Origin of the sequence: Halomarina litorea (assembly GCF_024227715.1) — an archaeon.
Taxonomy (GTDB): Archaea; Halobacteriota; Halobacteria; order Halobacteriales; family Haloarculaceae; genus Halomarina; species Halomarina litorea.
In genome coordinates this window covers 763,570-872,364 of the sequence record NZ_CP100448.1, presented here as the reverse complement: position 1 = coordinate 872,364, position 108,795 = coordinate 763,570, and the positions used below count along the sequence as shown (strand labels likewise).

The 108,795-nt window shown below is 70.0% G+C and carries 119 protein-coding genes and 1 pseudogene (2 of these 120 cut by a window edge); 48 read left to right on the top strand and 72 right to left on the bottom strand.

The window, feature by feature from the left end:
• A protein-coding gene (locus NKG96_RS04795) for a flippase-like domain-containing protein (protein WP_254537332.1) crosses the window boundary here: on the bottom strand, positions 1-1,692 show its 5' portion. 111 nt of this gene lie to the left of the window's left edge; only the first 1,692 of its 1,803 coding nucleotides appear in the window; the start codon lies at positions 1,690-1,692; its stop codon lies beyond the left edge, outside the window.
• 57 nt (positions 1,693-1,749) lie between these two features.
• Positions 1,750-3,474, bottom strand: a complete 1,725-nt coding sequence (locus NKG96_RS04790; protein WP_254537331.1) for a radical SAM protein — start codon at positions 3,472-3,474, stop codon at positions 1,750-1,752.
• 122 nt (positions 3,475-3,596) lie between these two features.
• On the opposite strand from NKG96_RS04790, the gene NKG96_RS04785 reads away from it, so the two are divergent.
• The gene (locus NKG96_RS04785) at positions 3,597-4,028 is read left to right on the top strand and encodes an Ig-like domain-containing protein (protein ID WP_254537330.1); all 432 of its coding nucleotides are present in this window, start codon (positions 3,597-3,599) and stop codon (positions 4,026-4,028) included.
• A gap of 51 nt (positions 4,029-4,079) precedes the next feature.
• Here the strand turns inward: NKG96_RS04785 and NKG96_RS04780 are convergent, their stop codons facing one another.
• Together NKG96_RS04780 and NKG96_RS20865 are read right to left on the bottom strand one after the other, a co-directional pair.
• On the bottom strand, positions 4,080-5,189 hold the full coding sequence (locus tag NKG96_RS04780; protein ID WP_254537329.1) for an NAD(P)/FAD-dependent oxidoreductase: 1,110 nt from the start codon (positions 5,187-5,189) through the stop codon (positions 4,080-4,082).
• 113 nt (positions 5,190-5,302) lie between these two features.
• Positions 5,303-5,425 (bottom strand): hypothetical protein, encoded by a 123-nt coding sequence (locus NKG96_RS20865; RefSeq protein WP_256558109.1) that lies wholly within the window; start codon positions 5,423-5,425, stop codon positions 5,303-5,305.
• Positions 5,426-5,627: 202 nt separating this feature from the next.
• On the opposite strand from NKG96_RS20865, the gene NKG96_RS04775 reads away from it, so the two are divergent.
• On the top strand, positions 5,628-5,786 hold the full coding sequence (locus NKG96_RS04775) for a DUF7559 family protein (RefSeq protein ID WP_254537328.1): 159 nt from the start codon (positions 5,628-5,630) through the stop codon (positions 5,784-5,786).
• A 58-nt stretch (positions 5,787-5,844) separates the two neighbouring features.
• Complete coding sequence (locus NKG96_RS04770; protein ID WP_254537327.1) at positions 5,845-6,411, top strand: Hsp20/alpha crystallin family protein; 567 nt, start codon at positions 5,845-5,847, stop codon at positions 6,409-6,411.
• Positions 6,412-6,450: 39 nt separating this feature from the next.
• On the opposite strand, the gene NKG96_RS04765 is transcribed toward NKG96_RS04770, so the two are convergent.
• The 6 genes from NKG96_RS04765 to NKG96_RS04740 form a co-directional block, all read right to left on the bottom strand.
• The gene (locus NKG96_RS04765; protein ID WP_254537326.1) at positions 6,451-7,251 is read right to left on the bottom strand and encodes a DUF7388 family protein; all 801 of its coding nucleotides are present in this window, start codon (positions 7,249-7,251) and stop codon (positions 6,451-6,453) included.
• 139 nt (positions 7,252-7,390) lie between these two features.
• A complete protein-coding gene (locus NKG96_RS04760; protein WP_254537325.1) occupies positions 7,391-7,645 on the bottom strand; it encodes a hypothetical protein in 255 nt (84 codons plus the stop codon).
• Between the two features lie 40 nt (positions 7,646-7,685).
• Positions 7,686-8,291 (bottom strand): NUDIX hydrolase, encoded by a 606-nt coding sequence (locus NKG96_RS04755; RefSeq protein ID WP_438267388.1) that lies wholly within the window; start codon positions 8,289-8,291, stop codon positions 7,686-7,688.
• Positions 8,292-8,377: 86 nt separating this feature from the next.
• On the bottom strand, positions 8,378-8,857 hold the full coding sequence (locus NKG96_RS04750; RefSeq protein ID WP_254537324.1) for a DUF7109 family protein: 480 nt from the start codon (positions 8,855-8,857) through the stop codon (positions 8,378-8,380).
• On the bottom strand, positions 8,854-10,011 hold the full coding sequence (locus NKG96_RS04745; protein ID WP_254537323.1) for a glycosyltransferase family protein: 1,158 nt from the start codon (positions 10,009-10,011) through the stop codon (positions 8,854-8,856). Before NKG96_RS04745 ends, NKG96_RS04750 begins: the two co-directional genes overlap by 4 nt.
• 76 nt (positions 10,012-10,087) lie before the next feature.
• Complete coding sequence (locus NKG96_RS04740) at positions 10,088-11,275, bottom strand: MFS transporter (RefSeq protein ID WP_368409278.1); 1,188 nt, start codon at positions 11,273-11,275, stop codon at positions 10,088-10,090.
• 127 nt (positions 11,276-11,402) lie between these two features.
• Here NKG96_RS04740 and NKG96_RS04735 point away from each other — a divergent pair, with 127 nt between their 5' ends.
• Positions 11,403-11,573, top strand: a complete 171-nt coding sequence (locus NKG96_RS04735) for an HVO_0758 family zinc finger protein (protein ID WP_254537322.1) — start codon at positions 11,403-11,405, stop codon at positions 11,571-11,573.
• A gap of 6 nt (positions 11,574-11,579) precedes the next feature.
• Here the strand turns inward: NKG96_RS04735 and NKG96_RS04730 are convergent, their stop codons facing one another.
• Entirely contained in the window at positions 11,580-12,719 is a 1,140-nt protein-coding gene (locus tag NKG96_RS04730; protein WP_254537321.1) for an RNA ligase, read from the bottom strand.
• 91 nt (positions 12,720-12,810) lie between these two features.
• On the opposite strand from NKG96_RS04730, the gene NKG96_RS04725 reads away from it, so the two are divergent.
• Positions 12,811-13,467, top strand: a complete 657-nt coding sequence (locus NKG96_RS04725; RefSeq protein WP_254537320.1) for an RNA ligase partner protein — start codon at positions 12,811-12,813, stop codon at positions 13,465-13,467.
• Positions 13,468-13,473: 6 nt separating this feature from the next.
• Here the strand turns inward: NKG96_RS04725 and NKG96_RS04720 are convergent, their stop codons facing one another.
• From NKG96_RS04720 to NKG96_RS04655, 14 genes are all read right to left on the bottom strand, one after another.
• The gene (locus NKG96_RS04720) at positions 13,474-14,583 is read right to left on the bottom strand and encodes an aldo/keto reductase (protein ID WP_254537319.1); all 1,110 of its coding nucleotides are present in this window, start codon (positions 14,581-14,583) and stop codon (positions 13,474-13,476) included.
• Positions 14,584-14,652: 69 nt separating this feature from the next.
• The gene (locus tag NKG96_RS04715; RefSeq protein ID WP_254537318.1) at positions 14,653-15,573 is read right to left on the bottom strand and encodes an NAD(P)H-binding protein; all 921 of its coding nucleotides are present in this window, start codon (positions 15,571-15,573) and stop codon (positions 14,653-14,655) included.
• Positions 15,570-15,998, bottom strand: a complete 429-nt coding sequence (locus tag NKG96_RS04710; protein ID WP_254537317.1) for a DUF5791 family protein — start codon at positions 15,996-15,998, stop codon at positions 15,570-15,572. Before NKG96_RS04710 ends, NKG96_RS04715 begins: the two co-directional genes overlap by 4 nt.
• A 64-nt stretch (positions 15,999-16,062) precedes the next feature.
• Entirely contained in the window at positions 16,063-19,068 is a 3,006-nt protein-coding gene (locus NKG96_RS04705) for a DUF7286 family protein (RefSeq protein WP_254537316.1), read from the bottom strand.
• The gene (locus NKG96_RS04700; RefSeq protein ID WP_254537315.1) at positions 19,065-19,898 is read right to left on the bottom strand and encodes a DUF7284 family protein; all 834 of its coding nucleotides are present in this window, start codon (positions 19,896-19,898) and stop codon (positions 19,065-19,067) included. Before NKG96_RS04700 ends, NKG96_RS04705 begins: the two co-directional genes overlap by 4 nt.
• Positions 19,895-20,305, bottom strand: coding sequence for a DUF7285 family protein (locus tag NKG96_RS04695; RefSeq protein WP_254537314.1), 411 nt, complete (start codon positions 20,303-20,305; stop codon positions 19,895-19,897). The genes NKG96_RS04700 and NKG96_RS04695 overlap by 4 nt, the downstream gene beginning before the upstream one ends.
• Complete coding sequence (locus tag NKG96_RS04690) at positions 20,283-20,753, bottom strand: DUF7283 family protein (protein ID WP_254537313.1); 471 nt, start codon at positions 20,751-20,753, stop codon at positions 20,283-20,285. Before NKG96_RS04690 ends, NKG96_RS04695 begins: the two co-directional genes overlap by 23 nt.
• A 39-nt stretch (positions 20,754-20,792) precedes the next feature.
• A complete protein-coding gene (locus NKG96_RS04685; RefSeq protein ID WP_254537312.1) occupies positions 20,793-22,502 on the bottom strand; it encodes a type II secretion system protein in 1,710 nt (569 codons plus the stop codon).
• Positions 22,499-24,400 carry an ATPase, T2SS/T4P/T4SS family gene (locus NKG96_RS04680; RefSeq protein ID WP_254537311.1) on the bottom strand — a complete coding sequence of 634 codons (1,902 nt, stop codon included), beginning with the start codon at positions 24,398-24,400 and terminating at the stop codon, positions 22,499-22,501. Before NKG96_RS04680 ends, NKG96_RS04685 begins: the two co-directional genes overlap by 4 nt.
• 22 nt (positions 24,401-24,422) lie before the next feature.
• Positions 24,423-24,839, bottom strand: coding sequence for a DUF7311 family protein (locus tag NKG96_RS04675; protein ID WP_254537310.1), 417 nt, complete (start codon positions 24,837-24,839; stop codon positions 24,423-24,425).
• Position 24,840: 1 nt separating this feature from the next.
• Positions 24,841-25,341, bottom strand: coding sequence for a DUF7310 family coiled-coil domain-containing protein (locus NKG96_RS04670; protein WP_254537309.1), 501 nt, complete (start codon positions 25,339-25,341; stop codon positions 24,841-24,843).
• Positions 25,342-25,385: 44 nt separating this feature from the next.
• Entirely contained in the window at positions 25,386-26,735 is a 1,350-nt protein-coding gene (locus tag NKG96_RS04665) for an alkaline phosphatase family protein (protein ID WP_254537308.1), read from the bottom strand.
• 93 nt (positions 26,736-26,828) lie between these two features.
• A complete protein-coding gene (locus NKG96_RS04660; protein ID WP_254537307.1) occupies positions 26,829-26,966 on the bottom strand; it encodes a hypothetical protein in 138 nt (45 codons plus the stop codon).
• A gap of 135 nt (positions 26,967-27,101) precedes the next feature.
• Positions 27,102-27,635 carry an inorganic diphosphatase gene (locus tag NKG96_RS04655; protein WP_254537306.1) on the bottom strand — a complete coding sequence of 178 codons (534 nt, stop codon included), beginning with the start codon at positions 27,633-27,635 and terminating at the stop codon, positions 27,102-27,104.
• 202 nt (positions 27,636-27,837) lie between these two features.
• Between NKG96_RS04655 and NKG96_RS04650 the strand changes: the two genes are divergently transcribed.
• Positions 27,838-28,200 carry a PadR family transcriptional regulator gene (locus NKG96_RS04650; RefSeq protein WP_254537305.1) on the top strand — a complete coding sequence of 121 codons (363 nt, stop codon included), beginning with the start codon at positions 27,838-27,840 and terminating at the stop codon, positions 28,198-28,200.
• A 1-nt stretch (position 28,201) separates the two neighbouring features.
• Here the strand turns inward: NKG96_RS04650 and NKG96_RS04645 are convergent, their stop codons facing one another.
• Together NKG96_RS04645 and rnhA are read right to left on the bottom strand one after the other, a co-directional pair.
• The gene (locus NKG96_RS04645; RefSeq protein ID WP_254537304.1) at positions 28,202-28,876 is read right to left on the bottom strand and encodes a DUF7108 family protein; all 675 of its coding nucleotides are present in this window, start codon (positions 28,874-28,876) and stop codon (positions 28,202-28,204) included.
• Complete coding sequence (rnhA, locus tag NKG96_RS04640) at positions 28,869-29,459, bottom strand: ribonuclease HI (protein ID WP_254537303.1); 591 nt, start codon at positions 29,457-29,459, stop codon at positions 28,869-28,871. Before rnhA ends, NKG96_RS04645 begins: the two co-directional genes overlap by 8 nt.
• Before the next feature lie 161 nt (positions 29,460-29,620).
• On the opposite strand from rnhA, the gene NKG96_RS04635 reads away from it, so the two are divergent.
• The 4 genes from NKG96_RS04635 to NKG96_RS04625 all read left to right on the top strand — a co-directional run bounded on the left by NKG96_RS04635 (position 29,621) and on the right by NKG96_RS04625 (position 32,365).
• A complete protein-coding gene (locus tag NKG96_RS04635; protein WP_254537302.1) occupies positions 29,621-30,583 on the top strand; it encodes a transcription initiation factor IIB in 963 nt (320 codons plus the stop codon).
• Between the two features lie 158 nt (positions 30,584-30,741).
• Positions 30,742-32,004, top strand: coding sequence for a DNA repair protein NreA (nreA, locus tag NKG96_RS04630; protein ID WP_254537301.1), 1,263 nt, complete (start codon positions 30,742-30,744; stop codon positions 32,002-32,004).
• Positions 32,001-32,126 carry a hypothetical protein gene (locus NKG96_RS20860; RefSeq protein WP_256558108.1) on the top strand — a complete coding sequence of 42 codons (126 nt, stop codon included), beginning with the start codon at positions 32,001-32,003 and terminating at the stop codon, positions 32,124-32,126. Before nreA ends, NKG96_RS20860 begins: the two co-directional genes overlap by 4 nt.
• Before the next feature lie 26 nt (positions 32,127-32,152).
• Entirely contained in the window at positions 32,153-32,365 is a 213-nt protein-coding gene (locus tag NKG96_RS04625) for a hypothetical protein (RefSeq protein WP_254538177.1), read from the top strand.
• Here NKG96_RS04625 and NKG96_RS04620 read toward each other — a convergent pair whose 3' ends face one another.
• Together NKG96_RS04620 and NKG96_RS04615 are read right to left on the bottom strand one after the other, a co-directional pair.
• Positions 32,366-32,854 (bottom strand): DUF302 domain-containing protein, encoded by a 489-nt coding sequence (locus tag NKG96_RS04620; protein WP_254537300.1) that lies wholly within the window; start codon positions 32,852-32,854, stop codon positions 32,366-32,368.
• 85 nt (positions 32,855-32,939) lie between these two features.
• The gene (locus NKG96_RS04615; protein WP_254537299.1) at positions 32,940-33,242 is read right to left on the bottom strand and encodes a DUF5789 family protein; all 303 of its coding nucleotides are present in this window, start codon (positions 33,240-33,242) and stop codon (positions 32,940-32,942) included.
• Positions 33,243-33,314: 72 nt separating this feature from the next.
• On the opposite strand from NKG96_RS04615, the gene NKG96_RS04610 reads away from it, so the two are divergent.
• Genes NKG96_RS04610 through NKG96_RS04600 form a run of 3 tightly spaced genes read left to right on the top strand, consistent with a single transcriptional unit; the run spans position 33,315 to position 35,961 of the window.
• A complete protein-coding gene (locus NKG96_RS04610) occupies positions 33,315-33,749 on the top strand; it encodes a DUF5788 family protein (RefSeq protein ID WP_254537298.1) in 435 nt (144 codons plus the stop codon).
• Positions 33,750-35,498: a DNA polymerase/3'-5' exonuclease PolX gene (polX, locus tag NKG96_RS04605; RefSeq protein WP_254537297.1), complete on the top strand. Its 1,749-nt coding sequence runs from the start codon at positions 33,750-33,752 to the stop codon at positions 35,496-35,498.
• Between the two features lie 4 nt (positions 35,499-35,502).
• On the top strand, positions 35,503-35,961 hold the full coding sequence (locus NKG96_RS04600; protein WP_256558107.1) for a Mut7-C RNAse domain-containing protein: 459 nt from the start codon (positions 35,503-35,505) through the stop codon (positions 35,959-35,961).
• Positions 35,962-35,970: 9 nt separating this feature from the next.
• Here the strand turns inward: NKG96_RS04600 and NKG96_RS04595 are convergent, their stop codons facing one another.
• Entirely contained in the window at positions 35,971-36,804 is an 834-nt protein-coding gene (locus NKG96_RS04595; RefSeq protein ID WP_254537296.1) for a phage holin family protein, read from the bottom strand.
• A 180-nt stretch (positions 36,805-36,984) separates the two neighbouring features.
• Between NKG96_RS04595 and NKG96_RS04590 the strand changes: the two genes are divergently transcribed.
• Positions 36,985-37,512, top strand: coding sequence for an SCP2 sterol-binding domain-containing protein (locus NKG96_RS04590; protein WP_254537295.1), 528 nt, complete (start codon positions 36,985-36,987; stop codon positions 37,510-37,512).
• A 3-nt stretch (positions 37,513-37,515) separates the two neighbouring features.
• Here NKG96_RS04590 and NKG96_RS04585 read toward each other — a convergent pair whose 3' ends face one another.
• Positions 37,516-38,322, bottom strand: a complete 807-nt coding sequence (locus NKG96_RS04585; protein ID WP_254537294.1) for a CPBP family intramembrane glutamic endopeptidase — start codon at positions 38,320-38,322, stop codon at positions 37,516-37,518.
• Positions 38,323-40,341 carry an ATP-dependent protease LonB gene (gene lonB / locus NKG96_RS04580; protein WP_254537293.1) on the bottom strand — a complete coding sequence of 673 codons (2,019 nt, stop codon included), beginning with the start codon at positions 40,339-40,341 and terminating at the stop codon, positions 38,323-38,325. It lies immediately after the preceding gene.
• 169 nt (positions 40,342-40,510) lie between these two features.
• Between lonB and NKG96_RS04575 the strand changes: the two genes are divergently transcribed.
• Genes NKG96_RS04575 through NKG96_RS04565 form a run of 3 tightly spaced genes read left to right on the top strand, consistent with a single transcriptional unit; the run spans position 40,511 to position 42,417 of the window.
• Positions 40,511-41,050 carry a nicotinamide-nucleotide adenylyltransferase gene (locus NKG96_RS04575; RefSeq protein WP_254537292.1) on the top strand — a complete coding sequence of 180 codons (540 nt, stop codon included), beginning with the start codon at positions 40,511-40,513 and terminating at the stop codon, positions 41,048-41,050.
• Positions 41,047-41,796 carry an SAM hydrolase/SAM-dependent halogenase family protein gene (locus NKG96_RS04570; protein WP_254537291.1) on the top strand — a complete coding sequence of 250 codons (750 nt, stop codon included), beginning with the start codon at positions 41,047-41,049 and terminating at the stop codon, positions 41,794-41,796. Before NKG96_RS04575 ends, NKG96_RS04570 begins: the two co-directional genes overlap by 4 nt.
• Positions 41,797-41,802: 6 nt before the next feature.
• Positions 41,803-42,417, top strand: a complete 615-nt coding sequence (locus NKG96_RS04565) for a trimeric intracellular cation channel family protein (RefSeq protein WP_254537290.1) — start codon at positions 41,803-41,805, stop codon at positions 42,415-42,417.
• Positions 42,418-42,473: 56 nt separating this feature from the next.
• Here the strand turns inward: NKG96_RS04565 and NKG96_RS04560 are convergent.
• Positions 42,474-43,310: pseudogene (locus NKG96_RS04560) on the bottom strand (alpha/beta hydrolase); the annotation flags it as partial.
• Here NKG96_RS04560 and NKG96_RS04555 point away from each other — a divergent pair.
• Positions 43,309-44,625, top strand: a complete 1,317-nt coding sequence (locus NKG96_RS04555; RefSeq protein WP_254537289.1) for an APC family permease — start codon at positions 43,309-43,311, stop codon at positions 44,623-44,625. The pseudogene NKG96_RS04560 and the gene NKG96_RS04555 overlap by 2 nt on opposite strands.
• A gap of 127 nt (positions 44,626-44,752) precedes the next feature.
• Here the strand turns inward: NKG96_RS04555 and thsA are convergent, their stop codons facing one another.
• The 4 genes from thsA to NKG96_RS04535 form a co-directional block, all read right to left on the bottom strand.
• Positions 44,753-46,312, bottom strand: a complete 1,560-nt coding sequence (thsA, locus tag NKG96_RS04550; RefSeq protein ID WP_438267416.1) for a thermosome subunit alpha — start codon at positions 46,310-46,312, stop codon at positions 44,753-44,755.
• A gap of 132 nt (positions 46,313-46,444) precedes the next feature.
• Complete coding sequence (locus NKG96_RS04545) at positions 46,445-47,425, bottom strand: glycosyltransferase family 2 protein (protein ID WP_254537287.1); 981 nt, start codon at positions 47,423-47,425, stop codon at positions 46,445-46,447.
• Positions 47,426-47,509: 84 nt separating this feature from the next.
• Positions 47,510-48,217, bottom strand: a complete 708-nt coding sequence (locus NKG96_RS04540) for a class I SAM-dependent methyltransferase (protein ID WP_254537286.1) — start codon at positions 48,215-48,217, stop codon at positions 47,510-47,512.
• 69 nt (positions 48,218-48,286) lie between these two features.
• A complete protein-coding gene (locus tag NKG96_RS04535; RefSeq protein ID WP_254537285.1) occupies positions 48,287-48,685 on the bottom strand; it encodes a PPOX class F420-dependent oxidoreductase in 399 nt (132 codons plus the stop codon).
• Positions 48,686-48,901: 216 nt separating this feature from the next.
• Between NKG96_RS04535 and NKG96_RS04530 the strand changes: the two genes are divergently transcribed.
• From NKG96_RS04530 to NKG96_RS04510, 5 genes are all read left to right on the top strand, one after another.
• Positions 48,902-49,177: a MarR family transcriptional regulator gene (locus tag NKG96_RS04530; RefSeq protein ID WP_254537284.1), complete on the top strand. Its 276-nt coding sequence runs from the start codon at positions 48,902-48,904 to the stop codon at positions 49,175-49,177.
• A 39-nt stretch (positions 49,178-49,216) separates the two neighbouring features.
• Entirely contained in the window at positions 49,217-50,041 is an 825-nt protein-coding gene (locus NKG96_RS04525; protein ID WP_254537283.1) for an MBL fold metallo-hydrolase, read from the top strand.
• A gap of 44 nt (positions 50,042-50,085) precedes the next feature.
• Positions 50,086-50,799, top strand: a complete 714-nt coding sequence (locus NKG96_RS04520; RefSeq protein ID WP_254537282.1) for a YkgJ family cysteine cluster protein — start codon at positions 50,086-50,088, stop codon at positions 50,797-50,799.
• Between the two features lie 54 nt (positions 50,800-50,853).
• On the top strand, positions 50,854-51,246 hold the full coding sequence (locus NKG96_RS04515; protein ID WP_254537281.1) for a TRAM domain-containing protein: 393 nt from the start codon (positions 50,854-50,856) through the stop codon (positions 51,244-51,246).
• Positions 51,247-51,433: 187 nt separating this feature from the next.
• Positions 51,434-51,673: a DUF7123 family protein gene (locus NKG96_RS04510; protein ID WP_254537280.1), complete on the top strand. Its 240-nt coding sequence runs from the start codon at positions 51,434-51,436 to the stop codon at positions 51,671-51,673.
• Positions 51,674-51,682: 9 nt separating this feature from the next.
• Here NKG96_RS04510 and NKG96_RS04505 read toward each other — a convergent pair whose 3' ends face one another.
• Both NKG96_RS04505 and NKG96_RS04500 read right to left on the bottom strand, forming a co-directional pair.
• Positions 51,683-52,297, bottom strand: coding sequence for a winged helix-turn-helix transcriptional regulator (locus tag NKG96_RS04505; RefSeq protein ID WP_254537279.1), 615 nt, complete (start codon positions 52,295-52,297; stop codon positions 51,683-51,685).
• 64 nt (positions 52,298-52,361) lie between these two features.
• Positions 52,362-53,627 (bottom strand): SPFH domain-containing protein, encoded by a 1,266-nt coding sequence (locus NKG96_RS04500; protein WP_254537278.1) that lies wholly within the window; start codon positions 53,625-53,627, stop codon positions 52,362-52,364.
• Between the two features lie 251 nt (positions 53,628-53,878).
• Here NKG96_RS04500 and NKG96_RS04495 point away from each other — a divergent pair, with 251 nt between their 5' ends.
• A complete protein-coding gene (locus NKG96_RS04495) occupies positions 53,879-54,517 on the top strand; it encodes a helix-turn-helix domain-containing protein (protein ID WP_254537277.1) in 639 nt (212 codons plus the stop codon).
• Positions 54,518-54,816: 299 nt separating this feature from the next.
• On the opposite strand, the gene NKG96_RS04490 is transcribed toward NKG96_RS04495, so the two are convergent.
• The 9 genes from NKG96_RS04490 to NKG96_RS04450 form a co-directional block, all read right to left on the bottom strand.
• The gene (locus NKG96_RS04490) at positions 54,817-55,401 is read right to left on the bottom strand and encodes an NfeD family protein (protein ID WP_254537276.1); all 585 of its coding nucleotides are present in this window, start codon (positions 55,399-55,401) and stop codon (positions 54,817-54,819) included.
• Between the two features lie 46 nt (positions 55,402-55,447).
• The gene (locus NKG96_RS04485) at positions 55,448-56,710 is read right to left on the bottom strand and encodes an AI-2E family transporter (protein ID WP_254537275.1); all 1,263 of its coding nucleotides are present in this window, start codon (positions 56,708-56,710) and stop codon (positions 55,448-55,450) included.
• Positions 56,711-56,759: 49 nt separating this feature from the next.
• On the bottom strand, positions 56,760-56,978 hold the full coding sequence (locus NKG96_RS04480; RefSeq protein WP_254537274.1) for a DUF7312 domain-containing protein: 219 nt from the start codon (positions 56,976-56,978) through the stop codon (positions 56,760-56,762).
• A gap of 56 nt (positions 56,979-57,034) precedes the next feature.
• Positions 57,035-59,128, bottom strand: a complete 2,094-nt coding sequence (gene metG / locus NKG96_RS04475; RefSeq protein WP_254537273.1) for a methionine--tRNA ligase — start codon at positions 59,126-59,128, stop codon at positions 57,035-57,037.
• Between the two features lie 280 nt (positions 59,129-59,408).
• On the bottom strand, positions 59,409-59,981 hold the full coding sequence (locus NKG96_RS04470) for a YqaA family protein (protein ID WP_368409277.1): 573 nt from the start codon (positions 59,979-59,981) through the stop codon (positions 59,409-59,411).
• 95 nt (positions 59,982-60,076) lie between these two features.
• Positions 60,077-61,135 (bottom strand): tyrosine decarboxylase MfnA, encoded by a 1,059-nt coding sequence (gene mfnA, locus NKG96_RS04465; protein ID WP_254537272.1) that lies wholly within the window; start codon positions 61,133-61,135, stop codon positions 60,077-60,079.
• 42 nt (positions 61,136-61,177) lie between these two features.
• A complete protein-coding gene (locus NKG96_RS04460) occupies positions 61,178-62,029 on the bottom strand; it encodes a DUF7537 family lipoprotein (protein WP_254537271.1) in 852 nt (283 codons plus the stop codon).
• 54 nt (positions 62,030-62,083) lie between these two features.
• Positions 62,084-64,366 carry a phosphoenolpyruvate synthase gene (ppsA, locus tag NKG96_RS04455; protein WP_254537270.1) on the bottom strand — a complete coding sequence of 761 codons (2,283 nt, stop codon included), beginning with the start codon at positions 64,364-64,366 and terminating at the stop codon, positions 62,084-62,086.
• Positions 64,367-64,507: 141 nt separating this feature from the next.
• Positions 64,508-65,422, bottom strand: a complete 915-nt coding sequence (locus tag NKG96_RS04450; RefSeq protein ID WP_254537269.1) for a PhzF family phenazine biosynthesis protein — start codon at positions 65,420-65,422, stop codon at positions 64,508-64,510.
• A 205-nt stretch (positions 65,423-65,627) separates the two neighbouring features.
• Between NKG96_RS04450 and NKG96_RS04445 the strand changes: the two genes are divergently transcribed.
• Entirely contained in the window at positions 65,628-66,749 is a 1,122-nt protein-coding gene (locus tag NKG96_RS04445) for a glutamate-cysteine ligase family protein (protein ID WP_254537268.1), read from the top strand.
• A 3-nt stretch (positions 66,750-66,752) separates the two neighbouring features.
• On the opposite strand, the gene NKG96_RS04440 is transcribed toward NKG96_RS04445, so the two are convergent.
• Positions 66,753-66,986, bottom strand: a complete 234-nt coding sequence (locus NKG96_RS04440) for a hypothetical protein (protein ID WP_254537267.1) — start codon at positions 66,984-66,986, stop codon at positions 66,753-66,755.
• Positions 66,987-67,139: 153 nt separating this feature from the next.
• On the opposite strand from NKG96_RS04440, the gene NKG96_RS04435 reads away from it, so the two are divergent.
• The gene (locus NKG96_RS04435) at positions 67,140-67,844 is read left to right on the top strand and encodes a hypothetical protein (protein ID WP_254537266.1); all 705 of its coding nucleotides are present in this window, start codon (positions 67,140-67,142) and stop codon (positions 67,842-67,844) included.
• Between the two features lie 9 nt (positions 67,845-67,853).
• On the opposite strand, the gene NKG96_RS04430 is transcribed toward NKG96_RS04435, so the two are convergent.
• Together NKG96_RS04430 and NKG96_RS04425 are read right to left on the bottom strand one after the other, a co-directional pair.
• On the bottom strand, positions 67,854-68,624 hold the full coding sequence (locus NKG96_RS04430; RefSeq protein WP_254537265.1) for a PHP domain-containing protein: 771 nt from the start codon (positions 68,622-68,624) through the stop codon (positions 67,854-67,856).
• Between the two features lie 57 nt (positions 68,625-68,681).
• The gene (locus tag NKG96_RS04425) at positions 68,682-69,443 is read right to left on the bottom strand and encodes a 2-phosphosulfolactate phosphatase (RefSeq protein ID WP_254537264.1); all 762 of its coding nucleotides are present in this window, start codon (positions 69,441-69,443) and stop codon (positions 68,682-68,684) included.
• A gap of 287 nt (positions 69,444-69,730) precedes the next feature.
• Between NKG96_RS04425 and NKG96_RS04420 the strand changes: the two genes are divergently transcribed.
• Entirely contained in the window at positions 69,731-70,591 is an 861-nt protein-coding gene (locus NKG96_RS04420; protein ID WP_254537263.1) for an ATP-grasp domain-containing protein, read from the top strand.
• Here NKG96_RS04420 and NKG96_RS04415 read toward each other — a convergent pair.
• Complete coding sequence (locus NKG96_RS04415) at positions 70,525-71,907, bottom strand: alpha/beta hydrolase (RefSeq protein WP_254537262.1); 1,383 nt, start codon at positions 71,905-71,907, stop codon at positions 70,525-70,527. The two genes, NKG96_RS04420 and NKG96_RS04415, sit on opposite strands and share 67 nt — an antisense overlap.
• A 108-nt stretch (positions 71,908-72,015) precedes the next feature.
• Between NKG96_RS04415 and NKG96_RS04410 the strand changes: the two genes are divergently transcribed.
• From NKG96_RS04410 to mtnP, 3 genes are all read left to right on the top strand, one after another.
• Positions 72,016-72,405 (top strand): pyridoxamine 5'-phosphate oxidase family protein, encoded by a 390-nt coding sequence (locus NKG96_RS04410; RefSeq protein ID WP_254537261.1) that lies wholly within the window; start codon positions 72,016-72,018, stop codon positions 72,403-72,405.
• A gap of 84 nt (positions 72,406-72,489) precedes the next feature.
• The gene (locus NKG96_RS04405; RefSeq protein WP_254537260.1) at positions 72,490-73,197 is read left to right on the top strand and encodes a phosphoribosyltransferase; all 708 of its coding nucleotides are present in this window, start codon (positions 72,490-72,492) and stop codon (positions 73,195-73,197) included.
• Positions 73,198-73,262: 65 nt separating this feature from the next.
• Entirely contained in the window at positions 73,263-74,111 is an 849-nt protein-coding gene (mtnP, locus tag NKG96_RS04400; protein ID WP_254537259.1) for an S-methyl-5'-thioadenosine phosphorylase, read from the top strand.
• A gap of 105 nt (positions 74,112-74,216) precedes the next feature.
• Here the strand turns inward: mtnP and NKG96_RS04395 are convergent, their stop codons facing one another.
• The 4 genes from NKG96_RS04395 to NKG96_RS04380 all read right to left on the bottom strand — a co-directional run bounded on the left by NKG96_RS04395 (position 74,217) and on the right by NKG96_RS04380 (position 79,980).
• Positions 74,217-74,705 carry a DoxX family protein gene (locus NKG96_RS04395; protein WP_254537258.1) on the bottom strand — a complete coding sequence of 163 codons (489 nt, stop codon included), beginning with the start codon at positions 74,703-74,705 and terminating at the stop codon, positions 74,217-74,219.
• 177 nt (positions 74,706-74,882) lie between these two features.
• Positions 74,883-76,127, bottom strand: a complete 1,245-nt coding sequence (locus NKG96_RS04390; protein ID WP_368409276.1) for a segregation/condensation protein A — start codon at positions 76,125-76,127, stop codon at positions 74,883-74,885.
• Positions 76,120-79,686, bottom strand: coding sequence for a chromosome segregation protein SMC (gene smc, locus NKG96_RS04385; RefSeq protein WP_254537257.1), 3,567 nt, complete (start codon positions 79,684-79,686; stop codon positions 76,120-76,122). Before smc ends, NKG96_RS04390 begins: the two co-directional genes overlap by 8 nt.
• Before the next feature lie 24 nt (positions 79,687-79,710).
• The gene (locus tag NKG96_RS04380) at positions 79,711-79,980 is read right to left on the bottom strand and encodes a DUF7518 family protein (protein ID WP_254537256.1); all 270 of its coding nucleotides are present in this window, start codon (positions 79,978-79,980) and stop codon (positions 79,711-79,713) included.
• A 176-nt stretch (positions 79,981-80,156) separates the two neighbouring features.
• On the opposite strand from NKG96_RS04380, the gene NKG96_RS04375 reads away from it, so the two are divergent.
• The 4 genes from NKG96_RS04375 (at position 80,157) to NKG96_RS04360 (ending at position 84,952) form a co-directional block, all read left to right on the top strand.
• On the top strand, positions 80,157-81,035 hold the full coding sequence (locus tag NKG96_RS04375) for an alpha/beta fold hydrolase (protein ID WP_254537255.1): 879 nt from the start codon (positions 80,157-80,159) through the stop codon (positions 81,033-81,035).
• Positions 81,036-81,092: 57 nt separating this feature from the next.
• Complete coding sequence (gene gatB, locus NKG96_RS04370; protein ID WP_254537254.1) at positions 81,093-82,574, top strand: Asp-tRNA(Asn)/Glu-tRNA(Gln) amidotransferase subunit GatB; 1,482 nt, start codon at positions 81,093-81,095, stop codon at positions 82,572-82,574.
• Between the two features lie 224 nt (positions 82,575-82,798).
• Positions 82,799-83,407 (top strand): ArsR/SmtB family transcription factor, encoded by a 609-nt coding sequence (locus NKG96_RS04365; protein WP_254537253.1) that lies wholly within the window; start codon positions 82,799-82,801, stop codon positions 83,405-83,407.
• A gap of 3 nt (positions 83,408-83,410) precedes the next feature.
• On the top strand, positions 83,411-84,952 hold the full coding sequence (locus tag NKG96_RS04360) for a S8 family serine peptidase (RefSeq protein WP_254537252.1): 1,542 nt from the start codon (positions 83,411-83,413) through the stop codon (positions 84,950-84,952).
• A gap of 4 nt (positions 84,953-84,956) precedes the next feature.
• Here NKG96_RS04360 and NKG96_RS04355 read toward each other — a convergent pair whose 3' ends face one another.
• Positions 84,957-85,427: a hypothetical protein gene (locus tag NKG96_RS04355; protein ID WP_254537251.1), complete on the bottom strand. Its 471-nt coding sequence runs from the start codon at positions 85,425-85,427 to the stop codon at positions 84,957-84,959.
• Between the two features lie 179 nt (positions 85,428-85,606).
• Between NKG96_RS04355 and NKG96_RS04350 the strand changes: the two genes are divergently transcribed.
• A complete protein-coding gene (locus tag NKG96_RS04350; RefSeq protein ID WP_254537250.1) occupies positions 85,607-88,084 on the top strand; it encodes a DNA topoisomerase I in 2,478 nt (825 codons plus the stop codon).
• 11 nt (positions 88,085-88,095) lie between these two features.
• Here NKG96_RS04350 and NKG96_RS04345 read toward each other — a convergent pair whose 3' ends face one another.
• Positions 88,096-88,554, bottom strand: coding sequence for an ester cyclase (locus tag NKG96_RS04345; protein ID WP_254537249.1), 459 nt, complete (start codon positions 88,552-88,554; stop codon positions 88,096-88,098).
• Between the two features lie 162 nt (positions 88,555-88,716).
• On the opposite strand from NKG96_RS04345, the gene NKG96_RS04340 reads away from it, so the two are divergent.
• The 3 genes from NKG96_RS04340 to aspS all read left to right on the top strand — a co-directional run bounded on the left by NKG96_RS04340 (position 88,717) and on the right by aspS (position 91,516).
• Complete coding sequence (locus NKG96_RS04340; RefSeq protein ID WP_254537248.1) at positions 88,717-89,433, top strand: phosphoglycerol geranylgeranyltransferase; 717 nt, start codon at positions 88,717-88,719, stop codon at positions 89,431-89,433.
• 95 nt (positions 89,434-89,528) lie between these two features.
• On the top strand, positions 89,529-90,173 hold the full coding sequence (locus NKG96_RS04335) for a helix-turn-helix domain-containing protein (RefSeq protein ID WP_254537247.1): 645 nt from the start codon (positions 89,529-89,531) through the stop codon (positions 90,171-90,173).
• Between the two features lie 38 nt (positions 90,174-90,211).
• The gene (aspS, locus tag NKG96_RS04330) at positions 90,212-91,516 is read left to right on the top strand and encodes an aspartate--tRNA(Asn) ligase (RefSeq protein WP_254537246.1); all 1,305 of its coding nucleotides are present in this window, start codon (positions 90,212-90,214) and stop codon (positions 91,514-91,516) included.
• A gap of 259 nt (positions 91,517-91,775) precedes the next feature.
• On the opposite strand, the gene NKG96_RS04325 is transcribed toward aspS, so the two are convergent.
• Both NKG96_RS04325 and NKG96_RS04320 read right to left on the bottom strand, forming a co-directional pair.
• On the bottom strand, positions 91,776-92,303 hold the full coding sequence (locus NKG96_RS04325; RefSeq protein WP_254537245.1) for a PIN domain-containing protein: 528 nt from the start codon (positions 92,301-92,303) through the stop codon (positions 91,776-91,778).
• Positions 92,300-92,602: a UPF0175 family protein gene (locus tag NKG96_RS04320; RefSeq protein WP_254537244.1), complete on the bottom strand. Its 303-nt coding sequence runs from the start codon at positions 92,600-92,602 to the stop codon at positions 92,300-92,302. Before NKG96_RS04320 ends, NKG96_RS04325 begins: the two co-directional genes overlap by 4 nt.
• Before the next feature lie 334 nt (positions 92,603-92,936).
• Between NKG96_RS04320 and NKG96_RS04315 the strand changes: the two genes are divergently transcribed.
• The 3 genes from NKG96_RS04315 (at position 92,937) to NKG96_RS04305 (ending at position 94,866) form a co-directional block, all read left to right on the top strand.
• Complete coding sequence (locus tag NKG96_RS04315) at positions 92,937-93,080, top strand: hypothetical protein (protein WP_254537243.1); 144 nt, start codon at positions 92,937-92,939, stop codon at positions 93,078-93,080.
• A gap of 76 nt (positions 93,081-93,156) precedes the next feature.
• Positions 93,157-94,014, top strand: coding sequence for a pantoate kinase (locus NKG96_RS04310; RefSeq protein WP_254537242.1), 858 nt, complete (start codon positions 93,157-93,159; stop codon positions 94,012-94,014).
• A gap of 66 nt (positions 94,015-94,080) precedes the next feature.
• The gene (locus NKG96_RS04305; RefSeq protein ID WP_254537241.1) at positions 94,081-94,866 is read left to right on the top strand and encodes a 4-phosphopantoate--beta-alanine ligase; all 786 of its coding nucleotides are present in this window, start codon (positions 94,081-94,083) and stop codon (positions 94,864-94,866) included.
• A 6-nt stretch (positions 94,867-94,872) separates the two neighbouring features.
• On the opposite strand, the gene NKG96_RS04300 is transcribed toward NKG96_RS04305, so the two are convergent.
• On the bottom strand, positions 94,873-95,514 hold the full coding sequence (locus NKG96_RS04300) for a hypothetical protein (RefSeq protein ID WP_254537240.1): 642 nt from the start codon (positions 95,512-95,514) through the stop codon (positions 94,873-94,875).
• 84 nt (positions 95,515-95,598) lie between these two features.
• Entirely contained in the window at positions 95,599-96,735 is a 1,137-nt protein-coding gene (locus NKG96_RS04295) for a pyridoxal phosphate-dependent aminotransferase (RefSeq protein ID WP_254537237.1), read from the bottom strand.
• A gap of 79 nt (positions 96,736-96,814) precedes the next feature.
• Between NKG96_RS04295 and NKG96_RS04290 the strand changes: the two genes are divergently transcribed.
• Positions 96,815-97,738: a sulfide-dependent adenosine diphosphate thiazole synthase gene (locus NKG96_RS04290; RefSeq protein WP_254537236.1), complete on the top strand. Its 924-nt coding sequence runs from the start codon at positions 96,815-96,817 to the stop codon at positions 97,736-97,738.
• A 57-nt stretch (positions 97,739-97,795) separates the two neighbouring features.
• Here NKG96_RS04290 and NKG96_RS04285 read toward each other — a convergent pair whose 3' ends face one another.
• The 8 genes from NKG96_RS04285 to truD all read right to left on the bottom strand — a co-directional run bounded on the left by NKG96_RS04285 (position 97,796) and on the right by truD (position 102,384).
• Positions 97,796-98,044 (bottom strand): DUF3194 domain-containing protein, encoded by a 249-nt coding sequence (locus NKG96_RS04285; RefSeq protein WP_254537235.1) that lies wholly within the window; start codon positions 98,042-98,044, stop codon positions 97,796-97,798.
• Positions 98,045-98,047: 3 nt separating this feature from the next.
• A complete protein-coding gene (locus tag NKG96_RS04280; RefSeq protein ID WP_254537234.1) occupies positions 98,048-98,452 on the bottom strand; it encodes a prefoldin subunit beta in 405 nt (134 codons plus the stop codon).
• Positions 98,453-98,570: 118 nt separating this feature from the next.
• Complete coding sequence (locus NKG96_RS04275) at positions 98,571-99,263, bottom strand: helix-turn-helix domain-containing protein (protein WP_254537233.1); 693 nt, start codon at positions 99,261-99,263, stop codon at positions 98,571-98,573.
• 210 nt (positions 99,264-99,473) lie between these two features.
• A complete protein-coding gene (locus tag NKG96_RS04270; RefSeq protein ID WP_254537232.1) occupies positions 99,474-99,740 on the bottom strand; it encodes a KEOPS complex subunit Pcc1 in 267 nt (88 codons plus the stop codon).
• 5 nt (positions 99,741-99,745) lie between these two features.
• Positions 99,746-99,880, bottom strand: a complete 135-nt coding sequence (locus NKG96_RS04265) for a DNA-directed RNA polymerase subunit P (RefSeq protein WP_254537230.1) — start codon at positions 99,878-99,880, stop codon at positions 99,746-99,748.
• A 29-nt stretch (positions 99,881-99,909) separates the two neighbouring features.
• Positions 99,910-100,182: a 50S ribosomal protein L37ae gene (locus NKG96_RS04260; RefSeq protein WP_254537229.1), complete on the bottom strand. Its 273-nt coding sequence runs from the start codon at positions 100,180-100,182 to the stop codon at positions 99,910-99,912.
• 60 nt (positions 100,183-100,242) lie between these two features.
• On the bottom strand, positions 100,243-100,965 hold the full coding sequence (locus tag NKG96_RS04255) for a DUF2103 domain-containing protein (RefSeq protein ID WP_254537227.1): 723 nt from the start codon (positions 100,963-100,965) through the stop codon (positions 100,243-100,245).
• A 57-nt stretch (positions 100,966-101,022) separates the two neighbouring features.
• Positions 101,023-102,384, bottom strand: a complete 1,362-nt coding sequence (gene truD, locus NKG96_RS04250; protein ID WP_254537226.1) for a tRNA pseudouridine(13) synthase TruD — start codon at positions 102,382-102,384, stop codon at positions 101,023-101,025.
• A 150-nt stretch (positions 102,385-102,534) separates the two neighbouring features.
• Here truD and NKG96_RS04245 point away from each other — a divergent pair, with 150 nt between their 5' ends.
• Positions 102,535-103,626, top strand: a complete 1,092-nt coding sequence (locus NKG96_RS04245; RefSeq protein WP_254537225.1) for an NADH:flavin oxidoreductase/NADH oxidase — start codon at positions 102,535-102,537, stop codon at positions 103,624-103,626.
• A gap of 21 nt (positions 103,627-103,647) precedes the next feature.
• Here the strand turns inward: NKG96_RS04245 and pth2 are convergent, their stop codons facing one another.
• Entirely contained in the window at positions 103,648-103,986 is a 339-nt protein-coding gene (gene pth2 / locus NKG96_RS04240; protein ID WP_254537224.1) for a peptidyl-tRNA hydrolase Pth2, read from the bottom strand.
• 87 nt (positions 103,987-104,073) lie between these two features.
• Between pth2 and NKG96_RS04235 the strand changes: the two genes are divergently transcribed.
• The 5 genes from NKG96_RS04235 to NKG96_RS04215 are packed head-to-tail and all read left to right on the top strand — an operon-like array spanning position 104,074 to position 107,924.
• Positions 104,074-104,799: a Yip1 family protein gene (locus NKG96_RS04235; protein WP_254537223.1), complete on the top strand. Its 726-nt coding sequence runs from the start codon at positions 104,074-104,076 to the stop codon at positions 104,797-104,799.
• Positions 104,800-104,848: 49 nt separating this feature from the next.
• A complete protein-coding gene (gene dcd / locus NKG96_RS04230) occupies positions 104,849-105,436 on the top strand; it encodes a dCTP deaminase (protein WP_254537222.1) in 588 nt (195 codons plus the stop codon).
• Positions 105,433-106,329: a thiamine-phosphate synthase family protein gene (locus tag NKG96_RS04225; RefSeq protein ID WP_254537221.1), complete on the top strand. Its 897-nt coding sequence runs from the start codon at positions 105,433-105,435 to the stop codon at positions 106,327-106,329. The genes dcd and NKG96_RS04225 overlap by 4 nt, the downstream gene beginning before the upstream one ends.
• Positions 106,326-107,000 (top strand): class I SAM-dependent methyltransferase, encoded by a 675-nt coding sequence (locus NKG96_RS04220; RefSeq protein WP_254537219.1) that lies wholly within the window; start codon positions 106,326-106,328, stop codon positions 106,998-107,000. The genes NKG96_RS04225 and NKG96_RS04220 overlap by 4 nt, the downstream gene beginning before the upstream one ends.
• Positions 107,001-107,051: 51 nt before the next feature.
• Positions 107,052-107,924, top strand: a complete 873-nt coding sequence (locus NKG96_RS04215) for a DUF7537 family lipoprotein (protein WP_254537218.1) — start codon at positions 107,052-107,054, stop codon at positions 107,922-107,924.
• A gap of 280 nt (positions 107,925-108,204) precedes the next feature.
• Here NKG96_RS04215 and engB read toward each other — a convergent pair whose 3' ends face one another.
• A protein-coding gene (gene engB, locus NKG96_RS04210) for a GTP-binding protein EngB (protein WP_254537217.1) crosses the window boundary here: on the bottom strand, positions 108,205-108,795 show its 3' portion. The gene runs 27 nt beyond the window's last position; only the last 591 of its 618 coding nucleotides appear in the window; the start codon falls outside the window, past its right edge; it ends in the stop codon at positions 108,205-108,207.

Sequence of the window (108,795 nt, the reverse complement as noted above, 5' to 3'; positions counted from 1 at the left end):
GTTCTTGACCGCGTGGTCGACGATGGCCGCGCCGAGGGCGACCGGGAAGCCGACGGGCGTGAGCGCGACGACGATGAGCGTGAACGCCCCCTCGTAGAGGCCGATGCCGCCCGGCGAGAGCGGCAGGACCTTCGCGAGGTTGCCGACGCTCACGGCGAAGAAGCCCACCGCGACGAGGACGACGGGCGAGAGCGCCACGTCGAACGCGGCGAACACCAGCAGTGCGGTGACCACGTCGAGCGTCCAGATGGCGACGCTGGACGCGCCGATGCGGGCGAACGCCCCCCGGTCGCCTGCCACCCGCTGGACGTCCCCCACGAACCGTTCGACCACGTCCGCGACGTAGTCGGCGTAGGAGTCGGAACTCAGCCGCCCGACCATCCCGCGCACCGCACTGCCCTCCGAGCGGGCCGTCGTCAGGATGAGCGAGACGGCCGTCACCGCGAGGACGCCCACGACGCCCGCGACGTACAGCGCCGCCCGCCCGCTCTCGCGATAGCTGGCCGGGAGAGCGTCCAGCCCCGAGGGGTCCGCGAGGCCGGCACCCGCCAGTCCGAGGAGGACCACCCCGGCGAGCGTCGTGATGGTCAGCAGGTCGAAGACGCGTTCGACCGCCAGCGAGGCGAACCCCGAGGGGTACGGGATGCCCCGTCTGGCCTTGACCACGTAGGCGCGGACGGCATCACCCGCCCGGGCCGGGAACACCAGATTCCCCGTCTGCGAGATGAACACCGCCCCCGTGAGGAAGCCGACGCGTTCGTGGTAGCCCAGTTCGGCGAGGATGTCCCGGTAGCGCGCGCCGCGGAGGGGCCACGAGACGACGTAGACGGCGGCGGCGACGGCGATGTAGACCGGGTCGGCCGCCGCCATCCGGTCGAGCACCGCGCCGAAGTCGAGGTACTGCGTCATCAGGAGGACGGCGAGGACGACCAGCAGCGACCCCGCGCCGAGCGTCACCCGGCGGGTGGCCCTCGGCTGGACGGAGAACTCCCACCAGCACCGCAGAATCTGGCTCCCCATCCCGAGGACGTCCCGGACGAGGTCGACCTTCGTGTCGCCTTTCGGCTCCCAGCGGACGGGGAACTCCCGGACCCGGTAGCCCGACCGCTGGGCGCGCACGAGCACCTCCGTGTCCCAGAACCAGTGTTCGTCCTTCACGTCCTCCAGCAGGTCGAACAGGGCCGTCCGGTCGAACGCCTTGAACCCGCACTGGTGGTCGCGCAACTCCGACCCGAGGAACGTCCGCACGAGCGTGTTGAACCCCTGACTGGGGACCCCGCGCCTCGCGGGCCGGTCCGCCACCTCGCCGGGCATCCAGCGCGACCCCGTCACGACGTCGTAGCCCTCCACGCGCACCGACTCCACGAGTTCCTCGAGGTGGCGCATGTCGGTCGCGAGGTCCGTATCGAAGTAGACGAGCGTCTCGCCCGCCGCGAGGCGGAACGCACGGACGAGTGCGCCGCCCCGCCCGAGTCGCTCGTCGGAGTGGACGTGGCGCACCCGGCGGTCCTGCCCGGCGATGCCTGCGGCTATCTCCGGGGTCCGGTCGTCACAACCGTCCTCCGCGACGAGGACCTCGAAGGACCCCTCCGGGAGGAACGAATCGAGGGTGTCGAGCGTGACGGCGATGGTGTCGCCGATGGTCGCCTCCTCGTTGTACGCGGGGAGGACCACGCTCACCTCGACAGTCATTGCCCGGCGTTGCGCCCTGTGGCGTATGAACCTTCTGGGTCGGGGGGCGACGGCGACTCAGTCCGCGCCCTCGGGCGACCGGACGGTGGCGAAGTCCCGCAGGTCCACCTCCGCCCGTGACTCGGCGTCCTCGATGGTGGCGAACGGCCGGTCCACGACGAGGTTGCCCGCCCGCTGTTTCCCGAGGCCCGGAATCGCGGTGAGTTCGTTCATCGACGCCGCGTTCACGTCTAGCGGGTAGGGGACCCCCGAGACGGAGCGGTAGCCGTGGTCCGTCACCGCCACGTCCACCGTCCGCCCGAGTTCGAGTTCGCCGGGCATCCCGACCAGCAGCGGGTACGTACCCAACTGGCGGCCGAACGTCTTGCCGTCCTGATGATATTCGAGGTGGACGTCCGGCAGGCGCGTCCCGGCGGGTGCGACGCGTTTGAGCATCGGGTTGTCTATCTCCTCGCGCACCTCCCGCTTGTACTGCTTGAACAGTTTCTTGTGGTCCTTCGCTATCTGCGACCCTGTCTTCGACATCTCCGTCCCGTCGAAGGCCATCACCTGCCGGATGTTCACCCGGCGGAGCATCAGGCCGGCGTCGTAGACGCGGTGGAGGAACTCCTTGTTGAGCTGGTAGGTCTCGCGTGTCTCCCCCTTCAGGCCGTGGAGCAGGTTGATACCGGGCAGGAGTTTCGGGAGGCGTTTGGTCTCCTCGCCGTGGGTCGGCGCTCGTGATGGGTCTTCACCGGGCCGCCATCCGGCCGCCTCGTTGACGACCCGCACCGCCTCGAAACACTCGTCGGCGGTGACGTTGAGGTTGTTCTCCTCCTGCACGACGGGGTCGGCCGATTCGAGGCCGAACGCCGCCGTGTCGCCGGGCGTGTTGTGTGCCGCGATGACCTCGATTCCCTCCCGGGACTTCTCGGGGTACTCCACCACCGTGATGGGGTTCATGTTGTCGAGGTGGAGCGTCCCGAGGTCCGGGGCCACCTCGCGGATGCCGCCGTAGAGGTCGCGGAGGGCGTCGGGGTTCGGGGCCTCGCCGTCGCCGCCGTACGCGAGGATGTCGGCCTGCCGGCCCAGTCGGAAGTGTCGCACACCGCGTTCGTACAGCGCCTCCACCTCCGAGACCACCGTCTCCGGTGGCCGGAACGTTGGGTTGCCGTAGAGCGGTTCCGTACAGAACGAACACCGGTAGGGACAGCCCCGCCCCGTCTCCAGTTCGGCGATGAGGTAGTCCGGATGATTGGGGTGGTTCTCGACGACGAACGCGCCCTTGCGCGCCCAGCGGGTCACCTCCTCGACGTCGCGCATCCGGTTGCCGAATCCCTCCAGCCCGCTCGCGACGAGGTCGAACGCGGCGGCCTCGACGTCGCCCTTCGCGACGAAGTCGTAGTCGAGGTCCTTTCGCTCCATGTCGCTGCCGCCCTCGTTCTGGTCGCCGACGCCGAAGCGGACGGGCCCGCCCATCAGCGTCGTCCCCGTCGCGGTCCACGCCATTCTCCGTACTTCGTCGGGTTCGGCGGGCGTCCCCCCGACGTACTTTCCGGGGACGGTCATCCCGCCGATGTACACCATGAGGTCGGCTTCCTCGACATCCTGCCACTTCGCCGGCGTCTCTCGCAGGGCGTCGATGGTGTGGTAGGTGATTCGCTCCTCGGGGACGCCGGCGTCGACGAGTGCGCCCGCCGTGTAGCGCGGGTACGTCGAGACGTAGGGCGGGACGCCGAAGTGCGCCGGCTCGTCGACGTAGCCGTCCACGAGCGTCACGTCGAGCGTCGCCGGGTCAATCATGGCCGTTCGTATCGGTCCGACGCGTAAAACGGTGACTACCCGGTGAGCGCCGCGTGCGGATCGCTATCATCCGCCTGCCGTCCGGCGAAAGCGCTATCCGACGGACTCCCCGCTGGACGAACATGGACCTCGACCGCCGCACCCTCCTTCGGACGCTCCCCACGTTTCTCGGCGTCGCCACGGCAGGGTGTTCGCTCCCCTTCGGGTCGCGCGCGCCCGAGCCGACCGTCTCGGAGCCGCGACACATCACCGTCTACAACGACGACGACGAGGCCCACGAGGTGACCGTCACCGTCCTCCGCGGGCGCGAGGGTGACGACCAGGTGTTCGAGACCACCTTCGACCTCGCGCCCGCCGCCTCCGACCGGACCGAGGGCGTCTCGCACGTCGGCGAGTACCGGATTCGGGTGGAGACGGCCGCGGGCGAGGAGGCCACCGCCCTCTGGCAGGTCAAGGAGTCGCGCGGCGAGGCGCAGGTCAGCATCTCCCGGGAGGGGACCATCGCCATCGGACAGGAGGTGCGCACCGGGAGCGAACAGCCACCTACGGAGTGAAGCCCGTTCGACGGGCCGTCCCCACGAGCGTCCCCCGGCGGTGGGCCGGACTCACTCGATGGCCATCCCCTCGACGATGTCGAACGCCTCGTCGCCCGCGAACCGGTCGGGCGCGAAGTGGTCGATTCCTGCGCCCCCGAGGATCAGTTCGGCCAGTCGCTCCGCGAGGGCCGGCGCGCGCATGAACCCGTGGCCCTGCCACCCCGCCGCGACGTACAGGCCGGGCGCGCACTCCCCCAACAGGGGGTGGCCGTCGGGCGTCGCGGTACAGAGGCCGGCCCACGCCCGCTCGACGGGGACCGACCGCCCGAGTGCCGTCTCCAGATAGCCCGCACAGTCCGCGACGAACCAATCGTCGGCCGCCCGGTCCCAGTCGTCCGGGTTCCGCTCTATCGGTTCCGTCCCGTCGCCGACCAGCAGGCCGCCCTCGCGGGGTCGCAGGTAGTACCCCCCGGTGGCGTCGTACAGCATCGGGAGGGGGTCGCTCTCGGCGACCGGTCCGGTCGTCAGCGCCTGCACGCGGTAGGGTTTGACCGGCACCGGGACGTCCACGGCGGCGAGCACCCGCCGGGTGTGCGCGCCCGCGGCGACGACTACCCTGTCGAAGGACTCCCGCCCCGCGTCCGTCTCGACGGTGGTGTCGCCTGCGAGTTCGACGGGGGTGTGCGTCCGCAGGTCGGCACCGGTGCGCCGTGCCTCGGCGCCCATCATCCGGGTGTAGGCGGCGGGGTCGGTGTAGCCCGCCCCCTCGGCGACTGCCGCGACGGCCACGTCGTCGGTCCGCAGGTCGGGAAAGCGCTCGCCGAGGTCGGCGGGGGAGACGAGGCGCACGTCGAGAGCGTGGTCCGCCATCCGCCTCGCTCCCTCCTCGATGGCCCGCGCGCGCCGGTCGTCGCCCTCTCGCGCGAGGAAGACGTACGGGCAGTCGGTGAACTCGAACCCGCCCGTGCCGGAGAACTCGCGGAAGCGGTCGAGGGCGCGTCTGCCCACCTCGGCGTCGGGCCGGTCGGCGAAGGCGTCGTAGCAGACGCCTGCGGCCCGACCGCTGCTGCCCGCCGCGAGGTCGCCGCGTTCGAAGAGGACCACCTCGCAGTCGCGGGCCGCGAGGTCACGGGCGAGGGTGACGCCGAACGCGCCCCCGCCGACCACGCCCACCCTCATCGCGGCCCCTCCCGCGCGACACGACACCTCGGAGACGACGCCCCGCACTCGTCGACACGCATGGTTCGGGATACGCGGCGAGTGACTTAGTTCTCCGCGCCGCGTGCCGACCGTCAGGCGTAGATGTGCCCTTCTACCGGGTGCCACTCCCCCGTCGTGGCGAACCCGTCGCGCCACGCGCGGAACGCCGCCAGCGCCGCGAGGCAGGCGTCGAGGGCGTCACCGCCCGAGTCCACGAGCGCCCGGTCGCGGACCGCCGGCGCGAGCGAGGCCGTCGAGAATGCGTTCGCGGCAGTCCGGGGCCCCCTCGTGGGTCGCGTCGTCCTTGTACCGGGTGTCCGGGAGACCGAGTCGGCGCAGGGTCGCGGCGGGGTATATCTCGCAGAGGGGGGCGGACGGCCCGTCGAATTGATTAACGGTCCGGGCATACCTCCGGGTATGCCAAAGACGATGGAGGTCAAGTGTACCGAATCGGACTGCGAACTCGACATGTTCGAACTCCACTACACCTACGACATGCCCGACGAGACGGGCGTCGAGGACTTCACCTGCCCCTACTGCGGGTCGGCGGACGGCCTCGAGGAGATCGTCCTCTGAGTCGGCGCCGTCCGAGGACTGCACAACCCATAAGCCCACGACACGCGAACGTTGGTCCATGTTCAAGGAACTCGGCGAGCGGGTCGAAAGCGCCGTCCTCGACGGCATCGGGAAGACGTCGAGCCGCGTCCAGGAGAAGAAGCCGCTGCACGCCGACCTGCTGGAGTCCGAGGACCACTACCTCGTGGTGTTCGACGCGCCCGGCGCGACCAGCGAGGACGTGGAGGTGCGCTTCGACGCCAACACGGTCAAGGTGCGCATCGACCGCTTCCGCGACTTCTACGAGGACTTCGACATGCGCGTCCCCGGTCGCGGCCTCTCGCTGCACGGTTCCGTCGAACTCCCCGAGGAGGCGGTCGTGGACGCCCGCGGGGCCGACGCCACGCTGACCAAGACGGGCACGCTCCGCGTCCGCATCCCGAAGGTCGAGGACGACGAGGGCCCCGTCACCGTCGACACCCGCGAGGAGGGCGAGACGACTGGCGAGACGGGACTCGACGAGACAGACATCCCGACCAGCGACACCGGCGAGAGGAGCGAGTCGGTGGACGTCGCCCACGACGCGGGCGAGGACGATACCGACGATATCGACGACGACACCGACGACGCGGACCGGTACGACTGAGGCGGCGCGGCCGCACCCCGTTCTCTCGACGTCGAGCGTTCAGCGAAGCGACTCGATACCGCGGGCGGGGTAGCCGACCACCGTCGTCGCGCCCGCCTCGTGGAGTGCCGCGACCTGGTCGCGCACCTCGCTCGCCGTCCCGACGAGGGCGAAGTCGCCCGCCGCGGCGAGAAGCACGTCCCGGGCGCGACCCGTCGCCCGACTGTCGGTGGCGGCCCCCTCCGGGAGGGCGGCGCTCACCGCCCGCCGCCGGGAGACGTACCCTCCCACGGCGTCCAGTATCTCGTCCTCGTCGGCTGAGAGGACCGTCGGGGCGTACACCGCCACGTCCTCGTCCATCCCCACCGTCCTGAGCGCGCGGAGTTCCCGGAGCGTCGACCGGGAGAGGAGGTCGAACTGCACGCCGCCCGCCGCGAGGGCGAGGCGTTCGACCCCCTCGGTCCCGACCCACGGGGCCGGTCGGTCCCCGTGGTAGGCGTCGAGGGCGGCCCGGAGGCGGGGGGCGATTGCCCGCGTTCGCTCCCCCTCCGTGAGGTACGCGGGGTTGCCCGCGACGAAGGTGAGGCCCACCGACTCGGGGAGGGAGGCGAGTGCCGCCCGGAGGAGCGAGTCGTCGCCCTGCGGGTCGAACCCGTCGGCGCGGACGGGGGCGGTGAGGTACACCGTCGCGCCCTCGGCCAGCGAGGACAGCGTCCCCCAGTCCGGCAGGTGTTCGCGGCCCTCGTAGTCGACGACGAGGGAGTCCACGTCGAGCGAGCGGGCCTGCGGGAGGTCGTGTTCTTTCGGTTTCAGTGCCACGGCGTCGAGACCGGTCGTCGCCAGTCGCTCGCCGGTCAGCATCGGGCTACCTCGTACATGTGGGTGGAAAAGCGATCAGTTGCGGTGCGGAACGCGACCCGCCGCGTGTGCGACCATGGCGGGGGTGGGTGGCTGTGACGGTTAGGCGTGTCGCTCGCGGCGAGTCTGACGGTCGAGCGATTCACGTCCCCCGGTCGACCGCGTAGAGGACGGCGGTCACCAGCGTCGTGTAGCGGAGGACCGTCGAGAGGAATGCGCCGACGCCGAAGAACCACTGCCCGACGGTCGACGAGAGGCCGCCGAGAAGGTTCCCGAGGAGACCGAAGAAGCCGCCGACGAGGACGGCGAGGAGGAACCCTGCGAGGACGATGAGACCGATGCGAATCGCCTCCGCTGCCAGCCACTCGGGGTCGAAGGGGTCGAATCCGGAGCGCATACACGAGACGTTCCGGAGCGTGGACAAGTACCTGCCGACCTCAGACGGGGTAGTCGGCGTCGGGGTCGACCACCCGGTCGACCTCCGGGGGCATCCGCCAGTCGGTGGCGAGTTCGAGGAACTGGACGAGCATCCGCCCCGTCGCTCCCCAGACGGTGTAGCCGCCGACGTGGAAGAAGTGCAGGCGGATGTCGCCGTAGTGGGGGTGGTCGCGCCGTTCGGACTCGTAGTTCGCGCGGTCGGTGAGGTCCGCCACCGAGAGCACCGCGATTTCGGCGATTTCGCGCATATCCGGTTCGTACTCGCGGTCGGCGACGCGCGCGACGTAGGGCCGCACCGAGTACTCGGTGATGGTCCGGATGTCGTCGAGTCGCCCGACGACGGACGCTTCCTCGGCCCGGAGGCCGATTTCCTCGCCCGCCTCCCGGATGGCTGTCGCCTGCAGGTCGGCGTCGCTCGGCTCGTGACCCCCGCCGGGGAACGCCATCTGGCCGGGGTGCTCGCCGAGGTGGTCCGAGCGCTTCACGAAGAGGACGTGCGGGTCCGCGTCGCGTTCGATGACGGGGACGAGGACGGCCGCCTCCCGCGGCTCGCCGGTCACCTCGACCGGGGTGTGGGCGGCGACCCGCGAGAGGTCCACATCCATACCCGTCACACGAAGGGGAGGGGCTTACTTCCTCCGCCGGGGGCGCGCGGGAAGCGCACACGCGACACGGTCACGACTCGCCGTCCTCACGACTCCTCGTCCGCGCGGGCCGCGTCCAGTCGGCGGCGGACGTCCGCCACCTCGACCGGCCCCCACGTCTCGAGGTCGTAGCTCACGTCCAGCAGGTGGTCGATACGCTCCGGCCCCCCCTCGCCGAGTGCGCGGGCCGCCTCGCCCCGGAAGCGTTCCTCGACGGTTCGGCCCACCGCCTCGCGGTCCGGCGAGCGTTCCCCGACGTCCATGATGTGCGGGAGGTCGCCCGCCCCCTCGGGGAGCGCGGGGAACGCGACCGGTCCCGGGACGAGGGACCCGTCGTGTTCGACGAGGTGGTACGAGGCGAGGGCGTCGTCCACGACGGACTCGTCGGGCGGGTCGACGCCCGCCTTGAACGCCAGTTCCTCCAGCGCCCGCAGGAGTTCCGCGCGGGTGAGCGCGCCGAACAGGTCCACGACGCCCGCGAGGTCGTCGGCGTCGACGGCGAACGTCCCGGGCGCGTCGTCGGTCACTCCCCGTCACCCCCCGTCGGACCGTCCGTCGCGTCCTCCTCGTCGGCGTCGATACCACCGTTCGCGGCCTCTTCGAGGTCCGCGCGGGCCGCGTCCCGCACGTCGCGCGGGTCGAGGGGTGCCGACCGCCACGCGGGCAGGCGGTCGTCGGAGGCGGGCACGCGGACCGCCTCCGCGTAAGCGGCGACCTGTTCGCGTTCGTCCACCGGGCTGTACGTGAGACCGTTGAACGCCGCGTCCGCCGCGTACTGTTCGACGAGAGCGTGGGCGCGCTCCCGGTAGGCGGCGGGCAGGGTGTCGAAGTCGAGTTCGATGCCCGCGTCCGCGAGCGCGTGGAACAGCGCCGCGCCCACCTCCTCGCTCATGTCGCCGAGACCCTGCGGCCCGGAGACGGCCCGGTGGTCGTGTTCGTGCGTCCCGAGGTCGACCTGCGCGCTCCCGGCGAACCCGGCGTGGGCGTAGGCGTCGCCGAGCGTCCCGACTTCGAGACCCCACCCGCGCTGGACGCGGAGCGAGCGCGCGAGGTCGCTGGTCGCGGCGAACTCCCCCGCCAGCGCGTAGCGGAAGGCCCCGAGGTAGTCGAGCAGGGGGGCGTCGTGGCGGTCCGCGAGCGCCCGCACCAGCGGCGTGTAGAACAGGCGGAACAGCCGCCCGTACAGGCGGCCGTTCTCGACGCGGGCGTAGTAGCCCTTCGCGAAGTCGGAGCCGCGGTCCAGCGGGAACAGCAGTCGGCGGACGTGTCGCTCCGAGTAGCTCCGCGCGTCGGCGTCGTGGACCACGACGAGGTCCTCCAGCGCCGTGGCGACGCCGAGTGCGAGCCACACGTCCCGTCCCTTTCCGCGCGGGCCGTCGAAGCCCGCCTCGACGAACAGGTCGTCCACGCGCGGCCCGTTGCACCACAGCACCTCACAGGGGAAGTCGTAGGCGTCGAGCCACGCCCGTATCTCGACGGCGTGGGCCGGGTCGGCCCGGAGGGCGACGACGACGCGCGCCGGGTCCACCCGTTCGAGCGTGCGCAACACCTGCTCGGCGGCCAGCGTGGCGTGGTCGCGTTCGGTCATCGGCACCACGACGCAGGCCCGGTCCGTGGGCGCGTCGGGGACGGGGTCGGCGAAGTCGTGGAGGGTCGTCACCCGCTCCTGGACGTACTCCATCGTTCGGGGGGAGGGGTGGCGGGGGCAAAAGGGCGGCTATGAGCGCGCCGCGTTCGCGGCGGTCCGGGAGGGCGAGTCAGACCCGGTCGCCCATCGCCGCGCCCGTCGGCAGGCGGCCGTCGAGGTACAGGCCGACCAGGACGACGAGGACGACGCCGAGTGCGGCGGCCGCCCCCTGAAAGACGGTGTCGAAGGCGAACCCCGCGTCCCGGAGGACACCGATGACGGTGCTCCCCGCCGCCTGGATGAACATCATGCTCCCGCTGTAGACGGCGTAGGCGCTCGCGCGGTGCTGGTCGGGCAGCGACGAGAGCATGTAGGTGTCCATCGCGGGGAAGAGGCTGTGGATGACGTAGCCCATCAGGGCGCTCACCGCGAGCACCTCCCAGTAGCCCGACGTGAGCGTCAGGAGGTAGAGGCAGAACGCGAACGCCCCGCAGATGCCGAGGACGTAGGGGACGTTCGGCAGGCGGTCGGCGAGGCGGCCGCTGACGAGGAAGGCGGGGAGGCCCGCCGCGAACAGGACGGTGAGCATGTCGCGGGAGGCGCCGTCGGGGAGCGTCCGCGCCGACGAGAGGTAGATGTCGTAGAAGTTGAACACGCCGTTCCAGACGAGGCCCGTCGCGCCGATGAACGCCACGCCGGCGAGGATGAGTCGCCACTGGCGCTTGGCGGCCCCGACGAGGTCACGGTCCTCGATACCGGCGTCGGGCAGGTCGGTGCGGCGCGAGACGACGAGGAGGACGACGGTGGCGAGGGCGGCGACGCCAGCCAGCACCTGAAAGGCCAGTCGCCAGTCCTCGAGGGCGAGAACGAGGCCGACGAAGGGGGCGGCGACGACGGCGGCGACCTGACTCGACGCGCCGTGGACGCCGAGCGCCGCGCCCACCCGATCGGGGAACAGTTCGCTCACGAGTGGGTTGGCGGCGATGAAGTACGCCCCGCTGGAGAGACCGAGGCAGAACGCGCTGACCATCAGCACCTCGATGGAGGGGGCGACGGAGGCGAACGCCGCCGCCGCGGTGAGGACGAGGCCGCTCGCGAAGACGACGTGTCGCCGGGCGATGCGCGTGAGGAGGTAGCCGACCGGGAGACGGGGACTCGCGCTCCCTAACCACGCGAGCGTCGCCAGCAGGCCGATGGTGGCGTCGCTCACCGCGAACGTGGTCTTCAGCGGGTCGAGGAGGGGGGCGAAGACGACCCGCGCCATGTTGACGAGGAAGACCATCGAACACAGCGAGCCGAACAGCTGACGACGTGACACGACTGGTGGTTCGGTCGCGGGCGCTCAAACCTTCCGAAAGGGGAGTGGTGTGCCGCGTGCTGGCGCGACGGTGACCCGTACGAGTGTTCCCATCAGGCTTTTGGGACCCCCTCGCAGAGGAGGAGGCATGGAATCCGTTCGGAAGGGCCTGCGGGCCGGGAGCATCGAGAAGGACACCTACGAACGGCTGGTCTGTGCCGACTGCGGCGAGCAACTGGACACCCGCTCGGACCCCGACGAGATCGGCAAGGTCCGGCGCTGTTCGGAGTGCGGCCGCGAGTGGCAACAGCTGAAGTAGTCCCGTTCACTCCCGCACGACGTGGCCGCCGAGGTACAGCCTCGCCTTGTCCGTCGTCGACTGCATGTTCTTGCGGAAGGTGAGTACGCGCTCGTCCCCCGCCCGCTCGTCGCGTTCGACGGCGAGTTTCACCCCCGCGTTCGTGAGGTGGTCGAGCAACGCCTCCACGACGGCCGGCGGGGCGCGCACCGTGTGGCGTTCGCCCGCCTCCGCACCCCCCGCGACCGCTTCGACGGTGTCGCACATCTCGGCGAGGATGGCCTCGCCGACGGCGTGCGCCCGCACCTCCCGCGCCTCGGGGGACTCCCCCCACTCGACGGACTGGAACGCCTCGCGGAGCAGTCGCCGGAACATGAAGTCCCGGCCGTAGTCGAACGGGACCGAGAAGGCGTACGCGAGGTCGCCGCGGTTGGCCGCCCCCGTCGTGTACTTCAGCAGGCGGGTGGCGTCGGGGGACTTCAGCACGACGCCCTCGCGACCCTCGGCGTCCAGTTCCTCGACGATGCCGGGGAGCACCTCGACGGCCTCCTCGACGCCGAACGTTCCCAGATGTGGGACCGGCGGGAGGTCGAAACGCTCGCAGGCCGCCCGGCGGTCCTCGACGGGCCACGGCGTCCCCGACTCTCGCTCACGGACGTCGAAGACGCGGTGGGCCAGCGAGTCCACTCCCGGGTAGTCGTGGGCCGTGTAGGGGTTCTCCGGGCCGATGGTCTCGACGCAGACCATCGCCTCGGGGTGGGCGTCGAAGCAGGCGTCGAGTTCGTCGCCGAGCGACTCGCGCACCTCGTAGGTCGTGAACGGGCAGACCAGCCCCCCGCGCGTGAACGCGAGCAGGTCGCCCCCGACGCGCACCACCCGGACGTTGTAGCCGTTCAGTTTCTCCTCGACGGTGACGGCGTCCGTCCCCTCGAAGAACCGCGGGACGCCGGTCCGCAGGACGAGCGTGCGGGGAATCTTCGGGAACCCGCGGACGGCGGTGTCGCCGACGAGGACCGTCCCCCGGGGGAGTGCCCCCCGGTCGTCCGGCAGGTAGCGGTAGATCCGTCCGGCGTAGGTCCGCCGCCGGAACTGCTCGCGGACGCCCTCGAACGCCTCAGAGGTGACGCCGAGCAGGTCGTGGGCGGGCGGCGATTCGTGCGACGCCATACCACACGTAGCGCGCGGACGACGAAAAGCCCACTCCGGGACGCCGAGGCCCCCGAGCTAGGTATATCCCGTCAGCCCACGTAGGTGTGTCATGCCCGAGCACCCGCTGAAACAGCGATTCGTGCTGGACACCTCGGCGTTTCTCACCGACGAGATACGCCGGGACGGCGAGTCGCTGGCGGAGACGCTCGACCGACTCCTCGACTCGGTGGCGGCCGCGAAACTCGCGCTCAACATCTCCTGTTACATGCCGCCGTCGATTCACACGGAACTCACGCGGATGCTCGAAGACCGGGAGGTGCCGGAGGCGACGCTCGCGAAACTGAACACGTGGGTCATCCGCAAGAACCCCGCCCGCTACGAGGTGTCCGTGCCCGCCGAAATCGTCTACCAGTTCGTCGACGAGATGAACGACCGGGTCGACCGGGGGCTGAGAGTGGCGGAGGCCGCCGTCCGGCAGGCCGAGGAGTCCCGCGACCTCGACTCCGACCACGAGCACATGAGCGGGGCGGACCTCGTCATCTCGGACCTGCGCGGGAAGTACCGCACCGCGCTCAGGCAGGGCGTCCTCGACTCCCGCGAGGACTTCGACCTGCTCATCCTCGCCCGAGAACTCGGCGCGGGCGTCGTCACGGAGGACAAAGGCATCATCCGGTGGGCCGAGTTCCTCGGCCTGCGCCACCTCCGCGGGCGGGACTTCCCGGACCTGCTGACCGAGTACCTCGCGGCCGCAGAGCGCGGCGAGTAGCCCCGCCTACTCGAACGTCGCGTCGAAGGCGTCCGCGCCCATCGGGGTGTACGTCCCCGCCGCGAGGTTCTCCTCCAGATGCTCCGGACTGCTCGTCCCGACGAGCGAACAGGTCACGCCGGGGGCGCTCCGCGCGAAGTTGAGCGCTCGCTGGGCCGGCGTCTCTCCGGCCAGTTTGGCGGCCACGGCGTCGGGGATGGCCCCCTCGCTCGCCAGTTGGCCCTGCCCGATGCTGGCGCTCGTGAACACCGACAGGCCCGCCTCGTGGGCGAACCGGAGGGTGCTCTGTGGCCCCTCGGGACCCTCGTGGGCCGCGACGGTGAACGCGTCGGCCATGTGGATATTGAACGGGAGCTGAATCGCCCGGAAGTGCGTCGAGGTGGTTCCCGCCGCGTCCGAGGCGGCCCGGGCGCGTTCGATGACCTCGGGCAGCGAGAGGTACTGGTCGTGGTCCGGCGGGACGCGAAAGCACTGCCACGTCGCGACGCCGTAGTGTCTGAGGTCACCCGCGGCGGCCCGTTCTTCCAGCCGGGTGAACGTCGCCTCCAGCCGGTCGTACACCGCCTCACGCGACCGGTGTTCCAGTTGCGTCTCGGGGTTGTGAACGTAGTAGAGGTCTATCGTCTCCACTCCGAGGTTCGACAGCGAGCGGTCGACCTGATCGTCGATGTAGTCGGGCGCGATGCAGTGGACCCCCTTGGCGATGTCGTCGGGGTCAACGATGCCGGTGTCGAGGTACTCCTCGCGGATATACCTCCCCGGGTCGTCGGGGCGCTCCCCATCGAACGGGACGAAACCGCCCTTCGTCGCCACCAGCACCGCCTCGCGGTCCACGTCGGCGTCGGCCAGCGCCCGCCCTACCACACGTTCAGAGCGCTGGTTGCGGTAGTTGATGGCCGTGTCGAGGACGTTGATACCCCCTTCGAGCGCCCCCACGATGGCCTCGTGGTAGCGCTCGTCCACCGCGTCGGTCGAGTCCCCGAGGTACGTCCCGACGCCGACGCTGGAGACGATGCAGTCGGCGAACCGGCGGAAGTAGGTGCGGGCGAACCCGCCCTCGCCGGTCGGCCCGTCGAAGCGGTCCCGATAGGCCCACGTCGCGTCCTTGGTTGCCATACCGACCCTACCCGGGCGAGCGGTTTAGGTTCCCCGTGGTCAGGGCGCTGGGGTGGCCGTCCTCGCGGGTCAGGCGTGGTCGGCGCGGTAGGCGTCGACCGCCGCCCGGTACCCCTCCCGGAACGTCGGGAAGGCGAACTCGTAGCCGAGTTCGCGCAGGCGGGCGTTCGAACAGCGCTTGCTCGTCAGGATACGCCGCTCGGCGGCCGCGGAGAGGTCGTCCGCCTCCAGCCGCTCCTCTTTCGTCCGTTTCTCGGGGCGACCGACGCCGCACTCGTCGGCCAGCCAGTCGGCGAACGCCCACTTCTCGACGGGTTCGTCGTCCACGGCGAGGAGGGTGTCGAACTCGAGCGACTCCTCGATGGCGAACCGCAGGACGCCGGCCGCGTCGTCGCGGTGGACCATGTTCAGGTAGCCCTGCGTGACCGGCCCCTCGACGTAGCGTTCGAGGCGGTAGCGCTCGGGGCCGTACAGGCCGGCGAAGCGGACGACGGTGCCGTCGATGTCGTGGTCTGCGGCCCCCTCGCGGGCGGCGCGTTCGGCCTCGGCGAGGACACGTGTCTTCTCAGTCGTCGGGTCCAGCGGGGTGTCCTCGTCCACCCAGTCGCCGCCGTGGTCGCCGTAGACGCCCGTACTGGAGGTGTACAGTAGTCGCTCGGGCGGGTCGTCGCGGGCCGCGAACTCGTCGACCGCGTTCTCCAGTCCCTCCACGAACACCCGGCGGGCGGCATCGGCCCCCCGACCGCCAGAGGAGGCGGCGAACACCACCACGTCCGCGTCGGGCACCGCCGCGAGCGAGTTGGGGTCGGTGACGTCCGCCTCGACGGCCCGCGCGCCCGTCGCCTCCACGGCGGCCAGACCCTCCTCGGAGCGGCGCACGCCCGTCACGTCGTACTCCCGGCCGCCCGAATCGCCGGTCGCACCCAACTGGCGGCAGAGTTCGAGGCCGACGTACCCACAGCCGAGGACGACGACGCTCGTGGCGCTCACGGCTTGCGTTCCTCGACGTACTGGTGGACGAGGGCGTACTCCGCGAGCGTCATCGGGAATCGGCCCTCGATCTTCTGCTGTATCTCCTTGGCCTCCAGCTTCCCGTTGATGCCGCTCTCGACGGCCTCCACGTCGAGGACGGCGATGGACAGCCCCATCATGAGGTCGTCGCGCACCTCGGCCGCGATGGCGTCGGCGTCGGGGTTGTCCGGGTGGGCCGCGAGGATGGCCGCCGCCTCCTCGAGGGTGACGTCGGGCGACTCGCCGTCCGCGAGTGCGTCGATGGTCTCTCTGGGGACGCCCGACCGGTCGGCCACCTCGCTCGGACCGACGGCGTCGATGGTCTCTCGCAGGGCGTCCTCGTAGCGGGCGCGGAGTTCCTCGGGCGAGCGCTCGCCGGGGTCGTCCGCGGCGTTCTGGAGCATACCGGCCGTTGGCCGCGACGCCACAAGAGCGTGTGCGTTCGCGTCCCGTCCCCGACCCGCCGACTCAGTCGTACCCCGACGAGCGCTCGTCGGCGTTCCCGTCGGTGTCGCCCACCCCCAGCCCGCCGGGCGGGACGACGACCACGATGGCCGTCTCCGTCCGGAAGGTCACCTCGGTCGACCGACCGAGTCGCTCCGCCCGGCCGTCGCCGTCCACGTCGAGCGTGACCGTCGTGCCGTCGCGGGTGTAGACCGTATCGCGCCCGCCGCGGCGCGACCGGAGCGTGACGCGTTCGTACCCGCCGCTCACCTCGACGGTCCAGACGTTGAGCGTCGCGTACCAGTAGCCGGGGACCGGCGTGACCGGGAGGCCGGCGAACCCCCGCTCGACGGTCCGGTTGAGCGCCTCCGCGGTGCCGCGTTCGACGGCCCACTCGCCGGCGCGGGTGAGGGCCTCGCGTGTCACCGCGCTCGCGACGTCGCGGGCGGCCCCGGACGTGCCCGCCACGGCCGACTCCCCGACCGTTCCGGTGTCGACGAGGGCGTCGTCGAGGGCGGTTCGCAGTTCCGCCCCCAACCGAGTGCGGTCGACGCCGGAGACGCCCGCGGCGCGGACGATGGCCGGGACGGCGGACCCGTTCGCCAGCGCGAGCGCCCTTCCCGACGGGGTGTCCCACCCGGCGAGGCCGGCGGCGACGATTCCCCGCCGGTCGCTCGCGGTGTCGCCGACGCCCGCCCGCTCCAGGGTCTCGCGGAGTCGTTCGCGGACGCGGTCGGTGGCCGCGACGACGTCCGCTCGCAAGGCCGCGCGGTGCTCCCGGACGCTGGCGTTGTCCCGCGCCGCGCCCTCGCTCGCCCGGAGCGTGCGCGCCGCGAGCGCGAGCGACACCCGGTCCTCCCCGAACAGCAGTCGGGTGACCTCGTCGGCCGCGTCGCCGTACGGGACGGTGAACAGGTTCGTGTTGCGCGCGCCGAGGGGCGTCACCTCCTCTGAACCCCGCGCGGCGATTCGCTCGCCGGAGACGGGGGCGAGCGTGAGGTACGACGGGGCGGTGTCCACCGAGAGGTGGAGCGGGCCGCCGAGGCCGGCGGTCGCGGGGACGTCGGCGTCCGGGGACGCCTCCGTCCCGACGGCCATCCGGTCGCGTAGGTCCGAGAGGGAGTAGCCCTCCTCGGAGAGCGCCTCGTTCAGGGCGGCCCGACGGTCGGCCCGGTCGTCCGACCGCGACTCGAGGTTCCGCAGAACCCGGTCGAGGTAGGCGCTCCTGAGCGCCACGCACGCCCGGTCGGCGACGCCGTCGTACCGCGCCGGGGCGTCGAGCAGGGTACCACGGCGGTCGCGGAGTTCGGCCGCGAGACGGGCGGCGGGGTCGACGGCGTACGTCCCGACGTCGCGCCGGGGCAGCGAGACGGAGACGTTCCGCACCTCGCGGTGGAGCGCGGCGAGGTCCCGGGCGAGCCATCGGTCGAGGTCGGCGGGACGCTCCCCGTCGATGCCGACCGTCCCCGTGTCCAGTCGACCCGAGGCGGCGCGCCGGGCGAGGGCGTCGGGACCGCCCCGCCGGTCGACTAGCCGGTCGACGGCTTCCCGTGGGGCGTCCGCGAGGTTCGGCCCGTCGAGCGGGCCGCCGCGCTCGTACAGCGGCGTCGTCCCCCGGCGGTCGAGCCTCGCCTCGGGGGCGTGTCGTCCGACGACGGCGAGGCCGACGGCCACCCTGCGCGTGACGGTCCGGGTGGTCGTCCGGGTCCGGTTGCCCCGCCGCCATCGCCGGACGGTACGCTCGGTCTCGACGACGTCCCGTCCGTACCGGGCGAACGGGGACCACCCGTCGGGGACGGTGACCCGGGGTGCGTCGGTGCTCCGGCGAATCGACCGCTCGTGGGTCACGGTCCGTCCGGCGAGGCGCCAGTCACCCCCGGGGCTGCCGTCGGCCTCGACGGTCCGGTCCAGCGTCCGCGTCGCGGCGAGAACGCGAGCGTCGACCGCGTAGTTCCGACCGGCGACGGCGTCGACCGTCCCGTTCGCGGCGAGCGCCGTCAGCGCACGGTCAGCGGAGCGGTTCACGGCGACCGCAACCGACTCGTTCGCCGGGTCGGGGAGCGCAGGCGAGTCGGTCCCGGGAGCGGTCTCGGCATCGGCGGACGGCCCGGCGTCGTCGAACGCCCCGGCGTCGGCGGCGTCGTACACGGCCGCCGCCCAGCGCGGGTCGCCGCCGACACCCACCAGCAGGTCGGTCGTCATCGTCCGGGCGGCGGCCCACCCGTGTGCGTCGTGGCCCGCCGGGTCACTCGCGCCGAGCGTCGCCCGCTGGACGCCGAGTGCGGCCCCGTTGGCCGCCACCTCGATGTGTCGGTTGGCGAGGACGTTGTCGACGGGCGCGCCGCGGTACTGGGCGTGGCCACGGGCCCACGCGACGGCGTAGAGACGGACCGTCAGTCGCTGGCCGAGGCCGCGCGAGAGCGGGCCCGCGTCCAGTCGTTCCTCGAAATCCTCGCTTCGATTGTGCAGGGCGAGCACCGGCGAGGGGACGGTCACGGTCGGCGAGACGGTCCGCGTGCCGATGGTCCGGCCCTCGCGGGTGGCGACGACGCGGACGCCCTCGACGGCGACCCGGAGGGCCGTCTCCTTCGGGCCAGCGCTGGCGACGCGGACCCGCGAGACCGCCTCAACCACGTCGCCCGGGTCCGCGACCGGCGGGAGGCGCGCCGACGCGACGACGGCCCCCTCGCGAGCCTCGATGGCCGCGAGTCGCTCGCGCGCGAGGAGGTAGATTCGCAGGCGGAGCGCCGCCCGAAACGTCGAGTCGGGGACGTTCGCCAGCGCGTCCCCCCACGGCGTCGCGGCGGCCTGCAGGACGGGGTCGCTGGCGGCGGCACGCGCGGCGTCCGCGACGGCCCGCCGAAGGGCGGGGTTGGTGCTCGTCGCCGCCTCCCTCACCGCGTCGTCGACCGCCGGAGAGTCGTGTCGGGGAGCGAGCGCCGTCGTCGCCACCGTCGCGCTCCCGACCAGCAGGAGGACGCCCACGAGGGCGAACGGAACGCGCCCGCGGCGGTCCTCGGCGAACCTCACCGGGACCACCCCGCTCTCGACCCGCCGTGCCACGTCCGCACGGTCACGCGGACCCGGTCCGCCGCGACGGCGCTCGCGGCCGCCTCGGGCGTGTCGAACCGATCGCGGAGGTCGGCCTCGATTCGGCCGGCCAGCGCCTCGCTCACCAGCCGGTTGGCGGCCGTCGCGTTCGCGGCTCCGAGCGGGACGGAGAGGTCGGCGTCGGACCCGACCGCGCGTGCGGTGTGTCGATAGCGTACGGCGGCATCCGCCCGCAGGCGGGAGTCGTACAGCGCGGCCCGGGTCCCCCCCGGCGGGAAGGCGCGTGAGACGACCGACCGGGCGAGGAGGCCGGCGACGCCGTCGAATCCCGAGCGACGGGCCGCGCGGCGGGCCGCCGCCTCGCCGGGGAGCCCCGTGGGGACCGTGACGACTGCCGCGTCCACCGTCGCCGCGTGCGGGGGCCGCGGGCCGACCGCGACCCGGCCGACGAGCGAGGCGTTCGGGTACGGCCGCCAGACGGCTTCGACGCGGACCCTGCCGTCCGATACTGCGGGGGTGAGGAGCGCGTCGGCGTGTCCGCTCGCGACGGGGTCGTCGTGGAGGAGTCGCCAGCCGTCGAGCCGTGCCCCGTCGACCGCGGCGGCGGCGAGCAGGCCCGTCGGCGTCCCGTGGACGGTCCGGCCGGCGTCGTCCTCGACCGCGACGGTGGTCGCAGAGAGCGTCCGGGCGGTCCCCTCAGCGGTCCCGTCGGTCGGTGCAGGGGTGGGGACGAGGGCGAGCGTCCCGACCGCCCCGCTCACGAGCAGGAGGAAGAGGACGACGTCGGGGAGCGTGCTGACGGCCCTCACGACCAGACCACCACCCTGAGTCGCCCCGGGACGACCCGCCCGGGGTCGAGGCGGACGCCGAGGGCGCGGACGGTCCGGCCCGCGCCGGGCGGCGCCGCGGGCCCCCGCTGCCAGCGCTCCCCGCCCGCGACGAGCGTTACGTTCACCCGGTAGCCCTCGGGGACGGCTCCGGCCCCGGCCGTGAGGGAGCGGTTCGCGAGGCGGGCGGGCGTGGTCACACCCGTCGGCGCGAGCGTGTCGAGCGTCCGGTCGGCGACGGTCCGGACCGTCGGGTCGGGCCCGGTGAGCGAGTGAAGCGAGGTGTCGAGGGTGCCCGCGTAGAGGCTCACTCCGGCGCAGACGGCGAGGAGGGCGACGAGCGCCGCGAGGGGCGACACCTGCGCCCTACGCGCCGACGAGCGTGACATCGAGTCCCCTCCAGGTGACGTGGCGGACGGTCAGTCGCGTCGCCCGGTCGACGACGAGCGGCGACCCCTCGCGGGCGGCGTGGGCGGCGGCCGCCAGCGCGCCGGGCGAGTCGAAGACGGCCTCTGGCGGCGTCCCGTCGAGGACGCGCCCGAGGTCGGACCCCGGGGCGACGGGCGTCACGGGACCGTAGGCGAAGGCGGCGTGAGCGGTCGTCCCGCCCCGTCCCAGGGTGAGGCGGTGTGGCGTCACTCGCAGGTCGGCACCGCCGAGGGAGTAGTCGGTGGTCGCCGCGTGGGGACTCCCCGCGACGGCGTCGACGGCCCCCGCCGCGCTCGACGCGTCGGGCGGGGCGGTGGAGGGGAGGCCGACGGCGATTCCGAGGACGGCGGCGCTCGCGAACGCGAGGCCGACCCAGACGGGGAGCGTGTCTGCCGGGAGGTCGAACATGGATCGGGGTGGTCCCGGCTTCGCACTTGAACGTACGGCTCACGCCAGCGCCCCGCCGACCCGGTAGGCGAGTGCGAACAGGGCCGTCGCGGCACAGAGCGCGCCACCGACCCGGTATCCCACCTGCGGGCGGTCGAACCCCCGCTCCAGCCCGGTCGCCAGCGCCGTCAGCGCCGCCGCCAGCAGGAGCGCGTACGCGCCGACGGCCGTCCCGAGCGCCGCGGTCGGAAGCGCCGTCGCTCCGGCGGCCGCCGGTTCCGACCCGGCCCCCAGCGCGCCGAGGTTCCGCCCGCCCATCGCACCCGCGAGCGCGACGGTGACGCCGGCGACCAGCGGCCCGAACACCGCCGCCGTGTTCGAGAGCGTCGTCGTCACCTGCCGGAGGTCCCGGCGGGCCGAGCGCTCGACGCGTCGCGCCTCCTCGACGTGGTCGGCCATGGCGACGATGGCCACCCCCGCCGGGCGGCCCTCCCGGGCCGCCACGGCCAGCAGGTCGGTCGCGCTCTCGACGCGGGCGCTGGGGACGGCCGCCAGCGCGCCGTACTCGCCGCCGAACGCCTCGCCGACGCCGACCCTGAGCTGTCGCCCCCGTCGCGCGGCGGCCGCGAGCACCTCGCCCATCGGCCCCGCAACCTCGGGCGCGGCCCGTTCGACGGCCGTCTCGACGGCGACACCCTCGCCCACCCGGCGACCGACGAGGTAGAGCGCGTCGGCGAGGCCGTCCTCGACCGCCGCGACGCGTTCGCGGACCGCGACGACCGGCCGGTAGGTCGCGAGGAGGGCGACCCCGGACCCGAAGCCGACGGCGACGAGCGATCGGAACCACGGCGGGAGGACGAGCGGGGCGGCGACCCAGCCCCCGGCGGCGACCGCGGCGCCGAGCGCGAGCGCCGGCCAGCGCCGCGAGGGCACGTCGGGGTGGTCGCGGGGAACCGGTGTCGGCGGGAACGTGACGGGGCGGCGGGCGAGCACCCACGCGGACGCGCCGGCCATGAGGAGCGGGAGCGCCACGTCGTAGAGCGCGACCACGACGGGGAGCGTGACCGGCAGGCCGGCCACCCGCGCGGCAGGCAGGACGGCGACGAGCGCGAGCGGGAGGAGCACGCCGAACGCGTAGAGCGCCGTCACCGGCCCCTGGAGCGAGGCGGCGGCGTCGGCCATCCGCTCGCGCGTCCCGTCGAGGACGGCCGCGTTCGCCCGGTCGAGGGTGCGCTCCCGCTCGCCGGGCGGGGCGCTCCCGGCGGCCTCGACGAGCGCCGTCGCCCGGCGGAGCGCGGGGAACTCCCGGCCCCAGCGCTCGCCGAAGGCGGCCAGCCCGCTGGCGGGCGTCCCGCGCGCCCGTCGGGTGTGGTCGGCGAGCGAGTCCGCTAGCGGCCCGTCGGCGCGCCGCGCCGCGAACGCCGCCGCCCGTTCGGCGGTCGGCACGAGTCGCATGTGGAGGACGGCCCGCCCCACGAGTGCCGGGGCGGCGCCAAGCGACGCCGTCCGGCGGGCGTCCGCGAGGACGCGGGGGAGGCGTCGGACGACGAGTGCCCCACCGACGGCGAGGCTCAGCCCGGGGACCAGGACCAGCGGCGACCTCTCTACTGCGGCGAGGAGCGTCGCGACCCCGATGACGAGCGCGGTCACCCGACTGGCGGCGACGACCCGTCCGGGTTCGACGTCGGTGTCGAGGACGGCGAGCGCGCGGTCGAGGTCCGTCTGCCCCGTCCCGTCGGTGGCGCCCCCGGTCGCGTCGGTGCCGGTCATCGGTCTCCCGCCCGTCGCCGGGCGTGCGCGTCGACGACGGCGGCCGCGTCGGTGTCGCCCGCGTCCACGCACTCGCGGAGCCACGACTCGCGGGCGTCGAGCGTGGCGAGGAGGTCGGCGTACGACTCGTCGGGCCGAGCGAGACGGGCCGCGAGGCGACTGTCGCCGCGGGCGAGGCGACCCGTGCCGGCGAGGCCGTCGCCGTCCCGCTCGAACAGCGGGGCGAACCGGATGCCGTCCGCATCGTCCCCGACGCCCCCCGACCCGAACACCTCCTCGACGCCCGCGACCCGCCGGCCGTCGGCGGTGCTCTCGCAGGTCACGAGGAGGTCGGTCGCGACGAAGGCGCTCGCCGGGACGCCGAGTTCCCTGGTCCGGTCGCGGACGCCGGTCCCGCCCTCGCCGTGGACCGTCCCGAGCACCGCCCTCTCGTTCGCGCCGACGCGCATCGCCTCGAACAGGGCGGGGGCCTCCTCGCCGCGCACCTCGCCGACGACGAGCGCTCCCTCCCCGAGTCTGAGGGCGGTCCGGAGCGCGGCGGTGGGGGTGAGGCCGCCCGCGTCGTCCCTCCCGGTGGTCGCCCGGAGGCGCTGGACGTCGCGCCCGGTTCGAGAGAGCGCCCCGACGGGGAGTTCCGGCGTGTCCTCGATGGCGACGGTCCTGACGGCGGCCGGGAGTTCGAAGCAGAGCGCGCCGAGCAGGGTGGTCTTCCCTGCCCCCCGGCCGCCCGCGACGAGGCAGGCCGCGCCACGTTCGACGGCCAGCGACAGGAGCGCCGCCGCGTCCGGCGGGACGGTCCCGTTGCCGACGAGCGCGGGGAGCGTCCACGCCGCCCGCTCGCGGGCGCGGAAGGCGAAGGCGACGCCGTCGCTCACGGGGCGGGTGACACCGGCGACCCTGACTCTGCGGTCGCCCGCGTGCGTCGTCGCGTCCAGCGTCGGACTCGCCCGCGAGAACGACCGCCCGCTCTCACGGCGGTAGCGCGAGGCGAGCGTGTCCGCCCCGCGGTCGGTCAGGCGCACGTTCGTCCGCATCGTCTCGTCGTCGACGCACACCCGCAGGGTCCCCTCGGCGGCGGGCGCGGTGACGAACACGTCCGAGCACTCCGGGTCCGCGAAGCAGTCGTCGAGGACGCCGTTCCCGCGGGTGTGCTTTTCGAGGACCGCCGCGAGCGTCCCGACGGGTGCGTCGGACGGGGCGACGGCACGGACCGCTCGTCCGGGGGCGCGTTCGCCCCCGGTCATCTCGCCGCGGGCCAGTCGCTCGTGGGCGGCGTCGAGCGTCGCCAGCGCGGCCGCGTCGAGGCCGTGTTCCGGCGGGACGAGGTGGTACGTCTGGAGTTCGTCGCCGGGGCGCTCGTACACCCGGACGACGGTCCCGTTCGGCAGGTCCCGCCGGTCGGCGAGGCGGGCGTCCGCGGGCGGACGGACGGCGACCCGGGAGTCGGCGACGGTCGGCCCGACAAACGGGCGGAGGCCGTCCTCGTACCCCTCGGCGCGGGCCGCCCCCTCCGCGAGGCCCGTCTCGGCGGCGATTCGGGCCACGGGACCGGAGCGCCCCGCGGCCTGTCGGCCCGCGCGTAGCGGGTCGCACTGCGCGCGGACGGCGAGCGACTCGTCGTGGAACGCGGCCCGGTCGGCGAACCGCCCGGCGGCGAGGAGGAGTGCGGCGGCGTCCCCCTCGTAGGCGCGCTCGACGCCGTTCGCGGTGGTCGAGACCCGGTCGGCGTCGCGGTCGGTCAGCGCCCGGACGACCGTCTCGCGGCAGTCGGGGGCCGCCTCCAGTCGACCCTCGCCGGGGCAGTCGTCCGCGTCGACGACGAGTCGGTTGCCGTCGAACGCGACATCGCAGGTGCAGTCGGCGGTCGACCCGCGCAGTCGACCCAGTGCTCCGAACATGGGGCGCGGTGGCCCCCTCCCCCTACGTAAACCCTCGGCGGACCACGACCACCGGGTCGCCCGCGCGGCGTTCGAGGGCCAGTTCGAGTTCGACCGTCGCGGCGCCACTCACGACGACGGGTCCCTCGGGCACGACCAGCGGGACGGACGCTCGGCGGTGTGACCACTCCCCCTCGCGGACTCGCCAGCGGACGCCGCCCGTCTCGACTCGCAGTTCGACGCCATCGGCGGTCCACGAGCGCTCGGGGAGCGAGAGCGTCAGGGGACGGCGGCCACCGGGGTCGCTCCGGTCGTGGAGGGCCGCGGCGGCGTCGACGAGTCGGGCGGCGGCACGCTCGCCCGCCGCGTCCCCGGCGGCCGTGCGCGCCTCGTCGACGGCGGGAATGGAGGCGCCGACGAGGGCGGCGGCGAGGAGGACGCTCAGGACGACCCGAAGCACCTCACAGCGCCCCGCGGACCCGCGAGAGGAGACCGACCGCGTCGTCCGTCGACTCCTCGGCGTCGTGGTCGGCGTCGGGGGGTTCGGTCACCCCGGTTTGGGCGGCGTCGGCGTCGACCGGGTCGCCGTTCGGGGCGCGGAGCGGAGCGGTCCGCGGGGCATCGGCGTCTGCGTCCGCGTGGGGACGGTCGGCCGCCCGCTCAGCCGTCGCCAGCGCCGCCTCCGCCATGCGTTCGACCTCGCGGTTGACGTGGCGGACCTGCCCGACGTACCCGCGGACGGCCAGCAGGGCGGCGTCGATGTCGCCGACGCGCGCCTCCAGTCTGTCTAGTCGTTCCTCAATGGCGTCGGTGTCCGGGTCAGGCGTGCCGCATCCAGTGTCGTCGTCGCCGGTCAGCGCCCGTTCGAGGGCGGCGACACGGGCGGCGAGCGCGCTGTCGGGTGCGTCGGCGTAGTGCGGAGAAGCGGGCTCGGAACGCGCGGTTCGGGGGGCGTCGGGCATGGGACGGCTGGTCGCGCCCTGCTACTTGAACCTCCGGCGTCGGATTAGCTCCGGACGAGGCTGGATCCGTCGAAGGCGGTCCGGTCGTACTCGACGTTCATGAGTTCGAGGACGGTGGGGGCGATGTCGAGGAGGTCGGCGTCGCCCACGCGGGCGTCCTCGTGGTCGACGAACAGGGAGGCGTTGTCGAAACTGTGCATCCCGTTGCGGGGGCCGGTGCCGAAGACCTCCTCGCCGTCCTTGAAGCCGGCCTTCAGGTCGTAGCCGTGGTTCGGGATGACGACGAGGTCCGGCGCGATGTCGTCGTGGTCGCCGCGGAAGGCGTCCTCTTTCGTGACGACGCGCTCTGCGACCTTCTCGCCGTCCGGCCCTTCGAGTTCCTCCAGTTTCTCTTTGAGTTCGGCGCGGACGGACTCGTAGTCCTCCTGTGCGACGCTGCCGCGGGGTTCGCGACCCTCAAGGTTGATGTAGAACCGGCCGGGGATGAGCGAGTACGCGCGGGTGTCGTCGGAGATGTCACCGAGGGAGTCGTGGTCGGCCGTCTCGTAGTCCAGCCACCCCTCCTCGCGGAGCCAGGTGTTGAAGTGCACCTCGTAGTCGAGGCTGGTGAAGCCGTGGTCGCTGGCGACGACCATCGTCACGTCGTCGGGGAGCAACTCGCGCAGTCGGCCGAGGTAGTCGTCGACCTGCCGGTAGAACTCCAGGAACAGGTCCTTGTTCTCGCCGTCGCGCTCGTAGTCCTTGAACGTGAAGTGGTTGACCCGGTCGGTGGTCATGAAGACGCCGAAGAAGAGGTCCCAGTCGTCCTCCTGGACGTAGTGCTCGAACGCCTCGAAGCGGGCGTCGAGCGTCTCGTGGGCATCCTCCATGAACTCACTTTTGTCCTCCTTGTGGCCCAGTTTGGAGTTCACGTCGATGCGGTAGCCCGACGACTGGAGCGTCTCGCGGAGTTCGTCGGGGTAGGCGGCCTTGTCGACGCTCGGCGAGAGGAACCCGGAGACCATGCGCTGGACGTTGCGCTGGGGCGGGAACGTCACGGGGACGTTCATCACGGTGGCCTCGCGGCCCGCCTCGGTCACGCGGTCCCAGAGGCGCGTCGCCTGCACGTCGCGGCCCATCGGGACGTACGTGTCGTACGAGCCGTTCTCGCGGTCCTGAAAGCCGTAGACCCCCGTCTCACCGGGGTTGACGCCCGTCGTCAGCGACGGCCAGCAGGCGCTCGACTCGGGCGGGACGATGCTGTCGATGGCGCCCGCCGCCCCCTCGTCCGCGATGGCCGTGAGGTTCGGGAAGTCGTCGGGGTTGTCCCTGACGAGCGAGAACGGTACGCCGTCGATACCGAAGAAAGCGACCCGCGGGCCGTCGTCGCCGCGAAGCCGGTCGAACAGTCCCATGGTAGGCCTACCACGACACGAATACAAGAAGCTTCTTCTCGTGGCCAGCGGCCACGCCTACCTGTGAGCGGGCGTCTCTCGCCGTCGCGGCCGTCAGTCCGAGGAGGACCGCGGCGCGCGCGGGGCCTGTTCGCCGGTCTCGTCGGTGCCGAGGGCCGTCTCGGCGTCGGACGCGGCGTTCTCGGGGACGACCGTCAGGTGGTGAATTCCCATCGGTGGTCGCTGACTCATCACGGCAATCCCTTCCGGCTCTGTCCACAAATAATTACCCATAATCATAATACATCCCCGGGACCGGTGTCGATTACCACGGCGCATATCCGGCGCTCGCCCGTCGGTGCGAAACGCGTCGAGAAGGCGTCGACGTCAGCTGAAGTTCTGTTCGTAGAGGTCCTGTGCGTGCTCGATGGCGTCCATCGCGGCCCGCTTGTCCTCCCACCCCTCGGTCGTGACCTCCTTGCCTTCCTCCAGGTTCTTGTACGTCGAGAAGAACTCGTCTATCTCGTTGCGCGTCTGCTGGGTGATGTCCTCGAGGTCCTCGATGTGGTCGAACCGGGGGTCCTCGGTGGGGACGGCGATGACCTTGTCGTCCTGTTCGCCGTCGTCGTCCATCTTCATGAGGGCGACGGGGCGAGCCTCGATGATGCAACCGGGGAACGTCGCGTCCTCGACGAGGACGAGGACGTCAAAGGGGTCCTCGTCGTCGTAGTAGCTCCGCGGGATGAACCCGTAGTCCGAGGGGTAGTGGACGTTCGAGTGGAGCACCCGGTCGAGGACGACGCCGGGGATGTCCTTGTCGTACTCGTACTTGTTGCGCTCGCCTTTCAGGCACTCCACGACGGCGTAGATCTCTTCGGGGGCGTTCGGACCCGTCTCGAGGTCTTCCCACAGATTCACCATGCGCCTCGCTCCGTCGGTCGGGCCAAAAGTACTTTCGGGATCGCCGTCGACACAACGAATGCACTATTCTGGAGACCGTCAGCATAAACTGGAATCCATTATCGTAGTTACGTGTACACAATCCGCCGCCCTCGTGCGAAAATGACAATAAACTCGAAAAGAGTTGAGAAGTTTTAAATAGCGTCGTGTCATCTATCCACTCATGTCAGAGGCACAGTCAGTCTCCGGCGATCCGGGCATCGGGCGCGACCTGACAGCATTCCAGCAGAACATTCTGGTCATCCTCGCAGAGGAACCACGCTACGGGCTCGCGATCAAGCGCGAACTCGAGGCGTACTACGACTCCGAGGTCAACCACGGTCGACTGTACCCCAACCTCGACGACCTCGTCGAGATGGGCCTCGTCGAGAAGAGCGAACTCGACAAGCGCACCAACCAGTACGCGCTGACCGAGAAGGGCAAGGAGACGGTGCTGGGCCAACTCCGCTGGATCTTCTCGCGGTACATCACCGACGAGTCGCGCGCGGACGACGTGCGCGAACTCATCGACGCCGTCGAGCAGTAAGTCAGTCCCTGGCCGTCTCCACGGCCACGTTCACCGACTCCTCGACCAGCGACCGCTGTTCGTCGGTCGGCCACGCGTTGCGCGGGAAGTACTCCGTGAGGAACTCCTCGCGCATCCGGCGCGTGGCGGCCCCGATGGGTGCCGCGTAGTGGTTGCTCATGAAGTCCGCGAACGCGCGCGCGTTCGCGCCGTGGATCGGGCCGTGCGCGTCCTCGACGGCCGCGGCCACCTCGCGGTTGCGTTCGTCCACCGACTCCCAGTCGGCCTCCTCGGCGGGCGCGTCGAGCGGTCGCTCAACCGCCCGGCTGGTCTCGTCGATGCGGTCGAAGCGGACGGTACCGTCCTCCAGCCACTCCTCGGGGTAACAGACGAGCGTGACGCCGCGCGTTCCGCCCTCGGCGTCGCGCCGCGACCCCGAGTCCACCCGCTCTCGGGCCGTGTAGCCGTGTTCGGCGAGGAGTGCGTCGCGCTCCTCGCGGGCGGCGGTCGCCTCCTCGGCGGCCGTCGCGGCCAGTTCGGCGGCGGTCGGGTGGGAGTCGGCGTCGGCGAGGGGGGTTGCGGCCTCCGCCTCTCGCGCGCGCCGGGTCAGGCGTTCGGCCTCGTCCGCGACCCGTTCGGGGAGTCGGTCGGGCCGGTCGTCCGTCTCCGTGTCGGTCGGTTCGGGAGCGTCAGTCATCGAGTGCGTCGTTGGCTAGGTCGTCGGCGCGGTCGTTTATCTCCCGCGGAACGTGGCTGATGGTCCAGTCGTCGAACTCGCGGAGGAGTTCGTGGACCCGCACGCGCTTCTCGCGCAACTCGGGATCGTTCGTGTTCCACGCGCCCGTCACCTGCTTGACGACGAGTTGGGAGTCCCCGCGAATCTCGACGGTGTCGTAGCCGTAGTCCGCGGCGGCCTCCAGCGCCCTGACGAGCGCTTCGTACTCCGCCTGGTTGTTCGTCGCGCGCCCGATTCGCTCGGAGCCCTCGGCCGCGATGCCGTCGCCGGTGACGATGACCCACCCGACGGATGCGGGGCCGGGGTTCCCCCGGCAGGCCCCGTCGAAGTAGACGTGCGCGCGGCCGCCGCCGCCCTCGATGAGGCCGACGAGGCGGGCGGGCGACTCGCCCTGTACGACCACCTTCCCGTCGTACGCGACGGCGGTCGCTCCCTCGTGGTCGGCGCGCCAGCGCTCGTGGTCGGTGTTGCCCGCCTCGACCCGGACGCCGGCGGCTTCCAGCCGTTCGCGGGCCTCGTCGGGGTCGCACTCGATGACCGGCATCGCCGGAACTCCCGGCGGTACTCGTAAGTCCGTTGCGGTCGGCCCGTGAAGCACAGGTAAATCCCGCCGATACCCGCGCAGTGTGCCGGTTTTATCCCGTCCTACAGTGGGCAACTCATACGAGTATTTAAATAGTATGCCTGTTTTACTATAAAAATGCGATGACACGGTCCACCCGTACCCGGGAGCGCGAGCAGGAATCGACATCGACATCCACCGGGGAGCAGACCCGCGAGTGCCCGGAGTGCGGCTCGGATCACCTCGTCAAGAGTTCGGACCGGGGAGAGGTCGTGTGCGACGACTGCGGACTGGTCGTCGAGGAAGACGAGATCGACCGTGGTCCCGAGTGGCGGGCGTTCAACCACTCGGAGCGCCAGAGCAAGTCGCGGGTCGGCGCGCCGACGACCCAGACGATGCACGACAAGGGGCTCACCACGACCATCGACTGGAAGGACAAGGACGCCTACGGGCGGTCGCTCTCCTCGGAGAAGCGCAGTCAGATGCACCGCCTGCGCAAGTGGCAAGAGCGCATCCGCACCAAGGACGCCGGCGAGCGCAACCTCCAGTTCGCGCTCAGTGAGACCGACCGGATGGCCTCGGCGCTGGGCGTGCCCCGATCGGTGCGCGAGGTGGCGTCGGTCATCTACCGGCGCGCCCTCAAGGAGGACCTCATCCGCGGACGGTCCATCGAGGGCGTCGCGACGGCCTGCCTCTACGCTGCCTGTCGAAAGGAGGGGATCCCCCGCTCGCTGGAGGAGATCTCGGAGGTCTCCCGCGTCGAGCGAAAGGAGATCGGTCGAACGTATCGCTACATCTCACAGGAGCTCTCGCTGGAGATGGAGCCTGTCGACCCCAAGAAGTACGTCCCCCGCTTCTGCTCGGAACTCGGCCTCTCGGAGGAGGTCCAGTCGAAGACGAAGGAGATCATCGAGGTCACCGCAGAGAAGGGTCTGCTCTCGGGCAAGTCCCCGACGGGGTACGCCGCCGCGGCCATCTACGCCGCCTCCCTGCTCTGCAACGAGAAAAAGACCCAGCGAGAGGTCGCCGACGTGGCACAGGTCACCGAGGTCACCATCCGCAACCGCTATCAGGAGCAGATCGAAGCGATGGGCATTCACAGCTAACCCGGCCGCTCGCGCTCCCACTCGTTTTCCGTGCGCTCGACCCCCGAGCGACGCGTCCGTCGGACCCCCGCCAGCCACTCGCGGGCGCCCGCCACGACGTTCACTTTCACTCCGCCCGAGCGCGGGGTTCAAGCGCCGTCGGCCCCTGATTCAGACGAATGCGCCTCGACGACTACGTGGCGGGACTGGAGCAGGACGAGGCCGCCCGCAAGCGCCAGTTGGCGCGGGAGAAGTCCTACGCCATCACCGAGTTCCTCGCCGACGTCGAACGGCGGTTCGACGAGGTGACACAGGGCGACTCGCTGTTCGGGTCAACCGCGCCCTCCATCTTCGTCGGGAGCGGGTCGTACCCCGACGTGTCGGCGGGGCTCCTCGCGCCCGTCGCGGACGCCGAACACGCCGCCGAGTACGAGACCGGCCCACACTGGTACCGCACCGGCTACAGCATCGAGGACGTGTTTCGGGCGCGGACGAACCTGCTCAACTCCACCCAGCGCACGAACGTCCACGTCGCCGACGAGTGGGACGGCTTTGTCGGCGTCCAGCGCGAGGTGGCAATCGCCGACCGACCCGTGGACGTGGAGGTGGGGCTGGACGGCCCCCTCGACGTGGACCTCGACGTGACGCTTTCGGACATCTCGACGCCGACCGGCCCGCGGGCGAAAGTCGAGAGCGCCCAGTTGACCGAGAACCCGCACGTCCCGCGAGCCGTGAAGAAGACGCTCTCGGACGACGACTGGCGCGCCGAAGGGGCGATGACGTACCTCTACAACCGCGGGTTCGACGTCTACGACATCAACCGGGTCCTCTCGGCGGGCGCACTCGGACAGGGCGAGAACCGGCGGCTGGTCCCCACGCGCTGGTCCATCACCGCCGTCGACGACACCGTCGGGAACTTCCTCCGGGGGAAGATTCGCAACGCCCCCAGCGTGGACACGACGCAGGTGTGGTACAACGAGTACCTCGGGAATCGCTTCTGGGTCCTCCTCGCGCCCGGCACGTGGGAGTTCGAACTCGTCGAGATGAAGGCGCCGGGGAGCATCTGGAACTGGAAGGACGCGGGCTACCTCCTCGCCAGCGACCGGGAAGGCTTCGAGGGCCGCAGCGGGTACGTCGAGGAGACGGCCGGAGCGTACTACGCCGCCCGACTGGGCGTCCTCGAACACCTCGCCGACATCGACCGGCAGGCGAAGGTGCTGGTGCTTCGCGAGGTCACGGAGGACTACTGGGGTCCCGCCGGGGTGTGGCAGGTCCGCGAGACGGTCCGGAACGCCTTCGGCGAGGGCGACCCCGACGAATCCGAGTCGTTCCACGACGCGGTCCGCCAGCTGGTCCCGCGACTGCCCGTCTCGATGGACCGCCTCCGGCGCAACTCCGGAACGGTTTCGGGCCTTCAGGCCAGTCTCGGTGACTACACGTGACGCTCCTCGTCACCGGCATGGACCTGATGGTCGTCTCGTTGCTGGCCCTGCTCTCGTTCGGCCTGCCCGGCCTCCTCCTGCTGGCGTGGCTGAAACTGCGGGGGGAGTCACCCGAGGATTGATACGGCCGACCGTGGAACGGCGCCGCATGGTCCCTCCACTCGAACCGGCCCCCCTGTTTCCCGGCGTCCCCGGCGGTCCGGAACTGTTCATCGTCTTCGTCCTCTTTGGCATCCCACTGGTACTCCTCCTCGTCGGAGCGGTGGTCCTCCGTGGCTTCCTGCGCGGACGCTCTGAGGACTCGGGACGGGTACAGGAACTCGAACGGCGCGTCGAAGAACTGGAACGCGAGGACCGCTGACTACTCGCTGTCGAGGTTCCCGAAGGCCTCCTCGACGAGTTCGCCCGTGTCCGCGATGAGGTCCGCCATCTCCTCGTCGTCGGGCGCGATACCGAGCAGTCGCCCGGCGCGCATGATGGAGAGGTGGTAGACGTGCTGGACGCCCGGTTCCTCCTCCCAGACGACGACGTTGCAGGGGAACAGGCCGCCCATCTTCATCGAGATGTCGAGCGCCCGGTCGGCCATCGCCGGGTTGCACGCCCCCAGCACGTAGTAGGGGTCCCGATCCGCGTCGTCGGACTCTGTCCGACTGCCTGAGGCGCGAAGCGCCTCTCTGTCGACCTTCTCGTTGAGCAACTCCGAGGGCGAGAACTCGACGGGAACGCCGAAGCCCGCGTCCGTGAACACCTCGCGGACGTGTTCGACCGCCTCCTCGTGGTCCATGTGGAGCGTCGCCTCCTTCTCGCCGATGTCCTCCGCGTCGAGTTCGGACGGGTCTATCGGTAGCATCGTATCGCACTGTATTGGGCGAACGGTACAAAAGCGTGTGCCGCCCGTGCGTCGTCCGGGCCACCGAAGCCCCGAAGGAGGGGGGTTACTCCTCGTCGTCGCTCGTCGGGACCGGGCCGTGTCCGACGACCTCTCGGAGTGCACCGTGGAGGTCCTCCTTGGTGGGGAAGTAGGTGTGGTCCACCTCGGAGAGGGCGTCCTCGATGGTCCGCGGCCCGTCGGGGGTCCGAATCTCGACGTCGCCGACGCGGCGGACGACCTCGCTCCTCTCGATGCCGTAGTGGAGTCGGGCGAGCGGTCGGGCGAGCGGTGCCCCGTCGACGTGCTCCCGGTCGCCGAGTTCGACGACGGGTCCGGATTCCTCCTCCTCTTGTTCGTCCTCGGCCATACGCGCTACTGCGACAGCGTGTGGGTTACGCCTTTCGTTTGGGCTTTTGTGCTCGGCCCCCCAAGACCACGCATGAAGGAGTTCGAGCGGAAGGTGTTGCTCGAACGCATCGACCGCGAGGGCGCGACGGTCGGTGCGCGCATCCCCGAGCGAATCGAGGTACAGGGCGAGCAGGTGGACCTCAGCGAGTTCGTCTTCGAGATCAAACGCCGGGACACCGTCCCGCCCGGCGAACGCGACCGGGTCGATCAGGCGAAGAAGAACCTCCGGCGGGAGAAACTCCAGCGCCGCCAGCGCATCGAGGACGACGAGGTCACCTTCGAGGAGGGCGAGGACCTCGCGGAGTCCATCATCGGCATCGACCGGGCGCTCTCCGCACTGGAGAGCCTCGGCCCGGCGAACCTCGAAGACGAGGCGAAACGCAAGGAGGCGCTCGACCAGAAGCGCTGGATGGGGTTCCTGAAGCAGGTCCTCGGCCGGGAATCCACGAGCGGGAGGCGCCGCTAGATGCCCGTCCGCAACGACGAACTCGCCGCCCTCTTCGAGGAGTTCGCCGACCGACTCGAAGCGCAGGGCGTCGAGTACAAACACCGGGCGTACCGCCGGGCCGCCGAGAACATCCGCGAGTACCCCGAACCCGTGGCGGACCTCGCCCGCGAGGGCGGACAGGAGGCCGTCGAGGGAATCGACCGCGTGGGCGAGGCCATCGCCGCGAAGGTGGTCGAGTACGTCGAGACGGGCGAAATCGAGGAACTCGAAGAGCTCCGTGAGGAGTTGCCCGTCGAGATGGCCGCTCTCACGAGCGTCGAGGGCGTCGGGCCGAAGACCGTCGGGAAACTGTACCGCGCGCTCGGCGTGCGGACCCTCGACGACCTCGAAACCGCAGCGAGGGCCGGCGAGATTCAGGGGGTGGAGGGGTTCGGCGCGAAGACCGAGCAGAACATCCTCGACAACCTCGACTTCGCCCGCCAGACACAGGAACGTCAGTTGCTCGCCGACGCCCGGCCGCTGGCCGACGACGTCCTCGCGTACTTCGAGGGCGTGGACGCGACGAATCGCTGGGAGGTGGCGGGGTCGCTCCGGCGCTGGCGGGCCACCATCGGCGACGTGGACGTCCTCGCCGCGAGCGACTCCCCCGAGGCGGTCGTGGAGGCGTTCACCGACTGGCCCGAGGCAGACACCGTCATCGAAGCGGGCACCAGCAAGGCCAGCGTCCGCGCTGCGGGCATCCGCGTCGACCTGCGGGTGACGAGTCCCGAGGAGTTCGGCGCGGCCCTGCAGTACTTCACGGGCAGCAAGGCGCACAACATCCGCTTTCGCGACCGGGCCATCGCCCGCGACCTGAAGGTCAACGAGTACGGCGTCTTCGACATCTCGGACGTCGAGGACCCCGATTCGGACCAGCGCGTCGGCGAGAAGGTGGCCGGCGAGACGGAGGCGGAGATGTACGCCGCCCTCGACCTGCCGTGGATTCCCCCCGAACTCCGCGAGGACCGCGGGGAACTGGACGCCGCCGACCGGGGGGAGCTCCCGGACCTTCTCGAAGAGAGCGACATCCGCGGCGACCTGCACTGTCACACCGAGTGGTCGGACGGTCGGAACACCGTCGCGGAGATGGTCGCCGGGGCCGAGGAACGCGGCTACGACTACGTCGCTGTCACGGACCACGCCACCGGCCCGGGGATGGTCGGCGGCGTCGGCCTCTCGGACGAGGAACTGGAGGAGCAACTGGTCGAGATACGTGAGGTCGGCGACGACAGCGACCTCGCGGTGTTCGCGGGCGTGGAGGCGAACGTCTCCGCCGAGGGAGAGATATCGGTGAGTGACGACCTGCTCGAACGGCTTGACTGCGTGGTCGCCTCGCCGCACGCCGCTCTCGACGGCGACGGCACCGACCGCCTGATTCGGGCCGTCGAACACCCGCAGGTCGATATCCTCGGCCATCCGACGGGCCGCCAGTTGAACCAGCGCCCGGGCCTCGACGTCGATTTCGGCCGACTCGCCGCCCACGCCGCCGACGCGGGCACTGCCCTCGAAGTGAACGCCAACCCGAACCGACTGGACCTGCGCGGCGGCGCGGTGCAGGCCGCCATCGAGCGAGGAGCGACCATCGCCGTGAACACCGACGCCCACACCCCGTCGAGTTTCGACCTCGTGCGCTACGGCGTCCACACCGCCCGGCGCGGGTGGGCAGAGCGAGACGACGTGCTCAACGCGTGGGACGCGGGCGAGGTCCGGTCGTTCCTGGGGCTGTAGGTCGGTGCGCCTCCTCCTCGACGTGATGTGTGGCGGCCTGCGGAGCTACCTCCGGATGTGCGGCCACGACACCGTCTACGCGCTGGACGACGCGGCACCGGGCGACCCGTCGACGGAGGACGCGGCCCTCGCGCGGCGCGCACGCGCGGAGGGTCGCACGCTCGTCACGCGGGACGTCCAACTGGCTGGTCGAGTCGAGGACGCGATACTGCTCGAATCGCGCGACGTGGACGAGCAGTTGCGCGAACTCCACGCGGCGGGCGTCCCCCTCGAACTGGACGACACGCCGACCTACTGCGGGGCCTGCAACGGCCCGCTGGTTCGTCTCGGGGACGGCGAGTCGACACCCGAGTACGCCCCCGACACGGACGAAGCGACGGTCTGGCGGTGTCGCCACTGCGGACAGTGTTTCTGGAAGGGGAGTCACTGGGAGCGCGTCGGGGAGACGCTGGCGGGCCTCTAGGTCAGTCGGTCAGTTCTTCTCCCACTCCGGGCACGGGTCCATGTCGTCCATGAGTCCCTCGTGGTAGCCGCAGTAGGGTTTGAGGCCGTCGCCGGTCCGGACGTAGCTGAAGTGCGCGCAGTTGCCGCAGTAGGCGTCCGTGGCGTCGCTCGACTCCTCCTCGCCGAGCAGTTCCGCGCCCTCCGAGGCGGGGCGGGCGGTGTCGTTCGCGGACTGCGCCGTCGTGCCGCCGTCGCTCCGGGCGGTCGAACCGGCCGTCTGCGTCTGAATCTCGCCGTCGGGCGTCGCGCCGAGGAGGCCGATGCCGCCGAGTCGCCGGGAGAGTCCGTCGCCCTCGACTTCGACGACGCGCGTCTCGCCGCCCTGCGTGATCTCGAGCTTGACGGTGCCGCCGGGGTCGTTGCGCGTCTTGAAGTTCGCGACGCCGGTGAACAGACACCAGAACGTGGCGATGGCACCGAGGAAGTAGACGCCGAGGACCGGCAGGGAGTAGTTCGCCGGGTCGCCGACCCAGCTGTTCGGGTAGACGAGGTAGAAGAGGAGGACGCCGAGGGTCGCCACCGCCGCGCCCGCGACGGCGGCGCCGCGGACGAACCGACTCGCCGGGAGGACGGTGAGGACGCCGAGGAACACGGCCGGGATGCCGATACCCGCGAGGACGCCGGCCACCTCCCGCTGTTGCCACCACGACATGCCGAACCCGGCCCCGAGACCCGTCGTCGCGAAGACGATACCGGCCAGCGCGAAGACGACGCCGACGAGAAAGAGGCCGACGCCGAGGTACAGCCGTCGGAGGTCGTCCCCACCGCTTCCCCCCTCGTACACCTCCGTGAGGCTGGTCATGGAGGGGCCTTGCCACTCACCGTACTAAACTCTGTGTCAGACGGATGGCAGACGCACGCACGACGACGCGGGATCCCGGGTGTCGTCCTCGGGCGGGACCCGACGCCCGCATAAACGGCCCCTCATGAGTGGGGGAAGGCACACCCGTCCGGTCGTCCGAGAGCCGTGTGGACGAACACCATGGAGACACAGACCGAACCGCTGTACTTCCCGAGCGGCGACTGGTTCGACGAGTACGAGCGCGCCATCCGCGCCGACGAGCAGTACGCACGACAGGCGGAGGGGTGGGGCGTCGACTTCGACGGCGACATCGTCTTCGAGATGACCAAGATGCCCATCGACGACATCGACATGGACGCGCTCCCGGCGTCGCTCCGCGAGCAACTCGACCAGTACGTCCGCGGCGGCGCGGGCGGCGACACCACCGGGTACGCGCTCCTCAGACTGGAAGACGGCGACTGTCTGGGGGCGGGCCTCGTCGAGGACCCCGACGCCGTGGACCACGGCTTCCTCCTCTCGGCGACGATGGAGCAGTGGAAGGCCCTGCTCGACCGCGAGGTGGGCATCATCGACGGTCTGATGAGCGCGAAGTTCGACCTCGACGGGGACATGCAGAAGATCCTCCAGTACACCGACTCCGCCCAGCGACTCACCGAGATCGCGGCGTCCATCGACGCCGACTACGTCGACGAGGAGTTCGACGGGTAGGACTCAGCCCAGTTCGAGGCCGAAGTGACCGCTGACGACGAACTCCAGTGCGTTGACGAGGTAGTGGGCGACGAAGACCGCCAGCAGGCTGTTCGTGAGGACGAACGCCGCCGCGAGGACGAACCCCAGCAGGCCCGTCACGACGATTCCCGCCGGACCCTGCGCGCCGTGACCGGCCGCGAACGCGAGCGAGGAGACGAGGGCCAGCCCCCAGAGGGGGAGGCCGAAGCCCGCGCCCGTCGCACCGACGACGGCCGCCCGGAAGAGCAGTTCCTCGAACCCGGCGATGACCGGGAGGACGCCACCCAGCAGGAGCGTCCACCCGCGGGCGTCGTCCGGTGTGAGCATCTCCCTGAGCGACTCGTCGGCCTCGAACCCGAACGCCGAGGCACTCGCCGCACCCACGGCGTTCGCCACGTAGAGGACGAGACCGAGGGCGACGCCGACGCCGAGCGCCGGCAGACCCGTCGAGAGCGGGTCCCCGAGGTCGACGCCGAGCGCTGCCAGTGGAATCCGGAAGTACCACGCGCCGGCGACGAGGACGAACCCGAGAAAGCCCTGCGAGAGCGCGACGTTGGCGAGCAGGAGGCCGGTCGTGAACTCGTCGGCGGCGTCTCGGGGACCGGGAGCGTCGTCCCGCCGGAGCGCGTCGGCGAGGTCGTGTCCCCAGGCGGGTGCGTGTCCGCCGTCGTGTACCGTCTGGTCGGACGGCTCGCGCTCGGTGACGAGCGACTGCGAGGCGCGTGCGAGCGCCAGTAAGAAGACGAGGACGACGGTCGTCAGGCCGACGAACGCCGCCCAGGCGGGCATCTACTGCGGGCTGGGACTGCCACGACCCTTCGACCCGCTGCGTTCGAGGGCCTGCCCGGTGATGTTCTTGAGGCGGTCGACCAGCGAGTCCTTCTCGGGTTCGCCCGCGAGGGCGACCTCGAGGACCTCGCTGATGTGGTGGACCGGGATGATCTCGATCTGGTCCTTGTACTCGTCCTCGATCATCACGTCCTGTTCGTTCGCGGCGGGGATGATGACCGTATCGAGGCCGGCCTTCGCGGCGGCCTCGATCTTGTGGGTCACGCCCCCGACGGGCAGGACGTCCCCGCGGACCGAGAGCGAGCCCGTCATGGCGATGCTCTGGTCGATGGGGATGTTCTCCAGTGCGCTGATGACCGCCGTGGCCATCGTCACGCTGGCGGAGTCACCCTGTACGCCCTCGTACGACTGGACGTACTGGATGTGGATGTCCTGCTCGGAGATATCCTCGTCCGAGAACTTCTTGATGATGGCCGAGACGTTCTGGACGGCCTCCTGTGCGATGTCCTGCAGTTTCCCGGTGGCGATGACCTGACCGGGGCCCTGCGAGGGGGCCACCTCGGCCATGACGGGCATCACGATGCCGGAGTCCTCGCCCATGACCGCGAGGCCGTTGACCCGACCGACCACGTCGCCCTCGGCGACGGTCATGTCGTAGTCCTTGCGGCGCTCGATGTAGTCGTCGGCGAGTTGCTGCTCGATGGACCGGCTGCGGCGCTTGGCCTGTAGCACGTGGTCGCGAGTGGTCTGCTCGGCGTTCTCGGCGCGAGCGATGTCGCCCGCGACGCGGACGAGGCCACCGAGGTTGCGCAGTTCGAGCGTGAGGTGCCCCTTGCGGCCCGACCGGCGCTGGGCCTCGAGGATGACCTCCTCGACGGCGGCCTTCGAGAAGTGCGGCAGGCGGCCGTCCTTCTCGACTTCCTGCGCCACGAAGCGCGCGTACTTGCGGCGCATCTCCGCGGTGTCCTCGATGGTGTCGTCCATGTACACCTCGTACCCGTACCCCTTGATGCGGGAACGGAGCGCGGGGTGCATGTTCTCCATGGCGTCCAGGTTCCCGGCGGCGACCATGACGAAGTCACACGGCACGGGTTCGGTCTGGACCATGGCACCCGAGGAGCGTTCGCTCTGCCCGGTGATGGCGAACGCGCCCTCCTGGATGGCGGTCATCAGCTTCTGCTGGCTGCGGATGTCGAGCGTGTTGATCTCGTCGACGAACAGCACGCCCTTGTTCGCCTTGTGGATGCCGCCGGCCTCGACGCGGTCGTGGCTCGGCGTCTCCATCCCACCCGACTGGAACGGGTCGTGGCGGACGTCGCCCAGCAGCGCACCCGCGTGGGCGCCCGTCGCGTCCTCGAAGGGGGCGGTCTGGTGGTCCGCGTTGTTGACCAGCAGGTTGGGAATCATCGCGTCGGAGCCACGCGAGGAGTAGCGGAACGCGAGGTAGATGACACCGGCCGCGAGGATACCGAGGAGGACCGCGCCCTCGATGAGGAGCGCGTAGCCGATGACGATGGCGATGATGATCCACATGAGGAACGAGCGCATCTGGTTGCGCTTGCGTGCCTCCTCCTTGTGGGCCTCGACGATCTGTTCACCCTTCCCCGCAGGCACCGTCCGGACCTTGGGCTCGTTCCCGTCGTCCGGGTTGTGGTACACGAGGACGTCCTGCAGTTCCTCGCGCGGGAGGAGCTGGCTCATCGCCTTCGCGAGCATCGACTTCCCGGTCCCCGGGGAGCCGATCATCATCACGTGTCGGCGCTGTTTCGCGGCCTTGAGGATGATGTCGCGGGCGTGGTCCTGCCCGATGACCTGGTCCACGAGGCGCTCTGGCACCTCGATGTCTGCGGTCGTCTCGATCTGAAGTCCGCCGAGCAGCTCGTCCGTCGCCTCCTCGTCGACTTCCATGTCGGTGGCGACGTCCCGCCCGAGGTCGGACTCGGACTGATCCCGCCGGTCGTCGGGGAGTTCGACTTCCCCGTCTCCCGATGGAACCTCGTCTGCGTTGTTATTGCTCATAGAACCGTTGCTGTCACTCTAACGGACGGCCCGTCAACTGATATACTTTCTCCCCTCGCGCCGGTGTATCACACCACCGAAACCGCACGACAGCACCGCTTCCGTTCTGTTACTGGCTCCGCCACGACGACCCGTTGGGCTTATTAAACGTCCCGTGGAGGGTTGGCGTATGACGCGGGGGTTCTACATCGGGCGGTTCCAGCCGTACCACGCGGGTCACCACGCGATGGTCGAGCGAATCGCCGACGACGTCGACGAACTCGTCCTCGGCATCGGGAGCGCGGACCAGTCGCACACCGTCCACGACCCGTTCACCGCCGGCGAGCGCATCATGATGATAACGAAGGCCGTCAAGGACCTCGACATCATCACCTACGCGGTGCCCATCGAGGACCTCGACCGCAACGCCGTCTGGGTGAGCCACGTCCAGAGCATGTCCCCCAACTTCGAGGTGGCGTACTCGAACAACCCCCTCGTGATACGGCTGTTCGAGGAGGCGGGCGTCGAGGTGCGCTCCTCGCCCATGTTCCGCCGGGAGGAACTGGAGGGCACAGAGGTCAGAGAGCGCATCCGCACCGACGGCGACTGGGAGAGCCTCGTCCCCGAGGCCGTCGCGGGCGTCATCCGCGAGATAGACGGCATCGGTCGCCTCCGACAGGTGGGCCAGACCGACGGGCCGACTGACGAACACAACGACACCCCCGCATGATCACGCTCGCGAGCGACTTCGGGTCGCCGTACCCCGCCGCGATGCGCGGCGTGGTCTGCTCGCGGACCGGCGCCCGCATCGTGGACGTTGCCCACGACCTGCCCCGACAGGACGTCCGTGCCGGAGCCTTCTGGCTTCGCGAGGTCCTCCCGTACTTCCCGCCGGCGGTCCACTGCGCCGTCGTCGACCCCGGCGTCGGCACCGACCGCGCCGCCCTCGTCGTCCGGGCGGGCGACCACGTCCTCGTCGGCCCCGACAACGGCCTCCTCCTCCCGGTCGCCCGCGAACTCGCGGACGGCGGCGAGTGTACGGTCTTCGAGTGGCACGCCGACGACCCCGCCAGTTCGACGTTCCACGGCCGGGACGTGTTCGCTCCCGCCGCCGCGGCCGTCCACGACGCCGACCGAATCGAGGACCTCGACCGCGCCAGCCCGACCGACGACTTCGTGGACCTGCACCTCCCGGAACCCGAAATGGGGGAGGACGGCGCGACCGGCGAGGTCCTCGTCGTCGACGACTTCGGCAACGTGGTCACGAACGTCCCCGGGACGGTCCTCGACGGCCGCGACCGGGTCGTCGTGAACGACGAATCGTATCCCGTCGTCCCATCCTACGCCCACCGCGACCCCGGCGAGGCACTCGTCACCGTCGCCAGCCACGGCAACGTCGAACTCGCCGTCAACCGGGGGCGGGGCGACGAGGCGTTCGGCCTCGGGGTGGGGGAGCGCGTCGAACTGTCCTGGTAGGTCGGGATGGTGAGCGCCTTCGACCTGATGAACGCCCTCGGCCTCCTCGCGTTCGCCGCGGCGGGGGCGCTGAAGGGCGCGGAGGCCGACCTCGACCTGTTCGGCGTGGGCGTCCTCGGCGTCGTCACCGCCCTCGGGGGCGGCACCCTCCGGGACGTCCTCGTCGGGCGGGTGCCGGGGTCGCTCCAGTCCACCACCGACGTGAGCGTGGCGTTTCTCGGCGTCGCTCTCGCCGTCGCGTTCGTGGTGCGTCGGGGCGACGTGCGCGACCACCCCGCGCTCGTCGGGTCGGACGCAGTGGGACTCGCCGCCTTCGCCGCGACGGGCGCGCAGGTCGGCGTCGAGGCGGGCCTCTCGCCGTTCGGCGTCGTCGTGCTGGCGACGCTCACCGGCGTCGGGGGCGGGAGCCTCGCGGACCTCCTCCTGACGCGCGTGCCCGTCGTCCTGCGCGAGGACTTCTACGCCACGCCGGCCGTCCTCGGCGGGGTGGGATTCTGGGCGGCGACTCGACTCGGCGTCCCCTCCGGTGGGGCACTGCTCGGCACCGCGGTACTCGTGTTCGTCGTGCGGGTGCTCGCGGTGGCCCGCGACTGGGGCCTCCCGACGCTCTCGACCGACTGACCCGCCAGCCACGCGGCGATTGCGTCGACGACGCGCGCCCGCGCCGTTTCGCCGGTCACGGTGGCGGGCGTGTCGGCCTGCCCCCGGTAGACGCCGACCTGCGTGTGGTTCGTCCCCGCGACGGCGACGAACCGCGCGTCCGGTGGCACGAGGCCCCGTGAGGCCGCCAGTCGCTTGCGATTCACGACGCCGTCGCGCGTCCCGACGACGGTCAGGACCGCGAGGTCGGTGTCGCGCAGGTCCACGTCGCAGTACGCCCCGAGGAGGACGACGCCCGCGAGTCGGTCGGCGTTCCCGTCGTCGCCGGACTGCGTCCGGCTGCCTGAGGCACGGAGTGCCTCTCTGTCGGCGTACCGGCAGGCCATCGCCCCACCCAGCGAGTGCCCGCCGACGTACCACCGCTCGACACTCGAATCGACACCGACGACGGCGTCCGCCGCGGTTACGTCGAGGACGGCGAGGTTCAGCGGGACGTCGAGGAGGTACACCGCGAGTCCCGTCTCGGTCGCGAGACGACCGGCCAGCGGGAGGTACGCCTCGGGTGGGACGAGCGCACCGGGGAGGAACGCCAGCGCCTCGCGCACCTCGCCGTCCGCGGGCCGGACGACCAGTCCCGAGTCGGTTCGTTCGACCGAGAGGGCGGCGTCGGCGGCGACGGACTCGACGCGCCCCTCGTCGATGGGATAGGGCTGGACGAGGAGTGCGCCGACGCCCGCGACGACGACGAGGGCGGCGACGGCCCAGACGGCCAGTCGCTCGCCGTTGCGCCCGACCCACGCTCGATTCACGGGGTGGGTACGCACAGCAGGGCCATCAATCGACCGACCACCGAAAAAGGGACTCGCATAGTAAAGCCGAACCTTCTGTCGGGTTGCTGTCGAATCGACGGCCATGGGCGATAGCACGTTAGGGTTGAGCGGTGCGACTGCCATCGGACTGGGCGGGATGATCGGCGGGGGCGTGTTCTCCGTGCTCGGCGTGGTGGCCGCCATCGCCGGGAGCGCCGCGTGGGCGGCGTTCACCGCCGCCAGTCTCGTCTCGCTGTGCGCCGCGTACTCCTACATCAAACTCAACGAGGTCAACGACGTCCAGGGTGGGTCGGTCACGCAGATACAGGCGACGGTGGGCAACTCAACGCTCGCGGGGATGGTTGGGTGGACGCTCCTGTTCGGCTACGTCGGCGCGATAGCGATGTACGGCTACGCGTTCGGGAGCTTCGCCGTCCGCCTCGCCCCCCTCGACTCCCTGTTCGGCCTCCCGATGCGCCCGTTCTTCTCGGTGCTCGCCGTCGGCCTGTTCGTCGCGCTGAGCGTCCTCGGCGCGCGGGCGACCGGGAGTTCCGAGAAGATACTGGTGGCCCTCAAGGTGGCCATCCTCTTCGGCATCAGCGCGTGGGGCCTCTACTACGGCTTCACCGTGAACCGGTTGCAGTTCGGCACCTCGCAGTTCGCGAGCGTCGGGTTCGTCACCGCCATCGCCATCTCCTTCGTCTCCTTCCAGGGCTGGCAACTGCTGATGTACGACCACGACAGCATCGAGGACCCGCAGTCGACCATCCCGAAGGCGGTGTACATCTCCATCGCGGGGGCCATCGTCATCGACAGCATGGTCGCCATCCTCGTCACCAGCCTCGTGAAGACGAGCGTCATCCAGCAACACCCCGAAATCGCCGTGGCGAAGGCCGTCGAACCCTTCCTCGGGCAGGTCGGCTTCGTCGCCGTCGCCCTCGCCGCGCTGTTCTCGACGGGGTCGGCCATCAACGGGACGCTGTTCAGCGCCGCCAACTTCTCGAAGGGGATGCTCTCCGACGGCCTGCTCCCCGACCGCTTCGGGGACAGCGACGCCGACGGCGCACCCACGCGCGCCGTCCTCGTCCTCGGGGTCCTCTCGGCGGCGTTCGCCGCCTACGGCAGTCTCTCGGGTATCACTTCCTTCGGATCGCTCGCGTTCATGGTCGTCTTCGGCGTCATGAGCTACATCGCCTTCCGCAAGCGCGACGAGGACGCGATTCGCGGGGCCATCCCCGCCGTCGGCGTCGCGGGGACGGCGCTGTTCTTCCCCCTCCTGCTCTGGCACCTCTACACCGCCGAGCGCGGGACGTTCTTCGCCGTCGTGCTCATCTCCGTCGCCGTCGTCGGGGTCGAACTGCTGTACTTCGAGCGCGACGACCTGAAAGAGACCGTCGAACGCGTCGAGAGCAAGGCCTGAGGCTCGTCGGGGAGAAGAATCGAGAAGGTGTCTCCGCCCGCGGGCCGTCCCTCGACCGTCGTGGAGTGCGGGTCTCGTACCCGCTCGGCGTTTCGCGGTTCTCGGGCCTTCGGCCCGCCGAACCGCGCTAGTTCGACGCGATGACGTCGTCGATGCGGACGATCATCGTCGCGGCCTCGGTGGCCGACTGGATAGCCTCGCGCTTGACCGCGGCGGGGTCGATGACGCCGTGTTCGACGGGGTCCGCGACCTGTCCGGTCTGGCCGACGGCGATGACGCCGGCGCGGCCCTCGCCCTCGAACGTCGAGCGGAGTTCGACCAGCGCGTCGATGGGGTCCATGCCGGCGTTCGCGGCGAGCGTGCGCGGCAGGATGTCGACGGCGTCGGCGAACGCCTCGACGGCGAGCTGCTTGCGGCCCGTGATGGACGCGGCGTGGTCGCGGATGTGGTCCGCGATGGCGATTTCGGTCGCGCCGGCGCCGGGGACGACGCCGCCCTTGTCGAGAGCGGCCGTCACGACGTCCAGCGCGTCGTTGAGCGCGCGTTCGAGTTCGTCGGCGACGTGCTCGGTACCGCCGCGGGCGAAGACGGTGACGGCCTCCGCCTCGGCCCCGCCTTCGATGAACGCGAGTTCGTCGTCGCCGAACTTCTCGACGCGGACCGTGTCCGCGTGGCCGAAGTCGGCCGAGTCGAGGTCCTTGACGGTCCCGACCTGCTTCGCGCCGGTCGCGCGGGCGATGGACTGGGCCTCGTCGTCGTCGACGCTCTCGAAGGCGAGGATGTCGTTGTTCGCGAGGAAGGAGGCGACGCGGTCGTCGATGTCGCCGGTGACGAACGCGACGTCGACGCCGGCCTCCTTGAGGGCCTCCGCGTAGCCGCGGAGTTCGCCCTCCTCGGCCTCCAGCGCCTCGTTGAGCTGGTCGATGCTGGTGATGTTGTACTCGGCGTCGATGCCGCCCTCGCGCACCTCGAGGTCGAGGTCCAGCACCGCGATGCTGGCGTCCTCGACACGTCGGGGCATGTTCTCGTGGACGGGTTCCTCCTCGCTGATGACGCCCGTGACGAGTTCGGTGGCGCTGGAACTCGAGCCGACCTGCGTGCGGACGCGGATGTTGTCACGCTCGACCTTCTCGTCGGTCTGGACCTGCCGGATGGCCGCGACGACCGTCTCGGCCAGCGGGCCGGCACCGACGTCGCCCGTGCCCTTGCCCGTCATGGAGGTCTTGGCGACCTTCTGGAGCAGTTCGTCGTCGAGTTCCTCGTCGAGCACCTGCTCGTCGATGGCCTCCAGCGCGAGGCGGACGGCCTCGTTGTACCCCTCGACGATGGCCGTCGGGTGGACGTCGTCCTCGAGGAGGTCCTCGGCCTTCGCGAGGAGTTCGCCGGCGAGGACGGAGGCGGTGGTCGTGCCGTCGCCGACCTCCTCCTCCTGCATCGTGGCGACCTCGACGATCATCTGCGCGGCGGGGTGTTCGATGTCCATCTCCTCCAGGATGGTCGCGCCGTCGTTCGTGATGACGACGTCCCCCGCGTCCGAGACGAGCATCTTGTCCATCCCGCGCGGCCCGAGTGTCGTCCGTACCGCGTTGCTCACCGCCTTGCCGGCGGCGATGTTCGACGACTGGGCGTCACGCCCTCGGGTTCGCTCGGTGTCCTCCGCGAGAATGAACATCGGCTGTCCGCGCATCTGTTGAGCCATGTCAACCGGGATGTGGTTTGCGATTCTATATAAATCTTTCGAGCCGAGGCAGCGAAACCGGGCAATGGCGTCGCACGACACGGAGTCACATCCGCAGGAAGGTCGTCGGTTGCGGGAGAGCTACCGGCGGTCGTACACCGCGACGGCCCGGTCGCCCCGTTCGGAGAGGCCGCGCGGGTTGCGCTCGGTGGTCCGGTCGCGCAGGCGGGCGGCGAACCCGTCCTTGCATCCGGAGAGGGTGCCGAGGGTGACGTCCCGCCCGTTGCCGAACCACCCGGAGAGGCCCGAGGACCCGCCCGCGACGTCGCGGAGGGCACCGCCCGCGTCCACCACGGCGTGACGGGCGATTCGGCCCAGCGTGGTCGGGCGCACGCCGTAGTTCTTCGTGAGGCGGTAGGCCAGCGAGCGGTAGCGCCAGTGCCAGTCGCGGGACACCTCGCCGCCGTCGGGGGCCAGCGAGGGCTGGCGCATCCCGCCGCCGACTGTCGCCTCCTCACGGCGGGTGCACATCTCCGGCACCCACTCCACGTCGTACCCGCGGCCCGCAAGCCGGTGGGCGGCGTCGCGTGCGCCGCCCGTCAGGAGGTACTCGTCGAACCCGTCGAGGGCGTCGACCGCGGCCCGCGTGAACGCCACGTTCCCGCCGTCGAAGTACGACACCCGACGCCCCGCGATGGTCCGGCGTTCGGCCGTCTCGGTCGTCACGCCGCCGCGGGTGGACTGGTGGACGGGGCCGGTGACCACCGCCGGGAGGTCCGGGCCGTGCCCGCTCGCGCGGTGGGCGGTGGCCGCCCCCGCCAGTCGACTCGTCACCGCGTCGTACCACGAGCGCTCGACGCAGAGGTCGTCGTTCAGGAAGGCGACCGTGCCTCCATGGGTGCGCTCGAAGCCCGCGTTCCGCGCCACGTTGATGTTCCGCTCGTCTATCTCGACGAGGACGTCCACGTCCTCGCGGTCGCGGACCATTCCGGTGGTGCCGTCGACGCTCGGCCCGTTGACGACGACCACCTCCGCCTCGGGGGCCCGATCGGCCAGCGCGTCGAGACATCGGGCGAGTCGCTCTCGGCCGTTGAGCGTCGGAACGACTACCGAGAGCTGCATACCTCTTGTTCCCGCTCCCGAGGGATAAAAAGACCTCGGCCTGCGGACAGATGGTCGACGGAGCAGGGACGGCGAGGGGCGGGCTTACTCCACGCGGGCGTCCCAGTAGGACACCGACGCGAGGCGCTCGCCGAGGGGCGTCTCCCCGAGCGAGCGGTCCGCCTCGCGGAACGTCTCGGCGACGGTGTTGGGAATCGAGCGGTAGAACCCGTAGGGCAGGACGAAGTCGTGTGCCTCGTCGTGGAGGCGGAGGCCCGCGCCGTTGAGCATCCGCAACACCTCGCCCTCCGAGTAGAGGCGCGACCCCATCGGAAGGAGCCAGTTGTACATCGTCCGCGTCGAGAACCGGTTGAACGTGTCGAAAAACACCTGCTCGCGCGAGACCCGGCACATCTCGCTGAGGAACGACGCGGGGGTGTCCGCGAGGTGGAAGAAGCGCATCGCGAACACCGTATCGAAGTAGTCGTCCGGGAACGGGAGGCGGGCGGCGTCGCCGCGCATGAACTGGAGGTGGTCGGAGACGCCGGCCCGCTGGGCCTTCTCGCGACCCTTCTGGAGCATGGCCGCGGAGATGTCGAGGCCGACGATGTCGGCCCCGCGTTCGGCCAGCATCACGGTGAAGCGGCCCGTGCCACAGGCTATCTCGAGGACGCGCTTGCCCTCGACCGGCATCACCGCCTCCACGACGGCCTGCTTCTCGCGGTCGTCGATGAGGCGGCCGCCGCGGGAGAACCGCTTGGTGTCGTACTCCTCGGCCACGTCGTCGGCCTGGTACCACTCCTGTCCCTTCACGCTACCAGCACCAACCCGCGCATCCGATAAAACGGTACTGGATTGGGGAGTTCGGCCGGCGGGACCGGGTTAGGAGTGCGCCACCTCGTCAGTGCTGATGCGGAGGATGACCCGCGCGCCCTCGTCGCTGTCGTGGTACGGGTACTCCTCGACGTCCAGGTACCGCCGCGCGAGCTGATCGATGTGCTCGACGGCCCCCTCCTCGGTCATCTCGACGACCTCACCCCGGACGGAGACCCACCGGTAGGGATCGTCGGGATCGACGATGCTCACGCCCACCTTCGGGTCGCGGGTCACGTTCTTCTCCTTGCGCCGCCCCCGCGCGGTGTTGACGAGCAACTGGCCGGCGTCCGCGTCGTAGCCGACCCAGACCGGCGTCACCTGCGGTGTGCCCTCGGGCATCAAGGTGGCAAAGTGGGCGAACGTACGCTTCTCGAATAGGTCGTGGAACTCCTCGGGGATTGCCATGTGGGGGGAACTCCTGCCAACGGCAAGACCGTTTCGCCCACAGCACAGACAGTCACGGCCGAGACGCCCGATAGCGGGCCACAACAATGCGATATCGGTTACGGCAACTTTTGTCGGCCAGCTGTGTATAAGGGTGCTACCCATTCATTGGAAAGTTGGTATTGTCATGTTCCCCCTATAGCCAAGGTTTACACCGGAGTTCGTACCAGCCATGGTATGAGCACGCAGGCAGAGAAGCAGGCCGCAAGCGAGACTCCCCTACAGAACCCCGAAGTCCGCGAACGCCTTCGGGAACTCCCCCCGAGCGCCAAGTTGGTCGCGAAGGTGCTGGAGGACGACGCCCCCCTCTCGCAGGGCCAACTCGCCGAGGAGTCGCTCCTCCCCGACCGCACCGTCCGCTACGCGCTGAACCGCCTCGAGGAAGCCGACCTCGTCGAGTCCCGCTACAGCTTCCGCGACGCCCGCAAGCAGGTCTACTTCCTCTCCGAGTAATCGACGAGCGTTTTTCGTCTCCCCCCACGACCCCCAGCCATGGCCATCGACTCGTGGAACCACGCTGCACTGACCGTCGAGACGGCCGCCCCCGAAGGGGCGACGAACTGCTACCGCCTCGGCGACGACAGGGCACTCGTCGTCGACCCGGCGGCCCGCGGCGACGACCTGACGACGCTCCTCGACGGCGCGGACGTGGGCCACGTCGCCGTCACGCACCACCATCCGGACCACGTCGGGGCCGTGGCGGACGTCGCCCGCGAGACGGGCGCGACGGTGTGGGCGCGCGCCGGCCGCGAGGCCGCCTTCGAACGCGCAACCGGCGTCACCCCCGACCGCACGTTCCGGGAGGGGACCCGCATCGAGACCGGCGACGGTCCCGTGACGGTCCTCGACCTGCCGGGGCACGCCCCCGAACACGTCGGGTTCTCCTTCCAGTCGGACGCGGGCGAACTCGTCGTCTCGGGTGACCTCGCCGTCGCCGAGGGGAGCGTCGTCGTCGGTGCCCCCGAGGGCGACGTGCGCTCGTACGTCTCCTCGCTCCGCCGGGTCCACGCGCGGAACCCCGCCCGCCTCCTGCCCGGCCACGGGCCGGTCATCCACGACCCCCGAGCGACCGCCCGGCGACTCGTCGACCACCGCCGCCGCCGGGAAGCGAAGGTCCGGTGGGCCGTCGATGAGGGCGCGGAGACGGTCCCAGAGGTCACGGACGCCGCCTACGAGAAGGACGTCTCCGCCGTCCGGCGACTCGCCGAGGCGACGGTTCTCGCCCACTTGGAGAAACTCGCCGTCGAGGGGCGAATCCGGTGGGACGGGGAGTGCGCTCGTGCCAGCGGGCACGCTCGCACCGTCGAGTCCGCCTGACCCGCGAACGCGCCCCTTTTGCGTCTCCTGCCCCCACCCCGACCATGGAGTCACTGGAGGCCGAACTCGACCGCGCCCGCGCCCTCCCGGTCGGAAAACTGGCCGACGCCATCGAGTCGATCGGCTTCGAGTGTACGCGCTGCGGGGCCTGCTGTAAGGGCTACGAGGGCGACGACGGCGACCGGGAACCGCACACCGCGACGGTGTTCCCCGACGAGGTGCGCGAACTGGAAGCGGAGACCAGAGGGGAGTGGCGCGACGTCGCCCGCCCCATGCCCTACGGCCTCGCCGAGGGCGCGGACGGCCCCGAGGGCGAGACGTTCGAGTGGGCGCTTCAGACCGACTCGTGTGGCGACTGCACGTTCTACGCCGAGGACGACTCGGGACGAGGGGCCTGTACGGTCCACGACTCGCGCCCGCTCATCTGCCGGACCTACCCGTTCAGCGTGGCGCTGGCGGGGACGAGCCAACCGATGGGGGAGGCGGTCGACAGTGTTGCGCTGGAAGCGCAACGGGAAGCCGGCGAAACCGACGACGAGGAGGGACTCGTCCGCGCCCACGAGTGCGAGGGACTGGGTCGGGACATCTCGCGCGAGGACGCCGAGGAACTCGCGGGGGCGCTGAAAGAACGCGCCGTCAGGGAACTGGAGGAGGCCATCGGGGTGCGGGACAACTACGAGTCCGTCGACCGGTCGCCGGGCGACGTCGTCGTCCACGACTCGGAGGGGGCGAAGCGGCCGGACGGGACGCCTCGATAGCGCGTGGCAAGGCCTTTAGCCCTCGGCATAGATTCCCCGCTCGGAGGCCTCTCAATGGAAATCTCAGAAAAGCTGCTGTGTCTGTTTAGCGCCGAGGTGTCGGAGGAGGGCGACCGCTACGTCGTCGAGGTACCGCGCCGAGAGATCGAGACGGGTGCCATCGACGCCGGCCAGACCTACCGCGTCGCCCTCATCGCCGCCGGGGGAGAGGCGGAGTCCGCCGAGGAGACCACCCGGACGACCGCCCCCGACGAACCGCAGCCACCCGTCGAGATCGGCGAGATTCGGTACGTCGAAATCGAGGACCTCGGCAAGCAGGGCGACGGCATCGCCCGCGTCGAACGGGGCTACGTCATCATCGTCCCCGACACGGAGGTCGGCGAACGCGTCAAGGTCGAGATCACCGAGGTCAAGTCCAACTTCGCCGTCGGCGAGACCATCGAGTAGCCCGCACCCTCGGCCCTTCTCTCTGCTCGGGTCCCCGCGAGGCGGTTGTCCTCGTGTACCACCGACCCCCACCTCGACACCCCGTGGTCCGGCCAGTGCGCGTCGATTTCGCTCGAAACCGCACGACTGCGGCCTGTTAACCCACTGTACCAAACCCCCTATACCGTGACGGACCTTCCCGAACACCATGAGTGCGACTGCCGGCGCGGCGATACCGGACCTGACCGAGAAACAACAGCGCATCGCGACCTTCCTCACCGAGAACGCCGGGACGAAGACCTACTTCAAGTCGCGGCTCATCGGCGACGCCCTCGGGATGAGCGCGAAGGAGGTCGGTGCGAACATGCGGGCGGTCCGCGAGGCCACGTCGCTGTCCATCGAGAAGTGGGGCTACTCCTCCGGGACGACGTGGAAGGTCACCGGCTAGAGAGTCCGTTCAGGGGTCGTAGCGGACGAGGGTGGCCGCGTCGTCGGCCAGCGCCATCGACTCGCCGTCGAAGGAGTCCGCGTACCGCACGATGAGCGTCAACAGTCGCTCGGGGTCGACGAGCGCGTAGCCCTCCGTCCGCGAGAGCAGGCCCGCATCCTCCAGTTCCTTCGCGTACTTGCTCACCGTCGGCCGGGAGACGCCCACCCGGTCGGCGAGGTCGCTGGCCGTCGTCTCCGGGTCCCGCAGGAGGGCGACCAGCATCCCGCGAGGCGTCTCCCGGCGGAGGTAGCCGAGCGCGCGCTTCTCCTGCGGGGAGAACCGCCCCGAGAGGACGAACCGGCGGTACTCGCCGTCGCGAAAGCTCTCGACCACGCCGGCCTCGACCAGCCTGCGGAGGTGGTGCTGTGCCTCGCCGGTCCCGAGCGAGAGGTCGTCGCGGACCTTCGAGAAGTGCGCGCCCGGCGTGGTCGAGAGGTAGCCGACGATGGCGTCGCGGGCGTCGCTTTCCCCGCTTCGGTCGCCCTCTGCCAGGCGTGCGAGCGGGCCGGCGGCACCCAGTGCGGCGAACCGCCGGAGCGTCGCACGCTTCTCCGGGTCGACCCCGTCGCTCGGCTCTCCCATCTCTGTCTGGCCTTAGGTAGTCGACAGTAAAACCACTTCGCCCGAATCGTGACTCGGTTCCGGATTACTCGGACTCGGGTTCCGGTTCGCGCTCTGCCTGTCGGTCGTCGGCCTTCGCCTCGTCGTCGGCCTCGGTCACGCCGTCGCGGTCGGCACCGTTCCCGCTGGCGCTCGTCGCCTCGTTGGCCCCCTGCTCGGTGTCGGGCGTGTCCATCGCGGAGCCGCCCATCTCGGCGTCCATCTCCTCGATGACCTCGTCGGGGTCCTTGATGTCGTTCGGGTCGGCGCCGGCCTTGATGGCCTGTGCCTCCTGTTCCATCGCCTCGACGTCCATCTCGGCGGCCTGGTCGATCTGTCCCAGTATCTCCTCGATGTCGTCGAGGCCGAGCATCTCGCGGGTCTCCGCGTCGAAGTCGAGGCTGTCGAGCGAGATGCCCTCGCTCTCCACGTCGCTCCCCGAGAGGTGCTTGCCGTAGCGACCCACCAGCGAGGTGAGTTCCTGCGGGAGGACGAAGGTGGTGGACTCGCTCTGGCCGATGGTCGCCAGCGTCTCCATACCCTTCTCGATGATGGCGCGTTCGCCCATCGACTCCGCGGACTTCGCCCGGAGGACCGTCGAGATGGCGTCCCCCTGCGCTTCGAGGATCTGGCTCTGCTTCTCACCCTGCGCGCGGATGATGTTCGACTGCTTCTCACCTTCCGCCTTCTCGACGGCGCTGCGACGTTCACCCTGCGCCTCCAGAATCATGGCGCGGCGACGGCGCTCGGCCGACGTCTGCTGTTCCATCGCCTGCTGGACGTCCTGCGAGGGGTTGACCTCGCGGACCTCGACGGACTCGACTCTGACCCCCCACTCGTCGGTGGGTTCGTCGAGTTCCTTGCGGATGCGGGCGTTGATCTCCTGTCGTTTGTTGAGCGTGTCGTCGAGTTCCATGTCGCCCAGGACGGCCCGGAGGGTGGTCTGGGCGAGGTTGGAGACGGCGCGTTTGTAGTCGTCGACTTCGAGGAACGCCTTCTTCGCGTCCATCACCTTGATGTAGACGACGGCGTCGGCGGTGACCGGCGAGTTGTCCCGCGTGATGGCCTCCTGCCGGGGCACGTCGAGGGTCTGCGTGCGCATGTCGAAGGCGTACGTCCGCGAGACGAACGGCGGGACGAAGTTGATACCCGGTTCGAGCAACTTCCGGTACTCGCCGAACACCGTCAGCGCGCGCTTCTCGTACGCGTTGACGATTTCGACCGACTGCCACACCGCCACGATGGCGATGAGCAACAGTACCAACCCGACGATGGGGAGGAAGAAGCCGGCTTGCAACGGCGCGGAGAACATGAGGGTGTATTTGGTGAGCGTTGACAAAAGGGTTCGCTTCGTCGCGATGGGCGAGGCGATCGGGACGTCCCGCTAGAGCGGGCGGAGACGCAACGAGAGGAACGGCCGTAATCCCACCCCCCGATAAAAACACCTTCATCATCAATGCCTGCGGTATAACGTGCGTTCACTCCCGGTTCACACTCGATGACGGCGAGCCTCGACGGTCAGGTATTGGGTCGGGTCACCGACCACCAGACACTCCTCCGGCGATGAGCGTCGTCGCTCGCTTCGGTGTTCCGGCCACGGACTTCGAACTCGGCGAGGTGCTGACCGCCGGTGGGACCGTCGACGTGCGCCTCGAGGCCGCCACGCCCCTCGGACAGCCCCTCCCGGCGCAGGTCTGGGTCGACAGCGAGCACGTGAGTCTGGTCGAGGAACGACTCGACGACAGCTCTCTGATCGAGCGCCGGCGGACCATCGGAGCACTGGGTGACGAGACCCTCGTCGCCGTCGAGATGGCACGGGTGGACGACGGGTTCGTCGACGTACTCGGGGCCACCGAGAGCGTCGTCCTCTCGGCGGCCTGTGGGGAGGGCAGGTGGACCTTCGAGATACGGTTTCCCGACTTCGAGTCCCTCTCGACGTTCTACAACCGCTGTATGGAGTCGGACGTCTCGCTCGACGTCCAGAAGGTCCGCGACCTGACGGACGCCGGCGAGGAGGCCCCGTACGGACTCACCGACCAGCAACGCCACACGCTCCTCGTCGCCCTCGAGAACGGCTACTTCTCCATCCCGCGGGAGGCCACGCTGATGGATCTCGCGAACCAGTTGGACATCTCCGACACCGCCGCCTCACAGCGCATCCGTCGGGGCCTCGCCACGCTCGTCGCCTCGACGCTCAAGTGAACCGGCGGTCGTCGCCTCCCGTCGACGGCGGACCGAGAATAAATCGCTTCACCGTCGATAGTGCAATTATTACCGACGACGCGGCCTTCGCCCACCTGCACGCGAGTGGCGTGCACCACAGGTGCCCCCTCGACGCGACCGGTCGGTCGAGTCGCATCCGCGTTCGACGACTCCGGAGGCCGGCGACGCGGTCCGGACCGACGCCGCCACGGCGCGGGAGTCACGACCGACCCGTCACGTCGCTTTTCCCCCGGTTCTGGCAGGGAGAGCAGACACTCCATCCACCACCGGGGTCGCGCTCAGGTCGTCTCCGTCTCCCGTTCCGACTCACCGTCCGCGATCCGGTCGGCGTCGCGCGCCGCCCGTCCCCGCGCCAGTTCGCGGTCGATGGGGTCCTCGATCGCTTCGAGCGGTTCGACCGTGATGACGTTCCCCCCGCCCGGGTCGATGACCATCACCTCGGTCCCCTCGGGAATCTCGCCGTCCATCGACCGCGCGGCGTAGTAGGGGTTGAACCCGCCGGCGTCGAGTTTCACCTCGCCGCCCGTCGTCGTGACCGTCTCGGTGACGCGCCCGGTCTTGCCCTTGAGCGACTGGGAGTCGCTCGTCTGGCTCAACCCCTTCCCGCCGTAGAGGTCGAACTCGCGGTAGGCGTAGAACGCCCCCGCGCCGGCCAGCAGGACGGCCAGCGTCATGAGGAGGAACCCGAGCGGCGTCGACCCCACCACGAGGCCGACCAGCCCCGCCACGAGCAACGCGATACCGACGACGATGAAGTGCGCCCCGGGAGCCAGCGCCTCCGCCACGATGAGGCCCGTACCGGCCAGTAAGAGGAGCACCGGGACGGACAGGTTGAGCACCTCGCCGAGTTGGAGGGCGACCATAGCCCCTGTACGCGGGTTTCCCGGTTAACCCTTCGCCCGCCGCGGGTTAGTCCTCGGCGTCCGTTCCCCGAGGCCCCGTGGCCGGCCCGCCCGCGTTCGGTTCGCCGGACCCGCGCGAGGACGACCGGTCACGGCTCTCTCCAACGGCGAACCGGTCGAAGTTCGACTGTCGGGTCGTGTCGCGGACCGACTCGCTCGTCCTCGTCGTGAGGTCGTGGCCCCGGACGAGGCCGGGGAGGGCGAGGCGAACGAAGTGGAAGACGAGCACCAGCAAGAGCGGTCCGAGGAAGAGGCCGTACCAGCCGAAGAGGATGGGTCCGAGGATGTACGCGAACATGACCGACCCGGTGTGGAGGTTGCGCCCGGAGACGTACGGCCGGAGCAGGAAGTCGGGGATGGTGTCGACGATGACCAGCGAGATGGCGGCGAAGACGAGCGGCACCCACAGGAGGGCGGGGTCGGTGAGGAACGCCTGCACCGTGAGGACGACCGTGACCGGCACGTAGACGATCTTCATGCCGACGACGGGGATGAGACTGCCCACGCCCGTCAGCGCGCCGAGCAGGGTCGGCGAGGGGACGAGGAGTTCGGGCGGCGCGAAGACGTTGATGAGGTTGTACGAGACGGCGGCGATGACGGCGATGGCGAACGCGTTGAGGATGTTGCCGAAGTAGATGGTCTTCAGGTCGCGGTCCACCGCACGGGCGTACTGTCGAATGGGACTCTCCGCGCTCCCGTCGGTGAGCCGTGCCCGGGTCCACGCCGCCAGCCGTCGGTCGTCGCGGAGCAGGTAGAACGCGAACGCGAGCGCGATGAACAACTGGAGCGCGCCGCCGAGGACGACCGACAGCGCACCCGCGAGAGAGGTGAGCGCCGTCCCGAGCGCCGCCGACCCCCCGATAGATGTCAACTGACCCGGGTCCTCGACCAGCGATGAGAGGATGTCCGCGGGGTCGCTGACTGCCCCCTCCGAGACGAGGTACGGTTCGATGGCGGCGGCGATGCCGGTCTGCTGGGTGCCCACGAAGAGACTCAGCTCACGGAAGGCGACGAGCGACGTGTAGGCGACGAGGACGACGATGGGCACCGCCAGCGCCAGCAACGCGACGGCCGCCGCGAGACTCGGCGGCCGCACCCGGTCGTCGAGGCGGTCGTAGACGGGGCGCGTCGCGTAGTAGAGGAACAGACCGAGGACGAACGTCCCGAGGAACGCCCCGACGACGAACGAGAGGACCAGAAACAGGGCGAGGCCGAACAGCCACCACGCGACCCGCGCGCGTTCGCCGTCGGACAGGATGTCGACTCGCATCGACGGGGCTACGCCGGCCAGCCGTAAACCACTCGTGTCTGTCGTCGGGTCAGAAGAGGAGCAGCGCGATGATGGCGACCACCGTCAGCGATCCGAGCAGGACGAACGCGGTGTTCTCGAGGGAGGGGGAGCCGGGTTCCGGGTCGGGCAGACGCGAGTCGGTCGACCCGAGGACGCCCTCGCCCGTCTCTCCGTCGTCGGTCCCGTCGCCCTCGCCCGCCTCGCCAAGGTCGTCCACGCCGAAGCGCCACTGGTCGTCGTCGCTCATTGCCTCTCGTACTATCGCTGCGAGCAAAAGGGTTGTCGTGGACGGAGACCGACGCCCTACCGAACTTTCGTCCCCACGGGTGCGTCGCCGTGGGTCGTCAGCAGGTCGGCGTCGTCGCCCGCCGCTAGCACCATCCCGTTGGACTCGACGCCGAACAGTTCCGCCCGCTCCAGGTTCGCGACGACGACCACCCGGGTGCCGGGCAGGGAGTCCGCGTCGTGGAGTTGGGCGAGGCCCGCGACGATCTGTCGGACCTCGTGGCCGATGTCCACCTCGAGTCGGAGGAGTTTGTCCGCCCCCTCGATGGGGTCGGCGGAGACGATTTCGCCGACGCGCAGGTCGAGGCCCTGAAACTCGTCGAAGCTGATGCGCTCGTCGACGAGGGGTTCGAGGTCCTCGTGGTCGTCGGCACCCGCCTCGGTCTCGTCGCCGTCGTCCGCATCGTCGTCGCTCCCGTCGCTCTCGTCGTCCTCGGCCTCGGCGCTCCGCACTTCGAGGCGCTCGTTCAGTTCCGCGACGTGATCGTCCTCGATCTTCTCGAACAGTTCGGCGGGCGCGTCGAACGAGGCGGGCGGCGATTCGAGGGCCGCATCGAGGGTCGTCTCGGCGACGTCGCCGGACTCGCCGAGTTGCTCCCAGAGGCGCTGTGCGGTCCCCGGCGCGATGGGCTGGAAGAGGACGGCGATGGCCTTCGCCACCTGCACGCAGTCGCGGATGACCTGCGCGGCCTCCTCGGGCGACTCGTCGGTGAGCTTCCACGGTTCGTTGCGCTGGATGTACTCGTTGCCGAAACGGGCGAGTTCGATGGCCGCGTTGCCCGCCTTCCGCACCGAGTAGTCGTTGATGCCCGCCGCGAAGTCGTCGATGGCCGACTCGATCCGGTGGGCCACGTCGTCGCTCACGTCGACCTCCGGGGTTCCCTCGTACTCGCGGTGGGCAAAGAGGAGCGAACGGTAGACGAAGTTGCCGAGCGTCCCGACGAGTTCGCTGTTGACTCGCTCCTGGAAGCGCCCCCACGAGAAGTCGAGGTCCTGCTGGAACCCGCTGTTCGTCGCGAGGTAGAACCGCAGGAGGTCCGGGTCGAATCCCTCGTCCAAGTACTCCTCGGCCCACACCGCGCGGTTCCGCGAGGTGGAGAAGCCCTTGCCGCGAAGGGTGACGAACCCGCTGGCCATGACGGCGCGCGGTTCGTTGTAGCCCGCGCCCTTCAGCATCGCGGGCCAGAAGACGGTGTGGTGCTGGATGATGTCCGGCCCGATGACGTGGACGATCTCGCCGCCCTCGTCCTTCCAGACGGACTCCCAGTCGTACTCCTCGCGCCCGACGCGCTCCGAGTAGTCCTTCGTCGAGGCGATGTACTCGATGGGCGCGTCCACCCAGACGTAGAGGACGAGGTCGACCTCCTCGTCGGGGTAGTCGATGCCCCAGTCGAGGTCGCGAGTGATACACCAGTCTTTCAGTTCCCCTTCGATCCACTCGCGGGGCTGGTTGCGCGCGTTGTCGGTCCCTTCGAGGCGGTCGATGAACTCCTGCAGGTACTCCTGGAAGTCCGAGAGGCGGAAGAACTTGTGTGCCCGCTCGCGGTACTCGGCGGGGTTGCCCGTGATGACGCTGGTGGGGTCTTCGACCTCGCCGGGTTCGAGGTGGCGACCACAGCCCTCGTCGCACTCGTCGCCGCGGGCCTTCTCGCCGCAGTAGGGGCAGGTCCCCTCGACGTAACGGTCGGGCAGCGGCTGGTCCTCGATGGGGTCCCACGCGACCTGAATCTCCTTCTCGACGATGTGGCCGCCGTCCTCGAGGGTGCGGACGATGTCCTGCGTGAGTTCGACGTTCGAGGGCTCGCGGGTGTGGCCGTAGTTCTGGAAGTCCACGTCGAAGCCGTCGAAGGTCTCCTTGTACTGTTCGTGGTAGCGGAGCGCGAACTCCTCGGGGTCGACGCCCTCCTTGTCGGCGTTGACCGCGATGGGCGTGCCGTGCATGTCCGACCCGCAGACGTACGCGGTCCGCTGGCCGAGGCGCCGGAGCGCGCGGGCGTAGACGTCCGCACCGATGTTCCCCCGGAGGTGGCCGATGTGCAGGTCGCCGTTCGCGTACGGCAACCCGCAGGTCACCACCGCCGTCTCGTCGGTCGGGAAGTCGTCGTGGCTCATACTGTGGGTGCCTCCCCTGCGGGCCTAAAGCCCGCCGATTTCGGTGTTCGGTGTGGGTGTTCTCGCGTGTGCATTCGTGAGTGGTGTGTGCGGTCGGCTGACGGTTCGAGAGGAGTGCGTCGGGTTCACGCCGCCGACCGGCCGTATGAGGGCCACCCACGACGACGATTCACCGGCGCAGCGGTGGCTCGACGCGCATCGAACGACGGAGCCACGCCGCGCGGGACATACACGGCGTTCGTCGTCGCCCGGCAAAAGTCCAGCGCCGGTCCGGCCGAGGTCAGACCATCGGGAGGAGGGCGACGAGGCCCTTCCACGCCGTCAGCCAGAGGACGAGTCGGCCGGCGCTCCCGAAGAACGTGGCGACAGCGAACTTCGCGTAGTCCTCCTCCAGCACCGAGAAGGCGTAGATGGAGAGCGTGTCGGGGAAGCCCGGCACGCAGAGCGCGAGCGCGAGTCCGATGTAGCCGTACTGCTGGGCGATGGCGACGGTCTTTCGCTCCGAGGCGGCGACGATGTCGAAGCGCGACCGGCGCAACAGGTCCAGGACCGGTCCGGACTCCTTGGCCTCGTTGCCGAGTTTGAGCGCGACGACGCTCCCCGCGGCCTTCCCGACGGCGCTCACGAGGATGATGAGCCCCATCTTCAGTTCGTAGGAGAGGCCGAGGTCCAGCGGCGCGGCGAGGACGATCTCGCTCGGCAAGGGGAGGACGATGGCGATGAGGAAGGAGTACGCCGCGATGAGCGCGAGTCCGGCGGGCCCCGTCGCCGTCTCGACGGCCAACTGGAGCGCGTCGAGGAGGCCGGCCTGGAGGAACTGGGCGACCTCTGCGAGGGCGACGAGTGCGGACACGAGTTACGTTCAGAGGTGTCCCGCGTCCCGAGTAAACCTTGTGCAAAACGTGTGTAGCCAGCAGCTTCCGGGCGGTCTACACGTGTATCCCCGCCTCACGCGGCCGCGTCGAGGTCCGCGAGGAACGACCGGAGCGTCCCCCGCGTGACGTGGGGCATGACGACGAAGCGCGCCTCGCCGGCCCCCGTCTTCGAGACGCGCCACCCGAGGTCCCGGACCGCCGCCACGAGGTCGGCGGGCAGGTCCGCGGCCACCAGCGGGAGGACGGGGTCGACCACCGCGTACCCCCGCGCGTCGAGTTCGTCGGCGAACCACTCGGCGAGGGCCATCGCCCGGTCGAACTCCGCGCGGTAGCCGTCGGGCCACAGCGCCTCCATCGCGGCGACGCTGCTGGCGACGCCCGCCCCCGACCGCGTGCCCGTGAGCGTCACCTGCGAGGTCGACTCGAGGTAGGGCGTGTCGATGGCGAGTTCCTCCAGCAGGTCGGGCGAGCGCGCGAGCAACCCCCCTGCGGGCACCGCCGCCTGCCCGAGTTTGTGCGGGTCGATGGTCATCGTGTCCACCGGGGCGTCCGCGAAGTCCCACGCGTGGTCGGTGAAGGGGAGCGCGAACCCGCCCCACGCCGCGTCGACGTGGAAGAGGGCACCGGCGTCGTGGGCGAGGTCCGCGAGAGTCGCGACGGGGTCGACGCGACCGTACTCCGTGGACCCGGCGACGCCGACGACGCACACCGTATCTGAGTCGACCAGTTCGGCCGCCGCGTCGGTGTCCGCCCGGTAGTCGGTGAGGGGCGCGCGCCGGAGTTCGACATCGAGGACGTCCGCCGCCTTGGTGAACGAGAAGTGGGCGCTCTCGGGGACGACGACGTTCGGGTCGTCGGTCCGTCCCCGGGCGCGGTTGCGGGCGATGCGGACCGCCTGGACGTTCGCCTCCGTGCCGCCGGAGGTGACGTACCCCGCGGGGTCGTCGAGGCGGACCACCTCCCCGAGCAGGGAGACGGCCTCGCGTTCGAGGGCGGCGACCGACTCGTAGGTGCCGGGGTCGCCCGGATTCGTCGCGAGGAACCGCTCGGCCGCGGCGCGGGCCGCCGGGTGCGGTTCGGTACACATCGACGAGAGAACGCGAGCGAAGTCCTGCGGTTCGGCCCGCTGCATGGCCCCTCCTACCGGGGAGGTCCGTTTAGCCGTTGCGTTCTCCTACCCGCTCGCGTTGCCCTGTCGGGCGCGCTGGTCGTAGGCAGTCGCCACCCAGTCGGGTCGCTGGGTCTCGACGCCACCGACCCGGACGAGTCGGTAGGAGACGTCGACGGCCCCGGCCTTCCCGTCGACGGTGTACTCCGCGCGCACGTCGAGCGAGCGGACCCGTCCCTCGCCGTCGACCACGACGGTCGAGGAGTAGTTCGAGACGTTCTCCGAGCGCCTGACGAACAGGCCGTCGCGCTCGTCGGCGGCCAGTTCGTCGGCCGAGAGGGTGACGAGCGTGGCGCCGTCGCGCGTCGTCGTGTTCGTCACGGTGTAGTTCCCGAGCGAGAGGTACGACCGGACCACGTTCGCGCCGGTCACGGAGGCCGTCGACTGTGGCTGGCCGAACTTGTACTGGAACACCGTCCCACCCTGCATCGCGCGGGTCACCTCGACGGAGTCGTTGGCCCACACGTCGAACTGCGACCCCAGCTTCCGGTTCTGGAGGCGGTACTGGTAGGGTCGCCCGCCCTCCTCGGCGACCACCTGCTGGAGGGTAGAGGTGTTCACGACGGCACTCCCGTTGCTCGACGTGGGGACACGTTCGGTGGCGTTCACCACCAGTCGCGTCTCGAAACTGTCGTTCAGGAGCGCCGCCTCGTGGGCGTCCGCGAGGGCGGCGGGGTCGGTCAACTGGCCGTCGGTGACGCCGGGGAGCGAGGCGGCACCGGAGTCGTTCCCGGTGGTCGACGCGGGGGACGCCGTCGGCGAGTCGGCCGTTCCGGTCGGGGTGCCGGACCCGCCGGGCGACCCACACCCGGCGACGACGAGCAGCAGGGCGACGGCGACGACGGAGAGCGCACGCATGACTCCGGGTGTGACGGGGTGAAAGAAAAGTGCGGTGTTTCGTCGGCCGGCGGCCTACCGGACCGAGTCGAGGATGAGTTTCTGCTCGACGCGCTTGACCTCGTGTTGCACGTCGCGCACCGCGTCGATGTTCGCCGAAATCGAGGAGATGCCCTTGTTGACGAGGTAGCGAATCATCTTGGGCTTCGACCCGGCCTGCCCGCAGATGCTCGTGTCGACGCCGTGTTCGCGGCACGTCTCGATGGTGTCGCCGATGAGTTTCAACACGGCGGGGTGGAGTTCGTCGAAGCGGTCGGCGACGTGTTCGTTGTTGCGGTCGACCGCGAGGGTGTACTGCGTGAGGTCGTTCGTCCCGAAGGAGGCGAAGTCGATGCCCTCGCTCGCCATCTCCGCGACGCCGAGTGCGCTGGCGGGCGTCTCGACCATGACCCCCCACGAGCGCTTCTCGGAGTCGATGCCGACCTCCTCCATCAGATTCCGCGCCCGGAGGACGTCCTCCGCGTCGTTGACGAGCGGGAACATGATCTCGACGTTGTCGTAGCCCATGTCGAACAGGCGGCGGAACGCCTCCAGTTCGTGTTTGAACACCTCGGGCGTGTCGAGCGACCGCCGGATGCCCCGGTGGCCGAGCATCGGGTTGTGCTCGACGGGTTCGTCCTCACCGCCCTGTAGCTGGCGGAACTCGTCGGTCGGCGCGTCGAGGGTGCGAACGCGCACCGGTCGGGGGTAGAACTCGTCTGCGACCCCGCGGATGCCCTGGACGATCTCCTCGACGTAGGCGTCCTCGCCGTGGTCGCGGATGTAGCGCTCGGGCGTCTTGCTCGTCGAGAGGATCATGTGCTCGACGCGGAGCAGACCGACCCCGTCGGCCCCGGTGACGGCGGCGCGGTGGGCGGCCTCCGGGATGGAGACGTTCACCTTGACCTCCGTCGCCGTCATGGGCTTGACGGGGTTCTGCGGGCGCACGTCATCGAGCGGGTCGGCCTCCTCCTCCGTCGCGGCGACCTTCCCGCGGCGGATGGTGCCCTTGTCGCCGTCGAGCGTGACGGTCTGGCCGTCCTCGAGTTCCTGCGTCGCGCGGCTGGTGCCGACGACGGCGGGCACGCCGAGTTCGCGCGAGACGATGGCCGCGTGGGAGGTCATCCCCCCCTCGTCGGTGATGATACCGGCGGCGCGCTTCATCGCGGGCACCATGTCCGGCGTCGTCATCGAGGTGACGATGATGTCGCCCTCGCCGACCTTGTCGAGCTGGTCCAGGTTGTCGACGATGCGGACCTCGCCGCTCGCGATGCCGGGGCTCGCGCCGAGTCCCTTCAGGAGCACCTCGTCGTCCTCCGCCTGCGCGACGCCGCTGCCGTCGGTGGCGTTGGCGGTCTGTGCGGACTTCGACTCCTCGCTGATGGTCGTGATGGGCCGCGACTGGAGCATGTACACCTCCCCGTCGTAGATGGCCCACTCCACGTCCTGCGGGACGCCGTAGTGTTCCTCGACCTCACAGCCGAGGTCGACGAGACGCGATATCTCGTCCTCGTCGAGGACCTGTTCGGTCCGCTTGTCGTCGGGGACGTCGATCTCGACGGTGTGGCCCGTCTCCGGGTCCTTCTCCATCATGACCTTCTTGTCCGCGATGGTCACCTCCTCGATCTCGGCCGTGTCGCGGTCGACGACGTAGTTGTCCGGCGAGACGGCGCCGGAGACGACGGCCTCACCGAGACCCCACGCGGCCTCGATGATGATCTCGGGGTCGCCCGTCGAGGGGTGGCTGGTGAACATCACGCCAGACTTCTCGGCGTCGACCATCTGCTGGACGACGACGGCGATGTCGACCTTCTCGTGGTCGAATCCCTGCTGTTCACGGTAGTAGATGGCTCGCTGGGTGAACAGCGACGCCCAGCACTCCTTGACGCGGTCGACGAGGTCGTCGCGGGTGATGTTGAGGAACGTCTCCTGCTGGCCGGCGAAGCTGGCGTCGGGCAGGTCCTCGGCGGTCGCCGAGGAGCGGACCGCGACGAACGCCTCGCCGTCGCCGAGGTCGGCGTACGTCTCGAGGATCTCCTCGCGGATCTCCTGGGGCATCTCCGTCCCGAGGATGAGTTCCTCGGCGCGGCTGGACGCCGCCGCCAGCGCGCTGGAGTCGTCCGAGTCGACGTCGACGGCCGTAAAGAGGTCCTCGTCGATTCCGGTCTCCTCGATGAACGAGCGGTACGTTCCCGCCGATACGACGAAGCCTGGGGGCACGGGCAGGCCCGCGCCCGTCAGCTCACCGAGCGACGCGCCCTTCCCACCGACGGCGCCGAGGTCATCGGACCCGACGTCGTCCAGCCAGAGTACAGCCATTCGTACCGGAACTGAATACGGACCTCGCTAAAGAACTTTCCTAACCGTTCATCGCCTGCACCACAGGCGACCACGCCATAGAACCACTCACGAGGCCGTGCAGCGGACGCTCGGACGGTCAGGCGCGAGGGACTTGCAGGCTCATGGCTCCAGTATCTCGTCGTCGTCGCTCGCGGGAATCGCGAGTCGACCGTCGAGGGAGACGACGGCGCGCCCGCCGACTTCGATTTCGTCTCCTGCTCGCACGCGCACCCGCCCGGGCCGGTCCACGAAGTGCCCCTGCTCGAAGGTCATCTCCGCGGGGACCCCGTCGTCTCCGAAGGCGTCGTATTCGCGGAGGTACGCGCCCACGGCACCGCTGGCGGTGCCCGTCACGGGGTCCTCGGGGACGCCCGCGCCGGGGGCGAACATCCGCCCGTGGAGGGTCGCCTCGGGGTCGATGGCGTCGAAGGTGAACGCGTAGACGCCCATCGCGTCCACCTCCTCGCACAGCGACTCGACGGCGGCCATGTCCGGGTCGGCCGCTCCCAGCGGTTCGAGGAAACCGACCGGGACGACGAGGAAGGGGAAGCCCGTCGAGGACCACGCGAGGGGGAGGTCCTCGCCGACGTCCTCCAGTGCGTCGAGGTCGATGCCCAGTGCGGCGGCGACGTCCTCGTGGGTCACGTCGGCCTCGTGGAGTTCGGGCGGGGCCTGCGTCATCCACACCGTCCCGTCGTCGGCCACGTCGACGTCGAGGACACCGACGTTCGTCGCGAGCGAGTGGGTGCCCGCCTCGATGTCACCTCGCTGGTGGAGGTAGGCGTGGGCGGCTATCGTGGCGTGCCCGCAGAGGTCCACCTCCGTGGTGGGGGTGAAGTAGCGGATGCGACGGTCCGCCTCCTCGCTGTCGGTGAGGAACGCCGTCTCGCTGGCGTTGAGTTCGCGGGCGACCGCCTGCATCTGTCCGGCGTCGAGTCCCCCCGCGTCGGGGACGAGTCCGGCGACGTTGCCTGCCAGCGGTTCGTCGGTGAACGCGTCCACGAGGGCGACACGCGTCTCGGAGTCGTCGACCATGGGTGTCTCCGGCGACGGGCGGCCCCGGTATAGGCGTGGTGCCACCCTGTGAACCCGTGTGAGCGACCGACCGCCCACCAAGCGCCCGGAAAACCGCACGACTGCGGCTCGAATCAGGGGTGCGCAAGCCGCGAACTTAGTGTCGGCTCCGGCGAAACCCGAGACGCCCGTGGGACGACAGGACACCCCCCGCCGGGCGTGAACCATGAGAACAGGAATCGAAGTGGAGTTCTGGGTCGTCGACGACCGTGGCCGACTGTGCGACGGTCGGGACCTCGTCGACGCACACGAGCGCATCGACCCCGAGTTCGTCGGGCCGCTCCTGGAGGTGCGGACGGAGCCCTGCGAGACCGAGTACGCGCTCCGCCGAGACCTGCAAGAGACCCTACGGGCGGCCCTCCGGCGGGCCGACCGGGTCGGCAAGCGCCTCGTCCCTCTCGGGACGCCCCTCACGCGTGCGGACCCGCCCGCGACCGGCGAGCGCGGCAGGCTGTTCGAGGAGATATACGGCGACGGCATCGAGAGCGCGAAGAACTGCGCGGGGACGCACGTCCACTTCGAGCGGGGGAACGTCCGGCGACAGCTCACCCTGTTGACAGCGCTCGACCCGGCGCTCGCCCTGCTGAGCTCCTCGCCGTACTACTGCGGCCGACGCGAGATGGACTCCTCGCGCGCACACGCCTACCGGACCGAGTGTGGGGCCGACTTCGAGGAGTACTGCGGCCTCTGGTCGTACCCGGAGAGCGTCGCGGAGTGGGAGCGCCGCGTCGAGGACGCCTTCGAGCGCTTCGAGTCGCTCGCGGCCGACCGGGGCGTCCCGTCCGAGACGGTCCGCGAGCACTTCGTGGCGGAGGACGCCGTCCTGAACCCGGTGCGACTCCGGGAGTGCCAGCCCACGGTGGAGTGGCGCGCGCCGGACTCGACGCTCCCGAGTCAGGTGGTCAGGCTGGCGACGGACGTGGGCCGTCTCGTCGAGCAGACGGACTCGAAGCGCATCGAACTGGCCGACCCGGGCCGCGAGGGCGTCGCCGCCGACTGCCTCCGCGTCCCCGACTTCGGCGACCTGCGCGACGTGAGCGGGGAGGCTATCCGGTGGGGCCTCGACGCCGGGCGCGTACGGGGGTACCTCGACCGGTTCGGCTTCGACGTCGCCGACTACCGGCCGATATCGGGCCAGTTGCAGGGCCCTGGCCGCCTCCGCGAGTCGGAGGCCCGGAAGATTCGACTGGAGTACGCGGAGCGACTCCGCGCGGACGTGGCGTCGCTGACGGCCGTCCCGTTCGACGAACCCGTCGAGCGCTGTCGCGAGCAGTACGTCTTCGCGTGACGGTCACTCGTGGACGACGACTTCGCCGGACGCGCCGCTGACGGCGTGGACGCGGTGGGGGTCGTCCTCGTACTCCGTGACGGCGGCGTGGACCCGCGCGTCCTCCTCGGCCAGCGCGAACGCCGAGGCACCCGACGCCGACCGGACCGTCCGCGACCACTCGCACGTCTCGCAGTACACCCACGCCCGCCGCCGCTCCGACCCGACCGACTCCTGTTCGCTGGTATCAGTTCGCATACTTCGATGGGGACGACCCGTGCGCATGTCCCTCGTGTCTACACCTGTAGCCGAGTGGTCCCCCCATCGGCTAGTCGACTCGCCCACCCGATACACTCACACCCCACATACATTACCGCAAGAAATAAAGTATATCTTTTTGACTTTTCGCACGTGAACCGACGATTCGCCCCCGTCCTGGTGTTGGTCCTCACCGCCGCCGCCCTCGGGACGTTCCTCCTCGCCGACCTCCCTGTCACGCCGGACGAGACTCCGACCGTGGACACCGACGCACCGCCCGACGAACTCGCCGCACAGGCCATCGCGCAGTACGACCACGTCGACTACACCTACGAGTGGTCGATGCGGGTCGACGGCGAACGGCGCCTCCTCGTCAGGGGCATGGTCGACAACACCGACCAGCAAGCACTGGTGATTAGCCACATGGACCCGGACAAGAACGTCTCGCTGGTGTATGTCGACGAGCGCGAAGCGTGGCACCGGCCCGCCGACGGGTCGTGGCGACCGATGGCGGACGGGGGGATTCGTCCGGAGGCGCCGTTCCCGGGCGACGTCGTGCCCGTCGACGCGGGCCGGCTGGGCGGGACGAACGTCACCGTCGTCGAGGCGAACGCGAGCACGCTCGTCCTCCGGGTCGACGCGCCCGTCTTCTCGGCGGTCACCGAGGGCCACACGGACCTCGTCGTCGAACGCGAGCGCGGGGTCCTCCGGCGCGCGGTCCAGCGGTCGCCCGAGTTCGAGGCGGTGGTCGTCTACGAGTTCGCCGACGTGGGGACGACGGACGTGGAGCGCCCGCCGGGAATCGGCGACCCCGGTCTCGACGCACTGCTCACGGACCTGCTGACCTACACGCCCTGACTCCCCGATTCACTCCGCCAGTGCGGGGAGGTCCGTCACCTCGAGGTCGTACTGCCGGCAGAGCGCCCGGATGGCGTCGTAGCGCCTCCCGACTTCGTGGGGGCGATGCGAGTCGGTCCCGAGGACGAACTTGACCCCCGCCTCGCGGAAGGCGTCGAGGTACGTCGGGTTGGGGTGGAACACGTCGAGGCGGAGCGACCGCCCCGCGTTGAGTTCGGGGAGGGTACGGGAGTCCGCCAGCGCCGCCGCCACGCGTTCGTAGTCCGCGCGGGTGGCGACCCCCTGCAGGGCCGGGGCGCGTTCGGGCAGGTCGAGGTGGCCCATGACGTCGAACAGTTCGGACTCCACGAGGGCCACCTGCCAGTCGAAGTACTCCTCGACCACGCGCCGTTTCTCGTCGGGTGGGAGGTCGACGAACGGGCCCGGTTTCGTGACGTCGTAGTCGGGGAGGACGTGGACGCTCCCGATGGCGTAGTCGAACGCCGCCTCGTCGAGAAAGTCGGCGATGTCGTCCTCCATCTCGGGCGCGTAGGTCATCTCGACGGCGTCGTGGACCGCGATGTCGGTCTCGCGGCGCAGGGCCGCGATGTCCGCCCGCCGCTCACCGAAGGTGTCGAGGAAGTCGAAGCGGGCGCGACGGCCGAACGGGTCGTCCCAGAGGATGCAGTGGTCTGTGAGGCCGATACTGTCGTGGCCGGCACGCTCCGCGGCCGCGACCATCGCGCGCATGTCTGACCCGTCGGAGTACGTCGTGTGCGTGTGCAGGTCGTGTGTCGCCATCGGGTGGGTGGAGGTGGTAGGTCCGCGGGGTACTTCAGCCAGTCGCGTTCCGGCCGCTCAGTCGGCGGCGACGCCGACCGTCGCCTCGCTCACGTCGTAGAGCGTGTCGCCCTCGAGTCGAGGGACGACGCTGCGACTGTCGATTGCCTTGCTGAACTCCCGGACGTCGCGGCGGCGCGTCTCGTGCTTGTCGGTGTAGTTCGCCCCCTTCGCCACCTCCAGCAGTTCGCGATAGAGGTCACGTTCCACGTCGGCGACCGAGTCGCCCCGGAGGTAGCGACCGACGAGCGTCGCGCCGATGTGGTCCTCGGTGGCGACGGTGCCGTCGCCAGCCCCGGCGCTGACGAGGTACGTCGGCCGGTCCTCGCCCGCGAGGTGGTTGGCGACGGCCCGCGCGTTCGTCGTCCCGCCGACGTACACGGCGACGTCCTCGGTGTCCGAGAGACGGAGGTCCGTCACGGCCTGCCCGCCGTTCGTCGAGGTCATGCTCACCGGCTTGCCGGCGACGTCGACCGACTGGACGTAGCTCGGGGAGTTGAAGAAGTCGTACCCCTCGGCCGGTTCGTAGTCGTCGGTCTTCCCCCCGCCGATGACCGCCTCGGGGGTGTCATCGCGGAACCCGAACTCGTCGCCGCGCTTCTCGGTGATGTGGACGTACTCCGCGCCGCCCGCGAACAGTTCGACGACGGTGGAAGAGAAGTGCATCACGTCGACGACGACGTAGTTCCCCGGGGCCGGGTCCTCGGGGAGTCGCTCGCGGTGTTCGATGAGCGCAGCGTCGAGTTCGGGTCGCCGCGCCTCGGTGTTCGAACTGGTCATTGGCTGTCCTACCCCTTCGCACATCCTACGTGAACAAAAGCGAATCTATTGCCTCTTCAGCGTTGATATATACGCGACGACACGTGCGGCGTCCGACCCGCTCCATATCGGCGGGGACGACGCGCCCAAATCGCCCGTCTCGACTACACGCGGCCGATACGGCGCTGAAATCGTTTATCTATATATCGATACCGTGGCAGACAGTTACGGGGGGTCGGTACGCCAGCCGTCGGGAGTCGCGAATAGTCATCCCCGTCCGCGACGTAGGGGTACCGATTGGGACACTCATGCGACGACCTGCGACCGGGGGGCGGCGAATCGGCATCGTCTGCAACGCCGACCACGACGTGTTTCGCGCCGTGGCCGACGGCCTGCGCGACCACGGCCACGAGGTGACCTTCTTCCACCCGGGCCGACCGGTGCCGGAGCGGGACATCGACCGCCTCGACCTGCTCGCGAACAAGAAGGTGAGCCGGGCCGCAGTCGAGGCACTCCAGTACGCAGAGCGAACCGGCGTGCGGACCTGGAACGGCTACTACGCCGTCCTCCTCGGAGCGCGGTTCGTCGGACTCCGGGCGCTCGAAGCCGTCGGGTTCCGGGTCCCGCCCGCGAGCACCACGAAACCGGACTGCGAGTACGTCGTCAAGTCGCTCGTGGACTGGTACGGCGACGGTAACCCGCACTTGGGGGGAGACGGCGAGGTGTACCAGAAGTACGTCCCCGCCGACCCCATCGACGACAAGTACTACGCCGTGGACGTCGGCGGGGAGGTTCGCGTCCGGGCCGTCCGTGCGCGCTCGAAGCTCTACGGCGAGAAGGCCCTCCTCGGCACGGTCGACCCCGACCCGGCCCTCGCCGCGAAGACGCGGGCGCTCCTCCGGGCCGTCGGCGCGCAGGCCCTCGGCGTGGACGTGGTCCACGCCGACGGGGTGGCCTACGCCGTCGACGTGAACCCCGCCATGAGCTTCCGGGGGGTGGGGATGGACGAGGACCTCGTCGAGTCGGTACTCGCCCGCCTCCCCGCGACGGACGCCGTCGTACCAGACGGGGACGCCGACGCGACCGTCCGCACCTGCGGGGGCTACAGCGCCGAGACGCGCTCCGCGACGTCGACGACGACCCGTTCGTCGACGTTGCCGGGGTCGTAGTACTCTGCCGGACGCGGCGGTCCCTCGCCGGCCACGAAGAGGTGGTTCAACTCGGGGTAGCGCGTGAACGCGACGTTCGCCTGCCCGCCCAGCGCCTCCCGCCAGCGCTCGAAGTCGCCCTCGACGGTCACCTGGTAGTCCCGCCCGCCCTGCAGGAACGCGCGGGGCACGTCGAGGTCCGCGGCGGTCGCCACGGGGTCGTAGGTCCGGAGACTCTCCCAGTACGACCGCGGCGCGCCGAGGACGAGTTCCCCGTCGCCGACGTCGAGCGTCCGGACGCGTTCGGCGGCCGCCTCGACCGCCTCGATTCGTTCGCGTTCGGCGTCGCTCACCGATCCGTCCAGTTCCGCGAGGTAGCGCACCTGTTCGACCAGCAGGTCCACGAGCGGACGCGCGGGGGCCGCGAGCGCCACCATCCCCGCGGCGCGGGACTGCGCGACGATGCGCGGGGCGAGCATCCCGCCGAGGCTGTGCCCGACGACGGCGATTCGCCCCGAGTCGACGCGCTCTTCGCCCCGAAGGAGGTCGACGGCGGCCACCGCGTCGTCGGTCACCTCGTCGTCGACTGTCAGGTTCCCCAGGTCCACCTCGCAGGCCGCGGTGCGCTTCTCGTAGCGCAGGACGGCCACGCCGCGGGTGGCCAGCCCCCACGCGAGGTCCCGGTAGGGCTTGGTCGCGCCGACGGTGCCGTCGCGGTCGACCGGCCCCGACCCGTGGACGACCACGACGGCCGGAACCTCCCCCTCGCCGGTCGGGAGCGAGAGCGTCGCCGGGAGCGAACACGCCTCGGTCGCCTCGATGGTCCGGGACACCTCGGTGAACGCCGACCGGTCCGCGTACTCCGGCGGCGCGTACGTCCCCTGGTCGGTCTGCAGGAACTGGAGACCCGCCACGCGCCCCTCGCCGTCGAAGACGACCCGGATGACCTGCCGGGCGCGACTGAACTGCGCGGTGACGAGGACGGCGTCGAACCCCTGTACCGTCGTCGTCTCCGCACTCGCTATCTCGACGAACGGGCCGCGCTCGTCGACCAGTCCGGCCCACAGTTGGTCTAGCCGGTCCGCGCTCACCTGCGAGGCCAACCCCGGCGCGAACTGCTCACGGGCGGCCTCGTACTCCCCCGCCGCGAGGCGTTCGACGAACTGCCGGGCCGCGGCGTCGAGGGCCGCGTCCGGCGTTCGCGTGGGAGAACCGGTCGCCGTCTCCGTGGTTCCGTTCGCGGCGGGTCCGTCCCCGCCGTCGGACCCGCACCCTGCGAGGAGCGTCGCGCCCGCGAGTCCCGCGGTCCGCAGGAATCGCCGTCTGGAGGGCTGCATGGGGGTACGTGAGGCTCGCGGGGGGAAAACCCTCGCGCCCGCGACGGGTCGAGGGGCGAGGACGCGAGCGGCGCGAGCGGTTTTCCCGGTCGCGCCCCTCCTCCGGGCATGGCGGACATCCCCGACGAAGCCGAGTCGCTCCTCACCGAGAGCCGCGAGACGGCCTTCCTCGCGACGTGTTCCGAGGGCAAGCCGCACGTCGCGCCCGTGTGGTATCGCTACGAGGACGGCGTCGTGGAACTCGTCACGACGGGGCGCAAACTCGCCAACCTCCGCGCGAACCCGCGCGTCTCGCTAGCGGTGCAGGCGGCGGGTGAGGGCATCCCCGAGTGGACCGTGACGGTCCTCGGGACGGCGACGGTGGTGGACGACGAGGACGCCACCCGCGAGGCGAACCGGCGCATCAACCGGAAGTACGGGGTCGAAGACGAGGCGTGGGCGGGCGAGAACACGCTCGTTCGAGTGGCGGTGGGGTCTGCGTCGGTCAGGACGTACTGAGCGACCGGACGCCGGAGCGACGAAGCGCCGCCCGCGTGCCGCCTGTAAACCCTTATGTGCGGCCCACGGCGAGTGATAGCCGACATGAGCGACCTCCCGGACGACTTCAAGTGCACCATCACCAACTGGGAGTACATCTACGACCTCTGTCGCGAGGTGAGCGACCAGGTCAAGGACGCCGAGTTCGAACCCGATGTTGTGGTGGCGCTCGCCCGCGGAGGCTGGTTCGCGGGCCGCTGTATCTGCGACTTCCTCGGGCTGGACGACCTGACGAGCCTGAAGATGGAACACTACGTCGGCACCGCCCAGAAGGCGGGCGAACCGCAGGTGCGCTACCCCATGCCCGAGGGGAGCGTCGAGGGCAAGGACGTCCTCATCATCGACGACATCGCGGACACGGGCGGGTCCATCAAGCGCGCCCACGAGTACGTCGAGGAGCGAAACCCCAACGACGTGCGCACGGGTACCCTCCAGCTTCTCGGGACCAGCGAGTTCGAACCGGACTACGTCGGCGAACGCCTCGACGAGTGGGCGTGGGTCGTCTACCCGTGGAACTTCATCGAGGACATGGTCGACCTCGTCAGCGGCGTCATGGCCAAGGACGCCGAGGGCCCCTACACGACCGACGAACTCCGGGGCCTCCTCGGGGAGTACCACGAGGTCGAACGCATCGAGATGGAGATCGCCCAGCCCGGACGGATGGGCGAGGTCGTCGACGAGATGGAGCGCCGGGGGGTCATCGAGTCCGTCGGCGACCGCTGGCGACTCGTCGAGAACCGCGGCGACGCGTAGCGCGGGCCCCGCCGGGCCGCCGCGGTTCCGGAGCGTTTTACCCGCCGCACACGCGAGAGTCGGGCATGACAGTCGGCTTCATCGGCGGCAGCGGCATCTACGAGGCGCTCGACCTTGAGAACGTCCGCGAGGAGGACGTGACGACGCCCTTCGGCGACCCCAGCGCGCCCATCACTATCGGGGAGATGGCGGGCACCGACGTCGCCTTCCTCCCGCGTCACGGCCGGGACCACCAGTTCTCGCCGACCACCGCGCCCTACCGCGCGAACGTCCACGCGCTGAAGCAGGTGGGCGTCGAACGCATCCTCGCCAGCAACGCCGTGGGCTCCCTGCGCGAGGACCTGCCCCCGCAGTCGCTGCTCGTCCCCGACCAGATTTTCGACCGGACGAGCCACCGCACGCACTCCTTCTTCGGCGAGGGGATGGTCGCCCACATGGGCTTTGCGGACCCCTACTGTCCGCACATGGCCACGCACCTCGTGGAGTCGGCGGACGCGGTAGGGAGGGACGCCGAGGACGGCGGCACCTACGTCTGCGTCGAGGGGCCGCAGTACTCCACGCGCGCCGAGAGCGAGTTCTTCCGCGGGCAGGGCTGGGACGTCGTCGGCATGACGGCCATTCCGGAGGCGAAACTCGCCCGCGAGGCCGAGATGTGCTACGCCACCGTGACGGGCGTGACGGACTACGACGTCTGGAAGCAGGACGCCGAGGTCACCCTCGAGGAGGTACTGGAGAACGCCGCCGCCAACGAGACGGCCATCAAGCAGGTGGTCGAACACGCCATCGAGCACCTGCCCGACGAACGCGACTGTGACTGCGGCCACGCGCTGGAGGGCACCATCAACACGCCGAGCGAGGCCATCCCCGAGGAGACCAAGGAACGAGTGGACCTGTTGGCCGGCGAGTACCTCTGAGGGGGACCCCCGACGCAGTCGGCACCCGGCGGTAGCGACGGCCGGCGTCGCGTGACTGGAACGGCTCGGAGAACAGAGAGGGCGGTTCGACGTGGGTCGTCGGGCTTACGTCCGGATGGGCGTCTCGACGGCGTCGTCGCTGCGCGCACGGGGCAGGAGTTCACGGCCGAAGATGGCGTACTCCAGCGCGAGGCGGCCGGGGCCGCTGAGGACCACGGCGATGGAGACCATCATCAGCGTGAAGGCGAACTCGATGCCACCCTCGCTGACGGGGAAGCCGTTCGGGATGTGGACGAGCCACAGCGCCGCGAGCATGTCGATGGCGATGAACGCCGCCGCGTAGCGGGTGAACAGGCCCACCAGGAGCAGGAGGCCGCCGAACAGTTCGACGAGGCCCACGATCCAGGCGAACACCTCGGGCAGGGGGACGCCCAGCGAGGCGAGGTAGCCGCCGAAGTTCCCGATACCGCCGACGGACTTGGGACCGACGCCGAACTTCCCGAGGCCGCTGACGACGAAGACCGTCCCGAGGGCCGCGCGCATGAAGACGGGGCTCCAGCCGGACCACCTGCTGGTCGTAATCTCTGATTGCATGTTAATCAACAGACATCAGAATGGACGTGGACCGTAATAAGCGTTCCCGCACCCGTGCTAGCACGACCTCGCGTTCGTGGGCGCCACGGTCCGTGATACGCCCATTCTCGATTTTACGCCGAATCGAGCACCGGCTCCCGAGTCGCCGTTCGAGAACGTATCGGAATTCTGCAAATATCAGTCCGCGACGGCCTCCGCGGCCGTCTCCGTCGCGGCGGGGTCCTGCACCCACAGGTCGCCGAACAGGTCGTCCTGCTGGAGGCGGACCTGCCCGCGGTGGGCCAGAAAGAGGAGCGCGAGGAACGTCTCGACGCGCGACCCGCCGGCTTCCTGAATCTCGGCGTAGAGCACCTCCTCGCGCCCGGCGTCGTACTGCTCTCGAAGGGCGCGGTTGACGTGCCGGATGGTCGTCTCGATGTCCTCCTGGTGGGCCGTCCCGGTCACGTCGCCCGCGGTCGGTTCGTCGTCCACCCGGAAGTCGTCGCCAGACCGGTAGTCGAGGGTCTGGGTGCCCCGGCGGAACCCCTTCGGCGAGTCGCTGGTGTCGTAGGTCCGGGACTCCTTCCACCACGACCCGCGCTCTGCCTCCCGCAACTCGCGGACGAGTTCGTCGAGCGTCTCGGGCATCCCGCGGGCGCGCTTGCGTTCGAGGCGGCGGTCCATCTCCCGGTCGAGGGCGTCGAAGGGGTCCGGCCCTCCCCACTCGTCGTCCTCCGGCGCACCGGGGGCGTCCCACGGCTCCTCCCACGGTTCGAGCTCCGGTTCCTCCGGCTCGTCGGGTTCCATCAGCGCGTCGCTCTTCATCCGCAGGAGGACGCTCGCGTAGAACAGCGCCCGCCCGCCGGTCCGCAGGTCGCCGTCGTCCAGCGCCGCGAGGAACTTGTCCGTCACCGCGACGATGTCGATGTCCCACGGGGCGATCTCGCCCCGGTCGGCCAACTGGACGAGGAGTTCGACGGGTTCGACACCATCCTCGCCGTCGTCCGCGTCGGGGGCCTCCGCTTCGTCACCGCCCAGCAGGTCCGAGACGTCCGCCGAGGGGTCCTCGCGGTCCTCGTGACCCGCGATGTTCAGCGAGACGCCGTCCGCGACGTCCTGCCCCTCGTGGGCGTCGTGACCGTTCGTGTGTTCGTTCCCGGCCGGGCTGTCTCGCGGTTCCTCCGAGTCGCTCGACTGCTCCGCGGACTCGCGATCCGCCTTCGGCGGGCCTTGCTCGCGGCTCGCTTCGCTCTCCGCTCGCGTCTCGGAGACGCTCCCTTCGTCACCGGCGACATCGTCGCCGGTTTCTCGCGGGGTCTCCGACCCCGCGCTGGTCGCGTCTCCCTCTCCGTCCGCGCTGTCTCGCGAGTCGCGTTGCTCCTCGCTCGACTCGTTCGCGGACTCTCGACCCGCCTTCGGCGGGTCTCCGTCCGCGCTAGTCATCCGCCGGCACCCCCTGCCCGCTCAGGTCGATACCAGTCACCGCCGAGACGTTGTCGTCCATCATCGTCACGCCGATGGCGCGCTCGGAGCGTTCCAGCAGCGCCGAGCGATGGGAGACGACGACGAACTGCGCGTCGTCCGCGAGGGCGTCGACCATCTCGCCGACCGCCTCCGCGTTGGCCGCGTCGAGGAAGGCGTCCACCTCGTCCAGCGCGTAGAACGGGGCCGGGTTGTGGCGTTGAATGGCGAAGATGAACGCGAGTGCCGTCAGCGACTTCTCGCCGCCGGACATGGCGTCGAGGCGCTGGACGGGCTTGTCGCCCGGTTTCGCCTTCATCGTCAGGCCACCCTCGAACGGGTCGTCCTCGTCTTCCAGTACGAGGGTGCCGCTCCCGCTGGAGAGGCGGCCGAAGATGTCCTCGAAGTGCCCGTTGATGGCCTCGTAGGACTCCATGAACGTCGCCTTCTTCTTCGCCTCGTACCCCTCGATGCGCTCGACGATGCCGTCGCGCTCCTCGACCAGCGTGGCCCGCTTGTCCTGCAGGTCCGCGAGGTCCTCGGCGACGGCGTCGTACTCGTCGATGGCGAGCATGTTCACCGGTTCGAGCGCCGTCATCTCCCCGTCGAGGCGGGCGATCTCGGACTCCACCTCGTCGTGGTCGGGGATGGACTCGGGGTCGTACTCGCCGACCTGCGCGGCGAGTTCGTCGACCTCCCACTCCAGTCGGTCGCGCTTGTCGGTCAGCGTCTCCAACCGGGAGGCGAGTTTCCCGACCGCCTCCTTGGCCTCGTCGCGGGCCTCCTTCGCCTCGCGCAGGTCGGCCTTCAGCGCCTCGCGTTCCTCTTTCAACTCGGCGAGTTCGTCCTCCAGCTCCGCGACCTGCTCGCGTTTCTCCTCGAGGACGGCCTCCTTCTCCTCGATTTCGTCCTCCAGTTCGACGATGCGCTCTTCGGCCTCGGCCTTGCGGTTCTGGGCGCTCTCGATGTCGTCGTGGAGGTCCTCGATGGCCTCCTCGGCGTACTGCTTCTCCAGTTGGAGTTCGTTGAGCGTGCCGTCGAGGTCGTCCATCTCCGCTTCGAGGTCCGCGATGTCGGCGCGAATCTCCTCGGCGCGTTCGGTGAGTTCGGCCACTTCCGAGTCGCGCAGGTCGGCCTCGCGGTCGGCGATGCGCTCCTCGATGGCCGCTATCTCCTCGTCCTTCGCGGCGATGTCGGCCTCGATGGCCTCCATGCGCTCGGTGACCTCCTCGCGTTCGTCCTCCAGTTCGTCGAGGCGGGCCTCCTTGCGTTCGACCTCCTCGTCGATGGACGCGATGCGGTCCTCGGTGGACTCCACGTCGCTCTCGACCTCTCGCACCTTGTCGGCGACGTTCGCCTGCCGGTCGCGGGCGTCGTCCAACCTCGATTCGACGTCACGCAGTTCCTCGCGAACCGACTGTCGTTTCTCCTCCAGTTCGTTGATGCGCGTCGCGACCCGTTCGAGTTGCCCCTCGCCGCCGGCGAACGAGTACCGGGACCCCGACCGGGACCCCCCGGTCATCGCCCCGCTCTTCTCGACGAGTTCGCCGTCCAGCGTCACCATCCGGAACGACCCCATCAGGTCGCGGGCGGTCTCGACGTCCTCGACGACCAGCGTGTCCCCGAGAACGTACGAGAAGATGCCCGCGTACTGCGGGTCGAAGTCCACGAGGTTGTACGCGAAGTCCACCACGCCCGACTCGTTCGGGAGCGAGGGTAGCGAGCGCTGACGCATCTTGTTCATCGGGAGGAACGTCGCCCGACCTGCGTTGCGCGACTTGAGGTACTCGATACCGCGCTGGCCGACTCCGTCGTCCTCCACGACGACGTTGGCGAGTCGGCCGCCCGCCGCGGTTTCACAGGCCGTCGCGTACTGGCTGGAGACGCCGCCCAGTTGCCCGACCGCGCCGTGGACGCCGTCGATGTCGCCGTTCAGGACGGTGGTGACCGCCCGCCCGAACGAGGAGTCCCCGCTCTGGCCGGCTTTCGCCTCCAGTTCGGCGTACTCCTGCTGGGCCGCGCTGACCTTGTCCTCTATCGCGTCCAGTTCGTCCTGCAGATCGTACTTCTCGCCTCGGAGGTCGTCGACGACCGACTCGATGGTCGTCTTGTTCTTCTCGACTTTCTCCAGTTCGGCTTCGAGGTCCGCGAGGTCGGCTTCGAGGTCCGGCACCTCGTCTTGCAGGTCCTCGATGTCCTCTCGGACCTCCCGTTGCTCGTTCGAGCGACGGCGCGCCTCGTCCAGCAGGCGGTCCTGCTCGCGCTGGAGTTCGTTCTTCTCGGATTTCGCGTCCTCCAGCTCCTCGCGCGCCTCGGCGAGGTCCTCCTTCAACTGCTCGTACTCGTCGTCGACGGCCTCGATGTCCGCCTCCACGTCGGCGAGTTCCTCGCGTCTCTCCTCGATGTCGGCCTTCAGCGAGGCCTTCTCGACCTTGACGTTGCGGACCTTCGCGTGCAGGTCGTCGACCTGTTCCTGTTTGCGGTCGACCTTCACGAACGCCTGCCGGCGCCTGTTCTCGGCGTCCTCCACCCGCTCGCGGGCGCTCTCGATGGCGTCCTCGAGGCGGGATATCTCGCCTTTGACCTCCTCCATCTCCCGTTTGACCCGGAGCTGTTCGTCCTCGCCGGTGCGCTCGATTTCGGCGTTGAGGTCCTCTAAGTCCTCCTCCTGCCGGAGGACGGCTCCCTGTCGTTCGTCTAAGGTGCGCTGGCGCTCTTCCAGTTTCGACTCGGTGCGCTCGACCTTCGACTCGGTCGCGTCGAGGGCGGCGCGCTTGTCCTCCAGTTCGGCGGCCTTGAGGTAGCCCTCGTACTCCTCGCGTTCCTCCTTCAGCGACTGGTACTCCAGTGCCGTCTCGCGTTCGTCTTTCAGTTGTTCGAGGCGGTCCTCTTTCTCCTCGATGCGGAGGTCGGCCTCGTCGACGCGTTCTTCCACGACTTCGAGTTCGTCCATCGCGTCGGCCTTGCGCGCGTCGAACTCCGCGACGCCCGCTATCTCGTCGATTATCTCGCGACGGGAGCCGGGCGTCATGTTGATTATCTCGGTGACGTCGCCCTGCATCACGACGTTGTACCCCTCCGGGGCGACACCCGCCTGCGCCAGCAGGTCCTGGATGTCCGAGAGGTTCACCGACCGGCCGTTCAGGTAGTAGTACGAGTAGTAGTTGTCCTCGGTCTGTTTGACGCGTCTCCGAATACTGATCTCGTCGACGTCGCCGACGTTGTCCGTGCCGGCCGCGTTCGTCACCTGCGACCGGGAGAGCGTCGCGTCGGAGTTGTCGAGGACCACCTCGACGGATGCCTCGCGTTCGCCCGCGAAGTCCGCCCCGTCGTCGTCGGGGTTGTAGATGAGGTCCGTCAGCTTCTCGGCGCGGATGCCGGAGGTTCGCGCCAGTCCCAGCGCGAACAGGACGGAGTCGATGATGTTGGACTTGCCCGAACCGTTCGGGCCGCTGATGGTCGTAAAGTCCTCGTAGAACGGAATGCGGGTCTTCCGGCCGAAACTCTTGAAGTCATCGAGGACGAGCTCTTTGATGTGCATGGGGTCGCTCGTGTGACGGCCCCCTTACGCGACGATGATCTCGTCGCTGCCGGAGTCCGTGCTCTCCTCACCCTTCTCCTGGGAGGATTTGTCCGCTTCGGATTCGGTCGCGGACGCGTCGGCGGAACGGGTGGTCTGCCCCTCGATGATGTCGTCGACGTCCGGTTCGACTGCCTCCTCCAACGCCCGCAGTCGTTCCTTACACTCGACCAGTTCGTCGGTCAGTCCCGTCACCGACGCCTCCAGTTGATTGACCCGTGCCTCGAGTTCCTCGACGCGGTTCCCGCTAGCCATGTGACATACCCACCGCTCCACGCGTATAAACCTGCGTCAGACAATGACATCGGGGCTGATAGATGAGCCGCCAGCGTGCGGTCCGACGCCCGGACGGGGACCGTCGAGGCCCCTCGACACCCCCCGCGGGTCGCCGCGAGGACAAGCGATTCACCCCGTCGGTCCCACCTCCGACCATGCAACGGACGGCCGATGCCCCGGGCGAGTCCACGTACGTCGAGACGGGGAACGTCACCCTGCACGCCCGCGTCGCCGGGCCCGAGGACGGTCCGCTCGTCCTCCTCCTCCACGGCTTCCCCGAGTTCTGGTACGGCTGGCGGCGGCAGATCCAACCGCTCGCCGAGGCGGGTTTCCGCGTCGTCGTCCCCGACCAGCGAGGGTACAACCTGAGCGACCGGCCCGACGGCAAGCGCGCCTACCGCGTCGCGGCCCTCGTCGACGACGCCCTCGGCCTCGTCGAGGCGACGGGCCGCGACAGCGCCAGCGTCGTCGGCCACGACTGGGGCGCGATGGTCGCGTGGTGTCTCGCACAGGACCACCCGGACCGGGTCGACCGCCTCGGAATCCTCAACGTCCCCCACCCGGGCGCGTTCGGCGAGACGCTCCGCGAGTCGTGGGCACAGCGGTTTCGGAGCACCTACGCCGGGTTCTTCCAGTTTCCCCGGGTCCCCGAGCGCGCCCTGCGTGCCGGCGACTTCCGCCTCATGACCGGGATGCTCCGCGGGTCCAGTCGCCCGGGAACGTTCACCGACCGTGACCTCGACCGCTACCAGACGGCGTGGGGCCGCGAGGGTGCGCTCACGGCGATGCTGAACTGGTATCGTGCCAACGGCCTCCGGAGCGGGCTGTTCTCGCGCACAGGGCGAGTCGAACCCGAGACGCTCGTCCTCTGGGGCGCGCGCGACGACGCCCTCGTCCGCGAGAACGCCGAGCGGAGCCTCGCGTACTGCGAGCGCGGTGAGCTGGAGGTGTTCGAGCGGGCAACCCACTGGCTCCAGCACGAGGAGGCGGCGGCGGTGAGCGACCGACTGGTCGAGTTCCTCGGCGAGGGGTAGCGGGTACGGCGACACGTACCCGACACCCTTTAGCGCCCCCGCCGGGACAGTCCAGTAATGACCGCGCAAGCGACGCAGACGCGCGACCACGCCGTCGTCATCGGGCTGGAGGTGCACGTCCAGCTCGAGACGGCCACGAAGCTCTTCTGTGGCTGTTCGACCGACACGGCCGACGACGCGCCGAACACCCACACCTGTCCGGTCTGTCTCGGCCTGCCCGGCGCCCTGCCCGTCGTCAACGAGGCGGCCGTCGAGGCCGCCGTGAAGGTCGGCAAGGCGCTGGACGCCGACATCCCCGAGGAGACCCGCTTTCACCGGAAGAACTACTACTACCCCGACCTGCCGAAGAACTTCCAGATAACGCAGTACGACGAGCCCATCTGTCAGGACGGCTCGCTGGAGATTCGTGTCGAGGGGAACCGGCGGACCATCGACATCGAACGCGCCCATTTGGAGGAGGACCCCGGATCGCTGAAACACGAGGGCGGGGCCATCGACCGCGCGGAGTACACGATGGTCGACTACAACCGCGCCGGGATGCCCCTGATGGAGATCGTCACCGAGCCCGACTTCCGGGGACCGGGCGAGGTGCGGGCGTTCCTCGCCAAACTGGAGGAAGTGCTGGAGTACCTCGGCGTGTTCGACGCCGAGCGCGACGGCTCGCTGCGCGTGGACGCGAACATCTCGCTGGTCCCCGCAGAGGAGGTGGGCGAGGACGGTTCCATCGGCGCGGACGCCCTCGCCGCGGCCAATCGTACAGAAGTAAAGAACATCTCCAGTCACAAGGGCGCGGAGAAGGCCCTCGCCTACGAGGTGACTCGCCAGCGCAACGCCGTCCAGCGCGGGCGCGAGATCGAACAGGAGACGCGCCACTGGGACGAGGGCCGCGGCGTCACCGTCTCGATGCGCTCGAAGGAAGAAGAGAAGGACTACCGCTACTTCCGGGAGGCCGATCTCCCGCCGCTCCGCGTCTCGGGCTGGAAGGAGGAGATACCCATCCCCGAACTCCCCGACGCCCGCCGGAAGCGATTCCGCGAGGAGTACGGCCTCTCGGCGGAGGAGGCGTCGAAGCTCACCTCAACGAAGCAGGTGGCGGACTTCTACGAGGACCTCACCGCGGAGTTCGACCCCGCACTCGCCGCGGCGTGGGTCGCCGACCGCCTGCTCGGGGAACTCAACTACCGCGACATGCCCCTCGACGCCGTCGACCGCGAGGCGTTCGTCCGGCTGCTCTCGCTGGTCGACGAGGACGAGATAACGGTCAAGAACGCCGAGGAGGTCGTCCTCCGGGCGATGCTCGACGAGGGCGCGGACCCGGACACCGTCGTCGAACGCGAGGGGCTGGGCAAGACGGGCGGCGACGAGGTGGTCGAGGCCGTCAGCGAGGCCATCGACGAGAACCCCGACGCCGTCGAGGACTACCACGCCGGCGAGGACGGCGCACTCAACTTCCTCGTCGGGCAGGTGATGGCCGCGACGGGGGGGAGCGCCGACCCCGGCGAGGTCAACCAGATACTTCGCGAGAAACTGGACGACTGACCAGCCGGCCATAGCCGGTTGGGACCGTCGAACGGGCGGTCGACTGGTGACCACGATTACACTGAAGCGCTGAATTCGGACGTCCCGCCCCCTCGAAAGGCAGTATTCACAGTATTTCAGGTTTATTTCTGGACACCAAGTAGTCACAGATAGACACTGACGTATGAAACTGTGTGGGGAGTATTACCGCAAATATTTGTACCGTGGGGGATTAGAGCGTTCCAATGTCAGGGCTGTTGCCTACTACCACGGACGTCAGCTCTGAGCAGGAGGGGGACCTCCAGGCGCTGTGGCTCGACAGCGACGACGCCGGGGAGCTCCTCTCCTCGCTCTCCTCCGAGACGGCCCGTTCGATTCTCACGTCCCTGCACGAGGAACCCGCGACGGCGTCGGAGGTGGCCGGCCGCGTGGACACCTCGCTGCAGAACGCCCGCCACCACCTCACGAACCTCACCGACGCCGGGTTGGTCCGCATCGCGGACACCCGCTACTCACAGAAGGGTCGCGAGATGAACGTCTACGCCCCCAGCGAGGAGCCGATGGTCGTCTTCGTCGGCAACGAGAAGGGCAAGAACTCCTTCTTCGACTCGCTGAAGGGGCTGGTCGCCGCGCTGGGCCTGCTCGGGTTCGTGAGCCTGCTGGTCCAGCGACTGGTCGTCACCGACGCCGTCGCCGCGGACGTCCTCCCCCGCATGGCCGACGGCGCGGGCGCGGCCGGCGGCGCACCGCTGGCCGCCCCGCCGGGGCTGGTGTTCTTCGCCGGCGGCCTCCTCGTCCTCGGGGTGGTCCTCGCCTGGCGGCGCTGGCAACGCGTCGGCGGGCCGGCGGTCTAGGCGATGGACTACCCGCGTCGAGTCCTCACGGTGGCGCTCGTCTGTGCCTTGCTCGTCGTCCCGCCCGTCCCCCTCTCGACGGACGGGGGCGATCACGCCGTGAGCGACGTGGACATCGTCGACGCCCTCCGCGAACGACTCGACCGCCAGCGCGCCGACCCGCCGACGGTCGACGCGCAGGTCAGGGTCGTCCTGAAACTGCAGAGCCACGACACCACCGTCCCGCGGGCCGAGGGGTTCGAGGTCGAACGAGTGTACACGGAACACGGCGAGCGACTCGTCGAGGGGTCCGTCTCGATGGCGCAGGTCCACCGCCTCTCGGAGGACCCGCGCATCCAGGGCGTCCGCATCTCGTCGGGCGACCGGACGGGTGACGGGCGGGTCGCGGCGGGCGTCGCCGTCGTCGGCGCGGACCGCCTCCACGCCGCGAACGTCACCGGCGAGAACGTCACCGTGGGAATCATCGACGCGGACTTCCGGATGAGCCACCCCGCCATCGCGAGCAGCGCGACCTACTACCGGCAGTTCGGCGACGTGGCCCCCGACGAGTGGCACCACGGCACCGCCGTGGCGAGCGTCGTCGCCGACACCGCCCCCGACGCCGACCTCCACCTCGCGGCCATCGGTTCGTCGACCACGCCCGAGGAGTACCGCGAGGCCGTCCAGTTCCTCCTCGACAACGGCGCGGACGTCGTCGTCGACGCGGGGAGCTACTACAGCCAGCCGGGCGACGGGTCGGGCGAACTCGCACAGGTGGCCGCCGAGGCGGCGACGGAGACGGTGTTCGTCACGAGCGCGGGTAACCACGGCCAGTCGTACTGGGCGGGCAACTACACCGGCGGGGAGTACGTCGACGTCACCGAGACGACGGAGGGGAACGTCCTCAACGGCGGCGAGGCGTTCAGCGGGCGCGTGCGGGTGACCGTGCGCTGGGAGGGGTGGCCCGAGACAGACTCGAACTACGACGTCTACCTGTTGCGCAACACCAGTGGGAAGGACATCGTCGTCGCGAAGGCGACGGGCCACGACGGGCGACCCGTCGAGTACCTCGACACGACGGTGCGCGAAGGCGAGTACTACGTCGCCGTCCGGGCCGTCGACGGGACGCCGGGTGAACGCATCGAGGTCTTCGCCAGCCACGACCTGACCCACCGGTCGACGGGCGGGTCGAGCGCTCCCGCGACTGCGGAGGGCGTCCTTGCCGTCGGAGCGAGCCAGAACGGGACCGTCGAGGCGTTCAGCGCCCGCGGGGGCGTCGACCTCGTCGCGCCGGACGACGTGGCCGCCGAGGGCGTGAGCGTCGACGGGGGGACCTCCTTTGCGGCCCCGTACGTCGCGGGCGTCGCCGCCCTCGTCGTCTCCGAGCACCCCGAGTACAGCCCCGATGACGTCCGCACGCGACTGCTCGCGACCGCAGTCGACGTGGGACCGACCGGCCTCGACGACGCCTCCGGCTACGGTCGCGTCAACGCCACAGGGGCCGTGTCGGGGCCTCTGCCCGCCGGGGGCGACCCGGCGCCGCCCGGTCCCGAGGAGGCGGGGTGAGCCGTCACGCCTCGGTCGGGTCGGCGCTCGTGGCCCGGCGCGTCTGCCCCTCGACGCGGTAGAGGAGGAGCGAGAGGACCAGCGCGATACCCTCGACTGCCTTCGCCGCCCCCTCGATGGGGTCGGCGTCGAGGTGCTGGAGGACACTCGTCAGCAGGCCGGTGTCGTGCGTGTGGCCGCCGGCGACGCCCGTGTTGTGGAACGTGAGCCACGCCAGTATCTGGGCGACCATCAGCGCCGCCGCGAGGAGGTAGAGCGGGCGGCGCGGGAGGACACCGAGTGCCGCCGCGGCCACGCCGAGGACGATGGCGAGTATCGAGAGCGTCATCAGCGTGGTGACGATTCGGGGCGGGAACACCCCGCTGGACAGCACCGCCTGCAGGCGGGGGACGACCACCGTGAGGTGGATGACGGCGTCGACGAGGAGGACCTGCAGGAACATGACGTGCAGACCGCGAACGATGTCGTCGTCCATGTCCCCACTCGCCGCCGGACGGACATAGGGTGTTTCATCCTCGCGCGGGCACGACGCGAGGGCGACCGGGCGGCGCGCGACCGCCCGCAGACGCGCGCAGTGGTGTGGTTTTCGCCGTCGAAAGGGTTAGGTTGTGGGTTGGCCTAGCGGGAGCCAATGAGCACACGAGGTGGCCGACCGTGGAACTGATAGTCACGGAGAAGGACAACGCCGCCCGGCGAATCGCCGAGATTCTGAGCGGCGGGTCCGCCGAGTCGGGCCGGCGCAACGGCGTCCCCGTCTACGAGTGGGGCGGTCGGCGCTGTATCGGCCTGTCGGGCCACGTCGTCGGCGTCGACTTCCCGCCGGAGTACGCCGACTGGCGCGACGTGGAACCGGTCGAACTCGTCGACGCGCAGGTCGTGAAGACCGAGACACAGGGCAACATCGTCGCGGCGTTGCGGTCGCTGGCCCGCGAGGCCGACAGCGCCGTCATCGCGACGGACTACGACCGCGAGGGCGAACTCATCGGGAAGGAGGCCTACGAACTCGTCCGGGGCGAGACGGACGTCCCCATCAATCGTGTGCGCTTCTCGTCCATCACGGACCGCGAGGTGACGACGGCCTTCGACAACCCGGAGGAACTGGACTTCGACCTCGCGGCGGCGGGCGAGGCCCGACAGATCATCGACCTGATGTGGGGGGCGGCGCTCACCCGGTTCCTCTCGCTGTCGGCGAAGCAACTGGGCGACGACTTCATCTCGGTGGGTCGGGTGCAGTCGCCGACGCTGAAGCTCATCGTCGACCGCGAACGCGAGATAGCGGCGTTCGACCCCGAGGACTACTGGGAACTGTTCGCGAACCTCGCCAAGGACGAGGAGGCGTTCGAGGCGCAGTACTTCTTCGAGGGCGAGGACGGCACCGAGAACGAACGGGTCTGGGACGAGGGGAGCGCGGACGCCGCCCACGAGCGGTTGCTGGAAGCCAGCGACGCCACCGTCGAGTCGGTCCGGCGGCGCACCCGCACGGACGACCCGCCCGCGCCGTTCAACACCACGCAGTACATCCGCGCGGCGAGCAGTCTCGGCTACTCCGCCCAGCGCGCCATGAGCATCGCCGAGGACCTCTACACGGCGGGCTACCTCACCTACCCGCGGACGGACAACACCGTCTACCCCGAGGACTTGGACGAACGCGAGTTGCTCGAACGGTTCGCCACCCACCCGCGGTTCGGGGAGGACGCCGAATCGCTGCTCGAACGCGAGGACATCACGCCGACCAGCGGCGACAAGGAGACGACCGACCACCCGCCCATCCATCCGACCGGGGAGTTTCCCGAGGACCTGAGCGACGACGAGTGGAAGGTGTACGACCTCGTCGTGCGCCGCTTTTTCGCCACCTGCGCGGAACCCGCGAAGTGGGCGCACCTGCGCGTGGTCGCCGAGGCCAACGGCTGTTCGCTGAAGGCCAACGGCAAGCGCCTCGTCGAACCGGGCTACCACGCCGTCTATCCGTACCTCTCGACCAGCGAGAACCACGTCCCCGAGGTGGAGGAAGGCGACTCGCTCGCGGTCAGCGACGTGCGACTGGAGGCCAAACAGACCCAGCCACCCCGCCGTCGGGGCCAGTCGCGCCTCATCGAGACGATGGAGTCGATGGGCATCGGGACGAAGGCCACCCGCCACGGCACCCTCCAGAAGCTGTACGACCGGGGGTACGTCGAGGGCGACCCGCCCCGGCCGACCAAGCTGGCGATGGGCGTCGTGGAGGCCGCAGAGCGCTTCGCGGACCTCATCGTCAGCGAGGAGATGACCGCGCAACTGGAACAGGACATGACGGCCATCGCCAACGGCGAGGCGACGCTGGACGACGTCACCGACGAGTCGCGGGACATCCTCCGGCGGGTGTTCGAGGCGCTCCACGAGTCCCGCGAGGAGGTCGGTCGGCACCTCCGCGAGTCGCTGAAGGCCGACAAGATACTCGGGCCGTGTCCCGAGAGCGGGCACGACCTGCTGGTGCGCCGGTCGCGCTGGGGGTCGTACTTCGTCGGCTGCGACGGCTACCCCGACTGCGAGTACACCCTCCCGCTCCCGAACCGCGGGGAGCCGATGGTGCTCGACGACGTCTGCGAGGACCACGACCTGCGCGAAGTGAAGATGCTCGCGGGCAAGGACACGTTCACCCACGGCTGTCCGCTCTGCCGGGCGGAGGAGGCCGACGACGCCGAGGACGAGGTGATAGGCACGTGCCCCGAGTGTGGTTCGGAGGAGGGCGGCGAACTCGCCATCAAGACCCTCCGGTCGGGGTCCCGGTTGGTGGGCTGTACGCGCTACCCCGACTGCGAGTACTCCCTGCCCCTGCCGCGCAACGGGGACATCGAGGTGCGCGACGAGCGCTGTGCGGAACACGACCTGCCGGAACTGGTCGTCCACAACGGCGACGAGCCGTGGGAACTGGGCTGTCCCATCTGCAACTACGCGGAGTACCGCGAGCGGCAGGCCGCGACGGCCATCGAGGATCTCGACGGTATCGGGGCGAAGACCGCCGAGAAGTTGGCGGCGGCGGGCATCGAGAGCCTCGACGACCTGCGGGAGGCCATCGCCGACGACGTGGCCGCGGAGGTGCAGGGCGTCAGCGCCGACCGTATCCGCGAGTGGCAGACGCAGGCGAAGGCGTAGCCCGACCCGACCTACCGCGAGAACAGTCCGCCGACCGCCCGCTTCAGTCGCTCCCGGTAGCCGCGCCCGAGTTGCCCGAAGAGTCCCCACCAGTCCATCGTGAGCCACGTCTCGTCGACGCGCCCGTCCAGATAGCGATGGAGGCCCTTCCCGTCCACCTCGACGCGGGCGCCGCTTGCGGGAAGCCCGAAGACGCGACCCGTGTGCGTGCCCGTGAACGTCCACCGGGCGTAGACGAACCGGTCGGCCGAGTCGAGTTCGTGGACGGTGAACTCGATGTCGGGGAACGCACGGAGGAACTGTCGGGCGACCAGCCGGTAGCCCCGTCGCCCGACGCTCCCGACGAGGGGGAACCCGTTGCCCCGGTAGTCCGTCCGGTAGATGTCGGCGATGGCCGTCGGGTTCCGGCCGTGCCACACTTCGTCGAAGTCGCGGCGACTCACCCGCTCCAGGTCGGGCCGTCGTGTCATCAGTTCAGCGCGACGCCCACGACGGGCAAAGTCGAGGGGACAACAGGTATAGCCCCCCACCACCGGCGGGCTACGAGTGTAGCCCTCGACGGAAATCGGGGGCGGTGGGGCCGGGAGACGGGGTTCCGAAGCCGTTTTGTCCGGGCGTCTGGAGGGGCACGTATGAACGCGTGGGCAGAGTGGGACCACATCGTGAAGGTCGACCCGGACAAGACGCTCTTCGAGGACGAGACGTTCGCGGACGTCTGTGCGACCGGGACCGACGCCATCGAGGTCGGGGGGACCCTCGGGATGACCGAGGAGAAGATGGCCGAGTACGTCGAGGGGTGCATCGAGGGGGCGCGCGAACACGACGTCGCGGTGTACATCGAACCGAGTAGCGCGGGCGTCGTCGTCCACCCCGACGGCCTCGACGGCTACCTCGTCCCCATCGTCTTCAACGCAGGCGACATCGCCTGGGTGACGGGCGCACACAAGGAGTGGGTCCGCATCGACCGGAACATCGACTGGGACATCACGCACACGGAGGCGTACATCGTCATGAACGACGAGGCGTCGGTCGCCTCCTACACCGACGCGGACTGCGACCTCTCGCCGGAGGACGTGGCGGCCTACGCCGAGGTGGCGGAGCAGATGTTCGGACAGGACATCGTCTACGTCGAGTACTCCGGGACGCTCGGCGACCCCGACGTCGTCCGGGCGGCCCACGACGCCCTCGACGACGCCACCCTGTTCTACGGCGGCGGCGTCCACGACTACGACTCGGCCTACCAGATGGGCCAGCACAGCGACGTCGTCGTCGTCGGTGACCTCGTCCACGACGAGGGCTGCGAGGCCGTCCGCGCCACCGTCGAGGGCGCGAAGGACGCCCGGAGCTGAGGACCACCACGCGGGCACGAAGAGGGCGGACGCGACCGGCACGCGTCGCTTCGGTGGAACAAACGGTTATGCTCTCGGAAACGTGACGGACTAGCATGAGAGTCATCGCCGCGTATCGGGCGACGTCGCCCGACCTGATGCTGGCCGAGTCGCTCGCGGCGACGGACGTGAACCTCGCCGTCGACGGGGGACGCGGCGCGTCCGGGGACCGGTCGCTCCGGTTCTGGGCGACGGGAGGCGACCTCGACGGGTTCGAGACGGCGATGGCGGACGACCGGTCGGTCTCCGGTGTGGAACCCCTGTACCGGAACGGTACTGCACGCCTCTACCGGGGGAAGGTCGGCGACGAGGCGGCGGAACTGACCCCGACCGGGACGGGCGAGGGAACGGCGCTGGCCGCCCGGTTCGCCGACGGGTGGTGGCACGCCGAGACCCGGTTCCCGACCGCCGACGCCCTCGACGCGTTCTACGACCACCTCGTCGAGCGTGGCGTGACGGTGGACGTACAGTCGGTGTACGACGCCCGCGAACGCCCCGACGAGCGACGGCCGGCGGAGCCGAAACTGACGAAACGCCAGCGCGAGACGCTCGAACTGGCGTACGCGGAGGGGTTCTTCGAGATTCCGAGACACGTCACGATGGGCGACCTCGCGACCGCGTTCGACGTGAGCGAACAGGCCATCAGCCAGCGACTCCGCCGGGCGTACGCTCGACTGGTGGAGGCGGCGGTGGTCGACTAAATCGACCCATTTTAGACGACGCACCGAACAGACGACGTATGGACGACCGAACCTACACAGCGGACGCCGAAGCGGGCGACCACGTCACGGTCGCCGGCTGGGCGCACGAGATCCGCGACCTGGGCGGCATCGCCTTCCTCATCGTCCGGGACCGGACCGGGAAGATTCAGGTCAAGTTCGCGAAAGACGAGATGGACGACGACCTCGTCGAGACGGGCACGAAGGTCTCGCGCGAGTCCGTCGTGCAGGTGACCGGGCAGGTCGAAGAGGAGGAACGCGCCCCCACGGGCGTCGAAATCGTCCCCGAGTCCGTCGAGGTCATCGCCCCCGCGGACCCCGAACTCCCCCTCGACCCCTCGGGCAAGGTGGACGCCGAACTCCCGACCCGACTGGACAACCGCACCCTCGACCTGCGGCGCGACGAGGCCAAGGCAATCTTCGAGATTCGCGCCGAGGTCCAGCATGCCGTCCGCGAGTTCTTCCGCTCCATCGACTGCACGGAGATCAACACGCCGAAGATCGTGGCGACGGGCACCGAGGGCGGCACGGAGCTGTTCCCCATCACGTACTTCGGCGAGGAGGCGTTCATGAACCAGTCGCCACAGCTGTTCAAGCAGCTGATGGTCGGCTCCGGGCTGGAGCGGGTCTTCGAGATCGGCCCCATCTTCCGCGCCGAGGAGCACAACACGCCCCGTCACCTCAACGAGGCCACCTCCATCGACTTCGAGAGCGCCTTCATCGACCACCAGGGCGCGATGGACGTCTGTGAGGGTGCCGTCAAGGCCGCCTACGAGGCCGTCGGCGAGAACTGCCAGCGCCAGCTCGAACTGCTCGACCTCGCCGAGGAGTTCGAGGTGCCCGACGAGGCGTTCCCCCGCCTCTCGTACGACGAGGCCATCGAGCGCGTCAACGCGACGGGCGAACTGGAAACCCAGCTCGTCTGGGGCGACGACCTCTCGACCGAAGCAGAGCGCGCGCTGGGCGACGACGTCGGCGGCCACTACTTCATCACCGACTGGCCGAGCGAGGTCAAGCCGTTCTACATCAAGGACCACGACGACGACGAGGACCTCTCGACTGGCTTCGACATGATGCACCCGGACATGGAACTCGTCTCGGGCGGCCAGCGTGAGCACCGCTTCGACCAGCTCGTCGCCGGGTTCGAACAGCAGGGACTCGACCCCGACGCCTTCGAGTACTACACGAAGATGTTCCGTTACGGCATGCCGCCCCACGCCGGGTTCGGTCTCGGTGCCGAGCGCCTCATCATGACGATGCTCGGGCTGGGGAACATCCGCGAGGCTGTGCTGTTCCCACGCGACCGCCAGCGGCTCTCGCCGTAGGGCGAGGCCGCTGTTCGAGCGTGGGAACCGGGAGCAGCCCTGCTGCGACCGAGTTCCCGCGAGACCGGCAGCGCCTGTCGCCGTAAGGCGACGGCGCGACTGTCGAGCAGAAACGGCGAGCGACCGCAGGGAGCGAGCCAGTTCCCGGGGGATAGGACTCCCTCGCCCTATGGGCTCAGTCGCTGTCTGTCCCTCGGGAACGAGGAGTGGAGCGAAGCGGAACGACTCAGTTCCCGAGAGACCGGCAGCACCGATCCTTCTATCGACCGTCCGCCGCGCCGTCGATGAGCGAATCGGCCACCTCGCGCAGTTCGCCGGTCGTGTGCAGTCCGTGACCGTCCAGCCGTCGTACCAGGTCCTTCGCTTCCTTCGGGTCCATTCCCTCCTCGACGGCGCGCGTCACGACGCCGATGGTGCCCGTCACCGTCGCGTCGAGGCCGCGAGTGACGGTTCTGACGCGCCGGTCGTCAGAGACGACAGCAACGGGGACGTCCTCCTCGACTGCTGTGGCTACGCGACCGACGATCTGTGCATCTCCCGAGGGTTCCTCGTCACCGAGTATCTTGCAGCCACGTTCGACTGCGGCCGTCGGTTGGAGTATACGAACCTCCCCGCTCTCGTAGCGGGGACGAGTAAACCGGTCGAGAGCCGACCGCGCGGGTTCAGTCGTGACTTCCTCGTACACCAGATGTGGAATCTCGATCTCCCCGTCGAAGTTCGTCAGCAGGTCGAGTTCGCCGACGGCCCCGAGTGCGATGAGCGTCGTCGCGTCGAGGAGAACCCTCACAGGTCGCGGGCAGCCGCGGCGTCGTCAGCGAGGTCCTCGGGCGTCAGCTGGGTCGTCAGGTTCCGCTCGCGGGCGACTTCGAGCCACTCGCCGAGACTCATCCCGGCGAGACGGGCCGCCTCGTTGACCGACACGTCCCCGGACTGGTATCGCTCGACGGCGGCCCGAACCCTGAGTTCGCGCAGACCCTCGTCCAGCGCTCGCCGGATGACGCTACTCCGGTCCATACCGAGGAGTTCGGCGACGTCGTCCAGCGCGTCGGCCTCCTCATCGGGGATTCGGGCACTGATGGACGGCATGTATACACAGTACTACAGCGTAATCGTACTTGAGCCTACGGACGAGGTCCGAACCCCACCCAAACGGACGGGTGTATGGACGACCAGTCGAGCATCGTCGTCCGATACTACCTGTTCATGGTGACGTCGACGCTCGGCTTCCTCATCCCCGTCTGGGTGGTCCTGCTCGACCAGGCGCGGGGGTTCAGCTACACGCAGATAACGGTCCTCGACACCGCCTTCTTCGTCACCATCCTGCTCACCGAATCCTCAACGGGCTACGTCGGGGACCGCATCGGGCGGCGCAACGCGCTGGCGGTCAGTTCGGTCGCCGTCGGCCATCGCGTTCGGTCTCGTGGAGTCCTACGGCGCGGTCCTCGTCGTCTACGTGGCGTGGGGCGTCGCCCAGACGTTCCGGACGGGCAACGACAGCGCGTGGCTCTACGACACACTGGTACGGTTCGGGCGGCCCGAGACGTTCGTTCTTCGAGCGCGCTGACGACGGGAGCGTCGTTCCCGCGGACGACGGACGCGAACTGTAAGATTCAAGGCCCGAAGCGCCCCAGTCGGGGCAGATGCCCGCACGCGCGTTCGTCCCCGGCCACGTCACCGGCCTGTTCAGCGTCCACCCCGACGACGACCCGCGGGTCGCCGGGTCGCGCGGCGCGGGCCTCGCCCTCTCGGACGGCGTCACCGTCACCGTCGAGGAGGGAGAGGAGACGACAGTCACCCTGAACGGCCAGCACGCCCCGATGGACGCCGTCGAGGGCGTCCTCTCCCGCCTCGATACGACTGCCCGCGTCACCTGCGAGACGCCGCTCCCCGTGAGCGCCGGCTTCGGCGTCTCCGGGGCGTGCGCGCTCGGGACCGCCCTCGCATCGGACTCGCTGTCGCCGGGACACACGGAGAACGAACTCGTCGCCCTCGCTCACGCCGCCGAAGTGGAGGCGGGAACCGGCCTCGGGGACGTGGTCGGACAGGCCCGCGGCGGAATGCCGATTCGCCTCGAACCGGGCGCGCCGCCCCACGGGCGGATGGACGGTCTCGCGGCCCGCCCCGAGGTGGAGTACCTCACCTACGGCGGTCTCGACACCGCAGAGGTCATCGGCGGCGACACCGAGACGCTCTCGCGGGCCGGCGAGCGGGCGATGGAGGCACTGCTCGACTCCCCGACGCTCGCCACGTTCATGGATGCCTCGCGGACGTTCGCGCGCGAGGCCGGCCTGCCGACCGACCGCGTCGAACGCACCATCGAGGATGTACAGGAGGAAGGCGGCGAGGCGGCGATGGCGATGCTCGGCCAGACCGTCTTCGCCCTCGACTCGGGGCTCTCCGACGCGGGCTACGACGCCCGGTCGTGTCGCGTCACGGAGGGCGCGTCGGTGGTCGAGTACGCCCCCGGATCGGGACGGACGCTCGGGCGGGACCGATAGCCCGACCACACCGTGTGTGTCACCCGGACCCACCGCACTTTTACTCGCTAGGGCGAAACCCCGGGCATGACCGACGACCCGCAGGTTCCAGTCGCCCCGGAGGACGAGACGGAGATTCCCGAGTCGCACCCGCGGTACGTCTCGCTCCTGACGCGCCACCGCATCGAGCGAGGCGTCGAGAAGGACATCACCAGCCTGCAGGGCCTCATCGCTGAGGGTCGCGGCGAGGCGTTCGACTACCTGCTCGGCGAGGAGACCACCGAGAGCGCCGACGCCGCCGCCCGCGCCGCCGCCGCGCACCTCCTCCTCGCGCGCCACCCCGTGCTCTCGGTCAACGGGAACGTCGCGGCCCTCTGCCCCGGCGAACTCGTCGAACTCGCCGAGGTGGTGGACGCCGACCTCGAAGTCAACCTGTTCAACCACACGGAAGCGCGCATCGAGGCCATCGCCGAGCACCTCCGGGAACACGGCGCGACCGACGTGAAGGGCCTCACCGCGGACGCCCGCATCCCCGGACTCGACCACGCGCGGGCGAAGGTGGACGCCGACGGCATCTACGACGCCGACGTGGTGGTCGTCCCCCTCGAGGACGGCGACCGGGCGGAGGCACTCGGTGAGATGGGCAAGACGGAAATCGTCGTCGACCTCAACCCGCTCTCTCGCTCCCCGCAGATGGCGGCGGTGCCCATCGTGGACAACGTTCTTCGGGCCATCCCGAACATCACGCGCCACGCACGCGAACTCCGGGAGGCGACCCGCGAGGAACTGGAAGCCGTCGTAGAAGAGTTCGACCGGGAGGCCGCACTGGAAGAGGCGGAGCGACGAATTCGGGAGGGCGGGCGCGAGAAGTAGTTCCGACTACCGCCACGGGAGGATGCGGGGCGAGACGTCGGGGCGGCCCTCCCCGTTCCCGTCGTCTTCGGCGTCCTCGAACGGGTCGGCCGGCAGGGCCGAGTCCGAGAGCGTGTCGGCGACGCGGTGGAGGAGGCGGTAGTGGCGTTCGCGCCGTTCCCGGCGGTGGGCGGCCTCGACGTCGTAGGGGAGGCCGTCGGGGAAGAGCCCGCTCTCGTAGGCACCCAGCCACGTCCGAGCGAGGCGGACGCCCCGTTCGGCGTCGTACGCGCGGGCGGCGTAGTGCGCGTAGGGGTGGCGCACCCACGAGAGTTCCCAGTGGGCGTAGACGTCGACGTGTCCCTCGTCGGTGGCGTGGAGGACGACGTGAAGTTGCCAGTCCGCGAGGAGGGACCTGCGCCACACCCACGACCCCTCGGAGGTGTTGCCGTCCACGCGAACCTTCAACGCCGCGACGGGGTTGCGCGAGAAACCGATGTCCCGCAGGGCGGCTTCGAGTTCTTCCTCAGAGCAGTGGGCCGTCAGCGCGTACTCGCCCTCGGTGGTCGGCGAGACGGCGTAGCCGCCGAAGGTGCCCTCGAAGAGGTAGTGCAGTCGCGGTAGCACGCGCCGTCGGACGGCGTTGACGAAGTCCTCCCTGAACCCCATGTGCCCGGCGGTTCGTCTCCCGCCCTATCAACACCACCGGTACACGGGCGCTCCGTCCGCCGACGGAGGTGTCGCGGGACCGGGTCAGAGCCCTCGCTCCAGCCGGTCTAACCCCTCCTCCAGTCGGTCCATGCTGTTGGCGAAACTCAACCTGAGGCGTCCCTCGCCGGCCGCGCCGAACCCCTCACCGGGCGCGAGGACGACGCCCGTTTCCTTCAGCAATCGCTTCGCCAGCGGGAGGCTCTTCTCGTCGGTGTCGGGTTCGAGGAACGCGTAGAACGCTCCCTCGGGGCGGGGGGCCCGTACGCCCGACATGTCGTCCAGTCGGTCGGCGACGTAGTCCCGACGCTCGCGGAAGGCGTCGTGCATCGCCGCGACGGGGTCCTGTGGCCCGGTGAGGGCGGCGAGCGCGGCGTGCTGGGCGACGCTGCCCGTGCAGGCCGTCGTGGACTCGCGTATCTTCGTCGCCTCGTCCACGATTTCCGAGGGGCCGGCGAGCCACCCCACCCGCCACCCGGTCATTGCGTGGGACTTCGAACAGGACCCGACGGTGAGGACGTGGTCCGGGTGGCCGCAGAGCGCGGCGATACCGGTCGGGTCGCGGTCGTAGGTGAGCGCGGCGTACACCTCGTCTGCGACGACGTAGGCGTCGTGGTCCGCGGCCGCCTCCACGACGGCCCGAATCGCGTCGGGGTCGAACACCCGACCCGTCGGGTTCGAGGGGGTACAGAGGACGACGGCGTCGGTGTCGTCGCTCATGGCCTCGACGACGCGGTCCGCGTCGAGGTCGAAGGGGTAGTCGAGGGGCACCTCCACGGGCCGGGCGTCGGCGAGGCGGGCCTGCGTGAGATGGTTGGGCCACCCCGGCGTCGGGACGACGCACTCGCTTCCGGGCGAGAGCGTACAGAGCGCCGCGAGGTGGAGCGCCTCCATCCCGCCCGTCGTGACGACCACCTCGTCGGGCGTGTGCCGGACGCCGTACTCGCGGTCGAGCGTCTCGCAGATGGCCGCGCGGAGTTCGGGCAGGCCCGCGTTCGAGGTGTAGTGGGTCTCGCCGCGTTCGACGGCCGCGACGGCGGCCGCCGTGACGTGGTCGGGGGTGTCGAAGTCCGGTTCGCCGACTTCGAGGCGGACGAGGTCGGCGTCCGTCGCCTGCGCGAGGTCGAACATCACCCGGATGCGCGACCGGGTACACGCCCGTACTCTGTCGGTGGGTTCCATGGGAGACCTGTGGTGGGGCGCTCCAAACGTGTTCCCCACTCCCAAGGCTGATTACTACCGAGGATTATCACTAGATGGTATGACTCAGTACCAGCAATTCAGCGAGGCGAGCGAGGCGGACGTGACCAGAGCCATCGGACAGGAGTGGACCGACGAGTTCCTCGAGTTCACCGAGTCCGACGTCATCGTCCTCGGGGGCGGCCCCTCGGGGCTGATGGCGGCGAAGGAACTCTCCGAGCGGGGGGTGAAGACGATGGTCGTCGAGAAGAACAACTACCTCGGCGGCGGGTTCTGGCTCGGCGGGTTCCTGATGAACAAGGTGACCGTTCGGTCGCCCGCCGAGACGGTCCTCGACGAACTCGACGTGGACTACGACTCGGCGAGGGACACGGAGGGTCTCTCGGTCGCCAACGGCCCGGAGGCGTGTTCCGGTCTCATCAAGGCCGCCTGCGACGCGGGCGCGAAGATGCAGAACATGACCGAGTTCACCGACATCGTCGTCCGCGAGGACCACCGCGTCGGCGGCGTCGTGATGAACTGGACGCCGGTCCACGCCCTCCCCCGCGAGATTACCTGTGTGGACCCCATCGCCGTCGAGTCCGACGTCGTCATCGACGCGACGGGCCACGACGCGATGGCCGTCTCGAAACTCGACGAACGCGGCGTCCTCGACGCGCCGGGCGTGGGGGAGGCCCGCGAGCGGGGGCAGGTGATGGACGCGACGGACGAGGACGCCTACGGCGCACCCGGCCACGACTCGCCGGGCCACGACTCCATGTGGGTCGGCGAGAGCGAGGACGCCGTCGTCGAACACACCGGCGTCGTCCACGACGGTCTGGTCGTCGCCGGGATGGCCGTCGCCACCACCTTCGGCCTGCCCCGGATGGGTCCCACCTTCGGCGCGATGCTCCTCTCGGGGAAGGTGGCCGCACAGGCCGCCATCGACGAACTCGGCGTCGACGCCGACCCGGTGCAGGTGACGCCCGCGCCCGCCGACGACTGAGCGGGGAGGCGAAGCCGTCGCTCGTCAGGTAGCGAACGGAAGGGGAACGGGAACGCCCTACTCCGCTTCGGCGAACAGGTCGTCGACGGCCGCCTGCGCGGCGAGGGCGGCGTCGTCGGCCACCTGTTCGGCGTCCTCGGCGTGGTCCGGGGCGTTCACGTAGACGTCCACGTCGAGGACGCCGTCCTCGAACGTGACCGTGACGTCGAAGTCACGGAGTTCGGATTGCTTGTACCGCGAGAGGACGACGCCCTCCGCGGCGTCGCTCGCGGCCTGTACGACCTCCTCGTCGGTCGGGGAGGACACGTCTCAGTCGCCGCCGGGACCGCCCATGCCGGGGCCGCCGGGACCCTGCGGACCGCCCGCGCCGCCGCCCTGCAGCATCTGCTGGAGTTCCTGCTGGAGCGACTCGAACTGCTCCTGCACGCGCTCTTCTTGCTTGTCGAGCGTCTCGACGCGAATCTCGAGGCTCTCGACCTTCTCTTCGAGTTCCTCGGTCGCCGTCGCGTACTCGGTCTGGACGAGGAGTTCGCCGACCTCCTGGTACATCGTGGTGTCCTCGTCGATGTCCTCGAGCTGGTCGAGGGCCGCACGGGACTCCGAGAGCGTCGTCTCGGCCTGCTGTTTCTGCATGGCGACCTGCTGTGCGGTCTCCTGGAGGTCCTGTAGCTCCTCGATCTTCTCCTGTGCCTCGGGCGGCAGATTACCCTGCATGGGCGGACCGACGGGAGCGAGCGTGAAAAAGGCCCGTATTTCGAGAGAGCGACCCACGCCCGTCGAAGCGACCGAAACCCCGCGAGAGCGAGCCACAGCGCCCAGTCGGGCGTCGCGGTCAGTCGTCGTCCCCGGCCGAGAGCGCCACGTCCGCCCCCTCCTCCCCGCGGACGCCGAGCGTCCGCTGGTTCACCAGTTCCTGCGCCCTGCGAAGTCGTTCGGAGGCCGCCTGATGGGAGATGCCGAGGGCGTCGGCGAGGTCGCCGAGGTTCGTCTCGCGCGGCACCGAGAAGTAGCCCCGCTCGGTCGCCATCCGGAGCAGTTCGAACTGCTTGTCGGTCAATCCGCCGGCCGGGGCCTCCGAGAGCATCGTGTCTTCGGTGAACACGCGGTGGACCGTGTAGTCGAGACCCGAATCGTCACAGAACGTCCGGAACTCGTCGAGGGCCGCCTGGTCGGGGAAGGCGATGTCGAACTCCCAGCCGTCGGTCGTCGCCGTCGCCCGCTTGATGACGCTCCCCGTCTCGACCAGCCCCCGGTAGATGCTCCGCTCGCCCGCTTCCTCGCTGAGCCAGAACTGGTAGAGGTGACGGTTCCCCGTCGAGGCGAGCCGGGAGAACTCGCTCACGGACGGGTCGGCGGCGGCCGCCTCCTCGAACGCCTCCGAGGATTCACCCTCCAGCCACCCCAGTACCGTCTCTCGGCCGTCACCTGTCAGGTCCGTCTGTTCCCAGTGCAGTGTCGCCTCGGGCGTGCCCGAGAGCGCCGCGAGCAGGATGCCGTGTCTGATTCGGACCTCGACGATGATCATGGGAGTAGCCTCGGTTACGAGTGACCTCGTGAATCCTGTCGCTTTGCTATATCAGGTTCTTCAAGTCCACTAGTCCGGTGATACCACTGCCCGAATCATGTGGTACCACGGCTCACGGAAGTCGATTCGAGAGTTTCGTGAGACGGGGCCCCGACACGGTCGGACCTGCGGTCCGCGAGCAACCGGACGACGTGCGGTGACAGCGCGAGACTACGGTTCACTGGCAGCGGAGCATCGCTCCGCTACCTCCACCAGCGAGCACCACGTGTTCAGGCCGGCCCGGAGGGCGACGAGGTCGTCGGCCACCACGTCGACGCGGAGGACCGACCCGTCACGCGAGACGGTGGCGATGGTCCGGTCGCCCTCGATTTCGCCGACCTCCTGACGGACGCTCCGCTCGACGCGGCTGGCGAAGTCGGCGTCGTTGTACGCGAACTCGAGGAGAACGCCGTGCGGTGCGCCGGGCGCGTCTGGCACGTCGGCTACTCGACGGGTACTTCCTTGACGTCGCGGCTGCGCTCCTTGAGGAGCACACGGTGGCCGCAGTACGGACAGCGGACGCCGCCGTACTCGTCGAGTTCGACGTCGCGCTTACAGCGGGAGCACTTGTAACTCATAGTGGTGTGTGGGGTGGGGGACGCTTACGTTACTCGTCGTCGCCGTCTTCGTCGAGGGCGGCGCGGATGGAACGACGGACGGTACGGCCACCGGGCGTCTCGGGGCGGTAGGCACCGCCGGCGAACTTCTCGCCGGTCTCGGTGTCGACCCAGATGCCCGTCCCGAGGCGCTTGACCTTGTTGCCGTCCTTCTTCGCGTTGTTCGTGTCGTCCTCGATCTCGGCGACGCGGCGGCGAGCGACGCGGCCGTAGCGAGCGCCGAAGCGACCCGCGCTCCCCACGGTTCCTTGCTTCTTGGCCATGGTATCGTCCTCTACCGCCAACGGAGGTATAAATCCGTTGAGTCCGGTGCGCCGTCCGAGTCAGTTCTGGAGATCCTCCTCGCGCAGGGCGTCGTTCAGGTCCGCCCGGATGCGCTCGCCCGTCTCGCGGTCGTGGGCCGTCGTGACGACCCGGTTCTCCTGCACGCTCGACCCGTCGCGGATGAGCATGCGGACGTTCCCGTTGGCGTCGGCGCGGGTCGCCTTCGCCCGGACCCCGGAGCGGGACCCCGACCCGCCCGCCTCGATGGGGCCGGGGATGAGCTTCTTCACGTGCGGGTGACTCGCGACGGTCTGGACCGCCCGCTGACCGTCGCGTTCGCCGATGAGCGTCGAGTGCGACCCGCCGAGTTTCTTCGCGGGCGGTTCGTCGACGACCTCCAGCGAGGGTTCGCCGCGGCGTTCGAGCACCGTCTCGACGGGGTCCTCGCCCTCGACGCGGTAGAAGGGGTAGTGCGCCTGCACGCGGACCGCCCGGAGGACCGCCCGGTCGCCCGTCGCGTACACCTCCTCGGGCCGCTTTCGATGGATTTCGTCGGCGACGAGGCCCGCGAAGTTCCGCAGTTCGACGGGTTCGGTCTCCCCGTCGGACTCGGGCGTGGTCGTCACCTCGCGGCGGGCCACGACCGACTCGTCGAGGAGGGCGGTGACGGCTGCCCGCTCCCGCGAGAGGTCGAGAACCACGGTGTCGGCGTTGGTGGTCCGGCAGACCAGACAGAAGTCGCCCGGTCGTTCGAGCGCGCTCGCACACTGCCGACACTCCATACCGGGAGGAGGGAACTCGCGTGGATAAGCGGTGCGTTACGGCTCCCGACGGGAACGCTACAGGTCCACCGGGTCCGCCTTCAGGAACTCGCGCATGAGGACCGTCGCGTACGACCCCGCCGGGAGGGCGAACCCGAACGTGAGCGTGTCGTCCTCGTCGTCCTCGCCCGCCTCGACGGTCAGGTCGGTCCGGACCTGTATCGCCCGGCGCGTCCCCGTCGAGTCGAACTCCCCCGTCCGCTCGAAGTCGCCGGGCGCGAGGCCCGCCTCGTCGAGCACCGCGCGTTCGATGTCGCCCTGTTCGCCGTCGGCGAGTTCCGTCTCCGTGCCCACCAGCGGCGCGGTGACGAACGCTCGCCCGCGCTCGCAGTGTCTCGTCACCGTGTCGACCCGACCCTCGTCGACTCGCTGGAGGCGGTCGGTGTCCGGGTCGCCGTGTTCGTCGGTGAAACAGACCACGTCGCCGGCGACGGGGCGGCCGAACGGGAGGCCCCGCGCCAGTCGTTCCGAGAGCATCCGGTTGTAGAGGGACGACTGGGCGGCGTTGACGAACAGACGCTGGACGTTCGTCGGGACGGCGCGGAGCGCCTCGTGGAAGTCCTCCTGACTCTCCGCCCCGTTCTCGACGAGGCGGTGGACCATCGAGCGCTCGTAGCCCAACTGGGTCGGCAGGCGGTCGAGCGCCGCCTTCCAGTCGCGCGTCTCCTCGACGAACGCGCGCGCCTCGCGGGTCGCCTCGGGTTCGCGTTCGTCGGGACTGCCGACGTAGGCCATCACGGCCCCCTCGTAGTCGTCTCGGACGATAGCCAGTCCGACCTCGTGGGTGACGGGCCGCATCGCGCCGAAGCGCTGCTGGCCGAAGAAGTTGGGGACGCAGACGGTGGTCCCCTCGCCCCCGTCGCCGTCGGACTTGCCCGCGCCCCCGCCACAGAACTCGCGCAACTGGTCGGTCACGAGGGAGGCGTTCCCGGGTGCCTCGACGTCCCGGACGGTGAGTTCGAAGTGGTTGCCCCGCAGGTCGCCGAAGAGGACGGGACGGCCCGCCCGCCCGAGCACCTCGACGTCCGCGCCGCGAACGTCGGGGAGGTCCTCGCCCTCGACGCCCCGCACCGAGAACAACTGCGTCGTGATGGCGTGTTTGTCCTTCGTCCCGGCCCACGAGACGCGTTCGCGGCTGATGCCGAGTCGGTCGGCGAGGGCGGAGGCGAAGTCGTTCGTGTCCCAGTTGCGGAGCGTCGCCCGGAAGACGAGGTCCGGGTACGACCCCGGGTCGGCGTCGGTCGGCTGGACGGAGACGGCCTCGCGCTCTCGCACCCGGAAGTCCTCGGGGCGACTGCGGAGGCGGCCGCCGACGCCGTCGGCGTCGCTCACGTAGTGGTCGATACCGACGGCCCGTTCGAAGGGGTGGGCCGGTCGCATCACTCGTCCCCCGCGTCCGTCGTCTCGCCCGTCGTGCCCACGCGCATGGCCACCCTACACGGCCGTCCCGTAAGGACCTGCGGATACGGGACCCCGTCGAACGCTGCCGACTTCGACGGGCCTTTCGAGGGGCCCCGCGAACGACGGTCGATGACAGACCTCTTCAGCCCCCTCACGCTCCGGGGGACCGAGGTGCCGAACCGCGTGATGGTCTCACCGATGTGCCAGTACTCCTGTGCTGGTGACGGCGTCGCCACCGACTGGCACCAGGTCCACCTCGGGTCGCGGGCCGTCGGCGGCGCTGGTATCGTCATGACCGAGGCGGCGGCCGTCGAACCGCGGGGACGCATCTCGCCGCAGGACCTCGGCATCTGGCACCGCGAACACGCCGACGCCCTCGCCCCCGTCGCGCAGTTCATCCGGGGGCAGGGGTCGGTGCCGGCCATCCAACTCGCCCACGCCGGGCGGAAGGCCTCCACCGCGCCGCCCGCCGACGGCGGCCACCCCGTCCACGACGAGAGCGAGGGCGGGTGGACGCCCCGCGGCCCCACCGACACGCCGTTCCCCCGCGACGAGCCACTGGAGACCGAAGCGCTCGACCGGGAGGACATCGAGGAGGTAATCGACGCCTTCGCGCGCAGCGCCCAGTTGTCGCTCGATGCGGGCTTCGAAGTCGCGGAGGTCCACGCCGCCCACGGCTACCTCCTCCACGAGTTCTGCTCGCCGGTGACCAACACCCGCGAGGACGACTACGGCGGCGACTTCGAGGGGCGCACCCGTCTGGTCAGGGAAGTCACCGGGGCCGTACGGGAGGTGTGGCCCGACGACAAGCCCGTGTTCGTGCGCGTCTCCGCGACGGACTGGCTCCCCGACCGGGAGTCGTGGACCGTCGAGGACACCGTCCGACTGGCCGGCGACCTCGCCGACGTCGGCGCGGACCTCGTCGACGTGAGCGCGGGCGGCATCCACCCCGACCAGCAGGTGCCCGACCCCGATCCCCACTATCAGGTGCCCTACGCCGAGGCGGTCCGCGAGGAACACGGCGAGGACATCCGGGTGGGTGCGGTCGGCAAGATTACCACCGCCGAGGGGGCGAACGACGTAGTGAGCGATGGCCACGCCGACCTCGCCATCCTCGGGCGCGAACACCTGCGCGACCCGTACTTCACGCTCCACGCCGCCGACGAATTCGACCGGATGGACGACGTGGACGTCCCCGTCCAGTACCACCGGGCGTTCTGAGTCGGCGGTTCCGACGGGGAGTCAGAACAGCGAGAGGTCGCCCGTCACCCGGTCGACGAGGTTGTCGCGGGCGGGGCCGACCGCGAGTGCCGTCACCGTCCCGGGGTCCAACTGGGTGTGGCCCGCGTCCCGGATGACCGCGTGCGGGAGGCCCTCGCGCCGGGCCTGCTCTGCCAGTTCGAACAGATCGTTCTCGCTTTTCACCTTCAGGACGACCTTCTTCTGTCCGCCCGCCTTCCACTCCCGCTGGGCGTCCGGACCGGCGTTCTCGTACGCCTTCAGCGACGCGTGGGCGACCTGCGCGGCGAGTTTGCCGGTGCCCATCCCGATGTCCGTCCGGGCGGCGATGGCCTGTTTCATACCACGACTCGGCAAACGAGGGTGAAAGCGCTGGCGGACGGAGACGGGCAGGGGAAAGTACTTGTCGGCAGGTGAGAACGTCCGGGCATGGTCCTCGGCCCCCTCCTCCGACCGGACCGGTACTTCGAGCGCCACGCACCCGGCCTCTCGCTGGCACGGGCGGGCGCCGTCGCCCTCCTCGTCGCCCTCGCCGTCACGGCCAGTATCGGCGTTCTGGGCTACGCGCTGGCCGAACAGGCCGCGGAGACGACTGTCACCGTCGACAACGAGAACCGGCCGCCCGACTGGGTCTGCGACGACCGGAGCGACGACCCCGAGTCACCGCGCTACGACGGGTGTGACGAACCGGCGACCCGCGAGGTGGCGGCGAGTTCACTCGTCTGGAACGCCGTCTCCGGGCAACTCCCCGTCGCGTTCGGCGGGTCGCTCGCGGGGTGGCTCGTCGGCGCCGTCGGGATGCACGGCCTGACCGCCCTCGCGGGCGGCGAGGGGTCGTTCGGCGACTCGCTGGCCGTCGCCGGGTGGGCGCAGGCCGCGACCCTGCCCCAACTGGTCGTCGTGACAGGGGTGTTCCTGACGTTCGCGGGTGGGTTCGACCCCACCGCGAGCGAGGCGGCCCTCCGCTCGCAGGTTGCGACGTTCCGGAGCGACCTCCGGAGTCCCGTCGTCGTCCTCGGGGCGACGGTCACGACGGTCTGGCAGGGCTACGTCTACTACCACGGGATGCGCCACGCGCGGAACGTGACCCGCGACGCCGCCCTCCTGATCGCGCTCGTCAGCGGCGCCGCCGTTCTCGTCACCCAGTTGTCCTGAACCGACGAGGAGACGAAGGTTTAGGGTCCCGTCGCCGCCTCTCCACAGTATGATACTGTCGGACGCGGACATCCTGCGGCGTCTGGAGGTGGGCGACCTCGTCGTCGAACCGCTGGACGACATTGACCTGCAGGTGCAACCCGCGAGCGTGGACGTCCGTCTCGGCCGCGAGTTCCTCGAGTTCCAGCGCGCGAACATCCCCTGTATCCACCCGAACCGCGAGACGGAGGTGGAAGACTACGTCACCGAGACGACCATCGAGGACGGCGACGAGTTCATCCTCCACCCCGGCGACTTCGTCCTCGGGACGACCCACGAGCGGGTCGAAGTACCGTCGGACCTCGTCGCACAGGTCGAGGGACGCTCGTCGCTCGGTCGACTCGCCGTCGTGGTGCACGCGACTGCGGGCTTCATCGACCCCGGTTTCCGCGGACACGTCACACTCGAACTCTCCAACCTCGGGACCGCCCCCGTCGCACTCTCGCCGGGGATGCGTATCTCGCAACTCGTCTTCACGGAACTCACCACCCCCGCAGAGCGCCCCTACGGGAGCGGTCGCGGGTCGAAGTATCAGGACCAGCGCGGGCCGCAGGCCTCGCGCATCCGTGGTGACGTAGAGTTCGGAGGCGACCAGTGAGGTTCATCGAGGAGGTGGTCGTCGACGAGTTCCTCCCGACGTTCCGGTCGATGCTCGCGGAGGACCTCAGAGCGCGCGGCCTCACGCAGAACGAGGTGGCGGAACTGCTCGGCATCTCCCAGAGCGCCGTCTCGAAGTACGCCCACGGCGACGTGGAACGGCGAGAGGAGGTCCTGCAGGACGAACGCGTCATCGACCTCGTCGCGCGACTGGGCGAGGGTCTCGCGTCCGGCGAGATGAGCCGAGTGCAGGCGCTCGTCGAGGCGGAGGTGCTCGTCCGGCAACTCGAACGCGGCGACCTGCTGGCGACGATGCACGAACGGGCAATGCCCGGCCTCGCGGAGTACGACGGGGACTTCTCGGTCCACGACGCGGACAGCGGCGTCCGGGCCGCCGAACGTGCGCTGGCGTCCGTCCGTCGCGGCCTGCGCATCCTCGAGAACGCGAGCGGGTTCGCCGCGCTCATCCCCGCCGTCGGGTCGAACCTCGTGGAGTGCCTGCCCGACGCGGCGGGGATCGACGACGTGGCGGGCGTCCCCGGGCGAATCCTCGACGTGAAGGGGCGAGCCACCGTCCCCGGCGCGCCCGAGTTCGGGGTGAGCGAGCACGTCGCCCGCGTCCTCCTCGCGGCACGCGCCGGCGGGAGCGACGCCCGCGCCGCCGTGAACGTCCGGTACGACGAGACGGTCATCGCCGGTCTGACGGAGCAGGGACTCACTGCCGTCGCGTTCGACCCCGAGGACGAGGTGGACGCGAGCGTGCGGGCGGCGGTCGAGTCGAACCCGTCGGCCGACGTGCTCTACCAGACCGGCGGGTTCGGCATCGAACCGGTCGTGTACGTCCTTGCGGACGACGCCGCGAGCGCGGCCGAAGTCGTCCGAGGGTTGTTGTGAGCGACCCCATCCAGTCGTTCTACGGCCGGTACGCCGACCTCTACGACGCCATCGCCACCGCGCCGGGCGTGGCGCGCTGGCGCCGGACGGCGGCCGACGCGCTGGACCTCTCGCCGGGCGACACGGTGGTGGAGATGGGCTGTGGGACCGGAGCGAACCTCCCGTTCCTGCGCGAACGCGTCGGTTCGCGGGGGACCGTCCTCGGCGTGGACCTGACCCGCCCGCTCCTCGAACGGGCACAGGAGCGCGTCGACCGGGCCGGGTGGGAGAACGTGGCCGTCGTGCAGGCCGACGCGACGCGGCCGCCGGTCGCCTGCGCCGACGCCGTCCTCGGGTCGTTCGTCGTCGGGATGCTCCCCGACCCCGCCGAGGCGGTGCGCGACTGGTGTGCGCTGGCGGACGGCCGGGTCGCGCTGCTCGACGGGACGAGCAGCGACCACCCGGTCGGGGCGCTCGCGAACCCGCTGTTCGGGGCGTTCGTCGGCGGCGGTGCGCCGGCCGATGGACTCTCGGCGTCCGTCCGGCAGGCCCTGCAGACCCGGGCGGCCCGCGAGGGACTCGACGAGCGCGTCGGGACGGCGCGGGCGACCCTCGCCTCTGAGTGCGTGGACCGCCGCTACGACGAGCACGCGCTGGGGTTCGTCAGCGTTGTCAGCGGGCGGCCCCGGTAGTCCGGGAACGTCATCGGACAACGTTTTGTGCCGTCTCCCCGACCGTCCGGTATGCGCCGCCTCCTCCCCGCCCTCGTCGCGCTGCTGGTCCTCACCGCAGGGTGCAGCGGGCTCCTCCCCGGCGGGTCCGACGGCCCGCCGACGAACGGAACGGCGACCGGGACCGGGACGCCGACGGACGGTAGCGAACTGCGAGCCGACACGCTCGCCGCGATGGACGCCGTCGAGACGTACCGCGTCGAGGCGAACGTCAGCACCCGCTACTCCGGGACGCTCGACCAGACCGTCTCGGGCACCTCCGAGGGGCGGTTCGACCGCACCGCTCGCGTGGCGTACCTCAACCAGACGCAGTCGGCGCTCGGCCAGTCGTACGTCGTCGAGACGTACTACGTGAACGACACCGTCTACCAGCGAAGCGAGAGCTACGTGCTCCAGTACGACTCCGAGTGGATCCGCCTCCCGGCCGCCGAGAACGCCAGCGAGCAGTGGTCGCGCTTCGACACGCTCACCCGCCAGCGGGCGCTGCTGAACGCCTCGAACGTGACCCTCGACGGGACCCGGACCGTCAACGGGACCGAGGTGTACGTCCTTCGAGCGCAGGTCGACCGGTCGCGTCTCGACGAACTCGGCTTCACCGCCGGGCCCATCGAGCAGGGCGGCCTGAACGTGACGAGCCTCAACGCGACGTTCTACGTCAGCACGGAGACGAACCGGCCCGTCCGGTCGGTGACGAACCTGACCGGCCGGACGACGGTGCAGGCGGGCGACAACCGGCGGACCGTCCGTATCCAGCAGCGAATCGACCTCGACTTCGGCGGCTACGGCACGCCGGTGACGGTGACGCTCCCCGAGGAGGCGGCGACCGCCGTCCCCCTCGGGACGGGCGCGTCGAACGCGTCCGGGAACGCGACGAGGCTCGCCTGACGGGGCGCGCCGCTGGGACAGCGTCACGGACGTGAACGAGTTCCGGGACGCGATCGCCCACGCCGGCGAGACTGGATGGGGTTGGAGCGGTGCGCGTCGGGACCGTCGACGGCGCGTGAGAATCGGGCCGGCGCGTGGGGCGAACAGGCGACGGGACCGCACGGGACGCGCTGTCGCGCTACCGCCGTGTGGATTGCTCCACGGCGCACCCCGCGGCGTTACTCAGGACACGGCCGTGAGTGGTCCCGTCGTCGTACGTGAACCCTCGCCCGCGTCGGGGTCAGAAGAACTTGAACAGGTCGTCGCGCTTCGCAGCGTGGAGGTGTTCGCGGACCGCCTCTTCCAGAGCGTCGACGTTCCCGCGTTTGGCGGCGATGGGCGCGATGGTGTCCTGCCACTGCTTCCACGGCGGGAGGAGTCCGAGACGGTCACAGATCTCGTTCAGACGCTCGTCCTCGTCGTCGACTTTGTCCATCTTGTTGACGGCGACGACCGCGGGGATGCCGAGGTCCTCCAGCAGGTAGAACAGCTCCACGTCGTGGGGTATCTCATCCTCGTTCGTGTGGCGGTCGATGATGTCGACGGCGCTCTTGCCGTCCACGACGAGGACGCCCACGAGGATGTTGTCGGCGTACTCCTCCAGGTAGCGCACGATGTCGGTCTTGATGGCCTCGCGGTGCTCGGCGGGGACGCCCTCCATGAACCCGAAGCCGGGCAGGTCGGTCAGCACGAAGCTCTCCGGCGCCCAGTCGTAGTGGTTCGGCTGTCGGGTCACGCCGGGTTTCTTGCCCGTGTTGAACGTGTGGCCCGTCAGTTGGCGCATCAACGTCGACTTCCCGACGTTCGAGCGCCCGAGGAGCACCACCTCCGC

Bases quoted from the DNA above. Each gene is read 5' to 3' on its own strand.
- polX (WP_254537297.1), top strand. From the start codon at position 33,750: ATGCCCGTCCGCAACGACGAACTCGCCGCCCTCTTCGAGGAGTTCGCC.
- NKG96_RS04305 (WP_254537241.1), top strand. From the start codon at position 94,081: ATGACCGACGACCCGCAGGTTCCAGTCGCCCCGGAGGACGAGACGGAG.
- NKG96_RS04275 (WP_254537233.1), bottom strand. From the start codon at position 99,263: ATGATCATCGTCGAGGTCCGAATCAGACACGGCATCCTGCTCGCGGCG.
- NKG96_RS04460 (WP_254537271.1), bottom strand. From the start codon at position 62,029: ATGCGTGCGCTCTCCGTCGTCGCCGTCGCCCTGCTGCTCGTCGTCGCC.
- NKG96_RS04235 (WP_254537223.1), top strand. From the start codon at position 104,074: ATGGTCCTCGGCCCCCTCCTCCGACCGGACCGGTACTTCGAGCGCCAC.
- NKG96_RS04695 (WP_254537314.1), bottom strand. From the start codon at position 20,305: ATGTCACGCTCGTCGGCGCGTAGGGCGCAGGTGTCGCCCCTCGCGGCG.
- NKG96_RS04735 (WP_254537322.1), top strand. From the start codon at position 11,403: ATGGAATCCGTTCGGAAGGGCCTGCGGGCCGGGAGCATCGAGAAGGAC.
- NKG96_RS04665 (WP_254537308.1), bottom strand. From the start codon at position 26,735: ATGGGACTGTTCGACCGGCTTCGCGGCGACGACGGCCCGCGGGTCGCT.
- NKG96_RS04790 (WP_254537331.1), bottom strand. From the start codon at position 3,474: ATGATTGACCCGGCGACGCTCGACGTGACGCTCGTGGACGGCTACGTC.
- NKG96_RS04765 (WP_254537326.1), bottom strand. From the start codon at position 7,251: ATGCTGACCGGCGAGCGACTGGCGACGACCGGTCTCGACGCCGTGGCA.
- NKG96_RS04620 (WP_254537300.1), bottom strand. From the start codon at position 32,854: ATGCTACCGATAGACCCGTCCGAACTCGACGCGGAGGACATCGGCGAG.
- NKG96_RS04590 (WP_254537295.1), top strand. From the start codon at position 36,985: ATGGAGACACAGACCGAACCGCTGTACTTCCCGAGCGGCGACTGGTTC.
- NKG96_RS04655 (WP_254537306.1), bottom strand. From the start codon at position 27,635: ATGGTGAATCTGTGGGAAGACCTCGAGACGGGTCCGAACGCCCCCGAA.
- NKG96_RS04565 (WP_254537290.1), top strand. From the start codon at position 41,803: ATGGTGAGCGCCTTCGACCTGATGAACGCCCTCGGCCTCCTCGCGTTC.
- NKG96_RS04310 (WP_254537242.1), top strand. From the start codon at position 93,157: ATGCCCGCACGCGCGTTCGTCCCCGGCCACGTCACCGGCCTGTTCAGC.
- smc (WP_254537257.1), bottom strand. From the start codon at position 79,686: ATGCACATCAAAGAGCTCGTCCTCGATGACTTCAAGAGTTTCGGCCGG.
- NKG96_RS04365 (WP_254537253.1), top strand. From the start codon at position 82,799: ATGTCAGGGCTGTTGCCTACTACCACGGACGTCAGCTCTGAGCAGGAG.
- gatB (WP_254537254.1), top strand. From the start codon at position 81,093: ATGACCGCGCAAGCGACGCAGACGCGCGACCACGCCGTCGTCATCGGG.
- NKG96_RS04720 (WP_254537319.1), bottom strand. From the start codon at position 14,583: ATGGCAACCAAGGACGCGACGTGGGCCTATCGGGACCGCTTCGACGGG.
- NKG96_RS04390 (WP_368409276.1), bottom strand. From the start codon at position 76,127: ATGACTAGCGCGGACGGAGACCCGCCGAAGGCGGGTCGAGAGTCCGCG.
- NKG96_RS04530 (WP_254537284.1), top strand. From the start codon at position 48,902: ATGAGCACGCAGGCAGAGAAGCAGGCCGCAAGCGAGACTCCCCTACAG.
- NKG96_RS04685 (WP_254537312.1), bottom strand. From the start codon at position 22,502: ATGACCGGCACCGACGCGACCGGGGGCGCCACCGACGGGACGGGGCAG.
- NKG96_RS04395 (WP_254537258.1), bottom strand. From the start codon at position 74,705: ATGCAATCAGAGATTACGACCAGCAGGTGGTCCGGCTGGAGCCCCGTC.
- NKG96_RS04255 (WP_254537227.1), bottom strand. From the start codon at position 100,965: ATGGAGTGTCGGCAGTGTGCGAGCGCGCTCGAACGACCGGGCGACTTC.
- NKG96_RS04505 (WP_254537279.1), bottom strand. From the start codon at position 52,297: ATGGGAGAGCCGAGCGACGGGGTCGACCCGGAGAAGCGTGCGACGCTC.
- aspS (WP_254537246.1), top strand. From the start codon at position 90,212: ATGGACGACCGAACCTACACAGCGGACGCCGAAGCGGGCGACCACGTC.
- NKG96_RS04545 (WP_254537287.1), bottom strand. From the start codon at position 47,425: ATGCAGCTCTCGGTAGTCGTTCCGACGCTCAACGGCCGAGAGCGACTC.
- NKG96_RS04780 (WP_254537329.1), bottom strand. From the start codon at position 5,189: ATGAGGGTGGGCGTGGTCGGCGGGGGCGCGTTCGGCGTCACCCTCGCC.
- NKG96_RS04730 (WP_254537321.1), bottom strand. From the start codon at position 12,719: ATGGCGTCGCACGAATCGCCGCCCGCCCACGACCTGCTCGGCGTCACC.
- NKG96_RS04215 (WP_254537218.1), top strand. From the start codon at position 107,052: ATGCGCCGCCTCCTCCCCGCCCTCGTCGCGCTGCTGGTCCTCACCGCA.
- NKG96_RS04420 (WP_254537263.1), top strand. From the start codon at position 69,731: ATGCGACGACCTGCGACCGGGGGGCGGCGAATCGGCATCGTCTGCAAC.
- NKG96_RS04405 (WP_254537260.1), top strand. From the start codon at position 72,490: ATGAGCGACCTCCCGGACGACTTCAAGTGCACCATCACCAACTGGGAG.
- NKG96_RS04290 (WP_254537236.1), top strand. From the start codon at position 96,815: ATGACTCAGTACCAGCAATTCAGCGAGGCGAGCGAGGCGGACGTGACC.
- NKG96_RS04415 (WP_254537262.1), bottom strand. From the start codon at position 71,907: ATGCAGCCCTCCAGACGGCGATTCCTGCGGACCGCGGGACTCGCGGGC.
- NKG96_RS04410 (WP_254537261.1), top strand. From the start codon at position 72,016: ATGGCGGACATCCCCGACGAAGCCGAGTCGCTCCTCACCGAGAGCCGC.
- NKG96_RS04745 (WP_254537323.1), bottom strand. From the start codon at position 10,011: ATGGAGTACGTCCAGGAGCGGGTGACGACCCTCCACGACTTCGCCGAC.
- NKG96_RS04575 (WP_254537292.1), top strand. From the start codon at position 40,511: ATGACGCGGGGGTTCTACATCGGGCGGTTCCAGCCGTACCACGCGGGT.
- NKG96_RS04615 (WP_254537299.1), bottom strand. From the start codon at position 33,242: ATGGCCGAGGACGAACAAGAGGAGGAGGAATCCGGACCCGTCGTCGAA.
- NKG96_RS04690 (WP_254537313.1), bottom strand. From the start codon at position 20,753: ATGTTCGACCTCCCGGCAGACACGCTCCCCGTCTGGGTCGGCCTCGCG.
- truD (WP_254537226.1), bottom strand. From the start codon at position 102,384: ATGCGACCGGCCCACCCCTTCGAACGGGCCGTCGGTATCGACCACTAC.
- NKG96_RS04610 (WP_254537298.1), top strand. From the start codon at position 33,315: ATGAAGGAGTTCGAGCGGAAGGTGTTGCTCGAACGCATCGACCGCGAG.
- NKG96_RS04625 (WP_254538177.1), top strand. From the start codon at position 32,153: ATGGTCCCTCCACTCGAACCGGCCCCCCTGTTTCCCGGCGTCCCCGGC.
- NKG96_RS04515 (WP_254537281.1), top strand. From the start codon at position 50,854: ATGGAAATCTCAGAAAAGCTGCTGTGTCTGTTTAGCGCCGAGGTGTCG.
- NKG96_RS04770 (WP_254537327.1), top strand. From the start codon at position 5,845: ATGTTCAAGGAACTCGGCGAGCGGGTCGAAAGCGCCGTCCTCGACGGC.
- NKG96_RS04755 (WP_438267388.1), bottom strand. From the start codon at position 8,291: ATGGATGTGGACCTCTCGCGGGTCGCCGCCCACACCCCGGTCGAGGTG.
- NKG96_RS04450 (WP_254537269.1), bottom strand. From the start codon at position 65,422: ATGGTCGACGACTCCGAGACGCGTGTCGCCCTCGTGGACGCGTTCACC.
- NKG96_RS04380 (WP_254537256.1), bottom strand. From the start codon at position 79,980: ATGGCTAGCGGGAACCGCGTCGAGGAACTCGAGGCACGGGTCAATCAA.
- mfnA (WP_254537272.1), bottom strand. From the start codon at position 61,135: ATGCAGCGGGCCGAACCGCAGGACTTCGCTCGCGTTCTCTCGTCGATG.
- metG (WP_254537273.1), bottom strand. From the start codon at position 59,128: ATGAGCCACGACGACTTCCCGACCGACGAGACGGCGGTGGTGACCTGC.
- NKG96_RS04495 (WP_254537277.1), top strand. From the start codon at position 53,879: ATGAGCGTCGTCGCTCGCTTCGGTGTTCCGGCCACGGACTTCGAACTC.
- thsA (WP_438267416.1), bottom strand. From the start codon at position 46,312: ATGCGCGGACAGCCGATGTTCATTCTCGCGGAGGACACCGAGCGAACC.
- NKG96_RS04300 (WP_254537240.1), bottom strand. From the start codon at position 95,514: ATGGGGTTCAGGGAGGACTTCGTCAACGCCGTCCGACGGCGCGTGCTA.
- pth2 (WP_254537224.1), bottom strand. From the start codon at position 103,986: ATGAAACAGGCCATCGCCGCCCGGACGGACATCGGGATGGGCACCGGC.
- NKG96_RS04680 (WP_254537311.1), bottom strand. From the start codon at position 24,400: ATGTTCGGAGCACTGGGTCGACTGCGCGGGTCGACCGCCGACTGCACC.
- NKG96_RS04280 (WP_254537234.1), bottom strand. From the start codon at position 98,452: ATGCAGGGTAATCTGCCGCCCGAGGCACAGGAGAAGATCGAGGAGCTA.
- NKG96_RS04760 (WP_254537325.1), bottom strand. From the start codon at position 7,645: ATGCGCTCCGGATTCGACCCCTTCGACCCCGAGTGGCTGGCAGCGGAG.
- NKG96_RS04335 (WP_254537247.1), top strand. From the start codon at position 89,529: ATGAGAGTCATCGCCGCGTATCGGGCGACGTCGCCCGACCTGATGCTG.
- NKG96_RS04245 (WP_254537225.1), top strand. From the start codon at position 102,535: ATGACAGACCTCTTCAGCCCCCTCACGCTCCGGGGGACCGAGGTGCCG.
- nreA (WP_254537301.1), top strand. From the start codon at position 30,742: ATGCGCCTCGACGACTACGTGGCGGGACTGGAGCAGGACGAGGCCGCC.
- NKG96_RS04440 (WP_254537267.1), bottom strand. From the start codon at position 66,986: ATGCGAACTGATACCAGCGAACAGGAGTCGGTCGGGTCGGAGCGGCGG.
- NKG96_RS04660 (WP_254537307.1), bottom strand. From the start codon at position 26,966: ATGAGTCAGCGACCACCGATGGGAATTCACCACCTGACGGTCGTCCCC.
- NKG96_RS04520 (WP_254537282.1), top strand. From the start codon at position 50,086: ATGGAGTCACTGGAGGCCGAACTCGACCGCGCCCGCGCCCTCCCGGTC.
- NKG96_RS04785 (WP_254537330.1), top strand. From the start codon at position 3,597: ATGGACCTCGACCGCCGCACCCTCCTTCGGACGCTCCCCACGTTTCTC.
- NKG96_RS04535 (WP_254537285.1), bottom strand. From the start codon at position 48,685: ATGGCAATCCCCGAGGAGTTCCACGACCTATTCGAGAAGCGTACGTTC.
- NKG96_RS04645 (WP_254537304.1), bottom strand. From the start codon at position 28,876: ATGACTGACGCTCCCGAACCGACCGACACGGAGACGGACGACCGGCCC.
- NKG96_RS04355 (WP_254537251.1), bottom strand. From the start codon at position 85,427: ATGGACGACGACATCGTTCGCGGTCTGCACGTCATGTTCCTGCAGGTC.
- NKG96_RS04485 (WP_254537275.1), bottom strand. From the start codon at position 56,710: ATGCGAGTCGACATCCTGTCCGACGGCGAACGCGCGCGGGTCGCGTGG.
- NKG96_RS04375 (WP_254537255.1), top strand. From the start codon at position 80,157: ATGCAACGGACGGCCGATGCCCCGGGCGAGTCCACGTACGTCGAGACG.
- ppsA (WP_254537270.1), bottom strand. From the start codon at position 64,366: ATGGCTGTACTCTGGCTGGACGACGTCGGGTCCGATGACCTCGGCGCC.
- NKG96_RS04635 (WP_254537302.1), top strand. From the start codon at position 29,621: ATGACACGGTCCACCCGTACCCGGGAGCGCGAGCAGGAATCGACATCG.
- mtnP (WP_254537259.1), top strand. From the start codon at position 73,263: ATGACAGTCGGCTTCATCGGCGGCAGCGGCATCTACGAGGCGCTCGAC.
- NKG96_RS04295 (WP_254537237.1), bottom strand. From the start codon at position 96,735: ATGGAACCCACCGACAGAGTACGGGCGTGTACCCGGTCGCGCATCCGG.
- NKG96_RS04510 (WP_254537280.1), top strand. From the start codon at position 51,434: ATGAGTGCGACTGCCGGCGCGGCGATACCGGACCTGACCGAGAAACAA.
- NKG96_RS04445 (WP_254537268.1), top strand. From the start codon at position 65,628: ATGAGAACAGGAATCGAAGTGGAGTTCTGGGTCGTCGACGACCGTGGC.
- NKG96_RS04585 (WP_254537294.1), bottom strand. From the start codon at position 38,322: ATGCCCGCCTGGGCGGCGTTCGTCGGCCTGACGACCGTCGTCCTCGTC.
- NKG96_RS04650 (WP_254537305.1), top strand. From the start codon at position 27,838: ATGTCAGAGGCACAGTCAGTCTCCGGCGATCCGGGCATCGGGCGCGAC.
- NKG96_RS04340 (WP_254537248.1), top strand. From the start codon at position 88,717: ATGAACGCGTGGGCAGAGTGGGACCACATCGTGAAGGTCGACCCGGAC.
- NKG96_RS04555 (WP_254537289.1), top strand. From the start codon at position 43,309: ATGGGCGATAGCACGTTAGGGTTGAGCGGTGCGACTGCCATCGGACTG.
- dcd (WP_254537222.1), top strand. From the start codon at position 104,849: ATGATACTGTCGGACGCGGACATCCTGCGGCGTCTGGAGGTGGGCGAC.
- NKG96_RS04360 (WP_254537252.1), top strand. From the start codon at position 83,411: ATGGACTACCCGCGTCGAGTCCTCACGGTGGCGCTCGTCTGTGCCTTG.
- NKG96_RS04525 (WP_254537283.1), top strand. From the start codon at position 49,217: ATGGCCATCGACTCGTGGAACCACGCTGCACTGACCGTCGAGACGGCC.
- NKG96_RS04430 (WP_254537265.1), bottom strand. From the start codon at position 68,624: ATGGCGACACACGACCTGCACACGCACACGACGTACTCCGACGGGTCA.
- NKG96_RS04710 (WP_254537317.1), bottom strand. From the start codon at position 15,998: ATGCTCCAGAACGCCGCGGACGACCCCGGCGAGCGCTCGCCCGAGGAA.
- NKG96_RS04595 (WP_254537296.1), bottom strand. From the start codon at position 36,804: ATGACCAGCCTCACGGAGGTGTACGAGGGGGGAAGCGGTGGGGACGAC.
- NKG96_RS04490 (WP_254537276.1), bottom strand. From the start codon at position 55,401: ATGGTCGCCCTCCAACTCGGCGAGGTGCTCAACCTGTCCGTCCCGGTG.
- NKG96_RS04570 (WP_254537291.1), top strand. From the start codon at position 41,047: ATGATCACGCTCGCGAGCGACTTCGGGTCGCCGTACCCCGCCGCGATG.
- NKG96_RS04265 (WP_254537230.1), bottom strand. From the start codon at position 99,880: ATGAGTTACAAGTGCTCCCGCTGTAAGCGCGACGTCGAACTCGACGAG.
- NKG96_RS04670 (WP_254537309.1), bottom strand. From the start codon at position 25,341: ATGCCCGACGCCCCCCGAACCGCGCGTTCCGAGCCCGCTTCTCCGCAC.
- NKG96_RS04775 (WP_254537328.1), top strand. From the start codon at position 5,628: ATGCCAAAGACGATGGAGGTCAAGTGTACCGAATCGGACTGCGAACTC.
- lonB (WP_254537293.1), bottom strand. From the start codon at position 40,341: ATGAGCAATAACAACGCAGACGAGGTTCCATCGGGAGACGGGGAAGTC.
- NKG96_RS04725 (WP_254537320.1), top strand. From the start codon at position 12,811: ATGCCCGAGCACCCGCTGAAACAGCGATTCGTGCTGGACACCTCGGCG.
- NKG96_RS04500 (WP_254537278.1), bottom strand. From the start codon at position 53,627: ATGTTCTCCGCGCCGTTGCAAGCCGGCTTCTTCCTCCCCATCGTCGGG.
- NKG96_RS04345 (WP_254537249.1), bottom strand. From the start codon at position 88,554: ATGACACGACGGCCCGACCTGGAGCGGGTGAGTCGCCGCGACTTCGAC.
- NKG96_RS04320 (WP_254537244.1), bottom strand. From the start codon at position 92,602: ATGCCGTCCATCAGTGCCCGAATCCCCGATGAGGAGGCCGACGCGCTG.
- NKG96_RS04260 (WP_254537229.1), bottom strand. From the start codon at position 100,182: ATGGCCAAGAAGCAAGGAACCGTGGGGAGCGCGGGTCGCTTCGGCGCT.
- NKG96_RS04480 (WP_254537274.1), bottom strand. From the start codon at position 56,978: ATGAGCGACGACGACCAGTGGCGCTTCGGCGTGGACGACCTTGGCGAG.
- rnhA (WP_254537303.1), bottom strand. From the start codon at position 29,459: ATGCCGGTCATCGAGTGCGACCCCGACGAGGCCCGCGAACGGCTGGAA.
- NKG96_RS04425 (WP_254537264.1), bottom strand. From the start codon at position 69,443: ATGACCAGTTCGAACACCGAGGCGCGGCGACCCGAACTCGACGCTGCG.